The sequence below is a fragment of the Pseudarthrobacter lactosi genome (assembly GCF_055412785.1).
In genome coordinates this window covers 447,989-557,527 of the sequence record NZ_JBVAYS010000003.1, presented here as the reverse complement: position 1 = coordinate 557,527, position 109,539 = coordinate 447,989, and the positions used below count along the sequence as shown (strand labels likewise).

Annotated in this window: 115 protein-coding genes and 1 pseudogene (2 of these 116 only partly in view); 73 read left to right on the top strand and 43 right to left on the bottom strand. The window is 65.3% G+C overall.

The features are described from left to right. The 7 genes from ACZY0Q_RS16155 to ACZY0Q_RS16125 form a co-directional block, all read right to left on the bottom strand. Positions 1-545 carry the 5' portion of an amidohydrolase family protein gene (locus ACZY0Q_RS16155; RefSeq protein WP_463918359.1) on the bottom strand. Its footprint begins 535 nt before the window's first position, so 545 of the gene's 1,080 nt are visible here — the first part of the coding sequence; its start codon is at positions 543-545; the stop codon falls past the left edge of the window. After that, complete coding sequence (locus tag ACZY0Q_RS16150; protein ID WP_463918357.1) at positions 542-1,666, bottom strand: FAD-dependent oxidoreductase; 1,125 nt, start codon at positions 1,664-1,666, stop codon at positions 542-544. Before ACZY0Q_RS16150 ends, ACZY0Q_RS16155 begins: the two co-directional genes overlap by 4 nt. A gap of 100 nt (positions 1,667-1,766) precedes the next feature. Next, complete coding sequence (locus ACZY0Q_RS16145) at positions 1,767-2,816, bottom strand: cyclase family protein (protein ID WP_463918356.1); 1,050 nt, start codon at positions 2,814-2,816, stop codon at positions 1,767-1,769. After that, positions 2,813-3,775: a fumarylacetoacetate hydrolase family protein gene (locus ACZY0Q_RS16140; RefSeq protein WP_463918355.1), complete on the bottom strand. Its 963-nt coding sequence runs from the start codon at positions 3,773-3,775 to the stop codon at positions 2,813-2,815. Before ACZY0Q_RS16140 ends, ACZY0Q_RS16145 begins: the two co-directional genes overlap by 4 nt. Before the next feature lie 6 nt (positions 3,776-3,781). Continuing rightward, a complete protein-coding gene (locus tag ACZY0Q_RS16135; protein WP_463918354.1) occupies positions 3,782-4,801 on the bottom strand; it encodes a VOC family protein in 1,020 nt (339 codons plus the stop codon). Between the two features lie 150 nt (positions 4,802-4,951). Continuing rightward, a complete protein-coding gene (locus ACZY0Q_RS16130) occupies positions 4,952-5,176 on the bottom strand; it encodes a lipopolysaccharide assembly protein LapA domain-containing protein (protein WP_463918352.1) in 225 nt (74 codons plus the stop codon). Positions 5,177-5,520: 344 nt separating this feature from the next. Next, positions 5,521-6,705, bottom strand: a complete 1,185-nt coding sequence (locus ACZY0Q_RS16125) for an ABC transporter substrate-binding protein (protein WP_463918351.1) — start codon at positions 6,703-6,705, stop codon at positions 5,521-5,523. Between the two features lie 235 nt (positions 6,706-6,940). Here ACZY0Q_RS16125 and ACZY0Q_RS16120 point away from each other — a divergent pair, with 235 nt between their 5' ends. The 4 genes from ACZY0Q_RS16120 (at position 6,941) to ACZY0Q_RS16105 (ending at position 9,384) form a co-directional block, all read left to right on the top strand. Next, positions 6,941-7,759: an HAD family hydrolase gene (locus ACZY0Q_RS16120; protein WP_463918350.1), complete on the top strand. Its 819-nt coding sequence runs from the start codon at positions 6,941-6,943 to the stop codon at positions 7,757-7,759. Between the two features lie 102 nt (positions 7,760-7,861). Continuing rightward, positions 7,862-8,110: a hypothetical protein gene (locus ACZY0Q_RS16115; RefSeq protein ID WP_463918349.1), complete on the top strand. Its 249-nt coding sequence runs from the start codon at positions 7,862-7,864 to the stop codon at positions 8,108-8,110. A gap of 27 nt (positions 8,111-8,137) precedes the next feature. Then, positions 8,138-8,944, top strand: a complete 807-nt coding sequence (locus tag ACZY0Q_RS16110; protein WP_463918348.1) for a glycerophosphodiester phosphodiesterase — start codon at positions 8,138-8,140, stop codon at positions 8,942-8,944. A 200-nt stretch (positions 8,945-9,144) separates the two neighbouring features. Next, positions 9,145-9,384 carry a DUF6480 family protein gene (locus ACZY0Q_RS16105; protein WP_463918347.1) on the top strand — a complete coding sequence of 80 codons (240 nt, stop codon included), beginning with the start codon at positions 9,145-9,147 and terminating at the stop codon, positions 9,382-9,384. A 42-nt stretch (positions 9,385-9,426) separates the two neighbouring features. On the opposite strand, the gene ACZY0Q_RS16100 is transcribed toward ACZY0Q_RS16105, so the two are convergent. The 3 genes from ACZY0Q_RS16100 to ACZY0Q_RS16090 all read right to left on the bottom strand — a co-directional run bounded on the left by ACZY0Q_RS16100 (position 9,427) and on the right by ACZY0Q_RS16090 (position 13,878). Next, positions 9,427-10,374, bottom strand: coding sequence for an EAL domain-containing protein (locus tag ACZY0Q_RS16100; RefSeq protein ID WP_463918346.1), 948 nt, complete (start codon positions 10,372-10,374; stop codon positions 9,427-9,429). A 280-nt stretch (positions 10,375-10,654) separates the two neighbouring features. Continuing rightward, positions 10,655-12,202, bottom strand: coding sequence for a putative bifunctional diguanylate cyclase/phosphodiesterase (locus ACZY0Q_RS16095; RefSeq protein ID WP_463918344.1), 1,548 nt, complete (start codon positions 12,200-12,202; stop codon positions 10,655-10,657). Positions 12,203-12,222: 20 nt separating this feature from the next. Continuing rightward, positions 12,223-13,878, bottom strand: coding sequence for a sensor histidine kinase (locus ACZY0Q_RS16090; protein ID WP_463918343.1), 1,656 nt, complete (start codon positions 13,876-13,878; stop codon positions 12,223-12,225). A 103-nt stretch (positions 13,879-13,981) separates the two neighbouring features. On the opposite strand from ACZY0Q_RS16090, the gene ACZY0Q_RS16085 reads away from it, so the two are divergent. From ACZY0Q_RS16085 to ACZY0Q_RS16075, 3 genes are all read left to right on the top strand, one after another. Next, a complete protein-coding gene (locus tag ACZY0Q_RS16085) occupies positions 13,982-14,368 on the top strand; it encodes a DUF7793 family protein (RefSeq protein WP_463918341.1) in 387 nt (128 codons plus the stop codon). 53 nt (positions 14,369-14,421) lie between these two features. Beyond that, positions 14,422-15,246 (top strand): class I SAM-dependent methyltransferase, encoded by an 825-nt coding sequence (locus tag ACZY0Q_RS16080; RefSeq protein ID WP_463918340.1) that lies wholly within the window; start codon positions 14,422-14,424, stop codon positions 15,244-15,246. 72 nt (positions 15,247-15,318) lie between these two features. Then, positions 15,319-16,443: a glycerate kinase gene (locus ACZY0Q_RS16075; protein ID WP_463918338.1), complete on the top strand. Its 1,125-nt coding sequence runs from the start codon at positions 15,319-15,321 to the stop codon at positions 16,441-16,443. A gap of 10 nt (positions 16,444-16,453) precedes the next feature. Here ACZY0Q_RS16075 and ACZY0Q_RS16070 read toward each other — a convergent pair whose 3' ends face one another. Together ACZY0Q_RS16070 and ACZY0Q_RS16065 are read right to left on the bottom strand one after the other, a co-directional pair. Next, on the bottom strand, positions 16,454-17,116 hold the full coding sequence (locus ACZY0Q_RS16070) for a DUF6766 family protein (RefSeq protein WP_463918336.1): 663 nt from the start codon (positions 17,114-17,116) through the stop codon (positions 16,454-16,456). Positions 17,117-17,173: 57 nt separating this feature from the next. After that, positions 17,174-17,668 carry a DUF6328 family protein gene (locus tag ACZY0Q_RS16065; protein WP_463918335.1) on the bottom strand — a complete coding sequence of 165 codons (495 nt, stop codon included), beginning with the start codon at positions 17,666-17,668 and terminating at the stop codon, positions 17,174-17,176. A 186-nt stretch (positions 17,669-17,854) separates the two neighbouring features. Here ACZY0Q_RS16065 and ACZY0Q_RS16060 point away from each other — a divergent pair, with 186 nt between their 5' ends. The 4 genes from ACZY0Q_RS16060 (at position 17,855) to ACZY0Q_RS16045 (ending at position 20,934) form a co-directional block, all read left to right on the top strand. Continuing rightward, on the top strand, positions 17,855-18,754 hold the full coding sequence (locus ACZY0Q_RS16060; protein ID WP_463918334.1) for an SDR family oxidoreductase: 900 nt from the start codon (positions 17,855-17,857) through the stop codon (positions 18,752-18,754). A gap of 61 nt (positions 18,755-18,815) precedes the next feature. Beyond that, a complete protein-coding gene (locus tag ACZY0Q_RS16055) occupies positions 18,816-19,133 on the top strand; it encodes a hypothetical protein (RefSeq protein WP_463918333.1) in 318 nt (105 codons plus the stop codon). Positions 19,134-19,255: 122 nt separating this feature from the next. Beyond that, a complete protein-coding gene (locus ACZY0Q_RS16050) occupies positions 19,256-20,074 on the top strand; it encodes a GAF domain-containing protein (RefSeq protein ID WP_463918331.1) in 819 nt (272 codons plus the stop codon). Next, on the top strand, positions 20,071-20,934 hold the full coding sequence (locus ACZY0Q_RS16045; RefSeq protein WP_463918329.1) for an SGNH/GDSL hydrolase family protein: 864 nt from the start codon (positions 20,071-20,073) through the stop codon (positions 20,932-20,934). Before ACZY0Q_RS16050 ends, ACZY0Q_RS16045 begins: the two co-directional genes overlap by 4 nt. A gap of 45 nt (positions 20,935-20,979) precedes the next feature. Here ACZY0Q_RS16045 and ACZY0Q_RS16040 read toward each other — a convergent pair whose 3' ends face one another. Both ACZY0Q_RS16040 and ACZY0Q_RS16035 read right to left on the bottom strand, forming a co-directional pair. Further along, a complete protein-coding gene (locus ACZY0Q_RS16040) occupies positions 20,980-22,332 on the bottom strand; it encodes a uracil-xanthine permease family protein (protein ID WP_463918327.1) in 1,353 nt (450 codons plus the stop codon). Between the two features lie 76 nt (positions 22,333-22,408). Further along, on the bottom strand, positions 22,409-23,578 hold the full coding sequence (locus ACZY0Q_RS16035) for a serine hydrolase domain-containing protein (RefSeq protein WP_463918325.1): 1,170 nt from the start codon (positions 23,576-23,578) through the stop codon (positions 22,409-22,411). 232 nt (positions 23,579-23,810) lie between these two features. Here ACZY0Q_RS16035 and ACZY0Q_RS16030 point away from each other — a divergent pair, with 232 nt between their 5' ends. After that, positions 23,811-24,416: a malonic semialdehyde reductase gene (locus ACZY0Q_RS16030; protein ID WP_463918324.1), complete on the top strand. Its 606-nt coding sequence runs from the start codon at positions 23,811-23,813 to the stop codon at positions 24,414-24,416. Between the two features lie 119 nt (positions 24,417-24,535). Here the strand turns inward: ACZY0Q_RS16030 and pgm are convergent, their stop codons facing one another. Continuing rightward, positions 24,536-26,206 (bottom strand): phosphoglucomutase (alpha-D-glucose-1,6-bisphosphate-dependent), encoded by a 1,671-nt coding sequence (gene pgm / locus ACZY0Q_RS16025; protein ID WP_463918322.1) that lies wholly within the window; start codon positions 26,204-26,206, stop codon positions 24,536-24,538. Positions 26,207-26,474: 268 nt separating this feature from the next. Between pgm and ACZY0Q_RS16020 the strand changes: the two genes are divergently transcribed. Then, positions 26,475-27,359 (top strand): nuclease-related domain-containing protein, encoded by an 885-nt coding sequence (locus tag ACZY0Q_RS16020; RefSeq protein ID WP_463918321.1) that lies wholly within the window; start codon positions 26,475-26,477, stop codon positions 27,357-27,359. A gap of 79 nt (positions 27,360-27,438) precedes the next feature. After that, positions 27,439-28,005: a DUF4190 domain-containing protein gene (locus ACZY0Q_RS16015; protein WP_463918320.1), complete on the top strand. Its 567-nt coding sequence runs from the start codon at positions 27,439-27,441 to the stop codon at positions 28,003-28,005. A gap of 132 nt (positions 28,006-28,137) precedes the next feature. Here the strand turns inward: ACZY0Q_RS16015 and ACZY0Q_RS16010 are convergent, their stop codons facing one another. Both ACZY0Q_RS16010 and ACZY0Q_RS16005 read right to left on the bottom strand, forming a co-directional pair. Then, entirely contained in the window at positions 28,138-28,341 is a 204-nt protein-coding gene (locus tag ACZY0Q_RS16010; protein ID WP_463918319.1) for a hypothetical protein, read from the bottom strand. Between the two features lie 82 nt (positions 28,342-28,423). Further along, the gene (locus tag ACZY0Q_RS16005) at positions 28,424-29,896 is read right to left on the bottom strand and encodes an amidase (RefSeq protein WP_463918678.1); all 1,473 of its coding nucleotides are present in this window, start codon (positions 29,894-29,896) and stop codon (positions 28,424-28,426) included. 121 nt (positions 29,897-30,017) lie between these two features. Here ACZY0Q_RS16005 and ACZY0Q_RS16000 point away from each other — a divergent pair, with 121 nt between their 5' ends. From ACZY0Q_RS16000 to ACZY0Q_RS15990, 3 genes are all read left to right on the top strand, one after another. After that, positions 30,018-30,344: a rhodanese-like domain-containing protein gene (locus tag ACZY0Q_RS16000; protein WP_463918318.1), complete on the top strand. Its 327-nt coding sequence runs from the start codon at positions 30,018-30,020 to the stop codon at positions 30,342-30,344. Between the two features lie 38 nt (positions 30,345-30,382). After that, on the top strand, positions 30,383-31,321 hold the full coding sequence (gene pheA, locus ACZY0Q_RS15995) for a prephenate dehydratase (protein ID WP_463918677.1): 939 nt from the start codon (positions 30,383-30,385) through the stop codon (positions 31,319-31,321). A gap of 124 nt (positions 31,322-31,445) precedes the next feature. After that, positions 31,446-31,655: a hypothetical protein gene (locus tag ACZY0Q_RS15990; RefSeq protein ID WP_463918317.1), complete on the top strand. Its 210-nt coding sequence runs from the start codon at positions 31,446-31,448 to the stop codon at positions 31,653-31,655. Between the two features lie 13 nt (positions 31,656-31,668). Here ACZY0Q_RS15990 and ACZY0Q_RS15985 read toward each other — a convergent pair whose 3' ends face one another. Then, complete coding sequence (locus ACZY0Q_RS15985) at positions 31,669-32,727, bottom strand: diacylglycerol/lipid kinase family protein (protein WP_463918316.1); 1,059 nt, start codon at positions 32,725-32,727, stop codon at positions 31,669-31,671. Between the two features lie 90 nt (positions 32,728-32,817). Between ACZY0Q_RS15985 and serS the strand changes: the two genes are divergently transcribed. Beyond that, positions 32,818-34,098 carry a serine--tRNA ligase gene (gene serS / locus ACZY0Q_RS15980; RefSeq protein WP_463918314.1) on the top strand — a complete coding sequence of 427 codons (1,281 nt, stop codon included), beginning with the start codon at positions 32,818-32,820 and terminating at the stop codon, positions 34,096-34,098. Positions 34,099-34,126: 28 nt separating this feature from the next. Here the strand turns inward: serS and ACZY0Q_RS15975 are convergent, their stop codons facing one another. Then, entirely contained in the window at positions 34,127-35,014 is an 888-nt protein-coding gene (locus ACZY0Q_RS15975; protein ID WP_463918312.1) for a hypothetical protein, read from the bottom strand. Positions 35,015-35,286: 272 nt separating this feature from the next. On the opposite strand from ACZY0Q_RS15975, the gene ACZY0Q_RS15970 reads away from it, so the two are divergent. Continuing rightward, entirely contained in the window at positions 35,287-36,147 is an 861-nt protein-coding gene (locus ACZY0Q_RS15970; RefSeq protein WP_463918311.1) for an HAD family hydrolase, read from the top strand. A gap of 46 nt (positions 36,148-36,193) precedes the next feature. Here the strand turns inward: ACZY0Q_RS15970 and ACZY0Q_RS15965 are convergent, their stop codons facing one another. After that, positions 36,194-36,856 carry a hypothetical protein gene (locus ACZY0Q_RS15965; RefSeq protein WP_463918310.1) on the bottom strand — a complete coding sequence of 221 codons (663 nt, stop codon included), beginning with the start codon at positions 36,854-36,856 and terminating at the stop codon, positions 36,194-36,196. A 98-nt stretch (positions 36,857-36,954) separates the two neighbouring features. Here ACZY0Q_RS15965 and ACZY0Q_RS15960 point away from each other — a divergent pair, with 98 nt between their 5' ends. From ACZY0Q_RS15960 to ACZY0Q_RS15945, 4 genes are all read left to right on the top strand, one after another. Then, positions 36,955-37,221, top strand: coding sequence for a hypothetical protein (locus ACZY0Q_RS15960; RefSeq protein ID WP_463918308.1), 267 nt, complete (start codon positions 36,955-36,957; stop codon positions 37,219-37,221). 82 nt (positions 37,222-37,303) lie between these two features. Then, complete coding sequence (locus tag ACZY0Q_RS15955) at positions 37,304-37,654, top strand: hypothetical protein (RefSeq protein ID WP_463918307.1); 351 nt, start codon at positions 37,304-37,306, stop codon at positions 37,652-37,654. Then, positions 37,599-38,201 carry a helix-turn-helix domain-containing protein gene (locus ACZY0Q_RS15950; RefSeq protein ID WP_463918306.1) on the top strand — a complete coding sequence of 201 codons (603 nt, stop codon included), beginning with the start codon at positions 37,599-37,601 and terminating at the stop codon, positions 38,199-38,201. Before ACZY0Q_RS15955 ends, ACZY0Q_RS15950 begins: the two co-directional genes overlap by 56 nt. Positions 38,202-38,317: 116 nt before the next feature. After that, on the top strand, positions 38,318-38,710 hold the full coding sequence (locus tag ACZY0Q_RS15945; protein ID WP_463918304.1) for a DUF1761 domain-containing protein: 393 nt from the start codon (positions 38,318-38,320) through the stop codon (positions 38,708-38,710). Between the two features lie 22 nt (positions 38,711-38,732). Here ACZY0Q_RS15945 and ACZY0Q_RS15940 read toward each other — a convergent pair whose 3' ends face one another. Continuing rightward, positions 38,733-39,332, bottom strand: coding sequence for a hypothetical protein (locus tag ACZY0Q_RS15940; RefSeq protein ID WP_463918302.1), 600 nt, complete (start codon positions 39,330-39,332; stop codon positions 38,733-38,735). Positions 39,333-39,550: 218 nt separating this feature from the next. On the opposite strand from ACZY0Q_RS15940, the gene ACZY0Q_RS15935 reads away from it, so the two are divergent. After that, entirely contained in the window at positions 39,551-41,938 is a 2,388-nt protein-coding gene (locus tag ACZY0Q_RS15935; protein WP_463918676.1) for a phosphoketolase family protein, read from the top strand. Positions 41,939-42,021: 83 nt separating this feature from the next. On the opposite strand, the gene ACZY0Q_RS15930 is transcribed toward ACZY0Q_RS15935, so the two are convergent. After that, positions 42,022-43,347: a carboxylesterase family protein gene (locus ACZY0Q_RS15930; RefSeq protein ID WP_463918301.1), complete on the bottom strand. Its 1,326-nt coding sequence runs from the start codon at positions 43,345-43,347 to the stop codon at positions 42,022-42,024. A gap of 140 nt (positions 43,348-43,487) precedes the next feature. Beyond that, positions 43,488-43,976 (bottom strand): inorganic diphosphatase, encoded by a 489-nt coding sequence (locus ACZY0Q_RS15925; RefSeq protein ID WP_056347687.1) that lies wholly within the window; start codon positions 43,974-43,976, stop codon positions 43,488-43,490. Positions 43,977-44,130: 154 nt separating this feature from the next. On the opposite strand from ACZY0Q_RS15925, the gene dacB reads away from it, so the two are divergent. From dacB to ACZY0Q_RS15835, 18 genes are all read left to right on the top strand, one after another. Beyond that, entirely contained in the window at positions 44,131-45,627 is a 1,497-nt protein-coding gene (gene dacB / locus ACZY0Q_RS15920) for a D-alanyl-D-alanine carboxypeptidase/D-alanyl-D-alanine endopeptidase (protein ID WP_463918299.1), read from the top strand. Between the two features lie 398 nt (positions 45,628-46,025). Then, a complete protein-coding gene (locus tag ACZY0Q_RS15915; protein WP_463918297.1) occupies positions 46,026-47,159 on the top strand; it encodes a zinc-dependent metalloprotease in 1,134 nt (377 codons plus the stop codon). A gap of 114 nt (positions 47,160-47,273) precedes the next feature. Next, entirely contained in the window at positions 47,274-48,344 is a 1,071-nt protein-coding gene (gene tilS, locus ACZY0Q_RS15910; protein ID WP_463918296.1) for a tRNA lysidine(34) synthetase TilS, read from the top strand. Positions 48,345-48,374: 30 nt separating this feature from the next. Continuing rightward, positions 48,375-48,926, top strand: a complete 552-nt coding sequence (gene hpt, locus ACZY0Q_RS15905) for a hypoxanthine phosphoribosyltransferase (RefSeq protein WP_463918294.1) — start codon at positions 48,375-48,377, stop codon at positions 48,924-48,926. Between the two features lie 213 nt (positions 48,927-49,139). After that, positions 49,140-49,646, top strand: a complete 507-nt coding sequence (locus ACZY0Q_RS15900) for a glycoside hydrolase family 32 C-terminal domain-containing protein (protein ID WP_463918292.1) — start codon at positions 49,140-49,142, stop codon at positions 49,644-49,646. A gap of 177 nt (positions 49,647-49,823) precedes the next feature. Next, positions 49,824-51,890 carry an ATP-dependent zinc metalloprotease FtsH gene (gene ftsH / locus ACZY0Q_RS15895; protein ID WP_463918290.1) on the top strand — a complete coding sequence of 689 codons (2,067 nt, stop codon included), beginning with the start codon at positions 49,824-49,826 and terminating at the stop codon, positions 51,888-51,890. Positions 51,891-51,900: 10 nt separating this feature from the next. Further along, positions 51,901-52,545 (top strand): GTP cyclohydrolase I FolE, encoded by a 645-nt coding sequence (folE, locus tag ACZY0Q_RS15890; RefSeq protein ID WP_463918288.1) that lies wholly within the window; start codon positions 51,901-51,903, stop codon positions 52,543-52,545. Positions 52,546-52,555: 10 nt separating this feature from the next. Continuing rightward, entirely contained in the window at positions 52,556-53,476 is a 921-nt protein-coding gene (folP, locus tag ACZY0Q_RS15885) for a dihydropteroate synthase (protein ID WP_463918287.1), read from the top strand. Positions 53,477-53,487: 11 nt separating this feature from the next. Then, positions 53,488-53,889: a dihydroneopterin aldolase gene (folB, locus tag ACZY0Q_RS15880; RefSeq protein ID WP_463918285.1), complete on the top strand. Its 402-nt coding sequence runs from the start codon at positions 53,488-53,490 to the stop codon at positions 53,887-53,889. Next, a complete protein-coding gene (folK, locus tag ACZY0Q_RS15875) occupies positions 53,886-54,425 on the top strand; it encodes a 2-amino-4-hydroxy-6-hydroxymethyldihydropteridine diphosphokinase (protein WP_463918283.1) in 540 nt (179 codons plus the stop codon). Before folB ends, folK begins: the two co-directional genes overlap by 4 nt. A gap of 3 nt (positions 54,426-54,428) precedes the next feature. Then, a complete protein-coding gene (locus ACZY0Q_RS15870) occupies positions 54,429-54,962 on the top strand; it encodes a DUF3180 domain-containing protein (protein WP_463918281.1) in 534 nt (177 codons plus the stop codon). Next, positions 54,943-55,455, top strand: coding sequence for a PH domain-containing protein (locus ACZY0Q_RS15865; protein ID WP_463918279.1), 513 nt, complete (start codon positions 54,943-54,945; stop codon positions 55,453-55,455). Before ACZY0Q_RS15870 ends, ACZY0Q_RS15865 begins: the two co-directional genes overlap by 20 nt. After that, positions 55,452-56,999, top strand: a complete 1,548-nt coding sequence (locus ACZY0Q_RS15860) for a PH domain-containing protein (protein WP_463918277.1) — start codon at positions 55,452-55,454, stop codon at positions 56,997-56,999. The genes ACZY0Q_RS15865 and ACZY0Q_RS15860 overlap by 4 nt, the downstream gene beginning before the upstream one ends. Next, positions 56,992-57,882, top strand: coding sequence for a Rossmann-like and DUF2520 domain-containing protein (locus ACZY0Q_RS15855; RefSeq protein WP_463918275.1), 891 nt, complete (start codon positions 56,992-56,994; stop codon positions 57,880-57,882). Before ACZY0Q_RS15860 ends, ACZY0Q_RS15855 begins: the two co-directional genes overlap by 8 nt. Position 57,883: 1 nt before the next feature. After that, on the top strand, positions 57,884-58,810 hold the full coding sequence (locus ACZY0Q_RS15850) for a 4-phosphopantoate--beta-alanine ligase (RefSeq protein ID WP_463918274.1): 927 nt from the start codon (positions 57,884-57,886) through the stop codon (positions 58,808-58,810). Positions 58,811-59,143: 333 nt separating this feature from the next. Further along, positions 59,144-59,401, top strand: a complete 258-nt coding sequence (locus ACZY0Q_RS15845) for a hypothetical protein (protein WP_463918272.1) — start codon at positions 59,144-59,146, stop codon at positions 59,399-59,401. Between the two features lie 126 nt (positions 59,402-59,527). Further along, positions 59,528-60,223, top strand: a complete 696-nt coding sequence (locus ACZY0Q_RS15840; protein WP_463918270.1) for a GAF and ANTAR domain-containing protein — start codon at positions 59,528-59,530, stop codon at positions 60,221-60,223. A gap of 9 nt (positions 60,224-60,232) precedes the next feature. Beyond that, on the top strand, positions 60,233-60,943 hold the full coding sequence (locus tag ACZY0Q_RS15835; protein ID WP_463918269.1) for a GAF and ANTAR domain-containing protein: 711 nt from the start codon (positions 60,233-60,235) through the stop codon (positions 60,941-60,943). 93 nt (positions 60,944-61,036) lie between these two features. On the opposite strand, the gene ACZY0Q_RS15830 is transcribed toward ACZY0Q_RS15835, so the two are convergent. Beyond that, positions 61,037-61,300: a hypothetical protein gene (locus ACZY0Q_RS15830; protein ID WP_463918267.1), complete on the bottom strand. Its 264-nt coding sequence runs from the start codon at positions 61,298-61,300 to the stop codon at positions 61,037-61,039. 126 nt (positions 61,301-61,426) lie between these two features. Between ACZY0Q_RS15830 and ACZY0Q_RS15825 the strand changes: the two genes are divergently transcribed. After that, positions 61,427-62,059, top strand: coding sequence for a TetR/AcrR family transcriptional regulator (locus ACZY0Q_RS15825; protein ID WP_463918265.1), 633 nt, complete (start codon positions 61,427-61,429; stop codon positions 62,057-62,059). Here ACZY0Q_RS15825 and ACZY0Q_RS15820 read toward each other — a convergent pair. Then, positions 62,056-62,958: a serine hydrolase gene (locus ACZY0Q_RS15820; protein ID WP_463918263.1), complete on the bottom strand. Its 903-nt coding sequence runs from the start codon at positions 62,956-62,958 to the stop codon at positions 62,056-62,058. The two genes, ACZY0Q_RS15825 and ACZY0Q_RS15820, sit on opposite strands and share 4 nt — an antisense overlap. Positions 62,959-63,188: 230 nt before the next feature. On the opposite strand from ACZY0Q_RS15820, the gene ACZY0Q_RS15815 reads away from it, so the two are divergent. Beyond that, positions 63,189-64,679, top strand: coding sequence for a DHA2 family efflux MFS transporter permease subunit (locus ACZY0Q_RS15815; RefSeq protein WP_463918261.1), 1,491 nt, complete (start codon positions 63,189-63,191; stop codon positions 64,677-64,679). Between the two features lie 119 nt (positions 64,680-64,798). On the opposite strand, the gene ACZY0Q_RS15810 is transcribed toward ACZY0Q_RS15815, so the two are convergent. Genes ACZY0Q_RS15810 through ACZY0Q_RS15800 form a run of 3 tightly spaced genes read right to left on the bottom strand, consistent with a single transcriptional unit; the run spans position 64,799 to position 67,445 of the window. Next, the gene (locus ACZY0Q_RS15810; protein WP_463918259.1) at positions 64,799-65,629 is read right to left on the bottom strand and encodes an alpha/beta fold hydrolase; all 831 of its coding nucleotides are present in this window, start codon (positions 65,627-65,629) and stop codon (positions 64,799-64,801) included. Between the two features lie 34 nt (positions 65,630-65,663). Beyond that, on the bottom strand, positions 65,664-66,527 hold the full coding sequence (locus tag ACZY0Q_RS15805; protein WP_463918258.1) for an alpha/beta fold hydrolase: 864 nt from the start codon (positions 66,525-66,527) through the stop codon (positions 65,664-65,666). Between the two features lie 30 nt (positions 66,528-66,557). Further along, positions 66,558-67,445 (bottom strand): alpha/beta fold hydrolase, encoded by an 888-nt coding sequence (locus ACZY0Q_RS15800; protein WP_463918257.1) that lies wholly within the window; start codon positions 67,443-67,445, stop codon positions 66,558-66,560. A 67-nt stretch (positions 67,446-67,512) separates the two neighbouring features. On the opposite strand from ACZY0Q_RS15800, the gene lysS reads away from it, so the two are divergent. From lysS to ACZY0Q_RS15785, 3 genes are all read left to right on the top strand, one after another. Further along, a complete protein-coding gene (lysS, locus tag ACZY0Q_RS15795; RefSeq protein WP_463918256.1) occupies positions 67,513-69,045 on the top strand; it encodes a lysine--tRNA ligase in 1,533 nt (510 codons plus the stop codon). Between the two features lie 2 nt (positions 69,046-69,047). Beyond that, positions 69,048-69,227, top strand: a complete 180-nt coding sequence (locus ACZY0Q_RS15790) for a hypothetical protein (protein WP_463918255.1) — start codon at positions 69,048-69,050, stop codon at positions 69,225-69,227. A 145-nt stretch (positions 69,228-69,372) separates the two neighbouring features. Further along, the gene (locus ACZY0Q_RS15785; protein WP_463918253.1) at positions 69,373-69,702 is read left to right on the top strand and encodes a histone-like nucleoid-structuring protein Lsr2; all 330 of its coding nucleotides are present in this window, start codon (positions 69,373-69,375) and stop codon (positions 69,700-69,702) included. 319 nt (positions 69,703-70,021) lie between these two features. On the opposite strand, the gene ACZY0Q_RS15780 is transcribed toward ACZY0Q_RS15785, so the two are convergent. Beyond that, positions 70,022-70,414: an anthrone oxygenase family protein gene (locus ACZY0Q_RS15780; RefSeq protein ID WP_463918251.1), complete on the bottom strand. Its 393-nt coding sequence runs from the start codon at positions 70,412-70,414 to the stop codon at positions 70,022-70,024. A 152-nt stretch (positions 70,415-70,566) separates the two neighbouring features. On the opposite strand from ACZY0Q_RS15780, the gene ACZY0Q_RS15775 reads away from it, so the two are divergent. The 5 genes from ACZY0Q_RS15775 (at position 70,567) to dhaM (ending at position 76,274) form a co-directional block, all read left to right on the top strand. Then, positions 70,567-73,059 (top strand): ATP-dependent Clp protease ATP-binding subunit, encoded by a 2,493-nt coding sequence (locus tag ACZY0Q_RS15775; RefSeq protein WP_463918249.1) that lies wholly within the window; start codon positions 70,567-70,569, stop codon positions 73,057-73,059. 117 nt (positions 73,060-73,176) lie between these two features. Then, complete coding sequence (locus tag ACZY0Q_RS15770; protein ID WP_463918248.1) at positions 73,177-73,692, top strand: amino-acid N-acetyltransferase; 516 nt, start codon at positions 73,177-73,179, stop codon at positions 73,690-73,692. A 241-nt stretch (positions 73,693-73,933) separates the two neighbouring features. Next, positions 73,934-74,935, top strand: coding sequence for a dihydroxyacetone kinase subunit DhaK (dhaK, locus tag ACZY0Q_RS15765; protein ID WP_463918247.1), 1,002 nt, complete (start codon positions 73,934-73,936; stop codon positions 74,933-74,935). Between the two features lie 2 nt (positions 74,936-74,937). Beyond that, a complete protein-coding gene (gene dhaL, locus ACZY0Q_RS15760) occupies positions 74,938-75,570 on the top strand; it encodes a dihydroxyacetone kinase subunit DhaL (RefSeq protein WP_463918675.1) in 633 nt (210 codons plus the stop codon). After that, the gene (dhaM, locus tag ACZY0Q_RS15755; RefSeq protein ID WP_463918245.1) at positions 75,567-76,274 is read left to right on the top strand and encodes a dihydroxyacetone kinase phosphoryl donor subunit DhaM; all 708 of its coding nucleotides are present in this window, start codon (positions 75,567-75,569) and stop codon (positions 76,272-76,274) included. Before dhaL ends, dhaM begins: the two co-directional genes overlap by 4 nt. Positions 76,275-76,283: 9 nt before the next feature. Here dhaM and ACZY0Q_RS15750 read toward each other — a convergent pair whose 3' ends face one another. The 5 genes from ACZY0Q_RS15750 to ACZY0Q_RS15730 form a co-directional block, all read right to left on the bottom strand. Beyond that, on the bottom strand, positions 76,284-76,577 hold the full coding sequence (locus ACZY0Q_RS15750; protein ID WP_463918243.1) for a DUF3040 domain-containing protein: 294 nt from the start codon (positions 76,575-76,577) through the stop codon (positions 76,284-76,286). Positions 76,578-76,730: 153 nt separating this feature from the next. Further along, positions 76,731-77,225, bottom strand: coding sequence for a hypothetical protein (locus ACZY0Q_RS15745; protein ID WP_463918241.1), 495 nt, complete (start codon positions 77,223-77,225; stop codon positions 76,731-76,733). Positions 77,226-77,261: 36 nt separating this feature from the next. Next, complete coding sequence (locus ACZY0Q_RS15740; RefSeq protein WP_463918240.1) at positions 77,262-77,693, bottom strand: DUF3592 domain-containing protein; 432 nt, start codon at positions 77,691-77,693, stop codon at positions 77,262-77,264. A gap of 3 nt (positions 77,694-77,696) precedes the next feature. Next, positions 77,697-78,128, bottom strand: a complete 432-nt coding sequence (locus tag ACZY0Q_RS15735; RefSeq protein WP_463918238.1) for a DUF3592 domain-containing protein — start codon at positions 78,126-78,128, stop codon at positions 77,697-77,699. Between the two features lie 66 nt (positions 78,129-78,194). Further along, the gene (locus ACZY0Q_RS15730; RefSeq protein WP_463918674.1) at positions 78,195-79,184 is read right to left on the bottom strand and encodes an HhH-GPD family protein; all 990 of its coding nucleotides are present in this window, start codon (positions 79,182-79,184) and stop codon (positions 78,195-78,197) included. A 154-nt stretch (positions 79,185-79,338) separates the two neighbouring features. Between ACZY0Q_RS15730 and ACZY0Q_RS15725 the strand changes: the two genes are divergently transcribed. Continuing rightward, entirely contained in the window at positions 79,339-80,022 is a 684-nt protein-coding gene (locus tag ACZY0Q_RS15725) for a hypothetical protein (RefSeq protein WP_463918236.1), read from the top strand. 79 nt (positions 80,023-80,101) lie between these two features. Here the strand turns inward: ACZY0Q_RS15725 and disA are convergent, their stop codons facing one another. Both disA and ACZY0Q_RS15715 read right to left on the bottom strand, forming a co-directional pair. Beyond that, on the bottom strand, positions 80,102-81,178 hold the full coding sequence (disA, locus tag ACZY0Q_RS15720) for a DNA integrity scanning diadenylate cyclase DisA (RefSeq protein WP_463918235.1): 1,077 nt from the start codon (positions 81,176-81,178) through the stop codon (positions 80,102-80,104). Between the two features lie 255 nt (positions 81,179-81,433). Continuing rightward, a complete protein-coding gene (locus tag ACZY0Q_RS15715; protein ID WP_463918233.1) occupies positions 81,434-81,976 on the bottom strand; it encodes a TOPRIM nucleotidyl transferase/hydrolase domain-containing protein in 543 nt (180 codons plus the stop codon). Positions 81,977-82,440: 464 nt separating this feature from the next. Between ACZY0Q_RS15715 and ACZY0Q_RS15710 the strand changes: the two are divergent. Continuing rightward, a pseudogene (locus tag ACZY0Q_RS15710) lies at positions 82,441-83,175 on the top strand (chloramphenicol phosphotransferase CPT family protein). A 342-nt stretch (positions 83,176-83,517) separates the two neighbouring features. Here ACZY0Q_RS15710 and ACZY0Q_RS15705 read toward each other — a convergent pair. Continuing rightward, positions 83,518-84,054 (bottom strand): DUF6984 family protein, encoded by a 537-nt coding sequence (locus ACZY0Q_RS15705; protein ID WP_463918231.1) that lies wholly within the window; start codon positions 84,052-84,054, stop codon positions 83,518-83,520. Positions 84,055-84,321: 267 nt separating this feature from the next. Between ACZY0Q_RS15705 and ACZY0Q_RS15700 the strand changes: the two genes are divergently transcribed. Both ACZY0Q_RS15700 and ACZY0Q_RS15695 read left to right on the top strand, forming a co-directional pair. Further along, positions 84,322-86,448, top strand: a complete 2,127-nt coding sequence (locus tag ACZY0Q_RS15700) for a hypothetical protein (RefSeq protein ID WP_463918230.1) — start codon at positions 84,322-84,324, stop codon at positions 86,446-86,448. 633 nt (positions 86,449-87,081) lie between these two features. After that, positions 87,082-87,315: a hypothetical protein gene (locus ACZY0Q_RS15695; RefSeq protein ID WP_463918228.1), complete on the top strand. Its 234-nt coding sequence runs from the start codon at positions 87,082-87,084 to the stop codon at positions 87,313-87,315. 13 nt (positions 87,316-87,328) lie between these two features. Here the strand turns inward: ACZY0Q_RS15695 and ACZY0Q_RS15690 are convergent, their stop codons facing one another. Continuing rightward, positions 87,329-87,643: an ArsR/SmtB family transcription factor gene (locus tag ACZY0Q_RS15690; RefSeq protein ID WP_463918227.1), complete on the bottom strand. Its 315-nt coding sequence runs from the start codon at positions 87,641-87,643 to the stop codon at positions 87,329-87,331. A gap of 96 nt (positions 87,644-87,739) precedes the next feature. Between ACZY0Q_RS15690 and ACZY0Q_RS15685 the strand changes: the two genes are divergently transcribed. After that, a complete protein-coding gene (locus ACZY0Q_RS15685) occupies positions 87,740-88,792 on the top strand; it encodes an SDR family oxidoreductase (protein ID WP_463918225.1) in 1,053 nt (350 codons plus the stop codon). A 46-nt stretch (positions 88,793-88,838) separates the two neighbouring features. Here the strand turns inward: ACZY0Q_RS15685 and arr are convergent, their stop codons facing one another. Continuing rightward, positions 88,839-89,249 carry an NAD(+)--rifampin ADP-ribosyltransferase gene (arr, locus tag ACZY0Q_RS15680; RefSeq protein WP_463918223.1) on the bottom strand — a complete coding sequence of 137 codons (411 nt, stop codon included), beginning with the start codon at positions 89,247-89,249 and terminating at the stop codon, positions 88,839-88,841. 199 nt (positions 89,250-89,448) lie between these two features. Between arr and ACZY0Q_RS15675 the strand changes: the two genes are divergently transcribed. Continuing rightward, complete coding sequence (locus ACZY0Q_RS15675) at positions 89,449-91,062, top strand: peptide chain release factor 3 (RefSeq protein WP_282329774.1); 1,614 nt, start codon at positions 89,449-89,451, stop codon at positions 91,060-91,062. Positions 91,063-91,068: 6 nt separating this feature from the next. Continuing rightward, on the top strand, positions 91,069-92,298 hold the full coding sequence (locus tag ACZY0Q_RS15670) for a beta-ketoacyl-[acyl-carrier-protein] synthase family protein (protein WP_463918221.1): 1,230 nt from the start codon (positions 91,069-91,071) through the stop codon (positions 92,296-92,298). Here the strand turns inward: ACZY0Q_RS15670 and ACZY0Q_RS15665 are convergent. Further along, positions 92,295-92,879 (bottom strand): hypothetical protein, encoded by a 585-nt coding sequence (locus ACZY0Q_RS15665; protein WP_463918220.1) that lies wholly within the window; start codon positions 92,877-92,879, stop codon positions 92,295-92,297. The two genes, ACZY0Q_RS15670 and ACZY0Q_RS15665, sit on opposite strands and share 4 nt — an antisense overlap. A gap of 215 nt (positions 92,880-93,094) precedes the next feature. Between ACZY0Q_RS15665 and ACZY0Q_RS15660 the strand changes: the two genes are divergently transcribed. Then, positions 93,095-94,303 carry an aspartate transaminase gene (locus ACZY0Q_RS15660; RefSeq protein WP_463918218.1) on the top strand — a complete coding sequence of 403 codons (1,209 nt, stop codon included), beginning with the start codon at positions 93,095-93,097 and terminating at the stop codon, positions 94,301-94,303. Between the two features lie 26 nt (positions 94,304-94,329). Then, positions 94,330-95,010, top strand: a complete 681-nt coding sequence (locus ACZY0Q_RS15655) for a 4-carboxy-4-hydroxy-2-oxoadipate aldolase/oxaloacetate decarboxylase (RefSeq protein WP_463918217.1) — start codon at positions 94,330-94,332, stop codon at positions 95,008-95,010. Between the two features lie 85 nt (positions 95,011-95,095). On the opposite strand, the gene ACZY0Q_RS15650 is transcribed toward ACZY0Q_RS15655, so the two are convergent. The 3 genes from ACZY0Q_RS15650 to nac all read right to left on the bottom strand — a co-directional run bounded on the left by ACZY0Q_RS15650 (position 95,096) and on the right by nac (position 97,610). Then, positions 95,096-96,091, bottom strand: a complete 996-nt coding sequence (locus tag ACZY0Q_RS15650; RefSeq protein WP_463918215.1) for a patatin-like phospholipase family protein — start codon at positions 96,089-96,091, stop codon at positions 95,096-95,098. A gap of 190 nt (positions 96,092-96,281) precedes the next feature. Then, entirely contained in the window at positions 96,282-96,548 is a 267-nt protein-coding gene (locus tag ACZY0Q_RS15645; RefSeq protein WP_463918213.1) for a hypothetical protein, read from the bottom strand. Between the two features lie 144 nt (positions 96,549-96,692). Next, a complete protein-coding gene (gene nac / locus ACZY0Q_RS15640) occupies positions 96,693-97,610 on the bottom strand; it encodes a nitrogen assimilation transcriptional regulator NAC (protein WP_463918211.1) in 918 nt (305 codons plus the stop codon). Positions 97,611-97,925: 315 nt separating this feature from the next. Between nac and ACZY0Q_RS15635 the strand changes: the two genes are divergently transcribed. The 12 genes from ACZY0Q_RS15635 to ACZY0Q_RS15580 all read left to right on the top strand — a co-directional run. Continuing rightward, positions 97,926-99,014: an ABC transporter substrate-binding protein gene (locus tag ACZY0Q_RS15635; RefSeq protein ID WP_463918210.1), complete on the top strand. Its 1,089-nt coding sequence runs from the start codon at positions 97,926-97,928 to the stop codon at positions 99,012-99,014. Positions 99,015-99,063: 49 nt separating this feature from the next. Next, positions 99,064-100,176 (top strand): ABC transporter ATP-binding protein, encoded by a 1,113-nt coding sequence (locus ACZY0Q_RS15630; protein WP_463918208.1) that lies wholly within the window; start codon positions 99,064-99,066, stop codon positions 100,174-100,176. After that, a complete protein-coding gene (locus tag ACZY0Q_RS15625; protein WP_463918206.1) occupies positions 100,173-101,093 on the top strand; it encodes an ABC transporter permease in 921 nt (306 codons plus the stop codon). The genes ACZY0Q_RS15630 and ACZY0Q_RS15625 overlap by 4 nt, the downstream gene beginning before the upstream one ends. A gap of 2 nt (positions 101,094-101,095) precedes the next feature. Further along, positions 101,096-101,911: an ABC transporter permease gene (locus ACZY0Q_RS15620; protein WP_104060126.1), complete on the top strand. Its 816-nt coding sequence runs from the start codon at positions 101,096-101,098 to the stop codon at positions 101,909-101,911. A gap of 225 nt (positions 101,912-102,136) precedes the next feature. Then, on the top strand, positions 102,137-102,925 hold the full coding sequence (locus ACZY0Q_RS15615; RefSeq protein ID WP_463918204.1) for a LamB/YcsF family protein: 789 nt from the start codon (positions 102,137-102,139) through the stop codon (positions 102,923-102,925). 1 nt (position 102,926) lies between these two features. Continuing rightward, positions 102,927-103,643 (top strand): 5-oxoprolinase subunit B family protein, encoded by a 717-nt coding sequence (locus ACZY0Q_RS15610; protein WP_463918202.1) that lies wholly within the window; start codon positions 102,927-102,929, stop codon positions 103,641-103,643. Beyond that, a complete protein-coding gene (locus ACZY0Q_RS15605; protein ID WP_463918200.1) occupies positions 103,640-104,653 on the top strand; it encodes a 5-oxoprolinase subunit C family protein in 1,014 nt (337 codons plus the stop codon). Before ACZY0Q_RS15610 ends, ACZY0Q_RS15605 begins: the two co-directional genes overlap by 4 nt. Positions 104,654-104,701: 48 nt before the next feature. Further along, positions 104,702-106,042 (top strand): MFS transporter, encoded by a 1,341-nt coding sequence (locus ACZY0Q_RS15600; protein ID WP_463918198.1) that lies wholly within the window; start codon positions 104,702-104,704, stop codon positions 106,040-106,042. Positions 106,043-106,119: 77 nt separating this feature from the next. After that, positions 106,120-106,869: an SDR family oxidoreductase gene (locus tag ACZY0Q_RS15595; RefSeq protein ID WP_463918196.1), complete on the top strand. Its 750-nt coding sequence runs from the start codon at positions 106,120-106,122 to the stop codon at positions 106,867-106,869. A 98-nt stretch (positions 106,870-106,967) separates the two neighbouring features. Beyond that, the gene (locus ACZY0Q_RS15590) at positions 106,968-107,912 is read left to right on the top strand and encodes a 2-hydroxyacid dehydrogenase (protein WP_463918194.1); all 945 of its coding nucleotides are present in this window, start codon (positions 106,968-106,970) and stop codon (positions 107,910-107,912) included. Continuing rightward, positions 107,909-108,679 carry an SDR family oxidoreductase gene (locus ACZY0Q_RS15585; RefSeq protein WP_463918193.1) on the top strand — a complete coding sequence of 257 codons (771 nt, stop codon included), beginning with the start codon at positions 107,909-107,911 and terminating at the stop codon, positions 108,677-108,679. The genes ACZY0Q_RS15590 and ACZY0Q_RS15585 overlap by 4 nt, the downstream gene beginning before the upstream one ends. Further along, a protein-coding gene (locus ACZY0Q_RS15580) for an L-idonate 5-dehydrogenase (protein ID WP_463918191.1) crosses the window boundary here: on the top strand, positions 108,679-109,539 show its 5' portion. The gene runs 231 nt beyond the window's last position; only the first 861 of its 1,092 coding nucleotides appear in the window; its start codon is at positions 108,679-108,681; its stop codon lies off the right edge, out of view. Before ACZY0Q_RS15585 ends, ACZY0Q_RS15580 begins: the two co-directional genes overlap by 1 nt.

The following is a 109,539-nucleotide window of genomic DNA, read 5'->3' as shown; positions in this document are numbered from 1 at the left end:
CAGAACGGGTCCAGGCACGGGTCTGACAGCTCAACGGTGCTGCGTTCCGGGTGGGCGGGAGTGCCAGCGAACGAGCCGATTTCGACGCCAAGCAGTCCGCACTCCAGCACGGCGTGCTCCAGTGCTTCAACCATCAAGGCGGGGTGCTGCAGCGGGACCAGGCCCAGGCCGTTGAGCCGCTCGGGAGCGCGGTCCACGAACTCCCGGACCGCCTGGTTGGCGGACTTTGCCAGCTGCAGCGCCAGCTCTTCTCCGGCGAAGTAATAGAAGTGCGATGGCGACGGTGAGACCAGCTGCACGTCCACGCCCTGGGCATCCATGTCCGCCAGCCGGCGGTCCAGGTCGGTGAGCTGCGGCCACCGCTCCTTGATCATCTTGCCGGAAGCGGCCATCGATTCCGGTCCGTTGCGCCGTACTTCCAGGGCCTGCTGGGCGCCGAAACCTTCGGGATCGGCTTCCGCCACGAGCTGCTGCAAAGCCGGAAGCAGGATGTGGGCGTGGACGTCTACGGTGGGGCTTTGTTCTTCGGCAGCGTGGGTGCTCATGCGAGCTCCTTCACCATGCTGGACACGGAGTGCATAAGGCGGGGCACGTCGGCGTCGCGGACGCCGTCGAGCATCCACTGGCCCAGCTGGACGGAAGCGTTGACCACGGCCTTGGCCCGGTCCAGCCGGCGGTCGGTGAACTCTTTCCAGAGTGTCTCCGTGATGTCGTCGGCGCTGATGAGCAGTTCGGCGAGCACGGCTGCGTCTTCCAGCGCCATGGCTGCACCCTGGGCAATCGTGGGCGGGCAGCTGTGGGCGGCGTCGCCAATGATCACTGTCCGGCCGCGGTTCCAGGGCCCGTCCACAAGGTGGGTGGTGAACCGGGTGTAGTTGATGCGGGCACTATGGTCCAGGTTCGCACGGATCTCGTTCCATGGCCCGCCATAGGCGGCAGCGAGTTCGGCCATGATGCGGGGGCCGTCCTCGTGCTTGCGCTCCTGGGCCCTTTCCACGAGGTAGGCGTAAATAGTGTCCGGGCCGGTGGGGCAGTAGCCGGCGATGAAGCAGGGCCCGCCGTAGGTAAGGTCCGTGCGGACCACCTCGTCGGGCCGTTCCACGAAGGCGCGCCAAATGCCCATGCCGGTGGGCAGGGGTTCGACGTCGATGCCGATGGCCTTGCGGACGGCGGAGTGCAGCCCGTCGGCACCGATCAGGAGGTCGAAGCTTGCCGTGGCGCCGTCGGCGGTGCTGACGGTGACGGAATCGCCGTCGTCCTTTACTCCGGTGACCGTTTTGCCGTAGGTGATCCGCGCTCCGGCCCGTTCAGCCCTTTCGCGGAGGATCGCGGTGAGGTCCGGGCGGTACATGCCCAAGGTGGCCGGGAGATCCTCGCCACCGGTCCGCATGTCCTCCAGGACGGCGACGACGGTGCCGGCGGGATCCGGGGCGCGCAGGCCCAGGGTGCTGAACGCGTAGCCCTTCGCCTCGATCTGCTCCCAGACGCCGAGCTGGCGGAAGATTCGCAAGGCGTTTCCTTGCAGGGTGATGCCGGAGCCAAGGGTCTGTGGGGCATCTGCCTTCTCCAGGACTTCCACCTGGATTCCGGCGTCGGCCAGCAGGATGGCTGCGGTCAGTCCCGAGGCTCCCGCCCCGACGATTCCGACGTTCTGTACTGCTGCCATCGCTGACTCCTTTGTATTGACGGCGTTACTGCTAATGGTTGTGATGCTTTTGTATATATAGTGCCGCTGCGCTTACCGGACGGTGATCACCGGAACCCGATTACCGGAGGGCGATCGGGTTGACGGGCGATCCGACGGCGCCGGTGATGGGCAGCGGCGCTGCGGTGAGCAGGAAGTCGTACCTGTTGTCAGCTGCGCACGCGTGCGCCAGGCCGTCCGGGGCCCACATCTCGCCCAGGAACAGCCCGAGGTTGGGGATGGCGATCTGGTGCAGGGGCTGGAAGGCGCCGTCGAACTCGTTGGGACGCACCTCGAAACCCCACGTATCCGTCGCGATGCCGGCAATCTCTGAGGTGTGCAGCCACGACGCGGTGCTGAAGGACAGCCCGGGAGCTGATCCGCCGGCGTAATCGCCCCAGCCGTCGCGGCGGACCCGGGTGTGCTGTCCGGTGCGGATCACCACGATGTCGCCGCGACCCACCCGTGAGCTGGGTCCCTGCAGTTCAATGGTCCGTTCAAGGTGTTCCGGGGTGATGGCGAATCCGTCCGGCAGTTCACCGTCGTTCCGGCCGAGTTGGGGTCCGAGCGCCCGGCCGACGTCGAGCAGGACGCCGCGCGTGACGATCTTGGCTGCGGCAGTTTCGATGCCCGTGACAAGGTCGCCTTCTGAGGTAACTACATCGCCTGCCGCCCGCCCGTTCCATGCCTTGCCGCGGTCGAAGATGTGGCCGAGCCCGTCCCACTGGGTGGAGCACTGCAGCGGCATGGCGATCACGTCGTCAGCGCCGCCGAAACCGTGAGGGAAGCCCTGGTTGCCGCGTTCGGCGTCCACTCCCGTGTCCGTCATGGTGTGGACGGGGTTGGTGCGGCGGCGCCACCCTTTTTGCGGGCCGTTGGTGTCGAACGGCTGGGACAGGGAGAACGCCTCGCCGGTCTTCACGAGCGACGCCGCCTCGATGCGCTTGGCCGCGTCAATGAAGTTCAGGGTTCCCAGAACGTCATCGTCGCCCCAACGGCCCCAGTTGTTGTACTTGGAGGCCGCGGCCGTGATGCTGCCCAGCGGGTCCGTGCGCCGGATCACCGGGGAGTCATTGGTGGCTGACTCCCCGGTGCCGGTGTTTATTGCAGGAGCCGTGTGCTGGGTGGTCATGGCTGGCTGCTTTCAGCTTGGACTTCGTCCTTGCAGTGGATGAGCTGGGTGCCCAGGCCGGTGATGGTGCCTTCCATGACGTCGCCGTCCTGAAGCAGCCGGCCCCAATGGGCGCCGTTGCCGGCGGGGCTGCCGGTCAGGACGAGGTCGCCGGGGCGCAGCGGCATAATCTGGGAGGCTTCGCTGACGAGTTTGGCGACGCCGAAGATCATGTCCTGCGTGGATTCGTCCTGCATGGCCTTGCCGTTGAGCTTAAGGGTGACCTGTACGTCCTGCGGGTCACCGAAGAACTTGGCCGGCACCAGCAGGGGGCCGGTAGGCAGGAAGCCGGGGGCGTTCTTGGCGCGGTACCAGTCCGAGCCGATGGCAGGCATGTCCTTGCGGAAAACGTACTCACGCGTGGTGATGTCATTGACCATCGTGTAGCCGAACACATAGTCCAGTGCTTCCTCGGGGGTGACCCGGAACGCCGTCCTCCCGATGACCGCGGCAAGCTCCAGCTCCCAGTCGTGGGATTTGGAGTAGGCGGGCAGGGTGAGGTCCTCCGTGGCGGACGCGATCGCCGTCGGCAGCCCGATGAAGAAGTACGGTGTGCCCTGGCCCGCCCGCTTGTCCATCATCGCGGCGGTCTTCGCGCGCACCTCGTCTTCGTCCTGGCCCGGTTCGCGGTGGGCCGCGGCGAGATCGATCACGTGTTTGCGGTAGTTCGCGCCGGTCTGCAGGACCTGGACCGGCTCCACCGGGGCGAGAACCTCGACGTCGGCCAACGCCAGGCCTGTGTCCTCGCCGGCAGAAGCTGCCAAAGTGTCCAGCTGGCCTTCGGTGGTGGCCCAATGCTCGATCAGGGAATTGATGTCCCCGTCGAGCGGCAGGACGCGGTCGCGGACCAGCAGGCCCGCCCGGGCTTTGCTGTCACCAAGCTCCTGGAAGCGGATGAGGGAATACGTAGCTTCGGCCATGGTGTCTTAGCCCCGTCCCTGCTTGGCGTACGGGTTCAGAAGGGCTTCCTTCATCTCCGGGGAGGCGCCTTCTTCGGTGGCGGTGAAGCCTTCGGCCGGGGGGAAGGATTCGGTCATGGAGTGCGGCATGGCGCCGTTCTTGTAGAAGTTGTTCGAGCCCAGGGACGGCTTCCAGGTGTTCGCTTCCCAGTCCGGGACGTAGTTGCGGTAGCCGCCGGAGTTGAGCTCCACGCGCAGGCCGGACGGTTCGCGGAAGTACAGGAAGTTCTGCTCGCCCACGCCGTGGATGGAGGGGCCGTATTCCATGGCGGTGCCGTTTTCCATCATGACGTCCGCGGTGCGGAGCAGGTCCTCGGTTGCGTCCACCCAGAAGGCGATGTGGTTGACCCGGCCGGCACGGCTGGAGGTGTCCAGGACCACGCCGAGGTCGTGGGACTTTTCGTTGGTGGTCAGCACCGAGAAGACCGTGATGGGTGCTTCGTCCAGGTCCACGAAGGCCATGACGCGGAAGCCCAAGGCCTCGTTGTACCACTTGGCGAAACCGCGGACATCAGAGGATGCCACGGTGACGTGGTCCAGGAATCGGGGTGCGGCGGCGTGGCTGCTGCGGCGCTCGGGCCGGTCCGGGTAGGTGGATTCGAAACCGGGTTCTGCCACGAACTTCTCCACATCGAAGAACAGCCGCATGTGGTGGCCGTAGGGTCCGGTGAACTCGTAAGCCTTGCCATAGCCGTGGCCACCGGCGGTCCAGTTGCCCTGGACGCCGGTTGCTTCGACGCGCTGGGCCACCGTTTCGAGGGCAGCCTGGGAGTTGGTCCGCCACGCCATCCGGCCCAAGGATGCTTCCGGCCCTTCGGTGATGACCAGGCTGTAGCGGTAGTAATCGCCCCAGCAGCGCAGGTAGACGTTTCCATCCGCCCGGTCGACGATGCGCATGCCGAACTTTTCCTCATAGAAACGGGCGGATGCTTCGACGTCGGGGGTGGTGATCTCGAGGTGCGCGAGATGGGAGAGGGGAGTTTCCACGTTGAATTCCTTCTGAGTTCTGGCTGCTTCTGGGCGCTGCAGGTCTTGGAACTACTCTGAAGGAGTTTAGGTATTCGAGGAAGACGAACTTCTTGATATCAGCTATTCGTCTGGCTGATAGCTTGCGTGGGTCGTGGCCGCGGTCGCCTGCTAGGAATTGGTGGCCTTGCGGCGCCGCCGTTCTGTGCGGCGGAGTTGCAGGATGCGCGCGCCGCCCGCAATCGCGACGAGGATGCCGCCTCCCACGGCGGCGATGAAGAACGCCACGCCCTGGGCAAGCCGGCCCTCCCAGCCAAGGAACTTGACCGCCACCATGTCCTGGTTCTGGATGAAGAAGATGATGAGCAGCACCAGCACCGCGAGGCTGACCGCCACGGCACTCCAAATGACTGCGGCCCGCGTGACACGAGGGGAAGCAGTCTTACTCGCAGGCGCAGATTTACTCACAGGCGGCGGGGCAGGCTCGGGCTCGCTCCGCTGAACCGTGGGCTGGGAATCTGGTGTGGGCGGTATAGCGGCGGGTGGCAACGGTTCTTCTGAGCTCATACGGTCATTGTCTCTCTGCGCTGGATATTTTGGCGGGATGCGGTGGGGATCCGGACGTTTGTCGCCTAATAAAAGGGCAGCCGAGACACGGAAACCCGCCCACCCGCCTGGAACTGAATGCAGTTCCGGACGGATGGGCGGGTTACAAGGCGGTGCAGCGCGAACCGTAGAAGCTACTCCTTACCAAGCCCCGCAGCCGACGTCTTCTGCCCGGTGACCTCGTTGAGGGCCGTCAGGTCAAAGATGCCGTTGATGTCAGCCTGCTTCGTGGTGCCGGCTTCCACCCCGTCCTTGAGCAGCTTGGGGTAGGTTCCGGCGAGCGGATCCACGGTGAAAACGATGTTCTTCAGGGACCGCTCGATCACGTCGGCCTTGAGTTCGGCACCGGCTGCTTCCTTGAGGGCGGCGTTGATGACGTTGGCCTTCTCGTCTGCAGCAGCGCTGTTCAGCCAGTCAACGGACTTGGCGTGGCCCTTGAGCAGCGCCTTCACGGTGTCCGGATTTGCGGCGGCGAACTTCTTGTTGACGATCAGGATGGTGGTGGGGAACTCGCCGGCCTTGCCGGAGAGTGAGCCGTCCCAGAGGTCCTTTTCGTCGACGAGGACCTTGGCGCCGGCGGTCAGCACCAGGCGGGAGGCCCAGGGCTCAGGCAGCCACGCGCCGTCGAGCTTTCCGTCCTGGAAAAGTTTCAGCGTCTGGGCGTTTTCCGTGGGGTTGATGGCGACGTCGCCGCTGCCGTCCACATTGGTTTTGTAGCCCTGGGTGGCGAGCCAGGCGCGGAGCGCCACGTCCTGCGTGCCACCTAGCTGCGGCGAGGCGAGAGTCTTGCCTTTGAGGTCCGGGGCGGAGTTGATTTCCGGCTTGACCACCAGCTGCGCGCCACCTGCGGCCGCACCGGCGATGATGTTGATGGACTCCCCGCCGCTCTTGACGAACGAATTGATGGCCGGGTTCGGGCCGATGTAGGTGGCGTCGATGGCGCCGGCGTTCAGGGCCTCGATCGCGGCGGGCCCGGCGTTGAAGACCTGCGTGCTGAGCTTCGTATCGCCCAGCTCCTTGGCGATGTAGCCCTGGCTGACACCGACCAAGGCCGGTGCGTGCGTCACGTTGCCGAAATAGCCGAGCTTGAGCTCTGCCGCCGGGTTGCCGGCAGGAGCGGCGGAAGACGCCGCGGAGGTGGCAGCGTTGTTGCCGGAGACCGCCGATGCCACGGCCACGCCGCCGCCCACCAGGGCCAGAATGCCGGCCACGATGCCGATCTTCAGGCCGAGCGGACGCTTCGGAGCGGAAGTCTGGCCGGCCACGATGCGGGTGGCCGCCGGCTGGTTTTGCGGAGTGTTATCCGGGGGAGTGGTCACGGTGTTTCCTTTGCTTGCGGATGTTGCGATGCGATTGCGGAGATGTTGATGATGAGATTACGGACGGCCTCCACCGCTCACAACGGCGCCGGACACGGACGTTCACGGAACGACGCGAAGGCTCAACAGAACGTAGTGCGGCGTCAAAAAACGTCGCGGGGAGACGCCAGCGGGCCAGTCGCCCGCGACAAAGCGGCACGGCCCCGGATGTCCCATGCCCACGTAGACTGGCAGGATGCGGCTGGTAGCAAGTGATATTGACGGAACGATTCTTGGGCACGACGGAAAGATCAGCGACCGCACCGTCCGGGCCTTCCACGCCTGCCGGGACGCCGGCATCGAGCTCGTTTTTGTCACCGGCCGCCCGCCGCGCTGGCTCCACCCGCTGGAGGAGCAGCTGGGCCACACCGGCACCGTTATCTGTTCCAACGGCGCCGTGGTGTGGGACCTCGAAGCGGACCGGCTGGTGTCCGCCCGGACGCTGGGCACTGACGCGGTGCTGGAACTGCGGCGGATCATCAAAGACCTTCGCCCGGCCGCGCTCTTCGCCGCGGAAACGCTGACCGGATTCCATCTGGAGCCCGGTTTCATTGAGAACGGTTCCAGCGAACTGCTGGCCGAATTTACCCCCGCGCCGCTGGCCGAAACGCTCGCCGCGGACGACGCCGTCGTGAAGTTCCTGGCGATTGTCAGGGATGGCACCGCGGACGACTTCCTGGCGGCCGTGCGGCCCGCCGTCGCCCATCTCGCCTCCGCCACGCACTCCGCACCGACCGTGGCGATGCTGGAACTGTCCCTCCCCGGGGTCAACAAAGCCGTCACTCTGGCCGAATACGCAAAAGCCCTGTCCATTGACGCGGCCGACGTCGTGGCGTTCGGCGATATGCCCAACGACGTTGAGATGCTGCGCTGGGCGGGCCACGGATACGCCATGGCGAGCGGCCATCCGGACGCCATCAGCGCCGCCGGGCAGCAGGCGCCCCACTTTGACGACGACGGCGTGGCCCAGATTCTCGAGGCCAGGCTCGCGGCGCTGGGGGTAGAGCTGTTCTGACCGCTGCTCTGTAGCCGGAATTCACAGCTTCCGCTCACCTTCCGTTCACGTTTGCCGCCTACCGTGGGCTGTGGATACACATCCGCGGCTAAAGGGGAAGTCATGGCAAGGAACGGCAACCAACGCGCGGCAGAAGCGCCGCTGCCCCCGGCAGAGCCGGCGGCGCACTGGAAGGCACTGAAGGAGGGCGACCGCGTGCGCGTCCGCCTCAGCCCCGGGTACGAAACCGGCGGGTTCGTGGACGCGATCACCTGGGACCACACTGCCGTGTGGGTGGACCTCGACAATGGGCATGGCCGCACGCTGCTGCACTGCAGTGACGGCGTGGAGATTGTGCCGCAGGAAGTCTAGCCCGCCGGCTCCGGTACGCTCACAAGCGTGACTCAGCCGTTTTTTGATGCCTCCGGCGGCGCTGCCCGTCCCTCGCGTCCCATCGCCATGGCCCACCGCGGATTCTCCCGGGAGGGGTTGGAGAACTCGATGGCCGCGTTCCGGGCGGCCGTCGAACTTGGCTATGAGTACATCGAGACGGATGTACACACCACCTCCGACGGCGTGCTGCTGCTCTTCCACGACGAAACCCTGGAGCGGGTCACTGACGGCCGCGGCCGGATTTCCGAGCTGACCGCCGCCGAGGTTTCCTCCGCGCGGATCGGCGGGCGCGAACCCGTGCCGCTGTTCGATGAACTGCTGGCGGCCTTCCCGGCTGCCCGGCTGAACCTGGACGTCAAAGACTGGAACTCCGTGCAAAGCCTGGCCGCCGGCATCGAACGGCACGGCGCGCATGACCGGGTCCTCGTGGCCAGTTTTTCAGACCGCCGACGCCGGGCGGTCCTGAAGTTGCTAAGCCGTCCGGTGGCGTCGTCGGCAGGGATGGTGACGAATGCGCTGGTTGTCCTGCTGGGCGCGGTGCTTCCGGCCCCGTGGCTGCGCTTTGTGCTGCGGGGTCCGTTAAGAGACGTCCAGGCGCTGCAGGTTCCGGTCCGGTACGGGGCGATCCGCGTGGTGACGCCGGCCTATGTCCGGCGGGCGCACGAGCTGGGACTGATGGTCCATGTATGGACCATCAACCACCCCGCCGAGATGCACCGCTTGCTTGACCTGGGCGTGGACGGAATCGTGACCGACCGCGCGGATCTGCTCAAGCAGGTCCTGCACGAACGCGGCGAGTGGCCCGGCAGCTGACCCGGTTTCCCAGGACTGCTCAATTCCGCCCCTAGTCAAAGCGCCGGCTGCCCCTGTGAATTCTGCTTCCACTTATTAACGAACCGGCTGAGTGGCTCGGAGCCTGCCGGAACAATTCCTTGGCGGATTTATCAGCATGCTTACAATTGATTGATAACCCCGGGTGGATCCCCGGATATTCACGGAAAGGAACAGTCGCAATGAGCAGCTACCATCCGGAAAATGATCCCGCGAACCCTGATCAGCCAGGAACTGATGAGCCAGAATCAGACCGGTCCCGGAAAGAGCCTCATACGTCAGGAAAAGACCCAGCAGCGTCAGCCAATCCTGACCCCGATGAAGGAAACATCACCGGACTTGAGCCGGGCGGGGGCGTACCTCCGGGCGAAACGCCGCCCGCAGAGGATCAGATGAGCGGGGACCAGGGCCACAGCGAATAGCACGCCGTCATACCGTGGAGTCGATCAGGGAGGCGGCGCCGTTCAGTGCAGTTCGGAGCCGCCCGGACCGTGGGTGCCGTGATCGGCTGCGGCAGCGAGGTGACGCAGCCCCTCGGGGTCGAGCGGCGTATTCCACGCCGCCCAATCCTTCGGCCGCACTGAGGGCCTGCCCAACAGGTAACCCTGGCCGGCGCTGATACCCAACTCCGTGAGGACCCTCAGTTCCTCGGTGGTTTCAACCCCTTCGGCCACCAAAACACTCCCGATCTGCTCCGCAAAGTCCACCAGGCACGCGGCCAGGGCGTGCTGGGAGGAATCCGTGTCCACACCGCTGATCACGTTCCTGCCCAGCTTGATGAAGTCAGGCCGAAGGTGGAGCATCCGGCTCAGGGCGCCCGCGCTGGGGTGCGAATCGTCGATTGCAATACGCAGTCCGCGTTCCCGGAGCGGCATAATGGCGGAAATGAAATGCGAGTATTCCTCGTCCGGAATTTCGTCCGTCAATTCGAGCACAATGCGGTCTATTGGCAGTTCGATGTGGTCAAACAATTCGGGCAGCCGGGGATCCAGGCATGACGTGGGGGAGATGTTCAGGGAGACGTAGAGGTGCACGGGCAGTTTCGCGGCAGCGGCGGCAGCGGATGCGAGGGCCGAGAATTCAAGGTTGGCGCCCAAGCCAACGGCGGCCGCCTCCGCGAACCAAAGTTCCGCACTTGCGCCGTCATCGCTGACAAAGCGCGATAGCGCCTCTACCCCCACAACACCTTTGGATTCGAGGCCGTAGATGGGCTGGAACGCGGTCATCAGCATCTGGTTTTCCAGTAGCGCGCCGATCCGCGACAGGCTGCGCAGGGAGTCCAGCTGCTCGGCCAACATTGGCGGCATGGCGCTGGGAGGCTGTGGGAAGCGGGCAATATCTGGAGTGTCGGCGGCAGCGCTGTCCTGCTGCCGGCGCTCCAGAAGATACTCCAGCAGGGCCCGCTCCGGCATGCCGGGGTTTTCCCCCAAGCGGTCGCTAAGGCGCTGACGTATTGCCGCTCCGGCAGGATCGGAATCCGCCAAAACCGCAGCAATAACTCCCCAAGCTTGTACCCGAACCGTCATTAGCAACGCCCCCAGTTGACGAAGTAATGGCTCCTTGGCCCCTTTATTTTCAAATTTCCAGTTGCCTTCGGAATGCGTTACTTCTGATTAATGCCGATCTTCCTGGCCTCGAAGAATCGGATACCGCAACTTGATCGTATATCGGGTTGATCCAAAAGCGCAGCCCTTAATCGATCAACCTCTTATTACTTTCGGATGAAGTTTCGGCCAGCAGCGCAGGAATCTGTTCGGGCGGGATGGGTTTACTGAAGAAATAGCCCTGTGCGCTGAGGCACCCGAGGTTCCTGAGGTGCTCGGCCTGCTCCGCTGTTTCCACGCCTTCCCACACGGCTTCGAGCCCGCAGGCGCGCACCAGCTGCAGGACTGCAGCCACCAGTGCCGGCTGGCTGGGGTCCGTGCCCAGGCCCTCAATCAGGGACCGGTCAACCTTCACCCGGTCCACTGGGAGCCGGCGCAGGTAGCTGATGGAGGAATAGCCGGTGCCGAAGTCGTCGATCTCGATTCCGACCCCGAGTCCGCGCAGCCCGCCCAGGGAATACCGGTCCAGCTCGTTGCCCCTGACGATGGCCGCTTCCGTCAGCTCCAGGACAACCTGCTCGGGACGGACACCTGTCTGTTTAAGCACGGCGCGGACGTCCTCGATGAACTGCAGGCTCTGCAGATCCGTGGCGGAGATGTTGATCCGGACAGAAAACCGGCTGTCCACCAGGTCTGCATCAATCCAGCGGCGTAGCTGACTGACGGCCGTGCCGAGCACCCACAGGCCCAGTTCGGAGATCAGCCCGGCCTCTTCTGCCAGCGGAATGAACTCATCGGGCATGATGCGGCCGCGGGTGGGGTGGTCCCAGCGGATCAGGGCTTCCACCCCTTCGATGCGCCCCGTGCCCAGTTCAACCACGGGCTGGTAGTGCAGCACCAGGCCGTCGCCCTTGATGGCGGCCCGGAGGTCCTCCAGCAGTTGGCTGCGGAGCCTGCGGATGAGCAGGAGCCCAGGTTCGAAGACGTGGAGCCGGTTCTGGCCCTCGGCTTTGGAGGCGTACATGGCCACATCGGCCTCCATCAGCAGGTCCTCGGCCCTCCGCCCGGCCGCCCCGACGCTGAGTCCTACGCTCGCCCCGCAGCGGACGGTCCGGTCCGGCAGGTCGATGGGTTCCTTGATTGCTGCCAGGATGCGCTGGCCTACGACGGCGGCCTGGTCCGGGCCCGTGGCTGGCATAACGATGGCAAACTCGTCCCCGCCCAACCGGGCAACCACGTCGCCGGTCCGGACAGCGCTGCGGATGCGTAGCGCCACGGTGATCAGCACCTGATCGCCGGCAATATGGCCGAGGGTGTCGTTGATGGACTTGAAGGCATCAAGGTCAAGGAGGAGGATGGCGGGCTGGCTGAGGGCGTCGCCGTCGTGGTCCTGGGCGGATTTCAGCGCAGTCAGGAGGGCCGAGCGGTTGGCGAGGCCGGTGAGGGGGTCCTGCATGGCCATCATCTGCATTTCGCGGTGGGCTTCGTGCAGCAGCTGTGTGCGGACCTCGACGCGCTGTTCAAGCTCTTCATAGATGATCTGCAGGTCCTCGGCGAGGAGGTTGGTGCCCATGATGATGGCGTCGAGCTCGTCCCGCGCCGGCGATACTTCTATCCGTGACTGGAGGTCCCCGGAGGCGAGCCGGACGATGCCATCGAGCAACTGGGAGAGCCTGGGGTCATCGTCAGCGAACATCTGGTGCCTCCTTTCCGGGGTCAGGTTTCCTGGGACCCACGGGCTCCAAGGGGGAGGTTCACGGTGACAGTGGTGCCAACACCCAGCTCCGAGGTTACGTCAATGCGGCCGCCGTGGCGCTGGACGATGTCCTGCGTGATGGCGAGCCCAAGGCCGGTGCCTGGAACCGCCCCGGACATCGCGTTCGAGGCGCGGTAAAAGCGGGTGAAAATGTGGGCTATCTCGTCGCCGGAGATCCCCATCCCGGTGTCCGAGACGCTGACAGTCGCCCAGCGGGTGCCGTCTACATCTGCCCGTGTCTGGCTGATCACGTCGATCTGTCCGCCGCCGGGAGTGAACTTGATGGCATTGGAGACCAGGTTTGTGAAAACCTGCTGCAGCTGCACTTCATCTGCCAGGATTTCCGCGTCATCTGAGGCGAGTGCCACCACAATAGCGACGTTCTGCACCTTCGCGAGCGGCCTCAGCGCAGCGGTGACGATCTCGAGTGTTCGCGCCAGCCGGACGGGGGTCAGGTGCAGCGGACTTTGCTCATGCCCGTTGCGGGAGACGCTCAGCATGTCTTCGATCAGCAGCCGCAGCCGTTCGGTGTTCCTGACCACGATGTCCAGCATCTGATGGACCTCGCTGGACACCGGATCGGACGTATTCTCCTGGATCATGTCCAAGTACGCCATGATCGATGTCAGCGGCGTGCGGAGCTCATGGTTGACGGTGGCCAGGAAGTCGGTTTTGGCTTTGTCCAGCTGCTGGAGCTGCTTGACCACCTGCTGCTGACTGGTGATCAGGTGGCTTTGGATCAAGCCGTGGGCGGTGTTGCCGGCCACGTGCTGGATCAGTGCAAGCTCAGCCCGTGACCACTCCCGGGGCGAGTCCAGCAGTGCGATCCAGATAATTCCCAGCGACGAGCTGCCGTCCCCCATCGGGACGGCCACGGATGCGGCGGCGCGCAGTTTCGCGAGTTCGGCCGGCAGCCGGACGTCGCCGGTGCCCAGCGGCGCAGAAGCTCCGTCCGCCGTCAGTGCCTCAGCCCGCGACCACAAGACGTCAGCTGTCCTGCGCACCGGGTCTTCGTCCGTAAACAATCCTTCGGGCAGCGGAGCCAGGCCGCGCCGTTGCCATTGGGCGGTAATGGGTGGCACGCGGTCGTCGTCGAACGTGGTCAGCCAGACCCGGTCAGCGCCGAACGTCTCCCCGAACCCCCTGACCACAAAGTCGGCGATCTGTTGAGGATGGTTGGTTCCGCGGACCGCGGCAGAGACCTGCCGCAGCCGTTCTCGTAGCGTCTCCGCTTCCTGCCGCGCTTCATTCCGGCGGGAGACCAGGTTGATCAGGGCCGTGGCGCGGTGGACGAGTTCCTTGGCCGCAGGCGGTTTGGCGATGCTGTCCCGTACGCCGGCGTGCTCCACGGCCTTGACTTCGGCCGGGCTGTCGAGATCAACGAGGACCAACACGGGGGCCGTCGCGTCGACGTCTGAGAGCGAACTGTCCAGGACCAGGACGGAGGGCTCGCGCTGGTCCAGAAGGGCCGACAGGCTGGTGGCGTTGTCCACAGCGCTGACCGTGAAGCCCGCCGTTTCCAGTGCCGCGGCGGTGAATTCCCGGCGTCCGGCGTCGGGGTCCGCAACCACAGCCAGGTACGGCACGGTTGCGACATGTGGTGTGTCCGCTGGCAACCTGTCCCCTTCGCTCCTGTGTGAGCACCCGTTTGCTCCTGACTGAGTACATTGTAGGGTGACGGAGCACACCTGTTCCTATAACAAACCACGGAGGGTCATCGTGACGAGTCAGCCTGCAGAAGCAGCCAAGGCGGACCTGACGCTGGATGAGCAGGGTGTTATCCAGCTGAAGTGGCCGCGGGGTGTGTCCATCGCGGAATCCGACGCCGAGGTTGCCATGCAGAACGTGAACGACCTGTGCGGGGCCAGCAGCTATCCCATGTTGGTGGATATGGCCACCACGGCCCAGGTCAGCCGGGGAGCCCGGGCAGTTTTTGGCCGCCCCTGCCAGGCCTCCCGCATTGCACTGCTGGGTGCGTCGCCGGTTGATAAAGTACTGGCCAACTTCATCCTGGGCATCAACAAACTGCCCTGCCCCACGCGGTTCTTTACGTCCCGCGACGAAGCCATGGCATGGCTGCTGAAAGGGGCCACGGCCACAGCCTGAAGGGAACCGCCCGGCGAAACCGCCGCAAGGACTTTGGGCCCTATATTTGTACGATGCCATCCCCAGCGAAACAGATGCTCTCCGCCGTGCGGAAGTACCTGATCTTGCCCAAACTGATCAGGCTGTCCTGGTCTGCGCCCAAGAACAGGATCGTGGCCTGGGACAGGTATTGGGCCGGAATCGCGAGCACGGGAGCCCGGAGTGATGTTTTATGGGATTCCGGCACGGACAATGAGCTGCTGGGCTACCAGGACGTCCTGCGGCGGCATTTTGATCCCAGCCTTCCCGTGGTGGACGTAGGGTGCGGGCACGGCGCGTTCAGCCGCGCACTGACGGCGTTTTCACCACAGGTCCTCGGCGTCGACGTGTCCGCGCACGCAGTGGCCCGCGCCCGCGATGAATCCGCCGGCGTTGCAGGTGTCAGCTACTTGGTGCGTGACATGACCGTGCCAGGAGCCGGCGCCGATCTGGTGGGATCTACAGATGCCAACGTCTTTGTCCGCGGCGTGCTGCACGTCCTGGCCCCGGCCGATCAGGCCGCGCTGATGGAAAATCTGAGGCAGCTGGTGGGCCACCGCGGCACAGTCTTCCTGGCGGAGACCAATTTCCAGGGCAACCCGGTGGAGTACGTGGCCCATCTGGGTGCATCACTGCGAAGCATCCCGGCCCCATTGGAGCTGGCCATCCGGAAACTGCCCATGCCGGGCCACTTCGGGCCGGTGGAGCTCGCCCGCGTAATGCCGAAGGACCGGTGGACGCTGGTGGAGGACGGGGCCGCCACGATCGAGACAAACCCGCTGATGGACGCTGCGGGGAACAGCCACGTGCCGGGCTACTTTGCAGTGCTCACGCCCAAGGATCTCGACGCCGGCCGGTAAGGGATGTCCCAAGCTGTCCGCATTACGGATTGGGCAAGCGCTTTCCCGCGCCCGGCTGGCATGATGGACGGCATGCGCATTCTCATTGCTCCGGATAAGTTCAAGGGCTCGCTCACAGCCGCGGAGGCCGCCGCCGCCATCGCCGAAGGTGTGCTGCGCGTCTACCCGGACGCCGTCGCCAATCAGTTTCCGATCGCCGACGGCGGTGAAGGAACACTGGAGGCTGCCGTTTCGGCCGGCTATGAGGAGCGACTCAACGCCGTTGTGGGTCCCATCCTCGCCCCTGTGGGCGCCGCCTGGGCCATCCGGAAGAACGCCGACGGCGGTGCTACCGCCGTCATTGAAACAGCGCAGGCCTCCGGCCTGGCTGAGATGGAACCCACCCCCGCCAACGCCTTGCGGGCCCACAGTTACGGCTGCGGACAGCTGATCGCGGCGGCCCTCGACGCGGGCGCCACCGAGATTGTGCTGGGCCTGGGCGGCTCGGCCATGACCGACGGCGGCAGCGGCGCCCTGCGTGCGCTGGGCCTGAAACCGCTGGACTCCGCTGGCAACGTTGTTCCGCTGGGCGGCGGATCACTCGCCGACGTTGCGGCTCTCGACACCACCGGACTGGACCCGCGCCTGTCGGCTGCCACGTTCAGGATCGCCGTGGACGTCCAGAACCCGCTCTATGGCGCAACCGGCGCAGCCCACGTCTTCGGCGCCCAGAAGGGTGCCGACGACGAGGCAACGGAACAGCTCGACGCCGGACTCCGCAACTGGGCGTCCGTGCTGCGCGAGGCCACTGGCCGGGACGTCAACGTCCCGGGCGCCGGGGCGGCAGGAGGCTTCCCGGCGTCGTTCCTTGCCTTCACCAACGCCAGGCTGGAAGGCGGGTTCGCGCTCGTCGCAGGGCTCACCGGCCTCGCAGGCCAGCTGGAGGACGCGGACCTGGTGATCACCGGTGAAGGTTCCATGGACTCGCAGTCGCTGACCGGTAAAGCTCCCATCGCGCTCGCCGACGCAGCCCGGGAACGTGGGATCCCGGTGATTGTGGTGGCGGGGCGGATCCTGGTAACGCCGGAGGACTTGGCCGAACATGGCGTAGTAGCCGCCGCGCAACTGCTGGATGTTGCGGCCAGTCCGGAGGACGCCGTCGCCAACGCCGCCAAATACCTGGCCTGGGCTACCAGCCAGGTTCTGGAAGGCGCCTGACGCCAGCTGACTAGGCCCCGGTTTCGTAGTGCGGTTCGGCTACCGGCTTGGACTCCGGTGAGCCCTTTTCGCGCAGGTAGACGGAGGCACCCACCAGGACCGCCACGGCGAGGAATTCGCTTTGCCAGTTCTGGAAGGACTCGAACCAGAACCGGCTGGTGGCCAGATACCCCAGCGCCGTGACGGTGGGCTGGCCGTGGCTCTGTTGTTCGTCGTTGTATGCCGAGGCTCCGCCGGCCGCGTGCAGGCTGAAGGAGGCCACAAACAGCAGCAGCAGGAGGATGGACAGGGAGTGTGCATACAGCTTCAACACCAGGCCGCCGCGCTTGACGGGCCACGGCGTGGCGTCCTTGATGATGGCATCGCGCGGGTCCTGGTCCTGCGGGGCAGTTTTGCCCATGGGCTTGGATTCGGAGGACCCCTTCTGGAAAAGGAAGACGGTCAGGATCACATACATGGCCATCTGGAGGAACTCGGATTCCCAGTTTTCAAATGTGGCCTCGACGAAATCGCCCGTGGAGAGGTACTCCAGCACGGTGACGCCCGGCTGCCCGTGGGCCAACTGGTCCTCGCTGTAGGCGGCCGCGCCGGAGAGGATCATTCCACCATAAAATGCCAGGAACAGTCCGGCGTTAGCGAGCAGGAGTCCGTGTTCCTTGGCCCACGTGCGCATGTGCACTCCTTCGGGTGATCCTGTTTCGGCGGGGCGGCGGCCGGGCCGGGTGGGTAGCTATCGATCCGCAGCGCGCCTGTTGAGCCGCAGCGGGACGTAGATCAGCAAGATCAGGAGGACCGCCAGCAGGATTCCGCCGGCCGTGAGGCCTGCTGTGCGGCCGGCCGTCACGTCAAAGACCAAGGCGGCTGTCCCGACACTAAGCATCCCCACACCGGCCAGGGCGATCTTGGTGATGGTGTCCGCGCTGGAGACCAAGGTTTCCTTGAGCCGTTGGCGGAAGAGGCGGCGGTGGACGCTGACGGGAAGCAGGATAAAGGCGGTGGTCAGCGTCGCGATCACCACGTTGACAAGGTAGAGGCCCACCTGGAAACCGTCCAGGTCCCCGAACCGCTGCTGGAACGGCAGGGTCAGGAGAAAACCGGCCAGGATCTGGACCCCCGTCTGCAGCACCCTGAGCTCCTGCAGCAACTCGGCCCAGTTCCGGTCAAGCTGCTCCTCCCGGGTTTCGTTCCGTCCGGTGCTGCCGGTGAAGTCCTCCACATCCGACATGATCCTCCTCGCTCCGGGCCTGGGCCTGTGCTCCAAAACTAGGCTTAACTTGCGCCGAGGGCAACGTTTGATAAGTTTACTGATTATTCCCTCCGCGCGGTGGACTTGCTCCGCCGCGCGGGATAGTTTCGAAGAGCCGCTGCAGGCGGGAGCCCTTCGAAAACCGATCCAATGAAGAGGTGGACTATGAGCGATACGCAGAAACGGACAGGCCCGCCCACGGACCCCCGGGACGGCTATTACTCCGGGCCCTTTCCGAAGCAGGAACAGAAGCAGCCCGGGCTCACTGCGCCCATGGATCCGAAGCCGGACCATGGCGAGCTCAGTTACGAAGGTCACGGCGCGCTAAAGGGTAAGGCCGCGCTCATCACGGGCGGCGACTCCGGAATCGGCAAGGCGGCGGCCATCGCGTTTGCCCGCGAGGGGGCCGACGTCGCAATTTCCTATCTTCCGGAAGAAGAGGAAGATGCCCAGGACAGCGCCGACTGGATCCGCAAAGCGGGCCAGCGCGCGCTGCTTCTGGCCGGGGACGGCCGGGAGGAGGCCTTCAGCACCCGGATCGTGGCAGACGCCGCAGCCGAATTCGGCGGTCTGGATGTGGTGGTCCTCAACGCCGCCTACCAGAAGAACCGCGAGAGTTTCGAGTCCCTGCCTACCGAGGAATTCGACCGCGTCTTCAAGACCAATCTCTATTCCTTGATCTGGACGGCCAGGGCCGCGGTTCCGCACCTCAAGGCTGGCTCCTCGATCATTACGACGGCTTCCATCCAGGCCTTTAATCCTTCTCCGGGGTTGATTGACTACGCCATGACCAAGGCGGCGCAGGTTGCGTTCACCAAGGCGCTTGCCCAAGAACTGGGACCCAAAGGAATCCGTGTCAACGCGGTGGCTCCCGGCCCCATCTGGACCCCACTGATCCCGGCCACGGAATGGCCGGACAAGCTGCCCGCCTTCGGGCAGGACACGCCGTTGCAGCGTGCCGGTCAGCCGGCGGAGCTCGCCGCGGCCTATGTGCTGCTGGCGTCGGACCAGGGATCTTACATTTCCGGAGCAGTGCTGCCGGTGACCGGAGGCAAGGGCCTGTAACGAAGTCTGCACGTCAAAGTCACATCCACAAGGTAGATTCACATCCACAACAGGAGGAACCATGAGTCAGGACAACCAGCACGCGGAACCGGCCGAAGAAGCGGGCGGCTACGGCACGCCGACAGCGGAACAGGAGATCGGCGGTGCGGAGACCAACGCTCCCGGTTTTGAGCCGGGCGAACCGCCCATCCCGCGCGACGCCGACGTGCCCTCCGCCGAGGCCGAGATCAACGACGCCAACGCCGATTCGCAGGGCTCCGAACCCTTCTCGTCGGAATCGGGACAGGATGCGGCCGGCCTGCCGGACGGCAGCGGAACCGACCTCCCCAAGGACAAATCACCGAACGACGACGACGAGGAAAGTTTCGACGCCGGGTAAGCACTTTCTGTGCCAGGACTGCGGTTTTTGTGTGGCTAGGCGCAGCGCTTGGAGCGGCCACCGGACGTATCCTAGAAATAGGTTTTGCAGTGGGCCACGCGTTTCGAACCTAGGCGTGGAACATGGCCGCGGAGACACCGGGGGAGCCAGGCTGGGAATCGCTTCCCGACCCCCAGGATTTGGTGTTCGAGAGCACCGATGTTGAAGACTTCCTTGCTGCTGTCACCCTCGAGTTCATGCGCGACATCGGTGGCGATTCCCGCGGTATCAGCTGGGCTGTCACCTTCTTCCGGCCCGGCGCGGTCCGGACGGCCGCCGCCGGGACCGCCGCAGCCCGCGCCGCGGACGAAGAGCAGTGCTCGTTTGCGGACGGACCCGTGCTGGAAGCCCTGCGCGCGGGTGACTTTGTGCATCTGGCCGACGTCGCCCGCGACCGGCGGTGGCCAGGCTATGCCAGTGCTGCCGCGGACCACGGCGTCAGGTCGCTGCTGGCCATGCCGATTGTGGCCGCTGCCGGATGGAGTGCGGCACTGAGCCTCTACGCGTCCACTCCCCATGCCTTCACCAGCGAGGACATCATCAGGACGCGCCAGTATGCGCGGCAGGTGGCCCGGTCACTGCGGATGGTGGTGCGTGTGGCCGAGCGGGCGGAAGCCGGCGCGCAAATGGCAGTAGCCCAAAGCTCAATGATGCTGATGGACCTGGCCGTGAGCACCCTAAAATCCGACTACGGGCTCGGCCATGAGGCAGCCCTGCAGTATCTCCGGACCGTCGCACGGCACACGCGCCAGGGGCTCCGCGAAACAGCCCTGAATATTGTTGCCGGCTCGCGCCCAGCCCCCGCCGGGCGCGGCCAGGAAAATGCCGCCTTCAAAGGAGTAGCTGACGTTGAAACGCCCGCACTCCACCGGGGACCCTACAAAACAGGGAGCACGGCATGAACGTCTGGAAGCAGGACTTTGCAGCCAAGAACGCCTCCGGGGAACCCGAGCCGCACCCGTGGCACCGGCTGGTTGCGTTGGGCGACTCCTTCACCGAGGGCATCGGTGACCCCGAGCCACGCAGCGAAGGTGGTTTGCGCGGCTGGGCAGACCGTGTGGCCGAGGAGCTCGGTGCGAACCAGCCCGATTTCGCCTATGCCAACCTGGCCGTCCGGGGCCTGATGGTGCGGCAGATCCTCGACCAGCAGCTCGCGCCGGCGCTGGCCCTGAAGCCCGACCTGGTCACGCTCTCCGCAGGCGGCAACGATATCGTTTTCCGCCGCAGCGATCCTGACCGGCTTGCAGAAAAGATCGACGACGGTGTGGAGCAACTGGCCCGGTCCGGCGCCACGGTGGTCCTCTTTGCCGGGCCGGACTGGGGTGCCACGCCGGTCTTCAGCCAGATCCGCGGGAAGGTTGCCATCTTCAACGAGAACCTCCATGCGGTGGCCGCCCGCCACGACGCCGTCATGGTTGACCTGTGGTTCCTGCGCGAACTGTCGAACGCGGGCATGTGGGATCCGGACCGGCTGCACTTCTCACCGCTGGGCCACCACACCATCGCCGCGGCCGTGCTGAAGGCCCTGGGTGTCGCCCACACGTTGGAGCCGTTTGAGCCCAAGCCGCCGCTGCCCCACAGCTGGAAGGAGGCCAGGACCGAGGACCTCATCTGGGCACGGGAATATCTCGTTCCATGGGTGATCCGGCAGCTGAGGCACCCGCCGGAAGCCGAGCTGACCGCCAAGCGTCCCCAGCCACGGCCGGTTTTCGGTATCGGAAGCCCGCCCGGACCATATATCGGCGGCGGTCACGCGGCCTGACGCCTCAGCCTGGCCCACCAGTCTGCGGCGTCAGTTGCGGACGGGTCAGCGCTTTTTCGGCGCGCGTTTCGCAGCTGCGTTGACGGCTGCCTTGGCGGCGGGAGGCAGGCCCGCCTGCTCCGTTTCCGGTTCAGCCACCGAGCCGCGGGCCTTCGCGATGGCTTTCATGCCGTGGTAAATCACCAGGGCAGCGGCTGAGCCGAGGGCGATGCCGGTGAACGTCAGGTCCCCGATAGTCCAGGTGTAATCCGCAATGCCGATGATCAGCGCGACGGCGGCGGTGGTCAGGTTTACAGGGTTGGAGAAGTTCACCTTGTTCTGCACCCAGATCTTCACGCCCAGGATGCCGATCATGCCGTACAGCATGGTGGCGGCGCCGCCCAGCACGCCCGGCGGGACCGTGGCAATCAGTTCGCCGAATTTCGGCGAGAAGCTCAGCACAATGGCGAACACGCCGGCAACCCAGTACGCCGCCGTCGAATACACCTTGGTGGCCGCCATAACACCGATGTTCTCCGCGTACGTGGTAGTGCCGGAACCGCCGCCGAAGCCGGCGAGGACGGTAGCGGCACCGTCGGCCATCAGCGCGCGGCCGGAGACGCCGTCGAGGTTCTGGCCGGTCATGGCCGCCACGGACTTCACGTGCCCGATGTTCTCGGCCACCAGGACCAGCACCACGGGGACAAAGAGGCCCAGCACGCCCACATGGAACTCGGGGGTCTGGAAGTGCGGCAGGCCGATCCAGGCAGCGGCGTCCATTTTTTCGTAGCTGACTTCGCCGCGCAGCATGGCGACGAGGTAGCCCACCACCACGCCCACCAGGATGCTGAGCCGGCCGATGATCCCGCGGAACAGGACGCTGACCAGGATGATGGTGGCCAGCGTGATGACGGCGGTGACGGGGGCAGCGTCGAAGTTCATCTTCGCCGCTGGGGCGAGGTTCAGGCCGATCAGCGCCACGATGGCGCCGGTGACGATCGGCGGCATCAGCCGGTTGATCCAGCCCGCGCCGAACTTCTGCACGATCGCGCCGATCAGGGCCAGGGCGACGCCGGCGAGCACCACCCCGCCCAGCGCGCCGGGTACGCCGAACTGCTGCTGGGACGCCATGATGGGCGCGATGAACGCGAAGCTGGAGCCGAGGTAGCTGGGCACGCGTCCCTTGGTGATGACCAGAAACAGCAGCGTGCCGATGCCGGAGAAGAAGAGGGTGGTGGCCGGCGGCATGCCGGTGATGATGGGCACCAGGAAGGTGGCTCCGAACATGGCCACCACGTGCTGCATGCCCACGCCGATGGTCAGTGGCCAGGCCAGCCGCTCATCCGGTGCAACCACGTGGCCGGGCTTAATCGATTTGCCGTTGCCGTGGAGCTTCCATTTCATTCCGAGCATGCTCATCGTCGGGGCCTTTCAAGGGGTTGCCGCGGGGGCTGGGATCTTCCGGTGCAACAATACCGCGCGGCCCGGTCCGGGTTCAGCAGGTGCTGTCGAGTGCCTTCCGCGCGATCCGCAAAACTTCCCAGGCCAGCTCGTTACTGGGTGCGTAGGGTGTGAGGTTCATCTGGGCAGGAGGATAGGCGAGGTTGATGGTTACTTGGCGCCGGGCGTCGGGGGTAGTCAGGGCCATCGTTCCGTATCCTGCAGTGTCCCCGCCGTGTCCGTAGTAGAAGCCGCCCTCGCAGGCGTCGCCCCACCGGTCGAGGCCAAGCCCGTAACCCTCAGGCGCCAGCAGCATCTCCTTGACAGTGGCAGGCTTCAGGAGCCGCCCTTCCATCAGGGCAGCGTAGAACGTGTTCAGGTCACCGACAGTTGCAACCAAGCCGGCCGCGGTGTTGCCGATATACCCATCCACGTACCCCGCGTCCAGCGGAACGCCGTCGATGGTGATGTAGCCATGGACCATGTTTGCGGGTGCCGGGCCGGCCACGGGCAGGTGGGTGCCGGTCAGCGTAAGGGGTTTGATGATGTCGGCCTGCAGGACCTGGGCGATGGGCCGGCCTCGCAGGCGCTCCACCATGAGGCCAAGTGTGACGTAGTTCGAGTTGGAGTACAGCATGCGGTCGCCGGGCGTCAGCACCCACGGCAGGGTTGCTGCCAGGGCGAAAACTTCTTCCGCCGTCATCGAATGCGTTAGCACCTGCTGCAGTGTCCGCGACTCCATCAGCGCGTCATCGTAGCTCGGCATTCCGCTCGTATGCCGCAGGAGGTGCTCCACCGTGACAGGGCCCGGCGGCTTCATCAGCGTGTCGAATTCCGGAAGGTGCCGTCCCACCGGGTCCTGGAGCTGGATGACGCCTTCCTCCATCAGCTTCAGGACCGAAACGGCCACCATGGATTTGGTGACACTGGCGACGTGGACCAGGTCGGTGACCTCGGCCGGCGTCGACGTTTCAAGGCTGCGGACCCCGTCTGCCGACGAAAACGTCTCGCCGTTGATCCGCGCCTCGATCAGGACTGCCGGGGCTCCGAGGTCCAGCATCCTTTTACTGAATTCCGCCAGGATGGTCCGGTATGTCACGGGCGCTCGGGTGACCTGCACGGGCGCCGGCGGCGCCGCTGTGCAGCCCGTCAGCATGACTGCCACGATGGCAGCCAAAACGGCGGAGAACCGGACCGGTGATGGGCGCTTCCGAGGCTCCGACATGTCATCACGTCCCTGCTGGGGTCGGGCGGCGCGGCGAGCACGATCGGGCAGACTGCGCCTTTACCGCATATGTTCCTCAGGCTCGCCGGACGGGTCAAGCGGAAATCCCGCCCCGAAGTGGCGAACGTCACGTGCGCGCTGGGAAGAAGTCGGGCGTGCTTGAAGTTACAACTATGGAAAGCAGACCGCCGGCCCATCATTTACGATGAGCGGGCCCAGCGAAAGGTACGCCATGACTATTGCCCACGAAGAAGCGGTTATCGATTCGGCCGCCGTCGACGCCATTTTTGCCGAGGCCCGCACGGCCAACTCCTTCACCGGCGAGGTGACCGAGGACCAGGCCCGCGCCATTTACGAACTCACCAAGTTCGGCCCCACAGCTTTCAATTCCCAGCCCCTCCGCGTGACCTACGTCCGCTCGGACGAAGCCCGCGCCACCCTCGTTGACACCCTGGCCAACGGCAACAAGGCCAAGACCGCCTCCGCGCCGCTGGTTGCCGTCCTCAGCTATGACACCGCCTGGGCCGAGCAGTGGGACAACTTCCTCCCCGAATACAACGCTCCCAAGGCCATGTACGACGCCGCCCCGGACCTCGCCGCGTCCACAGGCAACAACAACGCCCACCTGCAGGCCGGCTACTTCATCCTGGCTGTCCGGTCCCTCGGCCTCGCCGCGGGCCCGATGACCGGAGCCGACTTCGGCGCCATCGACGCCGCGTTCTTCCCGGCCGGCGACCAGAAGAGCTTCCTGGTGGTCAACATCGGCCAGGCCGGCGCAGACGCGTGGGGCGCAGCAAAGCCCAAGTTCAGCTACGAGGACGTCGTACGCACCGTCTAACGCTCTCTCACTTAAAGCGGCTTTAACACTGACGCTCTCTCACTTTCCTGAAGAAAGTGAGAGAGCGTCAGTCATTTAAGCGCATCTAGTGAGAGAGCGTTGGTGTTTTCGTGCGCAGGTTAGGCGATGACGCCGTCCACCAGTGCCTTGGCTTCCGCCTGAACCTGCTTGAGGTGCTCCTCGCCCTTGAAGGACTCGGCGTAGATCTTGTAGACGTCCTCGGTCCCGGACGGGCGCGCGGCGAACCAAGCGTTCTCCGTGACCACCTTGAGCCCCCCGATGGCCGCACCGTTGCCGGGCGCCTCGGTCAGCTTGGCGGTGATGGTTTCGCCGGCCAGTTCCGTTGCGGTGACGTCCGACGGCGAGAGCTTGCCAAGTGCCGCCTTCTGCTCCCGCGTTGCTGCTGCATCAATGCGCGCGTAGACGGGGGCGCCGAACTGGTCGGTCAGGCCCTTGTAGAGCTGGGACGGGGACTTGCCGGTGACCGCGGTGATCTCCGAGGCCAGCAGCGCAAGCAGGATACCGTCCTTGTCAGTGGTCCAGACGCTGCCGTCCAGCTTGTTAAAGGAGGCGCCGGCCGATTCCTCGCCGCCGAATGCGCCCTCGCCGGACAGCAGGCCCGGCACAAACCATTTGAAGCCCACAGGGACCTCAACCAGTTTCCGGCCCAGGCTTTCGGCCACGCGGTCGATGATCGAGGACGAGACCAGGGTCTTGCCTACCACCGAGTTGGGGTTCCAGCCGCTGCGGTTGCGGTAGAGGTAATCGATGGCGACGGCGAGGTAGTGGTTCGGGTTCATCAGGCCACCCACCCCATCAACAACGGGTGTCACGATCCCGTGCCGGTCGGCGTCGGCGTCGTTGCCGGTGGCGATGTCGAACGCGGCTGAACTGCCGCCCTCGGACATCCTGTTGATCAGGGAGGCCATGGCGAACGGTGAGGAGCAGTCCATCCGGATCTTTTCGTCCCAGTCCAGGGTCATGAAGGCCCACTGCGGATCAACGGTGGGGTTCACTACGGTCAGGTCCAGGTGGTGGCGCTCGCCGATCTCGCCCCAGTAATCCACCGCGGCACCGCCCATGGGGTCGGCGCCGATGCGGACGCCGGCTTCGCGGATGGCGTCCAGGTTCAGGACGGACGGGAGGTCGTCAACGTAGCTGCTGAGGAAGTCGAACTTGCCGGTGCTGTCCGCCGCCAGGGCGTCAGCCACGGCAATGCGCTTCACGCCCCGCAGGTCGTTTTCCAGGAGTTCGTTGGCTCGATTGGCGATCCAGCCGGTGGCGTCGGAATCGGCCGGGCCGCCGTGCGGAGGGTTGTATTTGAAGCCGCCGTCTCCGGGCGGGTTGTGGCTGGGTGTGACCACAATGCCGTCCGCCTCCGGGGTGCCGGGCTGGCGGTTGTTGTTGTAGGTGAGGATAGCGTGGCTCAGCGCCGGTGTGGGGGTGTAGCCGTGCCGCGCGTCGATCAGCACGTGCACGCCGTTGGCGGCGAGAACTTCCAGTGCGGAGTTCTGTGCCGGCTCGCTGAGGGCGTGTGTGTCCTTCGCCAGGAAAAGCGGGCCGGTGATGCCCTGCCCGGCGCGGTACTCCACGATTGCCTGGGTGATCGCGACGATGTGTTTTTCGTTGAACGACGCCTTCAGGCTCGAGCCGCGGTGCCCGGAAGTACCGAACGCCACGCGCTGGCCGGGATCACTCAGATCCGGCGTGATGTCGTAATACGCGTCGAGGAGCGCAGTGATGTCAACAAGGTCCTGGGGTTGGGCAATTGTGCCCGCGCGGCTAGCCATGGCACCAGCATGCCAGACGTGGCGGGGAGTCAAAACGCCGGGTCCATAATTCGGCCCCTATGACGCGGAAAGTCCCCTCCGGGCCTTCGGCGGCAGGTAGTTAAAGCGAGTACCGGCCCCCAAAGTACCTATATACCGGCTCCCTGCGCCGCTGCTACGTTCGGAAAACTGAGGAAAGAACGCCCGACGGCGGGGAGCGCCGCCGTCGGGCACTGCAGTTGCGTCGGGCACTGCAGTAAGCCGGTACGCAGCGATCAGGGGGCAGGCCATGGGTGCAGGGGACGGCGCGGCGGAGCAGGCGAGGCTGGCTGCAGAACGCGTGCAGCGGCTGAAACGCCAACTCGATCAGGCTGAACGTGCCACGAAGTCGTGGGACGCCGGCGCCGTGGGCGAGCGGCTCGTGGCGGACAGCCTGAGCGGGCTCATTCCGCACGGCTGGTACCTTCTGAACGATGTCCACTGGCCCGGGCGGCCCAAAGCCAACCTTGACCATGTGCTGGTGGGTCCCGGCGGAGTGGTGGTGGTGGACGCCAAGAACTGGACCGGGGAAGTCCGGGTCTCCGCCGGTGTCCTGTGGCAGGGCCGTTTTGCCAGGACGCAGTCCGTGGACGGCGCATTGGCGCAGTGCGCCGCCGTCGCGTCCGTGCTGGCACCGCCCCACCGGCGGTTCGTCCGGCCGCTGATCTGCCTCGCCGGGCAGCCGGACGTCTTCGGCATCACCAATTCCGACGTCGCCGTGGCAGGCGCCGGTCGCGTTGTTGCCGCCGTCCTGGCGCTGCCCCCGGTGCTCGACCAGCAGACGGTGGTGGGCCTGTATGCGCAACTCGGCGAGCAGCTCACGCAGGAATCTGCGGAAAGTCCTGCGGTGAACTCGCTGACTGTGAAGCGGCCGACCGTGAAGCCGCTGACAGACGAGCCGGCGGCCGGACAGCTAGCGGTGGCGGGGCCGCCGCGGTCCGGGCAAAGAGGGCGGCGCCGGCAACTCTCCCACGGCACCGGCCCCGGGGTGCGTCGTGGGGCGGGCGGCGTCGGATCCGTTCGAGCTGGGAAGTCGAGGGCACAGCACCACGCCGCAGCTGGGTTGACCCGGTTGATGTTCCTGGCTGCTTTTGTGGTCTTTGCTGTTTACGTGCTGCCGTATTGGGTGCGGTAGGACTGGAATGAGGGATACGGTAGGCCTGTATTGCAGGCGGCGGTAGGCTGGGAATCGAAGACTTCGAATGGGGAAAAAAATGACTGACCAGCCAACTCCGCGCCCTGATTCGCAAGGGTCCGCCGCCTACGGACCAGGCGATTCGCCGACAGGCTACGAGCCGCCGCAGTTAGTGCCGCCGCAGGGCCCCAGCATTCCGGCGCCGCCTTTGTATGACCAGAATCAGTACGGCACAGGCCAGTACAGCCAGCCTGGTGCGTACAGCCAGCCGGGCGATCAGTACGGCGCGGCATATACGCAGCCGCCAAGCCCTTACGGCCAGGGCGCCAGCCCCTACGGCCAGCCGGCGTATGGCCAACCCGCCTACGGCCAGCCCGCCTACTACGGCATGCCGGCGCAGCAGCCCAAGGGCCTGAGCATCGCCAGCATGGTGCTCGGCATTTCGTCGGTCCTTCTTGGCTGGTTTATGATTCCGCAGATCGCCGCAATCATCACCGGCCATCTGGCCCTCCGCCGCGAACCGACGGGCAAGGGCATGTCCATCACGGGGCTGGTCCTGGGCTACCTTTGCCTGCTCGGGTACGGAGCGTTCTGGCTGCTCCTCATCATCGGGCTGATGTCGTACGGCACCACCTACGGGTACTGACCCCCGCTCGGGTACTGACACCCGGTCGAAACTGGATTCGGATTGCGGGGCAGGTTGGCCCGCCGCGGACTTCCAGGCAGCGGAAAGGCCCCCGTCAGGGGGCCTTTCTTCAGGCGGGCCTGAACAACAAATTCAGACTCTCGCGCGTCTGCGCTCAGCGGCCGGTTCCTGGGCTTCGTCGGCCTTCCGGCGACGCGGGAAGGCCCAGAAGCTGAAGTCCTGGGCCGTGTAATGCGGCTCCGGACGGTCCGGCGGTGTCTCCTGGCGCGCTTCGGGTTTCCGGTCGGTTTCCTTCTTGGTACGCCAACCGAACTCCTCCATCGATGAATAGCACATCACAGACCTCCTCTTAGCGACTGCCCCTTAATCGTCCTCCGAATCGGCCCCGGAGTCGACACCTCAGCGGTTCAAACGGGCGTCAAAAGCCGAGCTGGGCCGCCACCTGCAGCAGGAGCAGTTCCGATCCTGCTGGCCCCACAAGCTGGATCCCCATCGGCAGGCCAAGGGCTTGTTGCCCTCCGGTCCAGTACACGGGAATCGTGATCGCCGGCAGGCCGCAGACGTTCACCATGGAGGACCACGGCGCGAATTCGCACTGCCGGCGGTAATCGCCGTCGGCGTCCCCAGGCCACTCCGCGGCCGGCCACGGTTCGTCACCGTGAGTGGCGCCGGTAAACCAGCCCACGGGACGGGGCGTCTGCGCCAGGGCCGGCATCAGCATCAGGTCCCAGCTGCCGTACTGCGTGACGGTGTCGCGCTCGAATTGCCGAAGGAACGCCAGGGATTCATTGAGCTTGGCGGCGCTGCGCTGCTGGGCCCGGCGCCTGAAAGTGCGCGTCAGAGGGGCCAGAAGCGCTTCGCGGTGCGGACTGATCCGGGCAGTTCCGACGGCGGCGGTCCACGCCGTGGTGAAGGCGTCCGGGTAGCGGTTGTCATAGCGGATGGCGGCTTCACTGACGGCGTGCCCGGCATGCTCCAGCATGTCGACGCCCGCCTGCAACGCAGCCAAGGCCTCGGGCTCCGGTGTGAACGGGAAAGTGGTGGACCATGGGCTGTCCGGGGTCAGGCCGATGCGCAGCGGTCGCGGGTCGTGTGCCACAGCGCCGAGGTAACTGCTGTTAAAGGACGGAACCAGAGCATCCATCAGCAGGGCCGCGTCGGCTGCGCTGCGGGCCAAGGGCCCCGCCACCACCAGCCGGGCTGGATCGCCGGAACTCTCGCCGGAGGGCACCACGCCGCGGCCGGGTTTGAGGCCCACCAGGCCGCAGGCGGCGGCCGGGATGCGGACAGAACCGCCGCCGTCGGTCCCTGGCGCGAACGGCAGCAGGCCCGCGGCCACCGCGGCAGCGCTGCCGCCCGAGGAACCGCCGGAGCTCCGGCTCGGGGCACGCGGATTGCGCGACGGCGGCGCGATGCGGTTTTCGCTGTACGCCGTCAGTCCAAACTCCGGAACCTGCGTCTTGCCCAGTGAGACAACGCCGGCGGCCTTCAGGACTGTGGCCAGGGCGCCGTCGGCGGGCGCCGGTTTGTGGTCAAGCGCAGCGCTTCCGTGGGTGGTCACCACACCGGCGACGTCGGTCAGGTCCTTGAACGCCACTGGCATGCCATGCAGGGGCGGCAGGCGGTCCGCGCTGGCCCCGGCGGCCTCCGCGGAGTCGGTTCCGAAGTCTTTTCGGAACCGGGCGAACCGGGCATCGGCGGCGGCCGCGTCGGCCATCGCCTGTTCTGCGGTGACCGTGACAAAGGCGCCCAGCAGCGGATTCTGCTCCGCAATACGGGCCAGGAAATGAGCGGTGGCCTCCCGCGCTGAGAGCTCGCCGGCGCGTAGCGCATCCCGCAGTTGGACGGCGGTCAGTTCGTGGATGTCAACAGCGGAACCGGTTGTCTGCACAGCGGGCAAGGATCCTCCTACGGGTCATTTAGAAGCGTAACTTGTCCCTGGTTTCGGAAGCGGGGCGATCGGCTGGCGCTAGGCTGGAGGAAGACCCGTAATTCTCCGAAAAAGGACTCCCATGAGCGATTTCGATACCGTGCCCGTCAATGACGTCCCAGGCGACGCCGTGATCCTGGACGTCCGCGAAGACTACGAATGGGTAGCCGGACACGCTGAGGACGCTGTGCACATTCCCTTGGACCAGCTTCCGGCGCGGCTCGACGAACTGGACCCGGACCAGGACGTCTATGTCATCTGCCGCACGGGCGGGCGGTCCTTCCGCGCCGCGCAATGGCTCACCGGACAGGGGTATACGGCCATCAACGTGGCCGGCGGAATGGACCAGTGGCTCGAGTCCGGCAAGCCGCTTGTGTCCGATAACGGCCTCAAGCCCCTCGTTCTGTAGTTCAACCCGAATCGGTGTCCACCACCCAAGAGGAATTCATGCCCGCGACGCCCGTTACGTACACCTTCCTTGGGCCTGAGGGCACGTTCACCGAAGCGGCGCTGATGCAGGTTCCGGATGCCGCCCAAGCCACCCGCATTCCAGCCTCCAACGTCAACGCGGCGCTGGACATGGTCCGAGCCAGCTCTGCTGACGCGGCGATGGTCCCCATTGAGAATTCGGTGGAAGGCGGCGTCACCGCCACGCTTGACGCCATCGCCGGCGGGCAGGAACTCCGGATCATCCGGGAAGTCTTGGTTCCCATCAGCTTTGTCCTGGTGGCCCGGCCGGGCGTGGAGGTGGTGGATATCCGCCGGATCTCCACCCACGGCCACGCGTGGGCGCAGTGCCGTCTCTGGGTGGATAAGAATATTCCTGGCGCGGAATATGTTGCAGGCTCCTCCACCGCGGCGGCCGCAGTGGGGCTCCTGGGCGGCGAAGCCCTCTACGACGCCGCGATCTGTGCGCCAATAGTGGCACAGGAGCAGCCGGGGCTGAGCGTCCTGGCAGAGAACATCGGCGACAACCCGGGCGCCGTAACACGGTTCATCCTGGTGGGCAGGCCGGGAGCACTGCCCGAACGGACCGGTGCGGATAAGACCACAGTGGTAGTCCCGCTGCCGGAAGACCGTCCGGGTGCGCTGATGGAAATCCTGGACCAGTTCGCTACGAGGGGCGTGAACCTTAGCCGGATCGAATCCCGGCCGACAGGTCAGTACCTTGGCCACTACTTTTTCAGCATCGACGCCGACGGGCACATTGCGGACGCCCGTGTGGCTGATGCCTTGGCCGGGCTTCACCGCATCAGCCCGGCCACCCGCTTCCTGGGCTCCTATGGGCGGGCAGACGCCCAAAGCTCCAACGTCGCGCAACACACCTCTGACGAGGCATTCCGGGCCGCGCATGAATGGGTCGGGCAGATTTTGCAGGGGGAATGAACGCGGTTTGACGATGACCGACGCTTCGCCCACAGCGTAGGTCAAGGTACTTCCGCGGGATAGTTACTGTGCGTATGCTTGCTTGATCCACTTGGGGGATGGCCCCTAACGAAGGGAGCAGGTCATGAGTACCAGCAGCACAGACAATGACGGCCAGGGCATGATCGTTAATCCCAAACCCGCAGTCGACAATCAGGACTGGGACGGCGACGATGCGGACCGCGCTGACCGCCTGCGCTTCGAAGAGGAGCAGGCCATGATCCGCGAACAGTCCGAGGCGCGCGCCGCGAAGGCCGCCGCAGAGGCTGAAGCGGTCAAGAAGGCAACTGCCTGAGGCCAGGCCTGCTCTAGGCCGGCTGGCCTTTCACTCTTATCAGGAGGGACCGCGGCTCCACCCGGACGGTGAGCTTGGTGGCCAAACCGGATGTGTCGCCGTCGATTTGTGTGGGCATGGGCTCCGGGCACTTGATGACAATTCGCCCGGCCCGGTACATCGTCATAATGGGCAGGTTGCCCTTGTGCTTGAAGAGGATCTTCGCGTACATGGCCAGCCAGCCGATGGCGCTGCGGGGGCTCATGACCACCACGTCCAGCATGCCGTCGTCGATCATCGCTTCCGGGATGAAGTCGATTCCGCCCGGCACCAGCCCACAGTTGGCAAAAAGGACGCTGCGGATGTTCCGGACCTGCTCAGGCTTGTCATCCAGCGCGACTGATACTTTCCTTCGACGCCCAGGCAGGTGACGCATTCCGGCCTCGGTATATGCGAGCCAACCCACGGCTTTCTTCAGGCCAGCGTTGGTATCCGCAAGAATTTCGGCGTCCATGCCGATCCCGGCGATGACCAGGAACGTGTGTTCGGAGGAGTGTCCCGTGCGGGAGTTTTCGATCCCCATCCGCGCTGTGTCGATGTAGCGCTGCTGGCCGAACAGTGCGGTGTGGATGCTTGCGTGGAGGTCGTTGACGTCCAGGTGCACGTTGCGTGCCAGCAGGTTTCCGGTGCCCAGCGGGATGACTCCCATAGCCACATGCGTGTGTGCGAGCAACTCGGCCACCGCCCGGACGGTGCCGTCGCCGCCGCCCACTAGAACGACGTCGGCGTTGTAGTCCAGCGCCGCCCGCGCCTGGGAGTATCCGGGGTCCTCGGCGGTTGTTTCGAGGAAAAGCGGCTCGTCCCAGCCAGCCGTTATGCAGGCGCGCTGGATGGCTTCCTTCGCTTCCGGGGCACGTGCCTTCACGGGATTAAGGATGACCGCCACGCGTTGCTGGGTAAGGCCGGTTTCGTGTGCTTCCTCGTGGACCGCGCTGCGGACGTGCAGGGCTTTGAGCCTGCGGACGCCCCACCAGCTGGAGACGGCGAAGGCCAGCGCCGCCGCGCTCAGGACGTAAAGAAGCCAGTCGTTCATGGTGCTTCAACAGTAGCCCGGCCGCGGCGCCGCGATTCCCGCCGTCCGGCCGGGCAGTGTTGGTCCCGCCGGATTCGATACTCTTGTCTGGTGATCGACGTAAAAGACCTCAGCGAAAACCCGGACAAGTTCCGTGCCAGCCAGCGCGCCCGCGGCGCAGACGAATCAGTGGTGGACGCGATCATCGCCGCAGACTCCGCCAGGCGTGCGGCCCTGATCCGGTTCGAAAACCTCCGCGCCGAGCAGAACGTCTTCGGCAAGAAGGTGGCGCAGGCCAAGGGCGACGAGAAGAAGGCCCTGCTGGCCGAGGTCAAGGAACTGGCCAACACCGTGAAAGCCGCGTCGGCCGAAGCGGACGCTGCCCAGGCCAAGCAGGACGAACTGCTGCGCACTATCCCGAACCTTATTGAGGACGGTGTCCCCGAGGGCGGCGAGGACGACTACGTGGTGGTCAAGACCGTTGGCACGCCCCGCGAGTTCCCCGATTTCGAGCCCAAAGACCACCTGGAAATCGGTGAGCTGATCGGCGCGATCGACATGGAGCGCGGCGCGAAAGTGTCCGGCTCACGCTTCTACTTCCTGCGCGGCGTGGGTGCGCGCCTCGAGATGGCGTTGCTGCAGATGGCCATGGACCAGGCCATCGAGGCCGGCTTCGTTCCCATGATTACGCCTACCCTGGTGCGCCCCGAAACCATGCAGGGCACCGGCTTTGATGTAAAGCACGACGCCGAGATCTACCGCCTCGCCGAGGACGACCTTTACCTGGTGGGCACCTCCGAGGTTGCCCTGGCCGGCTACCACGCGGACGAGATCCTGGACCTGACGGCCGGCCCCATCCGGTTCGCCGGGCAGAGCTCCTGCTACCGCCGTGAGGCCGGCTCGCACGGCAAGGACACCCGCGGCATCATCCGCGTCCACCAGTTCAACAAGGTGGAGATGTTCGTCTACACCACGGTGGAAAAGGCCGCAGCCGAACACGAACGGCTGCTGGCCTGGGAAGAGGAGATGCTGGCCAAGTGCGAGCTTCCGTACCGGGTGATCGACACCGCTGCCGGCGACCTCGGAATGTCCGCGGCCCGCAAGTTCGACTGCGAAGCCTGGGTTCCCACCCAGGGTGCCTACCGTGAGCTCACGTCCACCTCGAACTGCACCACGTTCCAAGCGCGGCGCCTGAACATCCGCGAGCGTGTGGTCAACGACGAAGGCGTCGCCAAGGGCACCCGTGCCGTGGCAACGCTGAACGGCACGCTGGCCACCACCCGCTGGATCGTGGCCATCCTGGAGCACCACCAGAACGCCGACGGCTCGGTCAACGTCCCGGCCGGACTGCAGAAGTACCTGGGCGGCATGGAAGTCTTCCCCGTCCTCTAGCCTTCGCTGATCCGACGAGAAATCCCCGTCACGTGGTCCATTCCCCCGGCAACTCCAGGGGGATTAGGCCACGGGGCGGGGATTCTTGCGTGGTGATTCCGGCACCTTCGAGTTTCCGCCGCAATAAATCCGGGTCCGTTACCACCGTCCAGTCCCAGCGGACAATCGTGTAGCCGAGTGCCCGAAGCCGATCCTCGCGCTTTTTCTCCGCCAGGATGATCGCACGCGTGCTGCGGCCGCCCAGAAGTTCGTCGTCGAGGTACTTGGCGCCGCCGTCGAACTCCCCAATGACGCCGTAATCCGGCCAGAAAAAGTCTGTCCGCGCAATGAAACCTTCATGGTCGTAGAAGGAACGCTGCAGGAGCGGAGCCGGAAGCCCCAAAACGTGGATAAGTGCCCTGCTCCGGGACTCCCCGGCGGATTCCGACGCCGCGTCAGCCAGTTCGAGTACCTCCAGGATCCGACGGCGTTTGGCAGCTGACGAGAGACCGGCCGCCGCATGCTGCACGTCGACTCGGGTGAGGTCTTCGCCCTCTTTGCGCCGTTTCCCCAGCGCAGCGTCCATGATGGCGACGGATTCGGGAAGTTCCAGCCGGCCAACACAGTCCATGACCGTCTGAACCAGTGACGTCACCCTGAACCCACGAGTGCTGACGACGTCCGATTGCCAGTGATGCCGCGAGACTCCATAGCCGCGAACGTCCTCCAACCCGGTGCGGCTCGTCTTCGGATCCCTTGCGGCCCGGGTAGTGGACGGGAGTTTGCCCGCCTTGTGGGGTGATGGCGTGAGGATGTGGATGTAGTCCGGAACCCGGTCGAGCTCGGCCCTGCCGTAGGCGCGGCTCAAGCCACGGCTACTTCCCGTGAGGGCTCGTCTGTGGCTGGCGTGGATCAGGGCGGGAGGGGCAGGTTCCATGGTCCAATGCTCATCTGATCGCCACAGCCCGGCCAGACCCGTCTGCTCGAATGTGGATAAGTCCCAGCAATTCCCCTCTGGGTGGGCTTTTCCCCTGGTCACGCGGCGGGGAATTGACCGCGGGGCGGGGAATCTACGGCCGGCAGGCGGGCGGCAAGCGTGCCGAAGGTTAACACTCACACCGGGGATAACCTGTGAGTATTTACCGGGTGTTCATGGGCGCTGTGGCCTGCGTCCTATCAGGTGCCGGGGGTCTCTGGTCTACTGGATATATGACTACATTGACTGAAACCACAGTCGCTGGCATCGATGACCAGCGGATCGCAAGCGAAAACAGCATCACCAAGTTCATGATTGCCCTGGACGTGGACGGAACCTTGGTGGACCACGATGGCCACATGTCCGTGCCCGTCCGCGAGGCCGCCCAGGCCGTGGTGGCCGCAGGGCACGACGTCCTGATCGCCACCGGGCGCTCCCTGAACGCCACGCTGCCCATCATCGAGCAGATCGGCATCGACAGCGGCTACGCCGTCTGCTGCAACGGCGGCGTGACCCTGCGGCTGGACCCGGACCTGGCCGACGGCTACGAAATCATCCACAAGGCCACCTTCGATCCGGCTCCGGCGCTCCGGGCGTTGCGGGAGAAGCTGCCCACGGCAAAGTATGCGCTGGAGGACGAGGACGGCAACTTCCTGTCCACGGAACGCTTCCAGGACGCCAGCTTCGGCGTCGAGGCGATCGGCGTCGACTTCCAGACTCTGCTCGAAGCCACCGCCGTCCGCCTGGTGGTGTTCAGCACCGAAAACACGCCGGAGGAATTCTCTTCAACCATCAAGGAGATCGGCCTGGCCGGCGTCACCTACTCGGTCGGCTGGACCGCGTGGCTGGACATCGCTGCCGCCGGCGTCACCAAGGCCAGCGCGCTGGAACGGCTCCGCGGCCAGTTGGGGACTGAGCCCCACCGGACCGTGGCCATCGGCGACGGCCGGAACGACATCGAAATGCTGGGCTGGGCCGGGCGCGGAGTCGCCATGGGCCAGGCCCCGGAGGAAGTTATCTTCGCCGCGGATGAGGTCACTCATTCAGTGTTCGACGACGGCGCCGCGCACGTGCTGCGCAGCCTCCTGGCGTAGGGCTCACCCCGGGCGGCCCCCGGGTGGGTCTACTTCTGGTGGGGGTCTACTTCTCGTCCGGTCCGAGGTCCGGCCCGGACACAAAGCGGACGTCGCGGCTGGCACTGCCTTGGAGTTCCAATATGGCCAGGACGTTGCGGCCTTGCCTGATGAGCGGCCCCGGCACGTAGAGCGTGCGCTGCGGGCCGCGGCTCCAGTATCGGCCGAGGTTAAAGCCGTTGACGTAGGCGTTGCCCTTCGTCCAGCCGTCCAGGCGCAGGTACCTGTCGCCCGGGCCGTCCGCCTCGAACGCCGCGAACGACAGGGACGGCCCGGCCACCCCACCGACTCCGTCCAGGTCCACGGCCAACGCCCCGAACGGACCCGCGACGTCAAGGTCCAGATTCTCCAGATCCAAGGCCCGGATCTGCCAGCCGGTGAGCTCCTCGCCGTCCAGCTCGGTCGGTCCGATCAATCCCTTGGACTCGCCGATCCGCGGTCCGTAATTCACCTGGCCCTGGTCTTCCACCAGGACCTGCAGCAGCCCGCCGCTGGGGATCACGATGGCACGCTCGCCCAGTTCGCGGCTGACCGTGCCGAGAGGGAGCCCGTCGAGGAAGAACTGTGCCCGGTCGCGGACCTCCGCGAAAGCCAGCACACCGCCGCGGTCCAGGGTGCGCTCGTAGAGGCAGAAACCGCGGTACTGTCCGGTGACTTCGGAAGTCGGCACCGGCCCTGCAACCTTCAGGGCGGAACCGAGCCCATCCACCGCGCTGAGCAGCGGGACACTCGAGTGAACGGTGACCGCTGACTCCAGCTGTAGCGGCCGTGGTGCCGGAACCTCGGAGGGAACAGGACCCGCACCCGGTGGGGGCGCGGCTGACCATTCCCTGGATCGGCACGCGCGGCGCTGCCGACGACGGCGACTATGCCGCCGTCGTCGTCCTCGCCGGTGCGGGAGGTACGGAAGCCGCTGCCGGCGTCCGGTTTGTCCCCGCCCACGGCGGCCCCGGTGAGGGCGGCGGACAGATCGAGTTCGCGGATGGCACCTCGATACCCCTCTCCCGGATTTGGCGTGCCCAATTCGACGCGTAGCTGCGCATTCGACGCTTCCTCCCGTCTTGTGTGCAGCGAGCCATCGAATCGGGCGCGCATTGGGCTGCACTAGGCTCGCGGGATGAGCCGAACCGAAGAGCGCGCACGTTTCCTGGCAGCCTACGACGACAACCTCCGCACCGACGCCGAGACCCCGAGCGCCCTCAAGGTGACCCAGCACGGACCCTTGCGCTTGGTGACGTTCATGAAGGGGCGGGGCTTCGTCAAATACAGGGATCTGGGCGATGGGGATGCGCACGCCATTACGCGGCTCGTCGCCGAGGCCATCGCCTACTTCCGCGCAGAACCTGCCATCAACAGGGTCGAATGGAAAGCCCGCGGGCATGACCACGCTCCGGGTGTGCATGAGGCTCTCATTGAAAGCGGCTATCGGGGCCGTGCTCGAGCCTTACGGCATCGCCGCCCTGACTGACGTGCCGCCGTCGCAACTGCAGGGCACGGTGCAGGACACGGAAAGGTTCCTGCCCGGATTTTCGGCCCTGCGTGACGGCCTGGCAGACGCCGATCCGGCTGCCGCCTTCGAAGCGCTGGACGGTTTCCTCACGTCCCGGCTCCATGGCGGCGTGGGGCAACGTCCGTACGTGGACGAGCGCACGCGGGAGGCGGTGGCGCTGTTGGCCGAGGACGACATCCCGGTGGCCGACCTCGCCCGCCGCTTGGGCACCAGCCCGTCCACCCTGCAGCGGATCATGATCCGCGACTGCGGAATCACGCCCAAGAGTTACGCCGACGTGTGCCGTTTCTACCGCTTCGTCAACGCCGCGGCCCAACTGCCTGCCGGCAGTTCAAGCGGCGCGGAGCTCCTGGCCCTGGCCGATTACTACGACCAGCCCCACCTGATCCGCACCTTCCGGCGCTTCAGCGGATTCACGCCCTCGGAGTACCTCCGCCTCATCCGCCGGCACGGCCCCGAGTACGCCACCTTCGTTCCGTTGGAAACCCCGACGGCGGTCCGCTGAGCGGGTGCCCATCCTGCGGCCGCGCGGTGCGGCTTTTCTACAAGACAGTGCGGGTGGCCTGGCATAGGCTCCACCCGTAGGCGCCGTCGGACGGCGTCTGCGGGAAGGGGACTGCCGTGGAACTGGACATCAACTGGCTGGCCGTACTGCTGGCCGCGCTGGCGGGCTTCATCGTGGGAGGGCTCTGGTACTCGGTACTCTTCGCGAAGGTATGGCAGCGCGAGGCCGGCGTGACGGATGAGCAGCTGAAGCACGGAACGGTGCGGGTGTTTGTCGGATCGTTCCTGCTCGCAGGGGTGATGGCCCTAGTGCTTGCTGCCTTCATCGGCAACGGCGGTGCAGGATTCGGTGCCCTGGCCGGGCTGGCCACCGGCGCTGCCTGGGTGGCGGCAGCCTTGGGCGTCAACTACCTCTTCGAACGCCGCAGCCTGACGCTGTTCGCCATCAACGCCAGCTACAACATCGCGACGTTCACAGCCATGGGGTCGATCATCGGCGCCTTGCAGTAGCGGCGACGCGAACCAGCTGTGTTCAGCGCACCTCGAGGATGAGCGCCAGCAACCGTGCGGCGGCAGGGCGGGCAGCGTATTCCTCGTTCCACTGGGACCTGGCCACTGCCTTGCTGACGGCCTGCGTGGTGATGCCGAGTTCCTGGGCCACGGCTTTCTGCTGTCCACGGACACCTGGCGTCATGAGGTCCAGGACGCGCCATTCAGCCCCGGATCTGTCCCGCACAATGTGGCCTAAGAGCCGGAGCACGGCCTCGGCTTCGTGGGCGATTTCGGCCAGCGGTCCTTCTACGGCAACCGGGATGCGTTCTTTGCTGTTTCGGAGCCGGTCCACCGCCCGCCGGGCGTAGATCAGGCCGTGGCCGGAGGCATCCTTGATCTGGTTGGGCAGTGGTTCGTTGACCGGCCCGACGCCGAGGCCCACGTACCAGGAACCGCAGCGCAGGGCGATCAGGGCAGCCTCTACGGCCTGGTGCGGGCAGTCCAGAATGCCCTGGACTTCGTCCTCCACCGACCGGTCGAAATCCAGGCGCGCCGGTATGTGCCGCAGGTCCTTCAGCAGCTGAGGGACGCGGTCGCCGTCGCGGCGGCTGTCGGTCTGGTTGATGGTCAACGTGAACATGTGGATCACAGACTACCGGTTAGTAGTTGGCCCAAGGCAAGTCGGCGACGGATACCGATTCAGGCAAGGTCAAGCCTCGTGGCCGAGCTGATCTGAACCGGATGAAGCGCCTGCAGCCCGGGAGATCCTTCCCTGCCTAAAGGTTGTGCCGCGTACCAATAGGTGTTGCGATGGAGGCTCAGCTGCCAACGGCAGCGCGCAGCTACGTGAGGATGGTCATGGCCGGCAGCATGGGGCAGGACGACTTGGGGCAGGAAACACTGGACCTTGTGGACCGGTGGTGGCGGGCCGCAAACTACGTTTCCGTGGGACAGATTTATTTGCGCTCAAATCCGCTGCTGCGGGAGCCCCTAGCTGCGGACCACACCAAATCCAGGCTCTTGGGCCACTGGGGCACTACCCCCGGGTTGAACTTTGTCTACGCACACCTGAACCGCGTGATCCGCCGGGACTCGCAGGAGATGCTCTTCGTTGCCGGCCCTGGCCATGGCGGTCCTGCTGTTGTGGCGAACGCCTGGCTTGAGGGCACGTACTCGGAGATCTACGGCCAGGTGGGCCCCGACGAAGCTGGAATGGCCGAACTCTTCCGCCAGTTTTCCTACCCCGGCGGCATTCCCAGCCACGCGGCGCCGGAAACCCCCGGGTCCATCAGCGAGGGCGGCGAACTCGGTTACGCGCTGGCCCACGCCTACGGGTCCGTGTTCGACAACCCCCAACTGATCACCGCCGTCGTGATCGGCGACGGCGAGGCCGAAACGGGGCCGCTCGCGGCGAGCTGGCACTCGCACAACTTCCTGGATCCGGCCGCGGATGGTGCCGTGCTGCCCATCCTGCACCTGAACGGCTACAAGATCGCCAACCCCACCATCCTGGCGCGCATGCCGCAGGAACAGCTGGAGCAGCTGCTGCGCGGTTACGGACACGAGCCGTACTTCGTGACCGTCCAGGACCCGGACAACACGGAGCAGGCGCACCGGGACTTCGCGGCCGCCGTCGACAACTGCCTGGCCGGGATCCGCGCCATCCAGGACTCCCGCCGGGGCGGGGCGGAGGCCAGCCGCGCCGCACCGCACTGGCCCATGATTGTGCTGCGCTCGCCCAAGGGATGGACGGGACCGCGGGTTGTGGACGGGCTCCAGGTGGAGGGCACCTGGCGGAGCCACCAGGTCCCGCTGGCCGAAGTCCGCACCAACGGCGCACACCTCAAGCAGCTGGAAGCTTGGCTGAAGTCGTACCGCCCGGAGGAGCTGTTCGACGCCGAGGGCCGGCTCCGGCCCGACGTAGCCACGAATGCGCCTAGCGGGAACCTCCGGATGAGCGCCAGTCCGCACGCCAACGGCGGACTCCTTCGCGCACCTTTGAAGCTGCCCGCGTACGCCGCCCACGCCGTCGACGTTGCGGAGCCGGGTACCGAACGGATCAGCCCCATGATCACCCTGGGCTCGTGGATGCGTGACGTCATCTCGCTGAACATGGAGAACTTCCGCCTCTTCGGGCCGGATGAAACGGCATCCAACCGGCTTCAGGCCGTCTACGAAGTGACCGACAAGGTGTGGCAGTACCGGATTGACGACGTCGACCAGCACCTCGCCCGGTCCGGCCGGGTTCTTGAGGTGCTCAGCGAACACCTGTGCCAGGGCTGGCTGGAAGGCTACCTGCTGTCCGGCCGGCACGGGGTGTTCAGCTGTTACGAGGCCTTCATCCACATCGTGGATTCCATGTTCAACCAGCACGCCAAGTGGCTCAAGGTCCACCGCAAGCTCCCGTGGCGCCAACCCGTGGCGTCGCTGAACTACCTGCTCTCGTCCCACGTGTGGCAGCAGGACCACAACGGGTTTTCGCACCAGGATCCCGGCTTCATCGATCACGCTGTGAACAAAAAAGCCGAGGTCATCCGCGTGTACCTGCCGCCGGACGTGAACACGCTGCTCTCGGTCATGGAGCACTGCCTGGCATCCACCGATTATGTGAACATTGTGGTCAGCGGCAAGCAGCCATCGCCCACGTGGCTTGGCCCGGCCGACGCCGCGAACCACTGCCGCCGCGGCCTGGGCATCTGGGAGTTCGCCGGGTCAGAGGTGCCGGGGGAGGACCCGGATGTTGTCCTGGCGTGCGCCGGGGACGTTCCGACCGTGGAAACGGTGGCCGCGGCCGAACTGCTGAAGCGGGGTGTCCCGGGGCTCAAGGTGCGCGTGGTGAACGTCGTTGATCTGATGCGGCTCCAGGACGCGAGTGAGCACCCGCACGGCCTTCCGGCGTCGGACTTTGACGGCATCTTTACCCCGAACAAACCGATCATCTTCGCCTATCACGGCTATCCGTCGCTGATCCACCGGCTGGCGTACCGCCGCACCAACCAGGACGGCCTGCACGTGCGCGGCTACAAGGAAGAGGGGACTACCACCACGCCGTTCGACATGGCCATGCTTAACGGGATCGACCGCTTCCAGCTGGCCATCGACGCGATTGACCGCGTGCCCGGTCTGGCCGGAAAGCACTCGCTGCTGCGGCAGAGGCTCCAGGACCGCCGAATCCAGGCCCGCGAGCACACCCGCACACACGGCGAGGACCCGGAGGAGATCCGGGACTGGGTGCTGAACGCCTGAATAATGCAACGCGGGGTCACCTACAGCCGGTCCGGATGTCCGGGATGGGCGCGAAGTGACCCCACGTTGCAGCCAGCCGACGCTTACATCGAGCGGTACTCGAGCGCGCCGGGAATCCCGCCTGTCTCACCCAGGCTGTCGCCGCGGGCGAACGCGGACCACAGCCGGCGCATCTCACGGCCCACGGCGTCGATCTCGTCCCAGGTTGCGCCCTTGAGGAGCCCGGCGGCGGCCCAGGTCTGCTGGTTTCCGAAGAGCAGCGGCAGGTCAACGGTGTGGGCGGCCCGGTAGAAGTTTCCCGGTGCACCCCAGGACAGCAGGTAGCTGTAGGCCTTGCCTCCGGCGCGGGCGTGGCGGCGGGCGAACTTGCGGGCTGCCCGGCCGTAGACGGCCTCCGTCACCGCCCAGTTGATGGCCCGCACGGCGGCGTTGCCCAGCAGGGGAACCTGGCCCAGCCGGCTGACCACGGGACTGCGGGGCAGGAACAGCCGGGCCTCGTCGGAGGTGTGCCCGATCAGCACTTCGATGCCCGGTGCCGTGGCGTTCCAGGCGGCCTCAACGCGTGATTCCGGCGGCAGCGGGGCGTGCCCGTACTGGGTGCCAAACGGCATGGCCGCCATCAGGCCGTATTTCCGGGCCACCTGCGAGACATGGTCTTCGATGTCCACAACGTCCAGCATCGGGGTGTCTTCCGTGACGGCTTCGGCCGCGATGCCCATGGCACGGCTCATCTTGTGCCGGCCGCGGGTGATCCCCAACGGGGCGCTCTGGATGATGGCCCGCTGGAACAGGGCCGGCGCCTCCGGAGTGGCCATGAGGTGGACTACGGAGTCGCCGCCCGCCGACTGCCCGAACGCGGTGACGCGCCCCGGGTCACCGCCGAAGGCCGCGATGTTGCGCTGCACCCACCGGAACGCTTCCAACTGGTCCAGCAGGCCGAGGTTCGCTGGCCGGCCGGTGCCGGTGGCCAGGTAGCCGAACAGGCCCAGCCGGTAGGTCACGGACACCACGATGACCCGGTTCTCGGATACCAGTGACTTGGCGTCAAAAATCGCCAAGTCACCGGAGCCGGACGTGTAGGAGCCGCCGTGCAGCCACACCATGACCGGGACCTCCTCGCCGTCGGCAAGCCCGTCCGGAACGGTGATCGACAGGCGCTGGCAGTCTTCACTTCCGGGGAGCTCGCCATACCGGGTGCCCAGGACGTCGTCCAGGAACGGAACCGGGCCCTGTGGGCAGGCCGGTGCGAGCGTGGTGGCGGCGAAGTGCGCAGTCCAGCCGGCAGCGGCCACGGGAGGTTGGAAACGGCCCGCGGTGGCGTAGGGGATGCCGGTGGCACGCACCACCTCACCGTCCCGAAAACCGGTGATGGGCCCGCACGGAGGATTAAACGAAGGCTCGGAACTCACAGGGCAACGATTCCACAGTTTCCTGACAGGGGGAGCGTCCAACAACCCACCAACGCGCGAACGAACACTTGAGGCCCCGGAATCCGCGGATTCCAGGGCCTCAAGTGTTCGTTCGCGCTAGGAGCGCGCCGGCGTTGGGATTAGTGCGCGGCCGGCACGTAACGCTTGATGGAGGCTTCCAGCTCGGCCTCGGCGGCGGCGCGGTCGCCCCAGCCCTCAGCCTTGACCCACTTGCCCGGCTCCAGGTCCTTGTAACGGGTGAAGAAGTGCTCGATTTCCTTGATCAGGAATTCGCTGACATCGCTGATTTCCTGGATGTGGTCAAAGCGGGCGTCAACCGGGACGCAGAGGACCTTGGCGTCTCCGCCGCCGTCGTCGGTCATGTTGAAAACGCCGATGGGGCGGGACTCGACGATGACGCCAGGGTGCAGATCGAAGTCCTGCAGGAGCACCAGTGCATCCAGCGGATCGCCGTCTTCGCCCAGCGTGTTCTCGAAGAACCCGTAGTGCGTGGGGTACTGCATGGAGGTGAAGAGGACGCGGTCCAGGCGGACGCGGCCGGTCTCGTGGTCAACTTCGTACTTGACTCGTGATCCCTTGGGGATCTCGATGGTCACGTCGTGCTTCATGGAATGCTCCTCGGCAATTGCAGGGGGTTCGCGGCACAGGAGACGAACAACAAAAAGGAGTGTCCGTGCCGCCGACTACTATTGAGGATATAGCGAGAGGCCCAGGTTTCAGGAACTTGCGGGGAAATTTCAGGACTTGAGGACCAGCACCAACATGAAGGAAACATCGGACCCCGCAGGGTTAAGGGCGGCGTTCCGGCGCACGGTTGAGCGCGGGCTGCAGGCCTGGCCCACCGCGCTGCTCTTGGCCGTGATCGTCATCCTGGCACTCCCCGCCGTATGGCTGGTTGCCCCAGCCTTCGTCGTCCCGCCGCCGGCAGCCGCCCCAGTGGTGCCCGCCTGGCAGCAGCTCCCGGCCACGCTTTCCGCCCGGCAGGGCCTGGCTCCGCTAACGGAGTCCGCGCCAGTCCCGCTGCCCTCCGCGGTGGCCGCGCAGTTGGACGCCGTGTTAAAGCCCGACGGCGACGGCAGCTTCACAGGGCTGGTCCAGGATGCGCTCACTGGCCAGGTCCTGTTTGACCGCGGCGGTTCGGAGAGCCGGGTTCCGGCCTCCAATATGAAGCTGCTCACCGCGGTGGCCGCCCTCCGGGCGATCGGGCCGGAGCACCGTTTCAGCACAAAGGTTGTAGCCGGGCCCGCCAGCAATAACGTGGTGCTGACCGGCGGCGGCGATGTTCTCCTGGGCGCCGGGGAATCCGCGCCCAACCAGGTGATGGGCCACGCCGGGCTCGCCACCCTGGCCACTGCCACCGTGCAGGCACTCCAGGCCACAGGAACAAACGGCGAGCTGAAGGTCCTGGTGGACGACTCCCTATTCAGCGGCGCCGCACTGAACCCCGCCTGGGCTGACGGGGACGTTGCGGCGGGCGAGGTTGCCCCGCTGTACCCGCTGGCGCTGAACTCGGCCCGCTTTGACCCGGCCGTGACCACCGGCCCGCGCCCCCAGGACTCGGCAATCACCGCCGCGGAGGCGTTTGCCGCGCAGCTCCAGGCGGCAGGCGCCGCTGCGGGACTCACGGTAGCGGCCGGCGTCGAACGTTACACCGCGCCCTCGGGCGATGCGCCCCCCGCAGCAGAGCCTGCGGTCCTGGCCGAAGTCCAATCCGCCACGGTGGGCCAGCAGGTGGATCTGATGCTGCAGACCTCGGACAACTACCTGGCGGAGGTCCTGGGCCGGATGGCTGCGTCGGTGGCCGGGGAGCCCGCCGGCAACGACGGCGCCACCTCAGCAGTCCGCACCCAACTCGTGGCCCTGGGGATCCCCACGGACGCGATGCGGCTGGCGGATGTGTCAGGGCTGGCGTTGGCGAACCAGGTCTCTGCCCGCCAGTTCGCGGAAGTGGTGCGTGCCATCACCTCCGGTACCGACACCAGGTTGCTGGCTGCGCTGGATGGATTTCCGGTCGCGGGGCTGACCGGAACGCTGGACAGCCGGTACGGGGATGGCACCACGGCCCGCGGTGCCGGCCTGGTGCGGGCCAAGACCGGGACCTTGAACTCGGTGATCGCACTCAGCGGGTACGTGGTGGACGCAGACGGGCGGCTCCTGGTGTTCTCCTTCATCGGCAACGGCCTGACGCCGGGCGCGGCCGGGAACCGGGAAGCCCTGGACCGGGCCGCCACGTCGCTCGCCGCCTGCGGCTGCCGTTAGGAAGTCGCCACGTAGCCGCTAGCTGCGGGGTCCGGGGGACAGAGGAGCGATGGGACGGTACAGGATCATGGGGTTCTCCTCGGTGCGGGCGGTTGGTTGACGGGCAGGCGGTGCGGGCTGAGCGGGCAATAGCGGTCCTGCCCCGCATTAGCGGTGCGGGCCAGCACCGTTCGTGCGGGGTGGGACCGCTGTTGGCCTCGGTGTGTTGGATTTCGTGTCTTGGGACGGCTAATGGGTTCCGCTGTCACTAGTGTGCCCGCGCCTGTTAGCAAGGCGCTTTCGGCATCCTGTTCGCCGGCTGTGCCTGGCGGCACCGTCCGTGCGGGGGAGGGCCACAGCCGTTCGCCGGTCAGCGAAATTAAGGACCATCCGGCGTCCGCTGTGATGTGATGGGGACTATGGAGTCCACTGCGCGTGATTCGTCAGCCCCGGCATCATCCAGCCCGGCCCAGGCCCTGATCAACTGGGACCTGGCCGCATCCACGGCGGCCCGCCTGGCCTCCGCGGGGCCCACGCTCAACTCGGCGGAAATCGGCGAAGCCGTGGACAGCTTGCGCCGCCTCGCGGACGCCTCCGTCCCGCATGTCCACGAAATCACCGGCCTCGAAGCCGCGCGGGACCTCCGCGACTCCTCCGTCCTGGTGGTGGACAGGGCCAGCTGGGCCAAGGCCAACACCCAGAGTTTCGCCGTGATGCTCAAACCCGCGATGGAAAAAATGCTCGAAAGCCGCCGCGGCAACGTCAGCCCGGCGGCGGCCAGCGTCAGCGGCGCCATCACCGGCAGCCAGCTTGGCGCCGTCCTGGCGTTCCTGTCCAGCAAGGTCCTGGGCCAGTACGATCCGTTCGCCGCGCTCGCCGAAGGTTCCAAGGCTCCGGCCGGTGGCCGGCTGTTGCTGGTGGCCCCGAACATCGTCTCGGTGGAGCGCGAGCTCAACGTTACGCCGGAGGATTTCCGGCTCTGGGTCTGCCTGCACGAACAGACGCACCGCGTGCAGTTCGCCGCCGCACCCTGGCTCCGCCACCACATGCTTTCCGAGATCGACAACCTCAGCGGGCACCTGCTGGGAAACGTAGATTCGCTGATGGAACGGGCATCCGCCGCCGCGCGTTCCCTCAAGGACCGGACCGCCACGGGCAATACTCCCGGCCGCGGCGCCATCCTTGACCTGTTGCAGAACCCCGAGGAGAAGGCGTCCCTGTCCCACCTGACGGCCGTGATGAGCCTGCTCGAGGGCCACGCCAACGTGGTGATGGACGCCGTCGACGCCAGCATCGTCCCCTCGGTCAGGACCATCCGGCAGCGCTTCACTGACCGCGGCAAGGACCGCGGCGTGCTGGAGAAATTCATCCGCAACCTCCTGGGCCTGGACGCCAAGATGCGCCAGTATTCCGACGGCGCCAAGTTTGTCCGCGAGGTAGTGGCTGTTGCCGGCATGGAAGGCTTCAACCGGGTGTGGGAGTCCGCGGACAACCTCCCCACCGAGCCCGAAATCCACGACGCCAAGCTGTGGGTTGACCGGATGGGCCTGTAGGTGCCGGACGGCCCCAAGGTGCCGCACGCCGCAGAGGTTGCGGATGCCCGCACTTCTCTACGCGGACGACGACGGCCCGGCAGGCTCGCGCCCGTCGTCGGCAAGGCGCGCAAAATGGTCCAGAACGCCCTGGCTGACGCCGGCTATCCGGCGCACGTGCTGGTGGCCTGCAGCGGTGGGCCGGATTCGATGGCCCTCGCGGCGGTGGCAGCCTATTTCGCCCGCCGTGGCCACGTTGACGGGCACCCCCTGACCGTAGGCGCCGTGGTGGTTGACCACCAGCTGCAGGAGGGCTCGGCCCAGGTGGCTGCCGCCGCCGTCCGGGCACTGAAGGAACTTGGCCTCTCCCCGGTGGACCTGCGGACTGTTACCGTCGCCAGCACCGGGATGGGCCCTGAGGCAGCCGCCCGGGATGCCCGCCATGCGGCGCTGGAGGCGGCGGCCCAGGAGCACGGGGCCGCCGCTGTCCTGCTCGGCCACACCCTGGACGACCAGGCCGAACAGGTCCTGCTGGGGCTTGCCCGCGGCTCCGGCACGCGCTCGCTGGCCGGAATGCGGCCGGCCCGCGGCATGCTGCTGCGGCCGTTCCTGGGCCTGCGCCGCGCGGACACGTTGGAGATCTGCGACGTCGAGGACCTCGAACCTTGGCACGATCCCACCAATTCGGACCCGTCGTTTGCCCGCTCCCGGACCCGGGTGGAAGTGCTGCCGCTGCTGGAGGAAAAACTCGGGCCGGGCGTGGCTGAATCACTGGCCAGGACGGCGTCCATCCTGCAGTTGGACGCGGACTATCTTGAAGACGTGGCAGATCGCACATTTGCCGGCCTGGCCGAACGGTCCGGACTGGAGATCAGCCTCCCGGAGGATGCCCTGGGGGAACTTTCCCCGGCCATCAGGTTCCGGGTCATCGCCAAGGCAGCGGCCGACGTCGGGGGGCAGCAGCCCAGCTACCAGCGCCTTCTGGCGGCGGAAGCGCTGCTGCGGCGGCAGGGTTCCGCCGGTCCCGTGGAGCTGCCTGGCGGGGTCAGCGTGTACCGCCTCTCCCTCGCCGAGCTGGCCCAGCAGGACGCGGCGGAAACGCGGCCCAAGGCACCGGAAGGGCCCGGCGGAGGCACCCACGTTCCCCGCGGAGCGGCCCGCTGTGGGAAGCTAGTATTCCGGCCTCAAAAACCGCCCCAAGAATAGTCGCACCCCGCATCTACACAGGAGCCATTGGTGGATTCAAACGACGTCCAGGCAGACCTCAAGCACGTTCTCTACACCAAGGAACAAATCCAACAGCGGATCGGCGAGCTCGCTGCGCAGATCGACAAGGACTACGAAGGTCGCGAAATCCTTCTGGTCGGTGTGCTCAAGGGTGCTGTGATGGTCATGGCCGACCTCGCCCGCGCACTCCACAGCCACGTATCGATGGATTGGATGGCAGTGTCCTCCTACGGCTCCGGGACCCAGTCCTCGGGTGTTGTCCGGATCCTCAAGGACCTGGACACGGACCTGATGGGTAAGGATGTCCTGATCGTCGAAGACATCATCGACTCCGGCCTGACCCTGTCCTGGCTCAAGACCAACCTGGAATCCCGCGGCACCGCATCCGTGGAGATCTGCACCGCCTTCCGCAAGCCCACGGCCGCCAAGGTGGAGATCGACGTCAAGTACGTCGGCTACGACATCCCCAACGAGTTCGTAGTGGGCTACGGCCTGGACTACGCCGAGAAGTACCGCAACCTGGACTTCGTGGGCACCTTGGCCCCGCACGTTTACGAGTAAAGATTCAGGCACGGCAATACCGGCGGCGGCCTCTTCGGAGGCCGCCGCCGGTATTTAAGCTGCCGAACCGGACAGCTTCGGAAACCTACGGCGTTGCCCGGAACGAGTGCGGGGTGGGATGCCCGCGGGCCATGGGCTAATCGTGCCAAAGCTGCCAAATTAGGCCCGCCCGCTCCCCGCCGTCAACAGGCAAAACGACACATAATGTGACCCTTGACACTTGACTCAAGAGAGGCCTGCATTACTGCCAAGTCGTTTTGGCAAAACTTATGTATCCAGCGCCCGGATGGCCGCGAGCTTCACGGTGTGCTGCCGCTGCCGGAAATCCTGCCAGGCGAAGCGCAGGTTATCGACGCCGAGATCCTTCCGGGTGCCGCGGGCCGCTGCGGTTTCCGGTTCTGGGAGGATTCCGACGGCGGTGCCGCGGTCCTCGCCTACGATCCCGCCGCCGGGGTGCTGACCCTGGACCGCACCGATGCGGGGGAAACGGCATTCCACCCGGCCTTCGCGTCCGTGGAGTCCGCCCCCGTCCTGCTGGAGGGCGGCGTGCTCACGCTGCGCATCGTCGTCGATCATTGCTCAGTTGAGGTCTTCGCCCAGGGCGGGAAAGTGGTCTTGACGGACCTCATCTTTCGTGGCGTCGGGAACACGGGTTCGTCCGTGTTCGCCGAGGGCGGCACGGCCATCCTCCGGAAACTGGCTGTCGCCGCAGCCGGCTGACCTGCGGACTTCCACATTGCCGTCCACATCCCGCTACGCCCAGAGGGAACTTTTGCGCAGCATCGTGCGTGAATTACTCCGAACGGTGTATAGCTAGTAGCTGATGCAGCACCACACGCGCGCAGAACCACTCGCCGTGCAGCACTACCAGGAGGGACGGGGCCAGCCCCCGAACAGATGAAAGCTAAGAGTTTCTTCAAGGGCCCGGGCATCTGGATCGTTGTAGTGATCGCCATGCTTCTCGTGGCCTTTGCAACACTGGCCCCCGGTGGTGCGGCACGGATCGACACGGACAAGGGCCTTGAGCTCCTTGCCGACAGCGGCAAGGTTGAGCAGGCAAAGATCTACGACGGCGAAAACCGCGTTGACCTGACCCTCAAGGACAACCTGGACGTCAACGGGCAGGACAAGGGCAAGAGCGTCCAGTTCTTCTACGTCGACGCCCGCGCCTTAGACGTCGTCAAGGCCGTCACCTCTTCCGAGCCCGCCAACGGCTACACGGACCAGCCGATCGAAAGCAACTGGTTCTCCGGCCTGCTTTCGCTGCTTATCCCTGTCATCCTGCTTGGTGCGCTGTTCTGGTTCCTGATGACCCGGATGCAGGGCGGCGGCTCGAAGATCATGCAGTTCGGCAAGTCCAAGGCCAAGATGGTCAACAAGGACATGCCGCAGGTGACTTTTGTGGACGTTGCCGGTGCCGACGAGGCTGTCGAGGAGCTCCAGGAAATCAAGGAGTTCCTGCAGGAACCGGCCAAGTTCCAGGCCGTGGGCGCCAAGATCCCCAAGGGCGTGCTGCTCTACGGCGCCCCGGGAACCGGCAAGACCCTCCTGGCCCGCGCCGTTGCCGGCGAAGCCGGAGTGCCCTTCTTCTCCATCTCCGGCTCCGACTTTGTGGAAATGTTTGTCGGCGTGGGCGCGTCCCGTGTCCGCGACCTCTTTGAGCAGGCCAAGGCCAATTCGCCGGCCATCATCTTCGTGGATGAGATCGACGCCGTCGGCCGGCACCGTGGCGCCGGCATTGGCGGCGGCAACGACGAACGCGAGCAGACCCTCAACCAGCTCCTGGTTGAAATGGACGGCTTCGACGTCAAAACCAACGTCATCCTGATTGCCGCCACCAACCGCCCCGACGTCCTGGACCCGGCCCTGCTGCGTCCCGGCCGGTTTGACCGCCAGATCTCGGTGGACGCCCCGGACTTGATCGGCCGTGACCAGATCCTCCAGGTGCACGCCAAGGGCAAGCCGATGGCCCCGGGCGTTGACCTCAAGGCCGTCGCGAAGAAGACCCCGGGCTACACCGGCGCAGACCTCGCCAACGTCCTGAACGAGGCCGCCCTGCTGACCGCACGCTCCAACGCCAACCTCATCGATGACCGCGCCCTGGACGAGGCCATCGACCGCGTTATGGCCGGTCCGCAGAAGCGCAGCCGCGTGATGAAGGAACACGAACGCAAGATCACCGCCTACCACGAAGGCGGACACGCCCTGGTGGCTGCTGCCCTGCGGAACTCGGCCCCGGTCACCAAGATCACCATCCTGCCCCGCGGCCGGGCCCTGGGCTACACCATGGTGGTCCCGGAGAACGACAAGTACTCCATCACCCGCAACGAACTCCTGGACCAGATGGCGTACGCCATGGGCGGCCGCGTGGCGGAAGAGATCGTCTTCCACGATCCCTCCACGGGCGCCTCCAACGACATCGAAAAGGCCACCTCCACGGCCCGCAAGATGGTCACCGAATTCGGCATGAGCGAGCGCGTCGGCGCGGTACGCCTGGGCCAGGGCGGCGGCGAACCCTTCCTGGGCCGCGACGCCGGGCACGAGCGCAACTACTCGGACCAGATCGCCTACGTGGTGGATGAGGAAGTGCGCCGCCTGATCGACCAGGCGCATGACGAGGCCTACGCCATCCTCACCGAAAACCGGGACGTCCTGGACCAGCTGGCCCTGGAACTCCTGGAACGGGAGACCCTCAACCAGGCCGAGATCGCGCTCATCTTCACGGACATCCGCAAGCGTGACTTCCGCGAGGTGTGGCTGTCCAAGGAGACCCGTCCGGTCCAGCAGGCCGGCCCCGTGGAATCCCGCCTGGAGAAGTCTGAACGCGAAGCCCAGGAGGAAGCCAAGGAGGCCCGCCTCGAGGAACCTCTGGACGCGCTGCCGCCGCACCCGCAGGGTGTCCCGGATGACGCCGCGTTCCAGGGCGGCATCCCCGACTCGGGGCCTGACGCCACACGCGGCTAAGCTTTCTCCTGTGACTCACTTCGACGACGACGACGCACCCGCCTCCGCCGGACACCCGGCGGAGGACGGATCCCACCACAAAAAGCACGAGAAGGTGGACCGGCCCCGGATCGAGGCGGCCGTCCGTGAAATCCTCCTGGCCATCGGCGAGGACCCGGACCGCGGCGGCCTTGTGGACACCCCCAGGCGGGTGGCCAAAGCCTACGCCGAGGTGTTCTCAGGGCTCCACCTGGATCCTGCGGACGTTCTCTCCACCACGTTCGACCTGGACCACGAAGAACTGGTCCTGGTCAAGGACATCCCGTTCTACTCAACGTGCGAGCACCACCTCGTGCCGTTTCACGGAGTGGCCCACGTGGGTTACATTCCCTCCCACGACGGCAAAGTGACCGGACTCAGCAAGCTGGCACGCCTCGTGGACATCTACGCCCGGCGCCCCCAGGTGCAGGAGCGGCTCACCACCCAGATCGTCGAAGCAATGGTCAGCCACCTCAAGCCGCGTGGCGCGATCGTTGTTGTCGAATGCGAACACATGTGCATGTCTATGCGCGGCGTCCGCAAGCCCGGAGCAAAGACCGTCACCAGCGCGGTCCGCGGGCAGCTTCATGACCCGGCCACCCGTGCCGAAGCCATGAGCCTCATCCTCGGAAGGTAAGTAACAGACCATGGACTCACTCGCTGCAGCCCCGGGAACGGGGCCCGCAACATCTCCGCTGCCCATCCTGCGCAAGCCGCGCCCGGCCGCGAACTTCGCCGGCCTGCCCACCGGCCGCACCCTGGTCATGGGCATCCTGAACGTCACTCCGGACTCCTTCAGCGACGGCGGAAAGCACCCGACCGCGGACACCGCCATCGCGGCGGGCCTGCGGATGTTCTACGCCGGAGCGGACATCATCGACGTCGGCGGTGAATCGACGCGCCCCGGCGCGGAGGAAGTAACTCTGGAGGAAGAGCAGCGCCGGGTGATCCCCGTCATCGAAGCCCTGGTCAAGGCGGGCGCCCTGGTCAGCATCGACACCACACACGCATCCACGGCCGCTGCTGCCCTGAAGGCCGGCGCCGCCATCATCAACGACGTATCCGGGCTGACCATCGAGCCGGAGATGGCCGAGCTCGTAGCGGCGTCCAAGGTGCCGTATATTCTCACGCACCGCCGCGGCGACGCCCGCACCATGGACTCCCTGGCCCAGTACCAGGACGTGGCCGGCGAAGTGGTGGCTGAACTGGCCGGCGTCCGCGACAAGCTCTACGCGGCCGGGGTGGGCAAAGAGCAGATCATTGTGGACCCGGGCCTGGGCTTCGCCAAGAACGACGCCCAGAACTGGGAGCTCCTGCAGCACCTGGACCAGCTGGACAGCCTGGGGCACAAGGTCCTGGTGGCCGCCTCCCGCAAGCGTTTCCTGGGCACGCTCCTTACGGTCGCGGGCAAGTCCGCCGTCCCGGAGGAACGCGACGCCGCCACGGCCGCCATCACCGCGATCAGCGCATCCCGGGGGGCCTGGGCCGTCCGTGTGCACGACGTCGGTCCCAGCCTTGACGCCGTCAAGGTGGCCGCGCGGATGGCCGCCGCCCCTACCACCACCTAGGCCGGGCACCCATGGACAGGATCACGCTGAGCGGTGTCACCGCCGTCGGCCATCACGGAGTCTTCGATTTCGAGCGCCGCGAGGGCCAGCCTTTTGTGGTGGACGCCGTGCTGTATCTGGACTTTGCCAAGGCCGCAGTATCCGACGACGTCCGGGACACCGCCCACTACGGCGAGGTGGCTGAGCGGATCAAAGGCTGGATCACCGGGGAGCCGCTGAACCTGATCGAGGCACTGGCCGTCCGGATCGCCGACGGCCTGCTCGCTGAATTCACCATCCAAGCCGTGGACATCACCGTCCACAAGCCCAAGGCACCCATCGAGGTGCCCTTCGGCGACGTGGCCGTCAGTGTGCACCGGAACAGGACACACAATGCCTGGCAGGAATCACGGCAGGACGGGCACCGGCCATGAGCGGCGGGTACACCAAAGCCGTCCTGGCCCTCGGCAGCAACCTGGGCGAACGGAACGACACCCTGTCCGAGGCCGTTGCTGACCTGGTGGACCCGCCGGAGGTCCGCCTGCAGGCCGTTTCCCCGGTGGTGCAGACCAAAGCCGTGGGCGGCCCGGCCGGCCAGCCTGACTTCCTGAACATGATCATCACCGTGGAAACCACGCTGTCCCCGACGGAGCTGCTGAAGCACTGCCAGGCCGTGGAAAACAAGCACCTCCGGGTTCGTGAAGTGCGCTGGGGGCCGCGGACGCTCGATGTCGACATCATCACCTACGGCGACCTCACCAGTGACGACCCGGTGCTGACCCTGCCGCACCCGCGCGCCGCCGGACGCGCCTTTGTGCTGTATCCGTGGTCGCTCATCGAGCCGTCGGCCACCCTCGGCGGCGAACGCATCAGCGAGCTCGCTGCCCGCGCCCCCGACTTTGGCGATCTCGCACCGTTCGACGGTTTCGGCGATTACGACGGCGTCCCCACGGCCGGGGCGGTCGAGTAACCAGTGAAGCCCATCAACGCCGTCCGCCTGCTGCTGATCGGCCTGGTCCTGACCGTGGCCGGCTGGTCGGCCACTGTGGTGACCACGCGCTACAGCATGGCCACGCCGGTTCTTCCGGCCACCGCTCTGGCCACCATGGGGGTGATTGTTGCCATCACACTCGTTCTAGGCATCCGCGTGCTCCGGTGGCGCAACAGCACCAAACGCAAAAAGGCGCTGGACCCGATCCTTGCCGCCAGGACCTTGGTCCTCGCCCAGGCGTGCGCCTACGCGGGTACCGTCCTGCTGGGCTGGCATGTTGGGATCTTCGTGGACCAGTTGCGGATCTGGAACCTGCGCAGCGATCAGGGCATCACCTGGGTGGCAATCGCGATCGCCGGTGGCGGCCTGGTGATGATCGTCGTCGGCTTGCTGGTGGAGCGGTTCTGCCGGATTCCGCCCGAGGACACCGATGCTGCGCCCGGTGACGGGAAACCCGGCCGCGGGATACGTGGCGAAGCCGCAGGGGAAGGCGAATATGCGTACAGAGGCGATTGATCCACCAGGCATCACCTGGCAGCGGGTATCCACGAAGTACGTCACGGTGCGGCTGGTGCAATGGGCCATCGGGAACCTGGTCACGCTTATTGTCCTGACCCTGCCCCTCGTTTTTGTCCTGCTCGGCTGGTGGCGGTGGCCGCCGCTGTGGCTGGCCATCACCGTCCCGGCGGTGACTCTGGTCCTGGCTGTCTGGCGGCTGCTGCTGATCCCGCGCCAGGTGCGCGCCATCGGCTATGCCGAGCGCGACGATGACCTCCTGGTCCGTGGCGGCATTTTCTTCCAGCGGACCATGACGGTTCCCTACGGCCGCATGCAGTACGTGGACATCGGCGTTGGCCCGGTGGAACGCGGGCTGGGACTGTGCACGCTCAAACTCCACACCGCCTCACCCGGAACCAACGCCAGCATCCCCGGCCTGCCCGCTGCGGAGGGTGCACGCCTGCGCGAGCAGCTCGCCGCCCGCGGTGAAGCGAGGCTGGCAGGGCTGTGACGGCAAACGTTCCGGAGGCCGGCGCGCCGGGTGCGGTTCCGGTAGCGCCCGACGGCGAGTGGCTGCGGGTGCACCCGGCGTCCCCCTTTGTGCGTGGCTGGGTGGCCCTGGCGGCCATTGGCTTCTTCTTCGGGCGGGACTTTTTTGAGCGGTTGCTGCAGGGCCGCCCGCTCTTCGAGCAGGACTTCGCCGGCCGGGCACCCTGGCTGGTGGCGGGCGGCGGCATCGTCCTGGTGGTGACCGTGCTGGGCTTCATCCTGACCTGGTACTTCACCAAGTATCAGGTCTCCCAAGGGTACGTCCGGGTCAACTCCGGTTTCCTTTTCCGCCAGCAGCGGCAGGCCCGGCTGGACCGGGTCCAGGCCATCGACATCGTGCAGCCACTGCTGGCCAGGATCTTCGGCCTGGCCGAACTCAAGTTTGAGGTGGCCGACGCCGGCGAATCGGCCGTCAAGCTGGCCTACCTGCGGATGGACGACGCCCGCCAGCTCCGGGCCACTATTCTGGCACGCGCCGCAGGCGTGGTCCCGGACCCGGCCCGGCCGCAGGAGGCCGCGCCCGAGGCCCCCGAATATCCGGTCCTGTCCGTGCCGCCGTCGCGCCTTATCGGGTCGCTGCTGCTCAGCGAACAGAGCTTCTTTGTGGTGGTGGGCGGCATCGCCGCCGTAATCCTGTCGGCCGTGACGGAGAACCGCGGTTTCTTCTTCTACCTGATCCCGGCGGTGCTGGGCCTCGCCGCCAGCTACTGGAGCTTCTTTAACAAGGGCTATAACTTCACGGCAGCCATTTCGCCGGACGGGATCCGGCTCCGCTACGGGCTGCTGGACACGCAGGCGCAGACGCTGCCCCCGGGCAGGATCCAGGCGCTGAAAGTGGCGCAGTCCCCGCTGTGGCGGATCTTCGGCTGGTACCGGATCCAGGTCAACGTGGCCGGGTACGGCGCAGTGGGGAGCAACGGCGAGGCGTCATCCCGGACCACGCTGCTGCCAGTGGGCAAGCTGCCCGACGTGATGTCCATGCTCGCGCTCGTGCTGCCGGATCCCGGAACGCCGGAACCCGGACGCATCTTCGCTGCCGGGCTCTCGGGACTGGATTCCGACGGCGGATTTGTCACCACGCCGCACCGCGGCAGGTTCCTCGCGCCGCTTGGCTGGCGCCGCAACGGCTTCGCCACCACAGACACCGCACTGCTGATCCGCTCGGGCCGGTGGTGGCGGGAACTGGTGGTGGTCCCGCACCAGCGCACCCAGTCAATGGCACTGCAGCAGGGTCCGCTCGCACGGCGGTTCCGGGTGGCGGACCTTGTCCTGCACACCACGGCGGGGCCGGTCTCGCCGCGGCTCACCCAGGCAGGACTTGACGAGGCCCGGGCTCTTTTTGACGCCCAGTCGGCCCGCGCCCGTCTCGCCCGCAAGCGGCAGACCAGCGAACAATGGCTGGCGCAAGTGGCTCCGGAGGCTGAGCCCGCCCCGGTGGTTGTGCCCGCGCCGGTGGTTGAGCCCGCCGAAACAAGTCCCCAACAGGAAGGCCCGCAACGTGGCTAAGCCCGGGCGCCTTGGCGTCGGAATCATCGGTGCCGGGAAAGTGGGCGCCGTCCTTGGTGCTGCATTGCGCTCGGCCGAGCACGCCGTCGTCGGGGTTTCCGCGGTGTCAGAGGCCAGCCGTGAGCGTGCGGAAACGCTGCTGCCGGGCGTGCCCATCCTGGAGATCCAGGAGATTGTGGAACGGTCCGAACTGGTGCTCCTGGCCGTGCCAGACGATGCCCTCGCCGGGCTGGTGGACGGCCTCGCCAAACTCGGGGCGTGGCAGCCCGGTCAGATCGTGGCGCACACTTCAGGCAGGTTCGGCGTGGGGGTGCTCCGGCCGGTGCGCGCCGCCGGAGCCATTCCCCTGGCACTCCACCCCGCCATGACGTTCACGGGCATGAGCCTGGATTTGACGCGCCTGCTGGACTGCACCTTCGGCGTCACGGCTGACGCCGCGATGCTGCCGATTGCCCAGGCACTGGTGGTGGAGATGGGCGCCGAACCCGTCGCCATCGCCGAGGGGGACCGGACGCTGTACCACGCGGCCCTTGCCCATGGCTCGAACCATATGGTCACCCTGGTGGCGCAGGCTTCCCAGCTGCTCCGCGACGTGGGCGTCGACGCGCCGGAGCGGATGCTGGGCCCCTTGCTGCGGGCCACGCTGGAGAACGCGCTCGCCTCCGGTGAATCGGCGCTGACCGGGCCGGTGGCCCGCGGTGATGTGGGGACGGTGGCGGCCCACGCTGAGGCGTTGCGGGAGTACGACGCCGGGGCGCGCGGCGACGTACTGGAGGCTTACCTTGCCATGGCCCGCGCTACGGCACAGCGGGCAAGCAGCCGGGGGCTGCTCAAAGCGGATCAAGTGGGGGCCCTCCGCGCGGCCCTGGAAGAGGAAAACTGACATGGCCACGCAACTGGTGACAACTGCCGCAGAGCTCCGTGAAGCGAGTGCCCGGCTGCTCGCGCAGAAGACGGGGAGGTCCCAGGGCCTGGTGCCCACCATGGGCGCGCTGCACGAAGGGCACGCCCGGCTGGCGCGGACCGCGGTCGAACAGAACGACGTAGTGGTGGCGTCCATCTTCGTGAACCCGTTGCAGTTCGGCGATGCGGTGGATCTGGACCGGTACCCGCGGACACTCGACGCCGATCTTGCCCTGCTGGAAGAACAGGGCGTGGACCTCGTGTTTGCGCCGCCGGTGGAAGAGGTCTATCCGGGCGGCGAGCCGCTGGTGCGCGTGACCGCCGGCGCCCTGGGGGAGAAGTGGGAAGGTGCCTCACGGCCGGGCCACTTCGACGGTGCCCTCACGGTGGTTGCCAAGCTGCTGCACTACGGGATCCCTGGCTCAGGGCTTCCGCCGGCCGGTGCTTTTGCCTCCGGAGGCCGGGGACTGCCGGCCTACCGGGCCTATTTCGGGCAAAAAGACGCCCAGCAGCTGGCGCTGGTGCGCCGGATGGTGGCGGACCTGAATTTCCCGGTGGAAATTGTTGCCGTTCCCACTGTCCGCTCCGAGGACGGGCTGGCCCTCTCCAGCCGCAACCGGTTCCTGTCCGACGAGGAACGGGAAGCAGCCCTGGTGTTGTCGCGGGCGCTGCGGCTCCTGGCGGAGCGGGCGGACGCCCACCAGCCGCTTGATCTGGAATCGGCCCAGACCATGGTGGAATCCCAGCCATTGGTGGGACTGGATTATTTCGACGTGGTGGATCCCCGCACCCTTGAGCCGCTGGCCGAAAACTGCCGGAAAGTCCCCTTCCGCGGCGAGGGCCTGGCCATTATCGCGGCCAAAGTGGGGCCGGTCCGGCTTATCGACAACGTGCCGCTGAGCAGCTGATATGTAGCGTCCGGCTCCGGGCGCACAATGCCTCGAATCGCTGTCAGCCTTTCTGTGCATGGGCTATGCTTAATTTGTTGCCCCAGACCCTGGCATCGCCCTATTCGGCGTACTCCAGGAGGACCAATCCAATGATCCGAGCAATTGATGACGGGCTGTCATATCTCGTCAAAGTAAATGACGCGTCCGTCTTGGACTACTATCTAAATTCGGCCGTGGACTTAGCCCGGCCGTATGCAGCCAACACCGGCCTGTGCGGGATTCTGGTGACCCGCCACGCACACGACACCTACACCGTTGCGGTCAGCGAGGCCGTACCTTTCGGAGAGACCCGTGAGCGACACGATCCCTAACGTGGAGGGGGCGATGGCCAACCACATCGCAGCTGACGGAATCACGCCGATCGGATGGCAGTCCTACGACATCATCTACTCGATCCTGGCGGACCCGTCACCGGAGCTGGCTGACGTCAAATGGCGCCTTCGCAGGTGTTTGGCCGCCCACCCGGGCTCACCGGAACGGGCGTTGCAGGCCCACCTGATGGCCACGTCAGAAGTGGTTAATGCCTACGGCCAAAAAAGGCCGGCCTGAGGCCCGGCCATGGACGTTCGGCGGGTTCGCGGCAATATGTATCCTTGAGGTGACAACTCCGCCGTTCCGGTTCAGACTGCAGCCGGATCCTTCACCGCGGGATGATTCAGGGATCAGAGGCTCACCATGGACATTGCTCCCGGCATGGCTGCGGGTGAAGAAGACGTGTGTGCCCCGTACCTGGCGAAGCTGCCCATAACGGGTGCCGCAGTGTCCCTCTTCGGCGGATCCGCCGCGGAGACCTTGGTTTCCGCCAGCGATGAGCTTGCCGCGCGCCTGGACGAACTGCAGTTCAACCTCGGGGAAGGTCCGCGGTGGCGGGCCCTGAAGACCAGGCTCCCCGTCCTGATTCCCGACGCGCAGTCCACCGCCGGCAACGAATGGCCCATGTTCCACAAAGCCATTGCGGGGACAGACGCCGCTGCCCTGTTTGTCTTTCCGCTTGCATTGGGCGCGATCGACGTGGGCGTCGTTGAGCTTTACCGCGCCGTACCTGGGAGCCTGAGCCGTTCAGACGAGTCGTTGGCGGCGGTGCTTGCAGGGCAGACCTCCTGGTACCTCCTGCGCAAGATCCTCACCGTGAGGTCTCCCGATACAGATCCGGCTCTGGAGCCGGCGCTCATGTCGCGACGGGAGATCCACCAGGCCACCGGGATGGTCTTGGCGCAGTCGGGCGCCACAGCGGCCGAGTCCTTACTGCTGTTGCGCGCCCACGCTTTTGCCCATGACCTCACCTTGAAGGAGACAGCCACCGCCGTGCTGGCGCGCACGCTCAGTTTCGACACCACCAATAGTGGGCCGGGCGGACCTGCGCTGCAGTAAAATGGGGCCATGGTAACTAGTACCCGCGCGGAGCGCGTCAGTGTGGCGTTTGTGAAGCTCACGGACACGCTGGTGGCCGACTACGACGTTGTGGACCTCCTGCATACCCTGGTGGAGGAGTCCGTTGGCCTCCTTGACGTCGCGGCCGCGGGTTTGCTGCTCGCCGATCCCAGCGGGCAACTCCAGGTAGTGGCATCCACGAGTGAGCAGAGCCAGCTCGTGGAGGTCCTGCAGCTTGAGGCCGGAGCCGGCCCCTGCGTTGAGTGCTACCTGACCGGGGCAGCAGTTGCAGTTGACGACATTGACGGGCTCACCAAATGGCTGGACTTCCGCAAGGCCGCGCTCTCGCAGGGCTTCCGCTCCGTATACGCGGTGCCCATGCGTGTTCACGGCCGGATCATCGGGGCCATGGGTCTGTTCGGTGCCAGGGAGGGTTTCCTGTCCACCGAGGATGCCGCCATCGGCCAGGCCCTTGCCGACGTCGCCACTATCAGCCTGATGCAGGAACGCACCATCAGGGAAGCGGGACTGGTCAACGAGCAGCTGCAGCTCGCATTGAACACCCGGGTGCTGATCGAGCAGGCCAAGGGCGTCATTGCGCACACCTCCGGGGTTGACATGGACGCCGCGTTCAACCTGCTGCGGAACCATGCACGCGCCAACAGCCAGAGCCTTCAGGTGACGGCCGGGCTCATTGTGGACCGCAGCCTCACGTTGTAAGGCTGCCTCACGTCGTAGGAGAGCCTCACGTTTATAAGGCCCGCCGCTGTCAGGCGGGCGCAGGAACGGGTTGCCCTACGGCGTCGATTCGCCCTACGGGCCACGGTTGAGCATAAGCTGCTGCAGGAGCGCACGTTCGGGCTTGCCCGGGTTCTCGGCGATGCAGCGGCGCAACCTGGCCCTTGCCAGCTCCTCGCCCGGAGCCGTTCCGCGGAGCACTTCGTCGATGATTTCCTGTGCTTGCCACCTTAGGGATTCCCGGGCGAAGTGGCGGACCTCGGCGGACGCGGCGGTACTTTCTATCCACGGGTCAGTGTCATCGCACGGGATAAAATCGTACGTTCGCTCTGCTGACATCGGGGCCTCCTTGCACCTAGCCGACGGGGCCTTAGGATCCCGTCGGAGCCAAAGCAACTGCGTCTGGGAAAACCCTACAGCGAGTAAGACCGGTCTGTCTGCACCTTGGAGTAAACTGGCCCTACGATGATTTCCGACGCAGACCACACTGAAGAACCCGCACTGTCTCCTGCGGATTTACCCGCCGAGGCGGCAGTTCAGCCTGCCGGTTCCCGGGAACGGATCCTGGCTGTGGCCTATGACCTATTTTCCCGCCGCGGCGTGCGGGACGTGGGTGTTAATGAACTGATCGAACGTTCCGGCGTGGCCAAGGCAACGTTTTACCGGCACTTCCCGTCCAAGGATGCACTGGTCCTGGCCTTCCTGGAGCAGCGCGACCAGATATGGACAGTTGATGCCATCGTTGGCCAGGCCAAGCTGCGCGGCACCACCCCCACCGAACAACTGTTGGCCATCTTCGACGTCTTCGGCGACTGGTTCCTGCGCGACGACTTCGAGGCCTGCTCCTTCATTAACATCCTGCTGGAAATGGGCCCGGCCCATCCGCTGGGCCTGGCCAGCATCGATTACCTGGCAAGGATCAGGGGCCATGTGCAGGCCCTCGCGGAGCAGGCCGGGTTGGACCGCCCTGAGGATTTCGCCCGGTCGTGGCACATCCTTATGAAGGGGTCCATCGTCTCAGCCACCGAAGGCGACACCCAGGCGGCGAAGCGGGCCCAGCAGATGGCCGGCTGGCTGATCGAGCACCACCGCAGCTAACCCGCCGGGAAAAGCGTATCCACAACCGCCCGCGTCAGATCGTGGATCATTTCGGTGCGCTGGGCCTCATCAGTGCTGTCGGCGCCTTCCGTGAAGATCACCACCGCATATGTTGTCCCGCCATGTCCCAGAAGGGCCGCGTCATGGAGGGCTCCGCCCAGCTGGCCGTATTTGTGATAAACGGTTATGCCGGGCCCCGAGGCCGCGGGAATCAGTTCCTCGTTGTTGGTAGCCTGCATGTACCCCAGCAATTGCGCGGTATTGCTGGGGTTGAGCAGTTGCCCAGCGTAAAGCTTCGTCAGGACCAACGCCACTTCACCGGGCGTCAGCAGGTTGTCTTCGGGATCGTAGGCTATGCCAATCGAGGCGGCGTACTGGATCAGCCGCTGGTAGCCAAGCCTTCCCATCAACAGAAGCCAGGAGTCATTGTTGCTTCTGTTGATCATGGCTTTGAGCTGGAAGGCGGCCGTGTAGTTCCCCAACGTGTCATCGAGTCGGGCTTCGCCGGTCTCCACAAGCTTGAAGTATGCCACTGCCGTGATGAGCTTGGCGGTGCTGGCCGCAGCGAAGGCCCCCGTATCCCCAAAGGTGCGGATCGCTCCGCCCGCCGTATCCGCGACGGCCACGCCAACGCGGTAGCCGGATGCGAGGCTGATGATCCTCGCAGGGCTCCCGTCTTCGGCCTCCGAACTCAACTCGGCCATGGCGCCAACTGGCCCGGTTCCGGCGAAGGCGGCATTCACGGTTCCTGGGATCCCTTCCGAGCGGATCACTGCTGACGTGACGGCAACCAGCAAGACCAGCAAAGCGGTAGCCATCGGAAGAACCAGGAACAGCTGGTCTCGGCCTGCGCGGTGGTAGTGGCGTCCTGCCGCATAGGCGGGGGAATGCAGGTGCAACTGGGGCTCCTGTCTGACCGCTCGCGCGGTCGAACATCACAAAGGCCCCAGCCCCGACTCATAACCAAGTTCGCTGATTAAACCACGCCGGCTGGCCAAAGAGACCGCTCAGAAAATGCGTGCCGAAGAAAGTTTCCTGTGTCCCGGAATTAGTCCGGACGGTAGAGTGTTGGAATCTGCAGCGACGATGCTCGCGCAACACTTCATACGTACTCCCTGAGGGAACACCCATGTCTACAGAAGTCTCTTCGAACGCCGCCGGCGACCCCGCGCAGGCCATCGAATCCAAGGCGGCGGCGCCGAAGTCCTCCGCGCCGGAGAAGATGTCCCGCGAGTCGGTGACCATTATCGCCACCTTGCTCGTGGCGACCTTTGTGGTGATCCTGAACGAGACCATCATGAATGTTGCCCTGCAGCGATTGATGGTTGACCTTAACGTGGACGCGCCCACCGTGCAGTGGCTCTCCACCGGCTTTATGCTCACCATGGCCGTGGTCATCCCCACCACCGGGTTCATCCTCCAAAGCCTGTCCACGCGGGCTGTTTTTATGCTGGCCATGGGACTGTTCGCCGGCGGCACCGCCCTGGCGGCGGTGGCTCCGGGTTTTGAGATCCTGCTTCTGGCACGCATCGTCCAGGCCGGCGGCACAGCCATCATGCTTCCGCTGCTGATGACCACCATCCTTACCCTCGTCCCGCTGGCCAAACGCGGCGCCGTCATGGGCAACGTCAGTATCGCCATCTCCGTGGCGCCGGCCATGGGGCCGACTGTCTCCGGGCTGATCCTGGAGCACTTCACCTGGCGCTTTATGTTTGTCTTTGTCCTGCCGGTCGCCCTGGCCGCGCTGGCCATCGGCGCCAAGTACCTCACCAACGTGGGTGAAACCGAGAAGACCAAGCTCGACTTCCTCTCCGTGCTCCTCACCGTTCCTGCCTTCGGCGGCCTGGTGTACGGCCTCAGCCAGATCGGCGGCGGCCACGGCGGCCAAAGCGGTCCGAGCACCGTGGCCATCGCCGCGTTGGTCATCGGCGTCGCCAGCCTGACGGTCTTTGTGCTCCGCCAGCTCCGGCTGCAGAAGGCCGAAGCCCCGCTGCTGGACCTCCGCGCCTTCAACTTCAGGATGTTCACGGTTTCCGTGCTGCTGATGGTGGTGGCCATGATGGCGCTGTTCGGCGGCGTGATCCTGCTGCCGCTCTACCTGCAGGAAATCCGCGGTCTGGGTTCGCTGGAAACGGGTCTCGCGCTGCTTCCGGGCGGCCTGGCGATGGGACTGTTGGGCCCGTTCATCGGCCGGCTGTTCGACAAAGTGGGCCCGCTGCCGCTCACCGTTACCGGTTCCGTGCTGATGGTGCTGGCGCTGTGGCAGTTCTCAATGCTCGACGCCGGCACCCCGGTATGGTGGATCGTCACCCTCCACGTGGGGCTCAGTTTCGGCCTGGCGCTGCTGTTCACGCCGGCATTTACCACCGGCCTGAATCCCCTGCCGCCGCATCTCTACTCGCACGGCTCGGCGATTATGAGCACCGCCCAGCAGGTGGCCGGCGCCGCCGGCACGGCGCTGCTGGTATCCATCTTCGCCGTGGTTTCGGCCGCGTCGGGTCTCGTTGCCGGCATGAGCGCAGCGTTCCTGACCGCAACCGCCATAGCCCTCGCCGCCGTCGTACTTTCCGCGATGATGCGTAAAACAGAAGGTGCCGCCCCCGGCCACGGCGCCCACTAGCGGACACCTCGTCCGCCACGCCCCTCGCCTTAGGCGCGAACGTACACTTGAGGCCCTGTTTTCCAAGGAAAACAGGGCCTCAAGTGTACGTTCGCGCTGATTGGTGGCGTGGGTGTTGATTAGCCGGCGAAGAAATCGCTGAGTTCGGTGATGAGCTTGTCCGGGGCGCGGAGGACGCCGTCGTGGCCGGCCCCCTGCAGGATGGTGTAGCTGGAGCCGGACAGGACATCGTGGATCTGGCCGCAGGCGACGCCGAAGTACGCGGGGCTCTTCTCGCCCACAACAATCAGCGTTTCCAGGGGCAGCTCCTGGAACGGCTCGGCCGGCATGTCCGCTGCGATAATCGCCTTGACTTCCCGGACGCCGGTACGCATCAGCTCGCGCATCTGCTTGCCCACGTGGGTGCCGGCGGTGAGCTTGTTGGCGATGGTGAGCATGGACAGCGGCATCCGTGAGAAGGCACCGGTCTCCAGGCCCTTGGTGAGGACGGCCAGGGCGCGGCCGTCGTCCCCGGCGGCCGTGGCGCGTTCGTATTCAGCAGTCCAGTCGGCCTTCACGCTGTGGTTCACGGACACCGCGGGGTCATACACGGCCAGCCGCTCCACCGGAAGGGTGCGGGCCGCGTGCAGGGCCACGGCGCCGCCGAAGCTGTGGCCAAAGACGTCCGTGCTGGAGGTGTGTCTCATCACGGCGTCCAGGTCCCGGATGTCCGCGTCCAGCGTGTAATCGTCGGCCTGCGGCGAGGACGAACCGCGGCCGCGGCGGTTGAACGTGTGCACGGGGCGGCCCAACGCAGCGCTGAGTTTCTGGGCGAACTTTGTGTAGTCGGCCGCGGTCACCATGGAGGCCGGGACCACAACCACGCCGGAACCGGCGGACGCCAGTTCAGCACCCGTGGAGAAGAGCTCCAGGGTGCCGCCGTCGGGGGTCTTGATGTTCTCGCTCGTCATGCTCCGAGCCTAGCCGAGCAACCTGCGGAAAGCCTTAGCCCTTGAAGTATTCCGCGATGTCAGTGACAAGTTCCTTTACCGCGGCTGGGATGGAGCCGTGGAAGCCCTTGGGGGAGAGCTCGAACGTGCTCCCCGGGACGGCCGCGTGAAGGCGCTGGGCCGTGACCTTGTAGTAGCTCGGGCTCTTGCCACCCACCATGAAGTGCGTGTTGGCGGGCAGGATGGCGAAGTTCCTGGCATGCTCGGCTTCGTCGTACGCGGCCCGCAGTTCGCCCACGCCGGTGGGCATCAGCTCCCGGAGCATCTTGTTCACCCTCGTGCGGGACACCAAGGCCATCAGCCCTGCAAGCACAGGCTCGGGGATCTTTGAGAGCGCGGTGCCCGGCTGCATGCCCCTTTTCATTCGGGCCATGGCGTGCGCCACCTGGCCGGCGTTCACCGCGGCCTCGAACTCGTCCAGCCAGGACATGTCGATGCTGCCGTCGATGTTGACCGCGGCGTCGTAGACCGCCAGCCTGTCGGGTTCGTAGGACGTGCCCACGAACTCCTGGACGGCGTTCAGCGCCACCGATCCGCCCAGGCTGTGGCCCAGGAGGTTACGGGCGCCCGTGGCATCCATGACCGCACGGACATCGGCGATTTCCGTGGCCATGGAGTAATCCGCCGGCTGCTCGGTGGAGTTGCCCCTCCCGCGCCGGTCATAGACATCAACGGCCCACCCGGCGCCCAGCCCATCGGCCAAAGCCATCGAGAACGGCCGGTAGATCAGGGCCGTCAGGAAGGCCCCGCCGATGACCACCACGCGGCGCTCGCCCGGCGCATCCTCGGTTCCGTAGCTGTAGACAGCCAGCCTGCCGCCGTCGAGCGTGGGGACTTCCTGTTCTTTCACGCTCCCCATCCTAGGCGCGCCCCCTTCAGGCAAGGCGCCCTACCGTCGCCTCCCCAGCTTCCGGTCCTGGCCGTCGCTGCCGTTGATGAACCGGGCAATCCGCACGGCCAGTCCCTTGCCGGGGCGGATGGGTCCTTCATGCAGCTGGCCGGGGACCACCTGGAAGTTGATGGATGGCACGGCGGCCGCCAGTTGCCGGGCTGTTTCGGCAAAATACGCCGGACTCCAGCCGCCGCTGAGCATCAGGATGGGGGTGGTGAGGGAGGTGAAATTCTCCAGTTCGGCGTCGGCGTCGAGCACGGCACGCATTTCGGTGACGGCCGTGGGCAGCAGTTCTCGCATCTCCGCGCCCAGGTTGGTCCTGGCGGAGAGAATGCTCAGCATCCGGAGCGCGCCGAGCGGGAGGTAGGACAGCGGACCCGCCGTGGCCAGGCCCTGGACCAGGTGCGCCCAGGCATGGTTAAGCTGGCCCGCGGTGACGGCATCCTCAAGCTCCGGCCGCCAGCGGTGGCTCAGGTTGCCGGACAGCGACACCGCGGCGTCATAGGTCACCAGGCGGCCCACGGGCAGCGTCCGGGCCGCCTGCAATGCCACGAAGCCGCCGTAGCTGTGGGCCACCACGTCCTTGGAGCCGGTCTGGCGCATTACCGCCGCAAGGTCGCCAACCTCCGTCTCCACCGAGTAGTCCTCCGGCTGCGGGGCCGAACCCGCCCTGCCGCGGCGGTTGTAGCAGTGCACCGGCCGGCCCAGCAGGACGCTGAGCTTCCGGGCAAAAGGCCGGTAGAGGGCGTCGGTGACCAGAGTGCCGTGGATGAGTACGACGCCGGGAGGTCCCGCCGTCGTCGACGGGTCCAGTCCTGCGGGGGTGCGGAACGAGTGCACGTCGAGGTGCCCGCCGTCCTCCGCTTCAACTTTCCACGTCTCCACAGCCCGAGTCTATGCCTGGGCGTCCGCCGGGAGCCGGTGACGCGAACTCCCGGTAAACTTGGGGATTGTGACTTCCCAAAACACCCCCACCCCAAAAAATGCCCCAGAGCCGCTCGACGCCAGCGAGCAGATGCGCATCCGCATGGACAAGCGCGCCAAGCTGATCGAGCGCGGCACCGAGGCATATCCGGTGGGTGTGGAACGCACGCATTCCCTCACGGAGATCCGCGAAAAGTACGCGCACCTTGAGGCTGATGACACCACCGGCGACGTTGTGGGCGTCACCGGCCGCGTGGTTTTTGTCCGCAATACCGGCAAGCTCTGCTTCGCCACGCTCCAGGAAGGCGGCGTTGACGGCAAGGGCACCCGGCTCCAGGCGATGCTCAGCCTTGCCAACGTGGGCGAGGAAGCGCTCGCGGACTGGAAGTCGCTGGTGGACCTGGGCGACCACGTGTTCATCAAGGGCGAAGTGATTTCCTCTCGCCGCGGCGAGCTGTCCGTGATGGCCGAGTCCTGGTCCATGGCTTCCAAGGCACTGCGCCCGCTACCGGTGCTGCACGCGGAACTGAATGAGGAAACCCGCGTGCGCCAGCGTTACGTGGACCTGATGGTTCGCGACGAAGCCAGGGAGATGGTCTACACCCGCGCGGCGATTACCCGTTCCATCCGCGAGAGCCTGCACCGCCACAGCTACGTCGAGGTGGAAACCCCCATCCTGCAGTTGGTCCACGGCGGCGCCCTGGCCCGTCCGTTCGAGACGCACATGAACGCGTTCGACCAGAAAATGACCCTTCGCATTGCCACTGAGCTTTACCTCAAGCGCGCCGTGGTGGGCGGGATCGATCGCGTCTACGATATGGGCCGCGTTTTCCGCAACGAAGGCGTGGACTCCACCCACAGCCCCGAATTCACCACCCTTGAGTGCTACGAAGCCTGGGCTGACCAGTTCGTCATGGCCGAGCGCATCAAGGAGATCATCCTCGACGCCGCGGACGCCGTGGGTGTGGGCCGCACCCTCCAGACCGAAGCGGGGGAGATCAACCTCGACGGCGACTGGGCCTGGGTTTCGGTCTACCCGGGACTGTCCGACGCCGTTGGCCAGGAAGTCACGCCGGACACTTCGCTTGAGGTGCTGCGCGAAATTGCCGCCAAGCACGAGGTCAAGGTGGACCCGAAATGGGACGCAGAGAAGCTGGCCGTGGAATTGTTCGGCGAAATCGTTGAGCCCACGCTGCTGAACCCCACCTTCGTGTACGACTACCCGCCGTCTGCCCAGCCGCTGGCCCGCCCGCACCGGACTGACGGCCGGCTGATCGAGGCCTGGGACCTCATCATCGGCGGCATGGAACGCGGCACGGCCTTCTCCGAGCTGATCGACCCCGTCATCCAGCGCGAGCGGCTGACCGAACAGTCGCGGCACGCTGCCGCGGGCGATGACGAGGCCATGCAGCTGGACGAGGACTTCCTCCGGGCCCTCGAATACGGTGCACCGCCCATGGGCGGCATCGGCCTGGGTATTGACCGGCTGGTGATGCTGTTCACCGGCGCAGGCATCCGCGAAACCATCCTTTTCCCGCTCCTGAAGCCCGAAGGCCACTGACCATGGAATATGTAGCCGTACTCCTGCCCTCGCTGGTGGTTGGCCTGCTTTTTTGGTTTGCCATGAAATCCATCTTCAATGCCGATAAGTCCGAGCGTAAGGCCGAAGCGCAGGCCCAGGCCGAGGCGGAATCGCGTTCCGCCGCGCCCTTGAACGAACAGAACCCCGAATCGGACAAATAGTTCGAAAGAGATTTCTGCGGACTCCTGTGGATATCCACAGGAACGATTGGACGCTTTGACGCGTTGCCATAAAGAGGTTCATACTTTTAATAGGAACATCCTCATTTTCTGACAACCGAACCTTTCCAAGAGGAAGACATATTTAATGGCACAGAAAGTAAACATCATCCTCGTCGATGATCTGGATGGGGGATCTGCGGACGAAAACGTCCGTTTTGGCCTCGATGGGGTCAGCTATGAAATCGATCTGTCCTCGGCCAACGCGGCTGAGCTCCGCTCTGCCTTGGAGCGCTTTGTCGCAGCCGGGCGCAAGACCTCGGCCGGCAGGGCCACCCGCACCAAACCGGCTGCAGGCCCCCGCGCCAACGACTCCGCACAGATCCGCCAGTGGGCAAGGGATAACGGCTACACGGTTAACAGCCGCGGCCGAATTCAGGCTGAAATCCAGGAAGCCTACCAAAAGGCAAATTCCTGACCCACGCATCTCCAACGGCGTAATAGGCCCTGTCTTCACCTTCGGGTGGGGGCAGGGTTTTTTGATGCCAATTGTGAATGCGCAAAGACGGACTCGCGTAAACGCAGACCCTTGGTGGCTAACGCCCTCCGGGCGCACGGTTGGGCTAATCGCCGCGCAATTTCCTTGGAATGAGCCGGTGATTCGGTTTGAGCTTCCGGTCTGGGACGCCGGCTCGAATTAGCCCGCCTCGTATTTTGCGAAGGGAATGTCTGGAATTAGCGGGTCTCGGAGATTTGTGGCAGTCCTGGCGGCGCTGTTCGACTTCCGGAATCGCCGTTTAGGCCAAGGCAAGGTTCACGGCTGACCCACGCTGCCCAGGCAACGCTGAGCGCGACCAGCGCGGCCAGCGACAACCACGTGCGGTGGATGTTCCACCGCGTCCACCGGCGTTCGAACGATTTCCTGGCTGCCGCAGAGTCATTGGAGCTGGAGCCGCACTGGCCCACGAAAGGGCTGTTGAGCCCGCTAATGCGAGGAAGGCGCCGACGAAGCTCAGCGCAAACACCGGATTCTGGATTGCGGTGTTGATCCGGGACATGGCCCTGACAAATGTCGCATCATCCGTGGCGCGCAGCCCCGGCATCACCGAGCAGGCGTAGGAGTAGTAGAGCCCACCGATCCCGGCGAGGGCTATAGTCGCGGCGGTCATGAGCAGGGTGATGGCTTCCATGACGTTCTCCTTGCTTGAGGTTCTTGCATTGATCCAAGCGGTGCAGGGTGACGGGAGTTGAACACGTCATGTTTCCCCTGTGGCGAACACGCTCCCCAAGAGGGGGTCTGCCACGTAGCATCAAAGTACGTCGTAGCTAGGAGTGTGGCGAAATGTTTGAGCGATTTACGGACCGTGCCCGTCGCGTAGTTGTGCTTGCCCAAGAAGAGGCACGCATGCTGAACCACAATTACATTGGTACCGAACACATCCTCTTGGGTCTGATCCATGAAGGTGAGGGCGTTGCCGCCAAAGCTCTTGAGTCCTTGAGCATTTCGCTCGACGGCGTGCGCGAGCAGGTACAGGAGATCATCGGCCAGGGCCAGCAGGCCCCGTCCGGTCACATCCCCTTCACCCCACGCGCCAAGAAAGTGCTGGAACTCTCGCTGCGCGAAGCCTTGCAGCTGGGCCACAACTACATCGGCACGGAGCACATCCTGCTGGGACTCATCCGCGAGGGTGAGGGTGTTGCCGCCCAGGTGCTGGTGAAGCTCGGCGCAGACCTTAACCGGGTCCGCCAGCAGGTCATCCAGCTGCTCTCCGGCTACCAGGGCAAGGAAACCACCGGCGCTGGCGTCGGTCCGGGCCAGCCCGAAGGCACTCCCGCCGGCTCCGTGGTCCTGGACCAGTTCGGCCGCAACCTCACCCAGGCTGCGCGCGAGAACAAGCTGGACCCGGTGATCGGACGCGAATCCGAGATGGAACGCGTGATGCAGGTCCTTTCGCGCCGCACCAAGAACAACCCTGTCCTGATCGGTGAGCCCGGCGTCGGCAAGACCGCCGTCGTCGAAGGCCTCGCGCAGGCGATTGTCCGCGGCGACGTCCCGGAAACCATCAAGGACAAGCAGCTGTACACCCTGGACCTCGGTTCACTGGTGGCCGGCTCCCGGTACCGCGGTGACTTCGAAGAGCGCCTGAAGAAGGTCCTCAAGGAAATCCGCACCCGCGGCGACATCATCCTCTTCATCGACGAGATCCACACGCTTGTGGGTGCCGGCGCTGCTGAAGGTGCCATCGATGCTGCGTCCATCCTGAAGCCCATGCTGGCCCGCGGAGAACTGCAGACCATCGGTGCCACCACCCTGGATGAGTACCGCAAGCACATCGAGAAGGACGCCGCGCTGGAGCGCCGCTTCCAGCCGATCCAGGTCAAGGAGCCCTCCGTCGCGCACGCGATTGAGATCCTCAAGGGCCTGCGTGACCGCTATGAGGCGCACCACCGTGTCACCATCACCGACGGCGCCCTCGCCTCGGCCGCGAACCTCGCCGAGCGCTACATCTCGGACCGCTTCCTGCCGGACAAGGCCATCGACCTGATCGATGAGGCCGGTGCACGGTTGCGGATCCGCCGGATGACCGCCCCGCCGGAACTGAAGGCCATGGATGAGCGGATTGCCAAGCTGAAGATGGAGAAGGAATCCGCCATCGACGCCCAGGACTTCGAAGGCGCAGCTTCGCTCCGGGACAAGGAGCAGAAGCTCATCACCGAGCGCTCCGAGAAGGAACGCCACTGGAAGTCCGGCGGCATGGACGATATCTCTGAGGTTGATGAGGATCTCATCGCCGAAGTGTTGGCAAACTCCACCGGCATCCCGGTCTTCAAGCTGACCGAGGAAGAGTCCTCGCGCCTGCTGAAGATGGAAGACGAACTGCACAAGCGTGTGGTGGGCCAGAACGAGGCCATCAGGTCCCTGTCCCAGGCCATCCGCCGTACCCGTGCAGGCCTGAAGGACCCCAAGCGTCCGGGCGGCTCGTTCATCTTCGCCGGCCCCACCGGCGTCGGCAAGACCGAACTTGCCAAGGCCCTGGCCGAGTTCCTGTTCGGCGAAGAGGATGCCCTCATCACGCTGGACATGTCCGAGTACTCGGAGAAGCACACAGTCTCGCGGCTCTTCGGTGCCCCTCCGGGCTACGTGGGCTACGAAGAGGGCGGGCAGCTCACCGAGAAGGTCCGCCGTCGTCCGTTCTCCGTGGTCCTGTTCGACGAAGTGGAGAAGGCGCACGCCGACCTCTTCAACTCACTCCTGCAGATTCTGGAAGACGGCCGCCTGACCGACTCCCAGGGCCGCGTGGTGGACTTCAAGAACACCGTGATCATCATGACCACCAACCTGGGCACCCGGGACATCTCCAAGAGCGTTGCCACCGGCTTCCAGTCCGGCACGGACACCCAGACCGGCTACAACCGGATGCGTGCCCGTGTGACGGAGGAGCTCAAGCAGCACTTCCGTCCGGAGTTCCTGAACCGTGTGGATGACGTTGTGGTGTTCCCGCAGCTCACCCAGGACGAGATCATCGAGATCGTGGACATGTTCGTCGGCCGCCTGGAGAAGCGCCTCAAGGACAAGGACATGGGCATCGAGCTCACCACCGCGGCCAAGGTTCTCCTGGCAACCCGCGGCTACGATCCCGCAATGGGTGCCCGGCCGTTGCGCCGCACCATCCAGCGCGAAATCGAGGACCAGCTCTCAGAGAAGATCCTGTTCGGCGAGATCCACGCCGGCGACATCGTTGTAGTGGACGTGGATGGCGAAGGCGACGACGCCAAGTTCACGTTCGCCGGCAACGCCAAGCCGCTCATCCCGGAGATCGCTCCCAGCGTCTAAGGCAAGACAGTCAAGGCCCCGTCACTCCCCACAGGAGCGGCGGGGCCTTTGCGATTGGCGGGCCCCAGCCCAGTAGGAGCGCCCTCAGCCACCCCTCTGCCACCGTAGGATTGTGGAGTGACTGACTCCGATTCCTTCCGCATCCGTTCCGCACGTACCAGTGACGTGGCCGCCATCAAGGGCCTCGTGGCGCCGTTGGCTGAGCAGCGGATCCTGATGGCAAAAGAGACGGTGGCCTATTACGAGAGCCTCCAGGAATTCCGGATAGCAGAGGCCGACGACGGCGAAGTCATCGGCTGCGGCGCGCTGCACGTTATGTGGGAGGACCTCGCTGAAGTCCGCACGCTAGCCGCGTCGGATGCATGGCGCGGCAAGGGCGTGGGGCACGTGCTCGTGGAAAGCCTGCTGGCCGAAGCCCGTGAACTGGGGGTGACACGGGTTTTTTGCCTCACGTTCGAGGTGGATTTCTTCAAGCGCCACGGCTTCGAGGTCATGGCCGACCAGACAGCAGTGGACCCGGTGGTCTACTCCGAGCTGCTGCGCTCCCATGACGAAGGCGTTGCCGAGTTCCTGGACCTGGCGCGGGTCAAGCCCAACACCTTGGGCAATACCCGGATGATCAAGACCCTCTAAACCCCTCCCAATAAGCCGCCCGGGCCACCGCGGCCAGAAGTCAACCGTGACAAAAATAGCTTTAAGTCGAATTGATGGATAAACTATCAGGGTTGCAGTGTGGGGCCTGCCGTAAGGGACAGTCATTGGGGGCTGTCCCTTACCGCTTCCACCGAATCGCCGCAGGCTACCGGACTTTGTGCGGCGGTAGTAGGGTCAAAGTGCATCCTCCAGGAAGCACCCACAACCCAGGAGTTCTGCCATGAAAAAGCTCATCAACGATCCCCGCTCCGTGGTTGACGAATCCGTCGAGGGATTCGGTCTGGCCCACGCGGGACTCGTCACGGTCACCGCCGATCCGAAGTACGTCACGCGCAAAGACGCGCCAGTGGCCGGAAAAGTCGGACTCGTTTCCGGCGGGGGAAGCGGCCACGAGCCGCTCCACGCCGGTTTTGTCGGTCTGGGAATGCTCGACGCCGCCGTGCCGGGGGCGGTGTTCACCTCGCCGACTCCGGACCAGATTCTTCCGGCGACGCTCGCCGTAAACTCGGGGGCCGGCGTCGTCCATATCGTGAAAAACTACACCGGCGATGTCCTGAACTTTGAGACCGCCGCGGAACTGGCGCAGGCCGAAGGTGTGGACATCCGTACGGTCCTGGTGAATGACGACGTCGCGGTGGAGGACTCCCTGTATACGGCGGGGCGCCGCGGGGTGGCTGGCACCGTGCTCGTGGAGAAAATCGCGGGCGCTGCGGCTGAACGGGGCGACAATCTCGATGCCGTGGCCGCGATCGGCGACCGCGTCAACAGCAACGTCCGCACCATGGGGGTCGCGCTGTCCGCGTGCACAGTGCCGCATGCCGGAACGCCCAGTTTCGACCTGGAGGATGATGAAATCGAGATCGGCATCGGCATCCACGGCGAGCCCGGCCGGCACAAAATCCCGATGGAGAACGCGGACGGCATCACCGACCGTTTGCTTGGCCCAGTCCTCAGCGATCTGGGCATCACCGGCGGCGAGAAAGTCCTGCTGTTCGTCAACGGCATGGGCGGCACGCCCCTGAGCGAGCTGTACATCGTCTACCGCCGCGCAGCCCAGGTGATCGCAGAACGCGGGGCCGTCGTCGAACGTTCGCTGGTGGGAAACTACATCACCGCCCTGGAAATGCAGGGCTGCTCCATCTCCGTGCTGCGGCTCGACGATGAACTGACGCAGTTGTGGGACGCGCCGGTGCACACCGCGGCCCTGCGCTGGGGCGTGTGACCGTGGTCCTGGACGTGAACTGGGCCGTCAGGTGGCTGACGCTGTGCGCCCAGGCCATGGCGGAAAATCGGGTATGGCTCATCGAACTGGACCGTGCCATCGGGGACTCTGACCACGGCGAGAACATGGACCGCGGCTTCCAGGCCGTGCTGGACAAACTGGCCGAAGCGCCGCCGGAGACGCCCGGCGCGGCGCTGAAGCTGACTGCCATGACGCTGATGTCCAAGGTGGGTGGCGCCGCCGGACCCTTGTATGGAACCGCGTTCCTGCGCGCCTCCACCGCTCTGGGAGACGCGGCCGAGATTGATCCGGGTCGCCTTGCCGAAGCGCTCGTGGCTGCCCGCGACGGGATCGTGGCCCGGGGCAAGGCCGAGTCCGGCGACAAGACCATGGTTGACGCCTGGACGCCCGCCGCTGAGGCAGCGCAGACCGCCGCCGCAGACGGTGCGGGCACCGTCGTTGGAGTTCTGGTGGCCGCCGCCGAGGCAGCCGAAGCCGGCGCCCTGGCAACCGATCCGCTGGTGGCCCGCAAAGGCCGCGCCAGTTACCTGGGGGAGCGGAGTGCTGGCCACCGCGATCCGGGCGCCGCCTCCAGCGCACTTATTCTCCGCGCCGCCGTTGGGGCAGCAGCGTGACAGTTCGCTTGGTGGTGGTGTCCCATAGCGAAAAGATCGCCGACGGCGCCGTGGAGCTGGCCGCCCAGATGGCGCCTGACGTCGTCATCCTCGCCGCCGGGGGCACCGCCGACGGCCGGATCGGAACGAGCCTGGAGAAAGTCATGTCGGCCCTGGACAAGGCGGCCGGCGGCGATGGCGTGGTGGTCCTGACAGATCTGGGATCTGCCGTGATGACGGCGGAGTCGGCCCTGGAACTCGTGGACGAGCCCGCCGGTGTCCTCCTGGCAGACGCGCCGCTGGTGGAAGGCCTTGTAGCTGCCGCAGTGGCCGCACAGGGCGGCGCCGATGCGAAGGCAGTCAAACGTGCCGCCGAAGCGGTCTACGGATTGGGACCGGACGTGGCGGCTGCTCCTCCCGTGCTGGCCGCAAGTACTGTCACCGAGGGGCCCGTCACCGGTCCGGGTCCGGACTTCACCGGCGATTTCGAGCTGGTGAATGAGGCCGGCATGCACGCCCGTCCGGCCGCCAAGATCGCGGGCGGCCTGGCGTCCCTCAACGCCGAAGTCACGGTCAACGGCGTGGACGGCGCCTCAATGACATCCCTGATGACCCTGGCGGCAGGCAAGGGATCCATGCTCCACATCGAGGCGTGGGGGCCCGACGCCGAGCGCGCGCTGAACTACGTTGGCGGCCTGGTGCAGGCGGGCTTCGGCGAGCCGTAGGGCCGGCTGCTATTTAACCTGGGGGTGGCGGCGGGGGACGAACTTGTGGTTGTCCACGAGCAGGTACGTGCCGGCTCCCATCAGGAGGAAGCCGCCAACGCCGATGACGATGATCTGCGTGCTGACGCCGACAATAAGCAACACGAGGCCGAACAGGCATGCGATGGCGCCGAAGTAGGTGCGGCGCCCAAACCTCACCCCCACGGAGCCGGATGAGAGTTCCTCGGCGAGCCTCGGATCGTCAGCCGCCAGGCCCGATTCCAGCTCCTCGAGCTGTTTCCGCTCCCGATCTGAAAGTGGCATCGAAACCCCTTCCTGGCGGCAAAACCTGTTGTAAATCAACGTCGCCGATGCTAGTAATACAGACCGTAGAAGTGTCCTCAGTGGAAGTCAAGGGGTGGCCTGGCGGGCCCAACATGCCCGCCAAACAGCCCAACCGGAGAGCGTCGTCAAAGGTCACGCGGCTTGCCGCAACCCGTCGGGGTCGAGCACTACAGAGGCGGTGACAAACCGCCCGCACTGCTCCCCGTAGGGGAAGGCGCCGCGGGGCCGGAAATTCAGTGTGCGTACAGGGAGAGCCGATCCGTCCGGAGTAACACCGGTTGCAGTCAGCGCCATCGGGGCCTCCGTGAGGGACTCCAGCATCAGCATCCCGATCATGGTCCCGTCCGGGGAAGCCGTGGCAGAGCAGACACCGTCCGGTGTGCAGCCCTGGTCAATTGAAGCAGTGCCGGGGAAAAGCTCGACGGCGGCTTCTTTGCAGACGCCGTCCTGACAGGCCTTGAGGCGCAGTGACCCCACCTGCGCCACGTACTCCCGCGCCACGGTCAGGGAGACCGCCGACGCCTGGGCGATCATCGGGCACGGCGTAGGGGCGGGATAGTAGTAGTAGCAACCGGAGGTGAGTGCCGCCGTCGCCATCAGTGCGAAAAGTACCCGGGTTTTGCCCATACTTCAGCGTAAATCCGGGGCCGGAGGCCGGCGGCGCTACCAGGAAAGTGATGCAAACATTGTTATGGCTGTGGCTCCGAAGATCACCATAATGAGACCCGTCGCCAGCCGGCCCCTTGCAACGATAAAGACCGGGAGGGTCGATTCGGCGGGGTTGGCCGGGTTGTAGACCACTGGGATGTGGGCGCCGATGATCGCCTGGTCCTGGCTGTAGATATCGGACTGTCCCAGCCAGCGCTTGCCGCCGGCATCCGCGAATTCATACGACGGCGCAAACCGGTTCCTGCCGTTGCTCGCGGGTCCGTCGGTGCCGTGCAGGTTTCCAGTGACGGTGGCCGAAGCCTCCTGCCACCCCGCCATGGAGCGTTTCCGGCGGAGGGACGCGGCCAGGGACAGCCCCATCAGGATCAGTCCGGCGGCAAGGAAAAGACCGGGCAGTACGACGAACAGCAGTTTCAGGGAGTCCATGGTTCAGCCCAGCGGGAAGTTGCCGGCGACCCAGAATAGCAGCAGAGCGAAAAATGCGAAGACCGGCATCAGGCACCCGATCACCATTTTGGATTCGGACGCCACCTGGAACGACTGGTTGGGATTCGCCGGGTTGTAGGCCACAGGCAGGGGCGAGCCCGGTGCCTGCTGGTTGGCGTACGAAACCTCGGATTCGCCCGCGTACAGGGTCCCGTGGGGGTCGGCGAACTGGTAGGTGGGGTAGAAGCGCCGGCTCCGCGTTGAGCCGCCTCCACCATGTGTCCAGCCCGCCACGTTGCCAGTGACGGTCGCCTGCACCTTTGGCCAGCCGGCGATCAGTTTTTCCTGCCGTTTGGTTTTCCGCAGTGAGCGGACCAGCGCAAAAATGACACCCGCAACAAACAGCGCCCAGATGACGTACAACACGATTCTCATGAATTTCCCCCGGTTCGAGTCACCAGAAAGTATGCCATCCAGGGGGCGGGCCACCCTAAAGACGCCTCACGCCGGCAGCCGGTAACCGCCCTGGTGCAGTTCGGCCAGCCCGTCGCCAAGGAGGCCGGCAATGGCACGTTCGAGTTGTTCGGGCGCGGAGTTCAGGCGGTGCAATGCGGACAGCGGCACGCCGATTCCGTCCGCCGCGAAGCCCAGGTCAGCAGGCTCCCGCTGGAACATTTCCGCCGGCACCGGTGCGTCCGCGAGCCGCAGAACAGCCATCACGGCGCCCCGGACCTGCCGGTCGGTGCCGTGCCACGCCTGTCCTTTGGGAACGTACGACGGCGGCGGCTCGCCGGCTGCCAGCCACGCACAGGAGTCCCGCACCGGGCAGTCCGCGCACTTGGGCGCCCGCGCCGTGCAGACCAGCGCCCCCAGCTCCATGACCGCAGCGTTCCAGCGCACGGAGGTCCCGACGTCGTCCGGCAGCAGCTCCGCCGCAAGCCGCATCTCTGCGGCGTTCAGGGATGGCGAGGGGAGCGCAACGCCGGAAACCAGGCGCGCGTGCACACGCCGGATGTTGGTGTCCACCACAGTCTCCCGGTGTCCGAAGGCAAAGGCGGCAACGGCGGCGGCCGTGTAGCTGCCCACACCGGGCAGGGCTAGGAGCTCCGTGTAGTCGCCGGGGACCTCGCCGGCGTGGTCGCGGACGATGGCTGCGGCGGCCGCGTGCAGGCGGAGGGCGCGGCGGGGGTAGCCGAGCCTGCCCCAGGAGCGTACGGCTTCCCCTGCGGACTCTCCGGCGAGCCCAGCAGGGGTGGGCCAGCGCTCAAGCCATTCCCGCCAGACCGGCAAAACCCGCACCACGGGGGTCTGCTGCAGCATGATCTCGCTGACCAGGACTCCCCACGGTGAGCAGTGGGGTTCGCGCCAGGGCAGGTCCCGTGCCGTCTCCGCAAACCAGCTGGTGATCCTGCCGTGCAGGGCGGTGAGCTGGTCGGGGCGGAGTCCGTTTGTGCCGGACAGAGCCGTGACTAAGGCGCCGTCCGCGGGCATGGCTGGGGAAAGGGTCATAGCGTCGATCCCAACACTGTAGTGGATTCCTGGGAGCCCACGCGAAGATTCCCGCCGGCAAACTGTGACCTTAGCGTTGGCCGGGGGACCGGCGTGGTGGGACGGCAGAATCCGGCGGGTTCTTTAGCCTAGAAGGATGGGCAGGCAAGGCAATTCATCAGCGCGCAATGCGGCATCCGCATCCGGTTCCCGGGGCGGTTCCGGCGCTACCCGGCAGCCGAGTGCGGCCGTATACCGCCGCCGTCGGCTTTTTGTGGGAACAGCCCTGCTGATGGCGGTGGCGCTCACCTTCGGTGGCCTTGCGGTGGCCGGTGCTTTCAGCGGCACCGAGCCGGCATCCTCCACCGGCGGCGCCACCGAATCCGCCCCCGCCCCCGGCGCATCGCCGTCGGAAACTGCGGTGAGCGAACCCACCCCCACGCCCACGCCGTCCTGCAGCCAAAACCTGGTGACAGTGTCCGCCTCGACGGACAAAGCCGCCTACGGCCCCGATGAGAACCCGCTGCTCACCCTGAAGGTGACCAACGGCGGAACCATGCCCTGTGAGGTGAACATCGGAACGTCCCAGATGGAGTTCCTGGTGACCAGCGGCGCGGACAGGATCTTCTCGTCCAAGGACTGCCAGGCCAAAAGCGAAGACCTGGTGAAGACGATCGCCCCGGGCGCCAGCGAGACGGCGAACTTCCCGTGGGCCCGCAACCGCACGCTGGAAGGCTGCAGCGCCGTCGAGGCTAAGCCGGGGGCCGGCGGGGCGTACTACATTTTCACGGCCAAGCTCGGCTCCAGGGCCAGCCCCAAGGCCGTGTTCCAGCTCAACTAATCCGCCGTACCGCCGGTGGGTGGGCCCACGCCGGCAGGGTTCCCTGGCCGAGCTTGCGAGGCGAGGGCGCCGGTGGGGACTAGAGGAAGCGGTCCAGCAGGCTGGCTTCGGCCATGCGGCTCAGGCCTTCGCGGACGGTGCGGGCGCGCTGGTCGCCGATGCCGTCAACGGTCATGAGGTCGTCGATGGTGGCTGCCATCAGGAACTGCAGGCCGCCGAAGTGGTCCACCAGGCGGTCGGCAACAGCCTTGGGGACTGCCTTGAGGCCGGACAGCAGCCGGTAACCGCGCGGCTGGACCACGGCGTCGAGGTTGGCCTCGCCGCCGGCAAAACCGACGATCCCGGAGATCTTGCCCAGGTCGATCAGCTCCGTGGGGCCAAGGTTCACCAGCTCGCTGACGGCCCGTTCGATGTCCTCGGCGGACGCGTCGGGTCCGCCGTAGTCGCGGATGATGACGTCGCTGCCCGGGCCGCGGCCCACGGTGAGCTCATCGAGCTGGAGGGACAGCAGCCGGCCGTCCTCGCCAAGTTCCAGGACATACTGCGAGATTTCCTCGGAGATTCGGCGGACCATTTCCTGGCGCTGCAGGGTGACCGCGACGTCGCGGACTGTCACCATGGCCTCGATCTCGAGGGCGGACAGGGAACTGGTCACCTGGTCCAGCCGAGAACGGTACCGTTCCAGCGTGGCGAGGGCCTGGTTGGCGCGGGCCAGGACCTTCTCGGATCCCTCCAGCACGTGCCGGAGCCCGTTCACGTAGAGAGCGATGATCTGCATGGACTGGCTGACGGAAATGACGGGAACGCCGGTCTGGATGGCCACACGCTCGGCCGTGCGGTGCCGGGTGCCGGATTCCTGGGTTTCGATGCTTGAGTCCGGGACCAGCTGGACCGCGGCCCGGAGAATGTTGCCGGCGTCCTTGTCACAGATGATGGCGCCGTCCATTTTGGCCAGTTCGCGGAGCCTTGTGGGGGAGAAGTCGATGCCGATGTCGAACCCGCCGGAGCAGATGGAATCGATGGTCCGGTCCGAGCCCAGCACGATCAGCGCACCGGTCCGTCCCCGGAGGATGCGCTCCAGGCCATCGCGCAACGGCGTGCCTGGAGCCACTCTGCCCAGAGTCGCCTTGAGCGATTCTTCGGGGCTCCGAGCCATAGGTGTTCCCTTCAAAGGTGCAGACTGCCGCCCGCAGGTACGCCGGTTTCTCACTCCGCCGGCAGGATCAAAAGTACTCGGTTTCCCGCAAGCTCAATGATAGAGGTAAGAAGCGGCAACAACCGCACGGACAAGCCCCAAAGTGCCCCGTTAGGGGGTGCCGCGAAGTGCCTTGGGAACGCGTGCGACGGCGGCTGGTCGGGTGGGCACTTTTGGCCAGTTTGGGTGCGTGGCGGGCTCTGCGCCCCCACCACATCAGAATGAGGCAACGAGGCTGGCGAGCGGCGGCGGTGCATGTCCGGTTGGCAATGCGTCGACGAGCAGAGGCGCGTACCGGATCTTGTTACCGCTGCGCCCCCCGAAGAACCGGCGCAACTGCGCTGTTATGGGCCGGTCTCGCTGAGACGGCTGGCGTTGGAGGATCCGGAACGACGCGAGCTCGCCCTGGGCCGCGATGACGTCGAGCACGGAGTCGACCCCAAGGCAGCGGATGAGTTCGTCCTCCAGGTCGGCGTCACAGACGTGGAAGCCAAGCTGAGCGAGCGGGCCCGACCCGATGCCTGCCCGGCCGAGCGCACGGGCGATGCCACGGGACTCCCGCACATCACACAGCCCGAGCAACCGGTGGCCTGCGCCGTCCGGGCCGTAGCGGTCGAGGAAGCGGACGATGCTGGTGGCGCCTCCCATCGGCACCACCGTCACCCGCTCGGCCGCCAGGTCATGGCCAAGGCGCACGGCCAGCGTCTCCACCGCCATCCGGTCACTCTCGCCCTCAACCAAAACCGTGGTCGCCTGCATGGAACCAGTATGCCGAACGCCAGGCTGGTCGGCTCGCGCGCCGTCAGATCTGGCACGGTCCGAAAAATCCGGCTACTGGGCTCTTAGGCAGGTGGTCGGAGGGTTGTGCGCGTTAGTCCGCTGAGCGCGTCACCGCGAAGAGTTTGGCAAGCTCCACCGTGGTGTGCGTCACTGCCCAGGGAGCGGAGACCATGTGGGCTTCCTGCTTTTCTTGGAAAGCTTGGGCCGTTTCCCCGGAAGCGACCTTTGCTTTTACGACCTTCAGGCCCTCGCGGATCCGCGCCCGGCAGGCAGCCAGCGCTTCCGTGTGTCCCGGCCGCGACCGGTTGCCACCCGTAAGGCCCTAGTCGGTGCAGGTCTTGTCCGGCGTTACCTCGGAACGGCCAGAGCGTTTTTCTGGGCGGTGAGGTCTTGGCCGTTGGTGGATACGCGCGCGTACCCGAAGAGGAGTCCGGTCGTGGTTCATGGAGGTACCGCCCCCGCTTCGCCGGGCATTTTCTCGGGCGGGTCACACGGGAATTGAGCGGCCGCTGAATCTCGGCGAGCGAGATCTGCAAATTTTGGGTGGCCGTTGCCCGGCTGGGGGACCGGCTGACGGGACGAGCCCTGATCCTTATTTCCGTACTAGGCTCGCCGGGTGTCTAACGCAGAATCCCCAAGTGATCGTACTGAACGGCGGCTCAAGATCCGGCAAATCTTCAATTGCTCGGACTCTTCAGGAAATCTTCCCGGGCATCTGGTTGACTTTCGGCGTCGACACTTTCATCGAAGCACTGCCTGCTGGGGGTGACAGCCCGCGCGCGGGAATCACCTTCGAGCAGGATGGCACCATCACTTTCAGTGCTGAGCATCGGGCGTTGGAACGCAGTTGGTACACCGGACTCAGCGCCATGGCCCGCGCAGGGGCTCACCTGATCCTCGATGAGGTCCTTCTGTCAGGGAGAGCGGGACAGGAACGTCTGCGGACAGCCTTTAGCCACATGGAGCTGATTTGGGTGGGCGTGCGCTGCGACCCGGACGTCGCCGCATCCCGCGAGGCAGGACGGCTCGACCGCGTGGAAGGGATGGCGCGACAATAAGCCCTAAGCGTGCACAGTGGAGTTGTTTACGACGTCGAGGTCGACACCACGCATATCTCAACGGAAGGGTGCGCACGCGACATCGCGCGGCAGCTCTCGCTTGAGGCTTTCGCCCGCTAAGGGAGCACTTCCGGGCTGGTGGAGGGTATTTTGAGCCTCTGATCGCGAGATAGAACCTAATGTGTGCAGAGATAGGCTGCGCGTATGAAACCTCGCGGAATTCTCATCGCCGCACTAATGCTGGTGGTCATTGTGGTTGCGATTATTGTGGGTTGGGCGACTATCGGTGACCGCCCAGGTCCCATGAATCCTGCGGCGTTCTATCAGTCGGAAGATTGAAACGCGAGAATGTCCGGCTAGGGTTCGTCCAGCGGAACCCCAACGTCACAGCCAGAGTTGGCGCAGACGACCTCCAAACTGACGATCCCGAGTCCGGGTGACCCAACTGGGCGTGGCAAGCTATCAGGAACCTGGGACAGAACGGACGACCAAAAGAGTTTCTGTTTTGAACTTACGTGGGACGCTAGTCATATGTGGGGTATCGGAAAATAACTCCGCCCCGGATTCGGGTAATCGGCGGCGCGGAGAGGAGCCGACTTTGAAGCTGTCGAGTTCAAAGATCTCGTCTTCCTTGTCCAACAGGATGGCTACCACGCACGGGAACCCGTCCTCATCCTGGAACCAACCCTCTGACAGGATCCGGCCGAACATCCGGTCTGGTTTCGTTGTTTCGAATGAAAGGCTACCCATTCCTCCGTCGTCCATATCGGCAACGCGTAAGGACACTACGTCGACGGCTTTCCACTTTGGCTCATATGCCCAATCAAGCAAAGTCCGCATTAGAAGGCTCAACAGGTCCTGGCGAAGTTGGACAGCCTTATCTATCGATACAATCCATGCCCCACCGCGATAATGGCTTAAGGCGCGCTCCAATGAGTGGTTGCCCGTGCGATCGGCGAAATGGAAAGAAACAAAAGGGTGGTCAAAGGGCGCCATCATGCCGCCCAACACAATGGGGGGCGCTGGGTTATGAGAATGCCAAGTTCAGAGTCCGAAAAGAATCCCAGTGATGAAGAGCAGAAACGCCGGAGGCAATCAGGAGGCCTTGCCGTTGCTCTTGACCAAGCGCAGGTCGATGGCGGTCGCGCATCATCACGGAAATTTGGTATGGATACAGCCGACAGGGGCGGCTTATGCGCGGTCCGCGCTGGTACAGTCCCTTCAGCGGCGCTTCGCGCCAGGCTGCCTAATTCTTGTGGGGGAACAATGAAAGACGGTTATTCTAAGCGGCGGTCAGCAAGGGTTGCGACACTGCTATTGAGTTTGATGGGCTTCCTGTTCGCAGGGAATGGCTTCGCTCAGGCGAGCGTAGCCAGCTACGGACACGTTCCGGCAGCACCACTGACGACGCCCGCCAGTCTGGGGGTTCCAACTCAACCGGGCGCATATCAGTCGATGACCCCGACCAGAGCCTTGGACACGAGGACCAGCGCACCGGTCGGGGCCGACTCAGCTGTCGAATTAAACGTGGTTGACGCGGCAGGTCTTCCGGTCAGCGCCGGCGCCGTAGTCTTCAACCTAACAGTCACCGAATCAGCATCGTTCGGTTTCGTGTCGGCGTATCCCAGCGGCACAGACCGCCCAACAGCGTCGAACTTGAATTACTCGACAGGTCAGACGGTTGCGAACCTGGTTACTGTAGCGGTGGGTGACAACGGCAAAGTTACCCTATTCAATCGCTCCGGCGGCACCGTCCAGCTCATCGCCGATATCGAGGGCTATTACCTCCCCGGCGCACCGGCTGTGCCCGGTGCTTTCGGTTCGCTCACGCCCGCACGAGTGCTCGACACTCGGAACACCGCGCCGGTCGGCGGGGACTCAGAAGTTTCCTTCAAAGTGACCGGGACAAATGGTGTTCCCCCGAACGCTGCGGGCGTGGTTTTCAACCTCACCGTTACCGAGACTGATTCATTCGGCTTCGTCGCGGCTTACCCATCCGGCGAAGGCCGGCCAACCGCTTCAAGTCTGAACTACTCGAAAGGGCAAACAGTGCCAAACCTCGTCTCCGTTCCCATCGGAGGAGACGGAAAGGTCACACTCTTCAACCGCTCCTCCGGCAAGGCGCAACTGATCGCAGACGTTGCCGGATACTACGCCGCAGGCGTGCCAACCTCGGTTGGGACGTTCGTACCAGTGACACCGTCGCGGTTCCTGGATACCCGACTGAGCGAGGTCGTGGGGTCGGACTCCGCTGTGTCCTTCCGCGTGGCCGGGGCTAATGGCCTACCGTCCAACGTAGCTGCGGTGGTCTTCAACCTGACGGCGACTGAACCGAAATCCTTCGGATACGTCAGTGCCTTTGCGGGTGGGGCAGCCCGCCCTGCCGCGTCGAATCTGAACTACTCGGCAGGACAAACCGTGGCAAACCTCGTCACGGTCCCGGTTGGTGCGGACGGAACCGTCACACTGTTCAATCGCTCCGGAGCAAGTGCCCAGCTTATTGCTGACGTGGCGGGCTATTTTGTCGCGACTGAGCCTGCGGGTCCTTCCCTGACCGCAACCATTCCGGTTGGCAGTCAACCGCAAAATATTGCCGTAGACACCACAACCCACACGGTGTATGTCGCGAATAAAGAGGACGATACGGTCTCGGTGATCAATCAAGGTGTCGTAACGTCCAGGGTAAATGTTGGCCGCCAGCCTTCCGGGCTGGCTGTGGATCCAGCAACGCACAACGTCTATGTGGCGAATTATTGGGGCAACTCGGTAACAGTAATCAACGGGACCACGGTGACGGACACAATAGCTGTCGGCATTTTCCCGACTGCTGTTGCCCTTGACCCGGAAACACACACTGTCTACGTGACGAACTCTCAGTCAGACACGCTTTCTGTGATCGACGGCTCACTGGTTACTGCCACCATCGACGTCGGTCGACAACCTCTAGGCGTCGCAGTGGATCCTGTGTCCCATACGGTTTACGTCACTAGCAACGTGGACGGCACACTTTCAGTTATCGACGGGAACGCTGTAACACGGACGATGACCTTGGGGATCGGACTGGTTTGGGTGGCAGTGGACCCCGGTACTCATACCGTCTACGTCATCAACTCGTCGACGGGAACGCTGCTCACCATTGACGGTGCCGCGGTAACTGAGGCGAGGCCCTACGGCATTCGGCAGCCATCCGGAATTGCAATTGATCCATCGACTCAAACCATCTACGTCACACACCTCTATTCAGACATGGTTTCGGTAATCACCGGGGGCACGGTGATGGCGACTCTTCCGACAGGCAGTGTACCTACTGGCTTAGCCCTGGACCCGGTATCAAGAACACTCTATGTAGCTAACGCAGTCAGTAACACTGTTTCGGTGTTCAGTAACCTGTAAGCGGCGCCGGCGACAGACTTCTGCTGACTTGTCGGGGACCGCCAAGTGACGACATCTTGACGTTTGCCTGGTTCGGCGCCGACGAGGGCCATGTACGCAAGACCTGAACAGTGAAGTGAAATGCAATCTGGATTCCGAGCGAGCCCGACCATTTTGAATGCCTTGGAAAACAACTGCTTTCCAAGACATCGACCCAGGGCAAGCCGAGCCGGCCGAGTTGTCATTTTCAGCGGTCCAGGAGCGCTGCCGCGCCGTGGGCGTCGAAAATAGGGGGCGGCCGGCTTACCGGCTGTAGCTTGGCGGCGGGGACGGCTGCATGATGTTGACGCCTGCTGCGGTGAACGCCGTGACTTCTTGATGCCGTAGTTGAGCCCGTTTTTCAGCGTGATGTGGAGGGCTTCCACGGGAACCGTGGATTGTTGCTTCGAGCACGAGTGCTAGATTCCTGATTTGCTCCCCGCCCTCTTGACCGTTTCAGGAGCCGGCTGACAGGCGCTGCTGCCGGCAAGTGTCCGGTTAGGGACCCCCTGCGGGACATGCCTGGGGCTTTGTGCTCGTTAGCCGGTGTCTTTGCCGGAGCCCCTCGGACGGCGGACTGTGTACACACGACTTCCGGGGTGCAACACTGCGTTGATGAACATTTTCGAATGGTGGCCTCTGGTCGATGTGGAAACACGCGGCTGGCTTATTGAGCACAATGGCGAGCCGCTGCCGCAGCATGTCATCGCCGATATCTTGGCGGTTACGGGCGGCGAGACCGATTCTGCGTGGTGGGCTGGCGAATCAGAAGACGGCCCCCAGCTTTCCGACGAGGCCGTAGATTGGATCGAGGCTGTCGCCAACGATGAGGAGCCGACCACCGGCTGACATTTTTCTGCAGCTAGATCTCGGAGCCGATGGCAGTGCCGAGCTTGGCGATGGTCTGCTCGTTACGTCGGTAGTGCGAGAACTGGCCGATGCGAGTACAGATCACAAGATCCGCTCGCTGCAACGTTGCCATGAACTGTGAAGCGGTTGACTGTGACACGTTTGCGCGCGCCTGAATGTGTTTCAGACACACTCCTACCTCGTCTGCTGGCCGGTCCTGCGGCGGAAATGAGTTGCCGTCCTTGAGCCAGCCCAGAATTGCCAAGCGGGTTGGGTGACCGAGCGCTTTGAACGCGCCCACCAGTTGATCGTCGCTGAGTTCTCCCATGGGTCCACTGTAGCGCTAAATCGTAATATCGTGATGCCACGATATTGTGATACAACTTGGATCGATAAATCTTGATTTTACGATGAATGGGGAATTGTGGCATCGAAAACTGCATTGGTCGTCGGAGCACGCGGTGTGATCGGCGGAAACCTGATCGAGCACCTGGACCGCGCGGGAGGCTGGAGGATCATAGGGCTTTCTCGGCGGGGAGGGGCTAGTAAGGGATCGGTTCGGCATATCTCGGTTGATCTTCTGGACAGGGACGACACCGCCGCGAAGCTCGCCAGCCTGACTGAAGTCACCCATATCTTCTATGCCGCCTATCAGGATCGCGCCAGCTGGGCGGAACTAGTGCCGCCGAACGTGGCGATGCTCGCGAATGTCGTCGACGCGATCGAACCTGTGGCCCCGGACCTGGAGCACATCAGTTTGATGCAGGGGTACAAGGTCTACGGTGCTCATCTAGGGGCTTTCGCGACGCCGGCCCGTGAAGACGATCCACCGCACATGCCACCGGAGTTCAACGTGGACCAGCAACAGTTCCTTGAGCGACGCCAAGTCGACGCCGCCTGGTCGTGGTCCGCACTGCGCCCCTCGGTTGTGGCCGGCATTGGGCTCGGCAACCCTATGAATCTCGCCATGGTGATTGCGGTGTACGCCTCCATCAGCAAAGAGCTCGGCATCCCTTTCCGGTTCCCGGGCAAAGCCGGGGCGTACACAAGCCTGATCGAGATGACCGACTCAGGGCTGCTGGCGGAAGCGACCGTCTGGGCGGCAACGAACCCCGAAGGTCAGAACCAGGCCTTCAACATCACGAACGGTGACATGTTCCGCTGGTCCTCGATGTGGCCAAAAATTGCAGCGTTCTTCGACCTCGACGTAGCGCCTCCTTTACCGATGAGCCTGAGCGATGTGATGGCAGACAAATCTGAGCTCTGGGAGGCCATGGTTGCGAAGCACGCTCTGGCGAAGACCGCCTACTCTGAGGTGTCTTCCTGGCAGTTTGGCGATTTCGTCTTCGCGTGGGACTACGACGTTATCGCCGACACTTCAAAATCGAGACGTGCCGGCTTCCACGCATATGTTGAAAGCGAAGAGATGTTTCTGAGAATCTTCCAGAATCTCCGAGATCAGCGGCTGATTCCCTAAGCCGGTCCGCCCACGTTCCATGCCCTTGCAGGAGCGTTGATCCTCGTCAGTTGATGATTTCGCCTCGCTCGTCCGCCAGGAGTGCTGCGAGTCGCTCCTTCCATTCCTGTAGCGCCTCGGGCGCCAGTCGTGTCCAATCGGTGACTTCGCCGATGACCAGGAGCGGGGCACTGCTGCGATATGACCGGGTGGGGTTGCCGGGGAATTTCTTGTCGGTCACGTTCGGGTCGTCCTCGAATGCCCCGGTGGGCTCGACCTCGTAGACGCGCGGGGCGCCGTCACCCGGAGCGAGTTCCGCAGCCAGTCCCGCACCGTTCGGAAGACCGGTGAAATAGATGTGATTCATCACGACTTCGGGACGGTAGTTCGACCTGAAGCCCGCCCTGAGTAGATCACCGTCCCGGAGGTTGGCTTTTGTGCCGTGAAAGAACGGACCCTCGTCCAGCGGTTTGCTCACCCCTACAGCCTAAGCGTCTGAACCGCTGGCTGCCCGGAGGGAGAGAACCAAATGAGCGTTGCTCTCCTGGTGTTATTCATGGCCCCAGCCTAAAGTCCGCCGCTGCGATAAACTTGGAACTTGGCTGTCACAGAGCCATGCTTCCCCTTGAGGCCTGCCGAGCGCCTTGGGGTAACCCCACCGCAGCGAAAGTAGCACCGTGTCCCAAGATGTCCTTAGCCCCGCCCGGGTCAACGAGATTCACAAACAGGCGGCCCGGCGTCGGACCTTTGCTGTAATCTCGCACCCTGACGCCGGCAAGTCCACGCTCACCGAGGCCCTGGCGCTGCACGCGAAGGTGATCGGCACCGCCGGCGCCTCCAGCGGCAAGGCCAACCGCAAGGAAACAGTCTCGGACTGGATGCAGATGGAGAAGGACCGCGGCATCTCCATCAGCTCCGCGGCGCTTCAGTTCTCCTACCGGGACACCGTCATCAACCTGCTGGATACCCCCGGCCACGCGGACTTCTCCGAGGACACCTACCGCGTCCTGGCCGCCGTCGACTGCGCAGTGATGCTCGTGGACGCCGCCAAGGGCCTGGAAACGCAGACCATGAAGCTGTTCGAGGTCTGCAAGGCGCGGAACCTGCCCATCATCACCGTGATCAACAAGTGGGACCGGCCAGGCCTGGACGCGCTGGCGCTGATGGACGAGCTCACCGAGCGCACCGGCCTCCAGCCCATGCCGCTGACCTGGGCTGTGGGCATCTCCGGTGACTTCCGCGGCGTCTGGGACCTCCGGCAGGACCGCTTCGCCCGCTTCCAGCGCAACAATTCCGGGGCCAACATCGCCCTGACCGAGTACTTCACGCCCGAAGAGGCCGCGGAGACGCAGGGCAGCAACTGGACCGACGCCGTGGACGAGGCCGGCCTGGTCATCGAGTCCAACCTCGAATTCGACGTCGAAGCCTTCCACGCAGGCACCGCCACCCCCATCCTGTTCAGCTCCGCCGCCCTGAACTTCGGCGTGAAGGAACTGCTGGACGCGCTGGTGGACTTCGCGCCGCACGCCGCCCCCCGCCCCGACGTTGAGGGCAGCCCGCGCCCGGTCGAATCGTCCTTCTCCGGCTTCGTCTTCAAGGTCCAGGCCGGCATGAACAAGGCCCACCGCGACCACGTCGCCTTCATCCGCGTCTGCTCCGGAGTTTTTGAACGCGGCATGGTGGTCACCCAGACCCGCACCGGAAAGTCGTTCGCCACCAAGTACGCCCAGCAGGTCTTCGGCCGCGAACGCGAGGTCATCGACGAGGCCTACCCCGGCGACGTTGTTGGCCTGGTTAACGCCTCCACGCTGCGCGTAGGTGACAGCCTCTTCCTCGAAGACGCGGTGGAATACCCCGCCATCCCACTGTTCGCCCCCGAACACTTCCAGGTGGCACGCTCCAAGGACCCCAGCAAGTTCAAGCAGTTCCGCCGCGGCATCGAGCAGCTCGAGCACGAGGGCGTCATCCAGGTGCTCCGCTCCGACGTCCGCGGCGACCAGGCGCCGGTGCTCGCCGCCGTCGGCCCCATGCAGTTCGAAGTGGTGGAGGACCGCATGGCGCACGATTTCAGCGCGCCGATGCGGCTGGAACGCCTGCCGTACTCCATTGCCAGGATTTCGACGGCGGAGGCTATGCCAACACTGGCCAACGTGCCCGGCGCTGAGGTGCTGTTGAGGTCCGACGGCGAATACCTCGCCTTGTTCAACGACGTCTGGGCCCTGCGCCGGATCGAGAAGAACCACCCCGATCTGACCCTCGTGCCCATCGGCACCCACAACCCCGCAAAGTAGCGTCCAATGCATGCAGACCAACCCCGCGCGCTGATCACCGGCATCGGCACCATCAACCCGCTCGGCTCCACTGTGGCGGAAACCTGGACCGGCCTGCTGGCGGGGCAGTCCGGCATCGCCGCGCTGGATCAGGAGTGGGCGGAGCAGCTGCCCGTGCGCATGGCCGGGCAGGTCACCGCGGACCTTTCGGAGCACCTCACCACGCGCGAGCTGAAGCGGATGGACCGGTGCGGGCAACTGGCGCTGGTGGCTGCCCGGGAAGCCTGGCAGCAGGCAGGGGCGCCCGACGTCGACCCCGAACGGTTCGCCGTGGTGATCGGCTCCGCGTATGGCGGCCTCGGCTCCACGCTCGAACAGGACCGTGCGCTCGCCAGCGGCGGCCCGCGACGGGTCTCGCCGCACACCCTCACCCGGCTGATGGTCAACGGCCCCGCGGCCTGGGTCTCCATCGACCTCGGCGCCCGCGGCGGAGCCCGGACCCCGGTCAGCGCCTGCGCGTCCGGCGCGGAAGCGATTGTCCAGGGCGCCGAAATGATCCGCTCCGGAGCGGCCGACGTCGTGATTGCCGGCGGCGTGGACGCATCCGTCAACGACCTGGTGATCACCGGGTTCTCACAGATCCGGGCACTCTCCACGCGCAACGGCGAACCCCAGCTAGCCTCGCGCCCGTTCGACGGCGGCCGCGACGGCTTTGTCCTCGCGGAAGGCGCCGGGATTGTGGTGCTTGAGAGTGAGGCCCACGCCCGTGCGCGCGGCGCTGCCGTCCTCGGCGCAGTAGCCGGCGGGGCGGTAACCTCCGACGCCAACGACATCGTGGCCGCGGACCCGGCCATGCAGCGGCGGGTCATGCAGAAGGCCCTGGCCTCGGCCGGAATGCAGGCCTCGGACATCGGCTTCGTCCACGCCCACGCCACCTCCACCCCGGTAGGGGACCGGCTCGAAGCACAGGCCATCAACGCCATTTTCGGTGCCGACGTGCCCGTGACCTCCACCAAGGGCCACACCGGCCACCTCCTGGGTGGCGCGGGTGCGCTCGCCGCCGTTGTGGTGGTTCAGGCCCTGCAGACCGGGCAGCTCCCCGGAACGGCAAACGTCGAGGCGCTGGACCCCGAAGTGAACCTGAACGTCGTGACGGAGAAGGCCCATAAGCTGGCGCCCGGTTCCGCGCCCGCCGGTTTTGTGAACGCCTTTGGCTTCGGCGGACACAGCGTTGCCCTGGTGATCACGGGCAGTTAGCCGGTGGCGCGGTGATCCGCGAAGTTCCTTCGAGGCTGCGCCGCTACACCGCGGGTCATTTTCTTGATCTGTTCAGGCCTCAGTCCCGTTAGCGACGCCAGCTCAAATTCGTCCAGAATCTGCTGCCTGCTGGCCTCGGCAAGCAGGTGCAGGCGCTCCACTTCAACTGCTGCCTTTGAGTCCTCCAGGGCGGTCAGTTCCCGCAGCAAATGGGAGATCGCCCTGAGGTGACCGGCCGCGGCCAGTCCCGTCGGCTGCAGGTCGTCGTAGGCGCGCCCGGTCCGCCGCACGGCCAAGGCGGACAGGTGGGTGATCCGGGCCAGGTCCGCGACCGGAGTGCCGTCCCGGAGGGCCTGCGCCACCAGCTGGTTGAGGCTTGCTGTCAGAGACCGGATCCGGCTCGACCGGTAGCGGATGGCGCCCTGCCTGTCCGTGAGCAGCCGGCTGAGCTCGGCCCGTTGCTGATCCGCCGCTTGCCGGCGTTGATCGCCTCGATAACGGTAGCCTCCCCGGGCTGAGGAGCTCACCGGGTGCCGGCGCGCCCCGCCGTCCCCTGCCGTTGCTGGTTGGTGGCGGGCCATCGGTTCCTCTCCCTTGAACAGTACGCACAACGCTAGGCGTGTCCGCGGCTCCCGGGAAATACCTAAATCCCGTGCGGCAATAAGTGAATCGTGTGGTGCCAGGGCCATAAGGCTTCCTTATCCGTCCACGCAGAATACGTCTTATCCACAGCCGCCTGCAGTCCATAGGCTCGAATGACACAAGTCCCCTCACTGATGAACCATTGGAAGAGAACATGTCTGAATTCGTGCCTGCATCGCGTGTTTCACGCATCAAATCGTCTCCAAGCGTGGCCGCGGCCGCCCGCGTCCGGGAGCTCAAAGCAGAGGGCCGCAGCATTCTTGACCTCACCGTGGGGGAGCCGGACTTCGATACGCCGGAACACATCAAAGCCGCAGCCGTGCAGGCAATAGCGGACGGCGAAACCAAGTACACCTCCGTGACCGGGACGCCGGCCCTGCAAAAGGCCATCCTGCAGACCCTGGAGCTGAACACCGGCCTGCACTACTCGGCCAACGAAATAACCATCGGCGGCGGGGCCAAGCAGGTTATCTTCACCGCGTTTATGGCTTCCCTGGACGACGGCGACGAGGTCATCATTCCGGCGCCCTACTGGGTCTCCTACCCGGACATGGTCCTGGCCAACGACGGCCGGCCCGTGATTGTCCCCTGCGGCGAGGACTCGGGGTTCAAACTCACGCCCGACGCCCTGCGCGCCGCCATCACCGACCGGACCAAATGGCTGATCCTGAACACCCCCTCCAACCCCACCGGTGCGGTCTACTCGCGCTCCGAGCTGCGCGCGCTCGCGGACGTCCTGGCCGGCTTCCCCCAAGTCCTTGTCCTGACCGACGAAATCTACGACCAGATCTACTTTGGTACGGGCAAGCTGACAGGTCTGGTGGAAGCGGCTCCCGAACTGAAGGACCGCGTCCTGGTAGTCAACGGCGTCTCCAAGGCGTACGCGATGACGGGCTGGAGGCTCGGCTACGGCGCGGGTCCGGCCGGACTGATCGGTGCCATCAACAAGCTGCAGTCGCAGATTTCCTCGTGCCCGTCCTCAGTCAGCCAGGCTGCGGCTGCGGCCGCCCTCACCGGCGACCAGTCCTTCATCCGCACCAGCGGTGAGGTGTACCGCAGCCGCCGGGACGCCGCCGTCGCCGGCCTCAACGCGATCTCGGGGCTGTCATGCTCGACGCCGGAGGGGGCCTTCTACGCGTACGTGAACTGCGCCGGGGTACTTGGGTTGACGACGCCGGACGGCAGCGTCATCGGCGATGACCAGGACTTTGTGCTCTACCTGCTCGACCAGGCATCCGTCGCTGCCATTCCCGGCTCCGCCTATGGCCTCGGGCCGTACTTCCGGATCTCTTACGCAACCAGCCTGGCCGTCATCGAAGAGGCTGTCGCCGCCATCGACAAAGCCGTCCAAGCCCTCAGATGATCAATCCCCAAACCGAAGGACACAACATGATCCACGTCAAGACAAACATTGACAGGCCGACGGCGGACGCTGTCCTCAGGCTGTCCAAGTTCTCCTCTGCCACCATCCACGAAGCCCAGGGCAGGAAGGGTGCGCTCAGCTCCAAGATCAAGCCGATCGACCGCAGCATGTCCTTCTGTGGACCCGCCACGACGGTCCGCTGCGCACCCCGCGACAACCTGATGCTGCAGGTTGCCATCCACTATGCGGAGCCGGGCGACGTTGTCCTGGTGGCCGCCGGCGAATTCGAAGAGGCCGGGACCTTCGGCGACGTTCTGGGCAACGCCATGAAGGCCAAGGGCCTTGCGGCCATGGTGACGGATTCAGGGGTCCGGGACACCCAGGACCTGATCGAGCTGGGCCTGCCGGTGTTCTCCGGCAGCGTCAGCATCAAGGGAACGGTCAAAGAAACCATCGGCCCCATCAACCACCCCATGGTTTTTGGAGACGAGGTCATTTACCCCGGCGACGTCCTCCGCGGCGACGCCGACGGTGTGGTTGTGGTGCGTAAGGACGAGATCGAGGAAGTCATTCGCCTGTCCCAGGAACGGGACGACGCCGAGCGCGAACTGATCGGCCTGTACAAGGCCGGCGGCACCACCATCGAACTGTGCAACCTGACCGAGGTGCTCAAGGCGAAGGGCCTCCTCGTCGAAGACGCCAGCTGACGTTGCACGCAGGGTGCGCCTCGGCTCAGCGGCGCACCCTGCGGACGTCCAGACGGGCCCTCGGCCAATACGGCACCGACCGGCGTCAGTGCCAGAATTCGGTGAGCCGCCCGGCGAGGGCTCTGCCTTGGTCGTGTCCGGCCCGGGCGGCGGACGGACGCAGCGAGAAATCCATCGCATTGGCGCCGAACATGTGCTCGGAGTCGCTGTCCGGGAAGACCGTTTCGACTCTGCTGCCGCGGGCGCGTAATTCATCCACCTGTGTTGCGAGATGCGTGCCCCACTCCCACGGCACCAGTGATCTGCCGCTGAAGGGTGAAAGCACAAGCACCCGCCCGTACCCGGCTGCCAGATCGGCATTCTCGGCGTTGGATCGGTAGCCGCCGTCGATGTATTGGTTATCCCCGATCCGGTAGGGACGGCCACTGGCGCAGCTGGCGGCGACCGCGTCCGCCAACTCGACTCCGCTGTGGCGGTCGAACACTGCCGGGTCGCCGGTCCGGGCATCGACCGCCGTGATGAGCACTGTCCGTTGCGGCCAGTGCTGACTGGGCAGCCGCGAGGCGACGGTGGTGCGCCATTGTGTTTGCCATGAGCCGTCTGACCCTGCATCCATGTCGAGTGCCGCCGCGCCCATTCTGCGGCGCATGTCAGCCGAATCCTCAGAGCCGGCGATGATCTTGCGCGTTCTCTCCAAGTGATCCATCACCGGCCTGATCGAAACGCGTCCTGGGCCGGATCCGGCCGGACCGGTCCGTTGCTGTGGGGGAGCGGCAAGAATGGCGGAAACCAGGTCGGCGGGGCTGGCGCCAGCTATCTGGGCCGCGGCCGTCGAGCCTGCTGACGTTCCGATGGTCAGTTCGGCTGTGGTCACGTCCAGCCCGGCATCGAACAGGCCTGCGATGACGCCAATCAGCCATGCGTTGCCTGTCGATCCGCCGCCGCCAAGGACCAACGCTCGCTCGCCAGCGGCGCGCGACCGCTTTGTGGCGTAGACCTGAGGCTGGTCCTGGGCGCGCCTAGGCCGGTCGGAGGCTGCGGTCGAGGTGCAGTGCAGAGCTGGAGAAGGTTTTGTGTTCATGGGAGTCGCCTTTCGCGTGTTGCCTGACGGGCACTCCCGGTTGCGACTACTTCAGCCGCGCGCTCGCGGACTGCAGGGGAGTGCCCATTGCGGATACTGCGTACATGGGTCTCACCTCCTGCCGATGGATCTCGATAACGGGAATGATTGCATACCAGTGACGCGGTGCGCAATCGGCATCAGGTCGAGCTCAGCCAACCAGTGAGCGGGCCCTGGCACCGGAGAATTGTGGGCCGGGCAGGGGATAGGCGGCCGGGCCTGTGGCGGTTTCGTCCAGGAGCCAGAGCGTCGCCCCTGACGCGCCTCTGGGCATGATGCTGCCTTCAAAGACAAATACGGCCTGTCCCGGCTGTCCTTCGGGAAGCCAGAATCCGTTCGCGGGGCAGTGGGTTCCGGTCCTCGCCGCCAAACGGCTGCCGCTCGAAGGTGCCCGGTGCGCACTGCTGATCTTTTTCACGATGTGCTCCCAATCAAATAAATCCAATGAAGAAATAATTTGCCGGTTCATCCGGCCTTTCATATTTCAAGATTAGTTTCGTGGAAGCGCGTTTACTAAGACCAATGATGCGTGACCTGATAAGGAAAAGCTGTGGATCCCCAGCTACCTTGCGTATTTAGCGCTCAGCATTTCCTGGAGCATTTCCTTCAGCACCAGCAGAACGGCCGATGCCGCCTCTGACAGCGGTTCGTGGTCCGGCGTGCAAAGGGCTATTTTGCACTGCAGCCCGGGATCAACAATCCGCAGGACCCGGAAGTCTTCCTCGTGGAAAAGTGCGTCGGCTGCTGACTTCGGCAAGATAGTGGCGCCCATGTCCGCCCGAAGGAGCCTGGTCAGGGAAGGAACGGATTCCACCTCTCCCACCAAACGAAGGCTGAGTCCTTTGTCCCGCATGCCGGTCTCGACAATCTGCCGCAGGGTGTGGTTCTGCTCGGGAAGGAACAGGCCGAATTCCGCTGCCTCCTCGAGGGTGATCTCGCCCGACTTTGCTGCCGCCGTGTTCTTGCCGTTCACCACCAGGTGAAGATCCTCCACGATCATGGTGGTGAACTGCACGCCGCGAATGGGCCCGGGCTCGTAGATCAGGGCCATGTCCAGCCTGCCGTTCTTGATCGCCTCGCTGAGCACACCCCCGTAGATCTCCGTCAAGTGGAGCACGATGTCAGGGTAACGGCGGGCCACCTCGCCGATAATGCGCGGCGTGAGGCTCGAAGCCATGCTGTACGGCGCGATCGCTATGGACACGCGCCCGGCAGGGGCCGCCCCCGAACTTGCCACATCCTGGCGTGCCTGTTCGACCAGCCGAATGATGGTCTGGGCGTGCCGGTAGAGCGTGTGGCCGGCCGCTGTGGGCTGAACGCCCTGCTTGCTGCGGATCAGCAGCCGCTGCTTCAGTTCGGTTTCGAGCGCGGAGACCTGCTGGCTCAGGGCCGGCTGGGCCACGTGCAGGGCTGCGGCGGCCTTCGTGATGCTCCCTGAGTCAACGATCTTCACGAAGTAGGCGAGTTTTCGAGTGTCCATGCCGGCTTTTCTTTCGTCTGCGTCGCCCTGAAGCCCCGACGGGTCATATCCGGATTCTATGGAGGGATACGCAATAGGTCTTTGTGTGATCCACATCTCGGACACTAGGTTGATCTTCAGAACACAATTTCTGTGACAAACAGATTATACCCCTCCATCCATAAGCGGCGATGATGCCCCCATATGGCTTTTGCATAATCACTCCGTTTACAGAAAGCGCTGCTTTCTTTTACGTCCCCGAAATATACGCTCCTTACCTTTTAGAAGCATCCTCAAGAATCCGACGGATTCCTCCTCACTAAGGAAGAGACAAAAATGAGAGTTATCACCAAAGGCAAAATCGCATTAGCTGCTGCCGCGACTGCCGCAGCCCTGGTGCTGACCGGCTGCGGGGGCAGCGCAGGGTCCAGCGGCGGCGGAAACTCCAGCGCCACGTCGGCCGAGCTGAACCTGATTGCCTACTCCGGTGTCTGGCAGGACCAGTACACGGCAGCCGTGATCGAACCGTTCAAGGCCAAGTACCCGGACATCAAGATCAACTACTCCTCCAAGCGATCCTCCGCCGAAATGCTGAGCGCACTCCAGGGCCAGAAGAACAATCCGGCCACTGACGTGGCCATCATGGACAACTCCGTATCCACCACGGGCAACACCCAGGGGCTCTTCGACAAGATCGATGCCGCTGCGGTTCCCAACCTGGCGAACGTACCTGAAAAGTTCAAGAACAAGGACGGATTCGGCCCGGTAGTTATGCTCGACGCGGTTGGTCTGCTCTACGACACCGCGACGTTCCCCAAGGCGCCTGAGAGCTGGGATGTGCTCTGGGATCCGGCCTACGCCGGCAAGATCAACGTCAACGCTCCTCCCTCGCTCCTGGGTCTGTCGCTGACCGCGATCACCTCCAAGATGGAGGGCGAGGACTACACCCAGAGCATCGACAAGGCGGTTGCCCGCCTTAAGGAGATGGCGCCGGGCGTCCAGACGTTCGCCCCCAACCCCGACGAATACCAGAACGTGATCACCGGCCAGACGGTACTGGGGCTGGGACAGAACGCCCGCGGCCAGTTCTACAGCGACCAGAGCAACAAGAAGATGGGTGTGACCTTCCCTAAGGAGGGCACCGTCTACCAGATCAACACCGTCAACGTCGTCAAGGATGCGCCCAACAAGGCTGCCGCCCAGACGTTCGTTGACTACGCGCTCTCCGCCGAAGCGCAGACCGCCTTCGCCAAGGCTCTCTTCTACGCCCCGTCCGTGACCAACGCCGAACTTCCGGCGGACGTCAAGGACCGCGTGGTTCCCACTGACGGCTCCCTGAACATCGTCCCCCTCGATGTTGAGTTCCTGTCCTCCGCCCGGGACAAGTGGACTGACACCTGGAAGCGCCAGATCATCACCAAATAGCCGTCCCCACGGCGCCCCTCCCCCCACCTGCTTCAGGAGAACTGAAATCGTGACTGAATCAAAACTGTCGATCGTGGATCTGACCAAGAGATACGCTGCCGGTCTTGACCCGGCCGTCGACCGCCTGAACATGGAGGTGGAGGAGGGACACCTGGTGGCACTCCTCGGCCCGTCAGGCTGCGGCAAAACCACCACCTTGCGGATGGTGGCCGGCCTGATGGACCCCACCGCCGGCTCCATCGTGGTGGATGGCAAGGAAATCACCCACACCCCGGTGAACAAGCGCGGCATGGGCATGGTTTTCCAGTCCTACGCCCTCTTCCCGCACATGAACGTGGAACAGAACGTGGCCTTCGGGCTCCAGATGCGCCAGACCTCAAAATCCGACCAGAAACGCCGGGTCGCCGGAGCGCTGGAAATGGTCCAGCTCGGCCACCTGTCCAAACGGCAGGTCAAGGAGCTATCCGGCGGGCAGCAGCAGCGCATCGCCCTGGCACGCGCCCTCGTGGTGGAGCCCACGCTCCTGCTCCTCGACGAGCCCCTGTCCAACCTTGACGCCAAACTCCGCGAGACAATGCGGACCGAGATCCGCTCCATCCAGCAGCGGACCCGGGCCACCACCCTGTTCGTGACCCACGACCAGGACGAGGCCCTGGACATGGCCGACCGCATCGCCGTTATGAACGGCGGCCTGATCGAACAGTTTGGTTCGCCCACCGAAGTCTACGAACGGCCGCGGACGCGGTTCGTGGCGAACTTCATCGGCCAGGCGAACTTCCTCAACGCCCGGGTCCTGTCCGAGACGGGTTCCGCCGCCAAGGGCGAAACCCATTACCGCGTCGCCATCGACGGCCTCGGCCAGTTCGGTGCGGTGGGAGCGCCCGGCCTGACCGGATCCACGCATGAACTGGTCATCCGCCCGCACCGGCTCAGGGTGTCCCTGCAGCCGGCCGGGACCGGGACCATTGCAGGCGTCATTGAACGGGTCAACTACACCGGCGATGCCCTCTCCGTAGCGGTTAGGGCCGGCGACCGCGTCCTGCAGGCCCAGATGCCCACGTCCAGCGGCGACCTGCCCCGTACCGGCGACGCAGCCTATCTTTCGTGGGACGAGCAGGATGCATACCTGCTGCCCACCCCAGTGAAAGAGCCGGCAGCGTGACCGTCACCCAGACCGAGGCCCCCGCCGCCCGCCGGGCCGGCGCAGCTGAAGGCGAGCTGGAGAAGTCCACCGGACGCCGGAACCGGCGGACCTACCTGGCCCTCCTGATACCGGGCGTTCTCGGACTCGTGGTGAGCTTCGTTTTCCCGCTGGCCTACATGGTCCGGATGTCCTTCAACAGGGGTGCGCCGGACGGCATCATCGAGGAAACCTTCACGCTGGACACCTATATCCAGCCGCTGACCGACCCCTACTACTGGCGGGTCACCCTGGACACCTTCCAGATGGGCGTCACCGTGGGACTGCTCTGTGTCCTGGTGTCCTACCCGGTGGCCCTGTTCCTCGCCCGGAGCACCAGCAAATACCGCGGGCTTCTCATCGCCGTCGCCATCGCACCCCTGCTGACCTCGGCCGTTGTGCGGACCTACGGGTGGATGGTCATCCTGGGCACCAACGGCCTGGTCAACTCCACGCTGGAAGGAATGGGCCTGATCGATACTCCGCTCAAGCTGACCAACAACATGACCGGCGTAACCATCGGGCTTGTTGAGATCTTTATGCCCTACGCCATCCTCGCCATGATCTCGGGCTTCGGGCGCCTCAGCCCCCAGCTGGAAGAAGCCGCCGGATCGTTGGGCGCCAGCAAGCTGCAGATTTTCACCCGGGTGACTCTTCCGTTGAGCCTGCCCGGCATCCTCACGGCGTTCCTGCTGGTCTTTGTATTGTCGATCAGTACGTTCATCACCCCGCGCCTCCTCGGCGGCGGCAGCGTCCAGGTGCTCGCCACGGAAATCTACGATCAGACCACCGGACTGCTCAACTGGCCGTTCGCGGCAGCACTCTCCGTCATCCTGCTAGTGCTGTTCGGCCTGATCATTGCCGTTTACCAGCGCCTCACCAAAAAGATCGGAGGCTAGCCATGTCTGAGGCCCGCCTTTTCAAACCGCGGTTCAACCCGGCCAAGCCTGCGTTCGGGATCCTGGTATTCCTGCTCTACCTGTTCCTCCTCGCGCCGCTGCTGATCGTCTTTGTCGTCTCGTTCGCCTCCAACCAGTACCTGTCCTTCCCGCCGGAGGGCCTGACATTCAAGTGGTACGAGATGCTGCCGGAGGAAAGCACCTTCATGAACGGCATGCGGGTCAGCCTCATAGTCGCGGTGATCGTCACGGCCATCGTTTTGGCGCTCGGAGTTCCGGTGGCGCTGGCGCTGGACAGGTTTGAGTTCAAGGCCAAGGCGGCGGTGCAGTCATTCTTCCTCTCGCCGCTGCTGATCCCCAGCATCGTCCTGGCGCTGGGCATGGTCCTGCTGTTTGGTCCGCTGAACCTGAACAACACCTACACCGGCATCATCATCGGCCACGTGGCCATCACCATCCCGTTCGTGATCAGGACAACGCTGATGAGCCTGGCCACCACCGACACGTCCTGCGAGGCGGCCGCGAGGATCCTCGGAGCCGGGTCCTGGACCGTCTTCCGGCGAATCACCCTTCCGATCATCCAGCCCGGGGTCATCGCCGGCGGTGTCATAGCGTTCATCGTCTCCTTCGACGAAGCAGTCATCTCTCTGTTTGTTGCCGAATCAGGGCTGCCGACGCTGCCCGTGCAGGTCCTGCGGTACGTGGAGAACTCTGCCGACGCCGCCGTGGCGGCACTGTCCGTGATCCTCATCCTGATCTCCCTCGCCGTCGTCGTAGTCGTTGAGCGAGTTATGGGCCTGCGCAAAGCCCTGCGTTAGGCGCCCGGGGTAGGCCCGGGTCATAACCCTGGCCTATCCCGTGACATGGATTACGTCTTTGTGTGGGGCAGCGCACGGTGCCAGACTTTTGGGTAGGGCCGGAACTGCGGTTTCCAGCCATGAGCGCTGGCGGTGACTCACCACGCATCACCCGCTTCCCCCCAAGATTTTCAGCCCCACCCGGGGCACAACAGCTCAGAAACACAACGAAGGAAGGCACACACTATGGATCGCACAGTTGATCTTGTGGCAGATCTCGGTGAAGGCTTCGGTGCCTACTCCCTGGGTGACGACAGCGCACTTCTGGAAATCGTCTCCAGCGCGAATATCGCCTGCGGATTCCACGCCGGTGATCCGGACATCATGGACCGCACGGTTGCCGAATGCGTCCGCCGCGGTGTCAGCATCGGTGCGCACCCCAGCTTCCCGGATCTGAGGGGCTTCGGACGGCGCGCCATGGATCTGACCGCCGATGAAGTCCGCACCGACGTCCTTTACCAGCTCGGAGCCCTGTCGGCCTTCGCCGCCTACCACGGCACCAGCGTCTCCCACATCGCCCCGCACGGCCGGCTGGGCAACCTCGTCGCCACCCGCCAGGACTACGCCCTCGCCGTCGCCGATGCCGCCAGCCGCTTCCGCCCGGACCTGATCGTCCTAGCCCAGGACGGCGAACTTGCGCAGGCCGCCGCCGGCCGCGGTTTGCCCGTGGCCATCGTGGGCATCGCTGACCGGGCCTACGAGGACGACGGAACTCTCGTGCCGCGCAGCCAGCCTGGCGCCGTCATTCATGACCCGGCAACCATCGTCGACCGCACCATCCGCATGGTGTGCGAAGGAATCATCGAGTCGGCGTCGGGCGTGAAGCTCCCCGTCGTCGCAGACACCGTCCTGCTGCACGGGGACAACCCGGGCGCCGTGGACCTGGCCCGCCGCATCCGTAAGGAGCTCACCGCTGCCGGCGTTAGCATCGCCCCGCTGCCCCAGGTGCTCGCGGCCAAAGCGGAAGCCGCCTGAGATGTCCGCTTCAACCCCCATCGAGGTGTACGAATCAGGTGACGCCGCCCTCCGCGTCGTCGCCACTTCCCCTGACCGGGAGCGGAATTGGGCTGCGGTCCATGCCTTGGCGGCCTGGCTTGAGACGGCCGACGTCGACGGTGTACACGGCGCGGTTCCCACCTACGATTCGGTGCTGGTGGAGTTCGACCCCTACGTCACATCCGCCCGCCAGATCAGGGCCTTTGTCCTGCTGGGCATGCGCCAGCTGGACTACGTTGGTGCCCCGGCCCGCACGCCCCGGCAATTCGATGTCCCCGTGGTCTACGGCGGCGAGTACGGACCCGACCTCCAGAAGGTTGCGGACCACGAGGGACTCTCCGTCGCCGGGATCATCGCCCTCCACACGGCCAAGTCCTACGTCATCCGCTGCCTGGGGGCTCCAGCCGGATCGCCCATGATGGACGGCCCCGACTTCCCCCTGCCCGTACCCCGGCTGAAGGACCCCCGGCTTTCCGTGCCGGCAGGCGCCGTCTCCGTCGCCGGCCGGCAGGCAGTCATCGCTCCGGCCTCAGCTCCCGGCGGGTGGTGCGTGATCGGCCAAACGCCGCTGACCGTTCTGAACCCGGACAAGCAGCCCCTGGTTCCGTACATGCCCGGAGACCTGCTCCGGTTCCACGAGCTGCCGGCCGCAGAATTCGATCGCTTTGCCGGCCTTGAACTGGAGGCATCCGCATGAGCGGAACCCTGACCATCCAGCAGGCCGGCCACTCCGTCGTCACCGACCTCGGCCGGTTCAAGGGGCCACGGTATGGGCTCCCCGTAAACGGAGCGTTGGACCAGTTCTCTGCACGGGCAGCCAATATCCTGGCCGGCAACCTGGACAACGATCCCCTCCTCGAAGTCACAGCACTGGACTTCCGGATGCGGGCAGACTCAGACCTGCTCATCGCCGTCACGGGTGCACCGTTGACCCTGACCGTCGGCGGACGCGAATGTCCGCAGTGGGAGCCGGTGTCGGTCCTCGCCGGGGAAACCGTTGCCCTGCGCGGTATGACCACCGGGCTGCGCGCCTACATCGCAGTCCACGGCGCCCTGGACGCCCCGATGCTGCTGGGCAGCTGCGCGCCGGACACCGTCGTCGGCTTCGGGCTGAAACTTACGGAGGGCACAGTCCTGGGGGCCCGCAAAAGCGTTCCGCCAATCAGGCACCCGTACTTTGACCTTCCCCTGTTCCGGCTGGCGTTGTCCCGCCCGGGAACCGGCGCCAGCCCGGTCATCGACGTCACGGACGGACCGGACATCGCCGAATTCGGCGACACCGCCGATCTCCTGTTCAACACCAGCTACACCGTGAGCGGACGAAGCAACCACATCGGCCTCCGCCTCGGCGGGGCCCTTCCGGAACGGCAGTCAACCGCGGAAGTCCTTTCCAGGGGCGTCCCGGTCGGGGCCATCGAGGTCCCGTCAAGGGACGAGCTCCTGGTACTTCACAGGGGACGAGGCGTGACGGCCGGATACCCGGTACTGGGCGTTGTCACCAGCCGCTCGCTGGATGTCCTTGCCCAGGCCAGGCCGGGGCACACCATCCGGTTCCGGAAGACCACGGTGGCCGAAGCCACTGCGCGGCACCGTGCCGCAATGCGGGAACTTGAGGCGCTGCGCACGTCAGTAAATACAGTCTTTGGCTTACTGGGTGTGGGAGCCCCGGCAAGCTGGCGGGAACTCATACCGGCGTCCGGGATCTGAGACCCCGTTATGTCCCGCCTCAGTCACCAGAAACAAGTAAGGATTAAGATGTCAACGTCAACACGAGCGGCCGGTCCGCAGAACGACCGCCTGGATGCCAGGCAAACCCGGAAGGTGGTTACCGCCGGTTGTGTGGGCATCTTCGTGGAACTCTACGACAACGGCATCTTCGCCTTTATGGCAGGAACCCTTGCCTTAGTGTTCCTGGCCCCCGGCAACCCGGACAACGCCCTCCTCTTTGTTTTCGCAGGCTACGCCGTGTCCTTCTTCGTGCGCCCCCTGGGTGCCGTGGTCTGCGGTTACCTGGGTGACCGCATCGGCCGGCAGAAACTGCTGGTCTTCGTCATCCTGCTCATCAGTGTGGCGACGGCCGGCATCGGCCTGCTGCCCGCCTACTCGGCAATCGGCGTCGCCGCCCCGGCGCTTCTGGTGCTGCTCCGCATGCTGCAGGGCTTCTCCGTCGGCGGCGAATCCGCCGGCGCCATGACGTTCCTCGCCGAACACGCGCCGGAAGGCAAGCGCGGCATCATCACCTCCTACGCGCAGATCGCCTCTTTCGCAGCCCTGCTCACCGGCACGATGGTTGCCTACTCCATGTCCCCGTGGCTCACCCAGGCAGCCATCGACGGCGGCGGGTTTGGCTCTTTCGCTTGGCGCATCCCGTTCCTGGTCGCCATCCCCATGGGCATCATCGGCTGGTACATCCGCAAGGCGATCAGCGATACCCCCAACTTTGAGAAGCTCAAGGAAGAAGGCGGGCTCTCCAAAAACCCGCTGAAGGAAGCGTTCGCTTCCGCCGAACACCGCCGTGCCATGCTGCTGGCCCTCTTCATCCCGCTGATGAACGGCTCCGGCTACTACGTCCTCTTCTCCTACATGCCCACGTTCCTCAAGGGCAAGCAGCTCAACTTCACCATCGGCGAAGCACTCCTGGTCACCGCCTGCAGCCTGGTAGTCATCTGCATCGCCATTCCGTTTATGGGTGCGCTCTCCGACCGGATCGGCCGCAAGAAGGTGATTGCAGGATCTGCGATCGCTATGGCCGTCGTCGGAATTCCTTCGTACGCCCTCATCGCCACCGGCAACATGGCCCTGGCCATCCTCGGCGCATGCATCATGGCAGTCGTTTTCGCCGGCCACACCGCCGTCATCCACATCCTGATTGTTGAACTGTTCCCCACCAGGGTGCGGTACTCGGCCTACGGCCTCGGGTACAACGTCTCCTCGGCCCTCTTCGGCGGCACGGCGCCGTTGCTGATGACCTGGTTGATCTCATCCACCGGAAACATCTACATGCCGGCGTTCTACGCGGTGGTCACCGCCCTGGGCACCCTGGCCGCCGTCAGCACGGTCAAAGACCGGGCGCACCAGCCACTCCGGGACGCCTGAACCACTCACCGAGCCGGGGCTCTGGCCCCTGTGTCCAAGCCCGTCATTCTTTGCCAACCCACTCATTGGAGACTTCCATGTCATTTTCAGACTATTCAACAGCGCTCGTAACTGGCGCCTCCACCGGCATGGGCGCCGCCATCGCTGAACGCCTGGCCAAGCGCGGACTCCAAGTACATGCCTTCGCCCGCAATGAAGAACGCCTGCAGGAACTGGCGGACCGAACCGGAGCCATCCCGCACGCCGTCGACCTCACGGACACTCTGGCGCTGACCGCAGCGGTGGAAGGCTTGAACGTGGACGTCCTCGTCAATTGCGCCGGCGTCTCCCGCCCTGGAAACATCCTGGACTCCACCGCAGATGACATCGACGAGTTGGTGGACGTCAACCTGCGCTCCCTTCTTCAGCTGACCCGCCTGGTGCTTCCGGGAATGGTGGAGCGGGACAAGGGCCACATCGTCAACATCAGCTCCATCGCCGGCGTCTACAACTTCTACGGCCACACCGTCTATCACGCCACCAAGGCGGCAGTGCACCAGGTCTCCCGGCAGCTGCGCAACGATACCGTGGGCAAACGCATCCGGGTCACGGAAATCTGCCCCGGCCGGGTGGAGACCGAAATCTTCGGCCGGAACATGGGCGGCACACCCGAGGCCATGGAGGAAGCATGGAAGACCTACTACGAGGGTTATGAGTCCCTCACAACTGATGACATCGTCAACGCGCTGGATTACGCGGTCGAAACGCCCCAGCACGTGAACGTCGGCATGCTGGAACTGATGCCCACCTTCCAGGTCCCCGGCGGACTCACCTTCGACCGCCGCTGACCTGACAAGCGCCGTTGATCTGACAACGGCCACCAGCAACCGCCACGGGCCAGCAACCGTCCGCGCACCGCCAACAGCAGAAAACCATAGGTCCCCCGATGCACAACATCCGTACGGTCAGTTTCCCCGACCAGAAGCTCCTCACCGATCTGGAGCCGCTCCCGGGCGGGCTTCGGGGAGTCGTCTGGGACCTCCGGTCCGATCCCCAGGGCGGGACCCTGGATGAGATCGATGCCGTGATCCTGCCCTACATCGACGCCGGGGCGGTGCTGCCGGCGCTGGCCAACGTTCCAGGGCTCAAGTTCGTCCAGACCCAGTCCACGGGCTTTGACGGTGTCCGGGAAGCCGCTGGTCCTGCGGCCGGTGTGTCCAGCGCCGCCGGAGTCCACGCTGCGGCCACAGCGGAACTGGCGGTGGGACTCATTCTTGCCAAGCTCAGGGGGATTGACCAGGCGGTCAGGGACCAGCTGCAGGCGGCCTGGCGGCCGGAGCGCCGGCAATCCCTCGCGGACCGCAGGGTACTCTTGGCCGGCGTTGGCGGCATCGGGCAGGAGATAGCAAAGCGCCTGGAGCCCTTCGAAGTGACCGTCACCCGGGTGGGAAGCGTCACGCGCGACGACGACCAGGGGCACGTGCACGCGTCCTCCGAACTCGCGGAACTCGCAGCCACCCACGACATCCTCATTTCAGTCCTGCCGCTGAGTGACCAGACGCACCACCTGATCGGGGAGAAGGTCCTCGCAGCATTGCCCGACGGCGCGCTCGTGGTCAACGTGGGCAGGGGAGCCGTGGTGGACACGGCCGCACTGACCAAGGAAGTCACGTCCGGCCGGCTGCAGTGCGCCATCGATGTGGTGGATCCGGAACCGCTCCCGGCTGACCACCCGCTGTGGGGTTCACCGAATGCCCTGATCACACCCCATATTGGTGGCAACGCGTCCGCTTTCGAACCACGGATCGTAAAGCTCCTGTCGCAGCAGCTGGAAGCGCTGGCAGCTGGCCGCCTCCCGGCCAACCTCGTCCAGCAGGGTCCCTTCGCATGAGTGGACTTTTTGATTTGACGGGGCGGGTTGCCTTGGTGACGGGGTCGAGCCGGGGGATTGGGAATGCGTTGGCGCGGGCGTTGGCCGGGGCGGGGGCGACGGTGGTGTTGAACGGGATTAATGCGGAGCGGTTGAAGGCTGCGGAGGCGGTGATGGCCGCGGACTTCGCGCCGGGGCAGGTCCATAGTGTCGCGTTCGATGTTACGAGTGATGCAGAGGCTGCGCGGGGTGTTTTGTGGGTGGAGGAGCATGTGGGGCCGTTGCAGATCCTGGTGAACAATGCCGGGATCCAGCATCGGGTGCCGATGCTGGAACTCGATGTCGCGGATTGGGAGCGGGTGATCAGGACGGATCTGACGAGTGCGTTCCTGGTGGGGCGTGAGGCGGCCCGGCACATGATCCCGCGCGGTAAGGGCAAGATCATCAATATCTGTTCGGTGCAGACTGACCTGGCCCGGCCCACGATCGCCCCGTATGTGGCGGCGAAGGGCGGGCTGCGGAACCTGACCAGGGCGATGACGGCGGAATGGGCGGGCTCCGGGCTGCAGATCAACGGGATCGCCCCGGGTTACATCCATACCGGGATGACGCAGAACCTCGTGGACGATGAGCAGTTCAACACCTGGATCCTGGGCCGGACCCCGGCGCACCGGTGGGGCACGGTGCAGGACCTGGCCGGCCCCGCGGTATGGCTGGCCTCGGACGGCTCGGACTTTGTGAACGGGCAGACGATCTTTATCGACGGCGGAATGACGGTGGTGGTCTGATGGACATCGAAACAGTGGCTCAGGGAACCGAAGCAACAGCCCTGCCGGTGTCGGGTTTGGCGGTGGTGGCGTATGCGGCCGGGGATCTGCGGATCGAGGACGTCCCGCTGGCGGCACCGGGCCCGGGCGAGGCCGTGATCGAGGTGGCGTACGGTGGGATCTGCGGGTCGGATCTGCATTACTGGCTGCACGGCGCGGCGGGGGAGTCGATCCTGAGGGCGCCGATGGTGCTGGGGCATGAGATTTCCGGGACCGTGGTGGCGGCCGCGGCGGACGGGACCGGCCCGGTAGTGGGCACCGCGGTCGCGGTCCACCCCGCCACCCCCGGCCCCGGTGACGGTGGCATCCGGTATCCGGCGGACCGGCCCAACCTCTCCCCTGGATGTACGTATCTGGGCAGCGCGGCCCGGTTCCCGCACACCGACGGCGCGTTCGCCCGCTACGTGAACCTGCCCTCCCGGATGCTGCGGGCGCTCCCTGCCGGTGTGGATCTGCGGACCGCGGCGCTGATCGAGCCGGCCTCCGTGGCCTGGCACGCCGTGTCCCGGGCCGGGGATGTGGCGGGCAAGAGTGTGTTGGTGATCGGGTGCGGGCCGATCGGTGCGCTGGCGGTCGCGGTCCTTAAACGTGCCGGCGCGGGGCGGATCACCGCCGTGGACGTCCATGCCAAGCCGTTGGAGATCGCCGCGGCGGTCGGCGCGGACCAGATCCTGCAGGCCGGGGACGCGGACGCGATCGCGGCGGTGCAGGCCGATGTGGTCATTGAGTCCTCGGGCAGCCACCACGGCCTGGCCTCAGCGATCCAGGGTGCCGCCCGGGGCGGGACCGTGGTCATGGTCGGGCTGCTGCCCACCGGACCG

What these genes read in the sequence shown, in the direction of transcription:
- ACZY0Q_RS15850 (WP_463918274.1), top strand. Translation starts at nt 57,884, where the DNA reads ATGGCCACGCAACTGGTGACAACTGCCGCAGAGCTCCGTGAAGCGAGT.
- ACZY0Q_RS15610 (WP_463918202.1), top strand. Translation starts at nt 102,927, where the DNA reads ATGTCCGCTTCAACCCCCATCGAGGTGTACGAATCAGGTGACGCCGCC.
- ACZY0Q_RS15775 (WP_463918249.1), top strand. Translation starts at nt 70,567, where the DNA reads ATGTTTGAGCGATTTACGGACCGTGCCCGTCGCGTAGTTGTGCTTGCC.
- ACZY0Q_RS15810 (WP_463918259.1), bottom strand. Translation starts at nt 65,629, where the DNA reads ATGACGAGCGAGAACATCAAGACCCCCGACGGCGGCACCCTGGAGCTC.
- ACZY0Q_RS15595 (WP_463918196.1), top strand. Translation starts at nt 106,120, where the DNA reads ATGTCATTTTCAGACTATTCAACAGCGCTCGTAACTGGCGCCTCCACC.
- ACZY0Q_RS15635 (WP_463918210.1), top strand. Translation starts at nt 97,926, where the DNA reads ATGAGAGTTATCACCAAAGGCAAAATCGCATTAGCTGCTGCCGCGACT.
- ACZY0Q_RS16035 (WP_463918325.1), bottom strand. Translation starts at nt 23,578, where the DNA reads ATGTCGGAGCCTCGGAAGCGCCCATCACCGGTCCGGTTCTCCGCCGTT.
- ACZY0Q_RS15725 (WP_463918236.1), top strand. Translation starts at nt 79,339, where the DNA reads ATGGGCAGGCAAGGCAATTCATCAGCGCGCAATGCGGCATCCGCATCC.
- ACZY0Q_RS15650 (WP_463918215.1), bottom strand. Translation starts at nt 96,091, where the DNA reads ATGAACACAAAACCTTCTCCAGCTCTGCACTGCACCTCGACCGCAGCC.
- ACZY0Q_RS16055 (WP_463918333.1), top strand. Translation starts at nt 18,816, where the DNA reads ATGAGTCAGGACAACCAGCACGCGGAACCGGCCGAAGAAGCGGGCGGC.
- ACZY0Q_RS16145 (WP_463918356.1), bottom strand. Translation starts at nt 2,816, where the DNA reads ATGACCACCCAGCACACGGCTCCTGCAATAAACACCGGCACCGGGGAG.
- ACZY0Q_RS16080 (WP_463918340.1), top strand. Translation starts at nt 14,422, where the DNA reads ATGCCATCCCCAGCGAAACAGATGCTCTCCGCCGTGCGGAAGTACCTG.
- ACZY0Q_RS16065 (WP_463918335.1), bottom strand. Translation starts at nt 17,668, where the DNA reads ATGTCGGATGTGGAGGACTTCACCGGCAGCACCGGACGGAACGAAACC.
- ACZY0Q_RS16020 (WP_463918321.1), top strand. Translation starts at nt 26,475, where the DNA reads ATGGGTGCAGGGGACGGCGCGGCGGAGCAGGCGAGGCTGGCTGCAGAA.
- ACZY0Q_RS15955 (WP_463918307.1), top strand. Translation starts at nt 37,304, where the DNA reads ATGAGCCGAACCGAAGAGCGCGCACGTTTCCTGGCAGCCTACGACGAC.
- ACZY0Q_RS15600 (WP_463918198.1), top strand. Translation starts at nt 104,702, where the DNA reads ATGTCAACGTCAACACGAGCGGCCGGTCCGCAGAACGACCGCCTGGAT.
- ACZY0Q_RS15990 (WP_463918317.1), top strand. Translation starts at nt 31,446, where the DNA reads ATGAGTACCAGCAGCACAGACAATGACGGCCAGGGCATGATCGTTAAT.
- pheA (WP_463918677.1), top strand. Translation starts at nt 30,383, where the DNA reads ATGCCCGCGACGCCCGTTACGTACACCTTCCTTGGGCCTGAGGGCACG.
- ACZY0Q_RS15665 (WP_463918220.1), bottom strand. Translation starts at nt 92,879, where the DNA reads ATGGCCCGCCACCAACCAGCAACGGCAGGGGACGGCGGGGCGCGCCGG.
- ACZY0Q_RS15585 (WP_463918193.1), top strand. Translation starts at nt 107,909, where the DNA reads ATGAGTGGACTTTTTGATTTGACGGGGCGGGTTGCCTTGGTGACGGGG.
- ACZY0Q_RS16070 (WP_463918336.1), bottom strand. Translation starts at nt 17,116, where the DNA reads ATGCGCACGTGGGCCAAGGAACACGGACTCCTGCTCGCTAACGCCGGA.
- folK (WP_463918283.1), top strand. Translation starts at nt 53,886, where the DNA reads ATGAGCGGCGGGTACACCAAAGCCGTCCTGGCCCTCGGCAGCAACCTG.
- ACZY0Q_RS16000 (WP_463918318.1), top strand. Translation starts at nt 30,018, where the DNA reads ATGAGCGATTTCGATACCGTGCCCGTCAATGACGTCCCAGGCGACGCC.
- ACZY0Q_RS15780 (WP_463918251.1), bottom strand. Translation starts at nt 70,414, where the DNA reads ATGGAAGCCATCACCCTGCTCATGACCGCCGCGACTATAGCCCTCGCC.
- folP (WP_463918287.1), top strand. Translation starts at nt 52,556, where the DNA reads ATGGACTCACTCGCTGCAGCCCCGGGAACGGGGCCCGCAACATCTCCG.
- ACZY0Q_RS16045 (WP_463918329.1), top strand. Translation starts at nt 20,071, where the DNA reads ATGAACGTCTGGAAGCAGGACTTTGCAGCCAAGAACGCCTCCGGGGAA.
- ACZY0Q_RS16150 (WP_463918357.1), bottom strand. Translation starts at nt 1,666, where the DNA reads ATGGCAGCAGTACAGAACGTCGGAATCGTCGGGGCGGGAGCCTCGGGA.
- ACZY0Q_RS15805 (WP_463918258.1), bottom strand. Translation starts at nt 66,527, where the DNA reads ATGGGGAGCGTGAAAGAACAGGAAGTCCCCACGCTCGACGGCGGCAGG.
- dacB (WP_463918299.1), top strand. Translation starts at nt 44,131, where the DNA reads ATGAAGGAAACATCGGACCCCGCAGGGTTAAGGGCGGCGTTCCGGCGC.
- ACZY0Q_RS15700 (WP_463918230.1), top strand. Translation starts at nt 84,322, where the DNA reads ATGAAAGACGGTTATTCTAAGCGGCGGTCAGCAAGGGTTGCGACACTG.
- ACZY0Q_RS15785 (WP_463918253.1), top strand. Translation starts at nt 69,373, where the DNA reads ATGGCACAGAAAGTAAACATCATCCTCGTCGATGATCTGGATGGGGGA.
- ACZY0Q_RS15915 (WP_463918297.1), top strand. Translation starts at nt 46,026, where the DNA reads ATGGAGTCCACTGCGCGTGATTCGTCAGCCCCGGCATCATCCAGCCCG.
- ACZY0Q_RS15985 (WP_463918316.1), bottom strand. Translation starts at nt 32,727, where the DNA reads ATGAACGACTGGCTTCTTTACGTCCTGAGCGCGGCGGCGCTGGCCTTC.
- ACZY0Q_RS15660 (WP_463918218.1), top strand. Translation starts at nt 93,095, where the DNA reads ATGTCTGAATTCGTGCCTGCATCGCGTGTTTCACGCATCAAATCGTCT.
- ACZY0Q_RS16030 (WP_463918324.1), top strand. Translation starts at nt 23,811, where the DNA reads ATGACTATTGCCCACGAAGAAGCGGTTATCGATTCGGCCGCCGTCGAC.
- ACZY0Q_RS15655 (WP_463918217.1), top strand. Translation starts at nt 94,330, where the DNA reads ATGATCCACGTCAAGACAAACATTGACAGGCCGACGGCGGACGCTGTC.
- ACZY0Q_RS15605 (WP_463918200.1), top strand. Translation starts at nt 103,640, where the DNA reads ATGAGCGGAACCCTGACCATCCAGCAGGCCGGCCACTCCGTCGTCACC.
- ACZY0Q_RS15865 (WP_463918279.1), top strand. Translation starts at nt 54,943, where the DNA reads ATGCGTACAGAGGCGATTGATCCACCAGGCATCACCTGGCAGCGGGTA.
- ACZY0Q_RS15835 (WP_463918269.1), top strand. Translation starts at nt 60,233, where the DNA reads ATGGTAACTAGTACCCGCGCGGAGCGCGTCAGTGTGGCGTTTGTGAAG.
- ACZY0Q_RS16010 (WP_463918319.1), bottom strand. Translation starts at nt 28,341, where the DNA reads ATGTGCTATTCATCGATGGAGGAGTTCGGTTGGCGTACCAAGAAGGAA.
- ACZY0Q_RS15745 (WP_463918241.1), bottom strand. Translation starts at nt 77,225, where the DNA reads ATGGGCAAAACCCGGGTACTTTTCGCACTGATGGCGACGGCGGCACTC.
- ACZY0Q_RS16075 (WP_463918338.1), top strand. Translation starts at nt 15,319, where the DNA reads ATGCGCATTCTCATTGCTCCGGATAAGTTCAAGGGCTCGCTCACAGCC.
- ACZY0Q_RS15690 (WP_463918227.1), bottom strand. Translation starts at nt 87,643, where the DNA reads ATGGGAGAACTCAGCGACGATCAACTGGTGGGCGCGTTCAAAGCGCTC.
- ACZY0Q_RS15730 (WP_463918674.1), bottom strand. Translation starts at nt 79,184, where the DNA reads ATGCCCGCGGACGGCGCCTTAGTCACGGCTCTGTCCGGCACAAACGGA.
- pgm (WP_463918322.1), bottom strand. Translation starts at nt 26,206, where the DNA reads ATGGCTAGCCGCGCGGGCACAATTGCCCAACCCCAGGACCTTGTTGAC.
- ACZY0Q_RS16100 (WP_463918346.1), bottom strand. Translation starts at nt 10,374, where the DNA reads ATGCCGGAGCGGGCCCTGCTGGAGTATCTTCTGGAGCGCCGGCAGCAG.
- ACZY0Q_RS15740 (WP_463918240.1), bottom strand. Translation starts at nt 77,693, where the DNA reads ATGGACTCCCTGAAACTGCTGTTCGTCGTACTGCCCGGTCTTTTCCTT.
- ACZY0Q_RS16040 (WP_463918327.1), bottom strand. Translation starts at nt 22,332, where the DNA reads ATGAGCATGCTCGGAATGAAATGGAAGCTCCACGGCAACGGCAAATCG.
- ACZY0Q_RS16015 (WP_463918320.1), top strand. Translation starts at nt 27,439, where the DNA reads ATGACTGACCAGCCAACTCCGCGCCCTGATTCGCAAGGGTCCGCCGCC.
- ACZY0Q_RS15975 (WP_463918312.1), bottom strand. Translation starts at nt 35,014, where the DNA reads ATGGAACCTGCCCCTCCCGCCCTGATCCACGCCAGCCACAGACGAGCC.
- ACZY0Q_RS15715 (WP_463918233.1), bottom strand. Translation starts at nt 81,976, where the DNA reads ATGCAGGCGACCACGGTTTTGGTTGAGGGCGAGAGTGACCGGATGGCG.
- ACZY0Q_RS16140 (WP_463918355.1), bottom strand. Translation starts at nt 3,775, where the DNA reads ATGGCCGAAGCTACGTATTCCCTCATCCGCTTCCAGGAGCTTGGTGAC.
- ACZY0Q_RS15750 (WP_463918243.1), bottom strand. Translation starts at nt 76,577, where the DNA reads ATGCCACTTTCAGATCGGGAGCGGAAACAGCTCGAGGAGCTGGAATCG.
- ACZY0Q_RS15790 (WP_463918255.1), top strand. Translation starts at nt 69,048, where the DNA reads ATGGAATATGTAGCCGTACTCCTGCCCTCGCTGGTGGTTGGCCTGCTT.
- ACZY0Q_RS15925 (WP_056347687.1), bottom strand. Translation starts at nt 43,976, where the DNA reads ATGAAGCACGACGTGACCATCGAGATCCCCAAGGGATCACGAGTCAAG.
- ACZY0Q_RS15620 (WP_104060126.1), top strand. Translation starts at nt 101,096, where the DNA reads ATGTCTGAGGCCCGCCTTTTCAAACCGCGGTTCAACCCGGCCAAGCCT.
- ACZY0Q_RS15840 (WP_463918270.1), top strand. Translation starts at nt 59,528, where the DNA reads ATGGACATTGCTCCCGGCATGGCTGCGGGTGAAGAAGACGTGTGTGCC.
- ACZY0Q_RS16050 (WP_463918331.1), top strand. Translation starts at nt 19,256, where the DNA reads ATGGCCGCGGAGACACCGGGGGAGCCAGGCTGGGAATCGCTTCCCGAC.
- ACZY0Q_RS15935 (WP_463918676.1), top strand. Translation starts at nt 39,551, where the DNA reads ATGGCCGGCAGCATGGGGCAGGACGACTTGGGGCAGGAAACACTGGAC.
- ACZY0Q_RS15590 (WP_463918194.1), top strand. Translation starts at nt 106,968, where the DNA reads ATGCACAACATCCGTACGGTCAGTTTCCCCGACCAGAAGCTCCTCACC.
- ACZY0Q_RS15825 (WP_463918265.1), top strand. Translation starts at nt 61,427, where the DNA reads ATGATTTCCGACGCAGACCACACTGAAGAACCCGCACTGTCTCCTGCG.
- ACZY0Q_RS15670 (WP_463918221.1), top strand. Translation starts at nt 91,069, where the DNA reads ATGCATGCAGACCAACCCCGCGCGCTGATCACCGGCATCGGCACCATC.
- dhaK (WP_463918247.1), top strand. Translation starts at nt 73,934, where the DNA reads ATGAAAAAGCTCATCAACGATCCCCGCTCCGTGGTTGACGAATCCGTC.
- ACZY0Q_RS15830 (WP_463918267.1), bottom strand. Translation starts at nt 61,300, where the DNA reads ATGTCAGCAGAGCGAACGTACGATTTTATCCCGTGCGATGACACTGAC.
- nac (WP_463918211.1), bottom strand. Translation starts at nt 97,610, where the DNA reads ATGGACACTCGAAAACTCGCCTACTTCGTGAAGATCGTTGACTCAGGG.
- ACZY0Q_RS15815 (WP_463918261.1), top strand. Translation starts at nt 63,189, where the DNA reads ATGTCTACAGAAGTCTCTTCGAACGCCGCCGGCGACCCCGCGCAGGCC.
- ACZY0Q_RS16120 (WP_463918350.1), top strand. Translation starts at nt 6,941, where the DNA reads ATGCGGCTGGTAGCAAGTGATATTGACGGAACGATTCTTGGGCACGAC.
- ftsH (WP_463918290.1), top strand. Translation starts at nt 49,824, where the DNA reads ATGAAAGCTAAGAGTTTCTTCAAGGGCCCGGGCATCTGGATCGTTGTA.
- ACZY0Q_RS16095 (WP_463918344.1), bottom strand. Translation starts at nt 12,202, where the DNA reads ATGTTCGCTGACGATGACCCCAGGCTCTCCCAGTTGCTCGATGGCATC.
- tilS (WP_463918296.1), top strand. Translation starts at nt 47,274, where the DNA reads ATGGTCCAGAACGCCCTGGCTGACGCCGGCTATCCGGCGCACGTGCTG.
- disA (WP_463918235.1), bottom strand. Translation starts at nt 81,178, where the DNA reads ATGGCTCGGAGCCCCGAAGAATCGCTCAAGGCGACTCTGGGCAGAGTG.
- ACZY0Q_RS15970 (WP_463918311.1), top strand. Translation starts at nt 35,287, where the DNA reads ATGACTACATTGACTGAAACCACAGTCGCTGGCATCGATGACCAGCGG.
- ACZY0Q_RS15705 (WP_463918231.1), bottom strand. Translation starts at nt 84,054, where the DNA reads ATGATGGCGCCCTTTGACCACCCTTTTGTTTCTTTCCATTTCGCCGAT.
- ACZY0Q_RS15940 (WP_463918302.1), bottom strand. Translation starts at nt 39,332, where the DNA reads ATGTTCACGTTGACCATCAACCAGACCGACAGCCGCCGCGACGGCGAC.
- ACZY0Q_RS16115 (WP_463918349.1), top strand. Translation starts at nt 7,862, where the DNA reads ATGGCAAGGAACGGCAACCAACGCGCGGCAGAAGCGCCGCTGCCCCCG.
- ACZY0Q_RS16060 (WP_463918334.1), top strand. Translation starts at nt 17,855, where the DNA reads ATGAGCGATACGCAGAAACGGACAGGCCCGCCCACGGACCCCCGGGAC.
- ACZY0Q_RS16105 (WP_463918347.1), top strand. Translation starts at nt 9,145, where the DNA reads ATGAGCAGCTACCATCCGGAAAATGATCCCGCGAACCCTGATCAGCCA.
- ACZY0Q_RS15695 (WP_463918228.1), top strand. Translation starts at nt 87,082, where the DNA reads ATGAACATTTTCGAATGGTGGCCTCTGGTCGATGTGGAAACACGCGGC.
- ACZY0Q_RS15615 (WP_463918204.1), top strand. Translation starts at nt 102,137, where the DNA reads ATGGATCGCACAGTTGATCTTGTGGCAGATCTCGGTGAAGGCTTCGGT.
- folB (WP_463918285.1), top strand. Translation starts at nt 53,488, where the DNA reads ATGGACAGGATCACGCTGAGCGGTGTCACCGCCGTCGGCCATCACGGA.
- ACZY0Q_RS15735 (WP_463918238.1), bottom strand. Translation starts at nt 78,128, where the DNA reads ATGAGAATCGTGTTGTACGTCATCTGGGCGCTGTTTGTTGCGGGTGTC.